Origin of the sequence: Nocardioides nitrophenolicus, from assembly GCF_016907515.1 — a bacterium.
Lineage (GTDB): Bacteria > Actinomycetota > Actinomycetes > Propionibacteriales > Nocardioidaceae > Nocardioides > Nocardioides nitrophenolicus.
This window is the reverse complement of sequence record NZ_JAFBBY010000001.1, coordinates 2920748-3032511: the sequence shown is the minus strand read 5'-3', so window position 1 is coordinate 3032511 and position 111764 is coordinate 2920748. Positions and strand designations below refer to the sequence as shown.

Genomic DNA, 111764 nt, shown 5'->3' with positions numbered 1-111764 from the left:
CATCAGCGCGCCGACGTTCCAGCCGACCCGGAGCTGCCCGGCCTGGGACATCCGGACCAGCTTGGGCGCGCCGGTCGTCCCACCGGTCGGCATGACCAGGGAGTCGCGCCCCGGGTCCGGGTCGGGCTCGAACGCCAGGCCGCCCCGGTGCGCGCCGGCGCGCGTGGCGAGGTCCAGGGCCGGGTCGGCGTCGTCGACGTACAGCACCTCGACCAGGCTCGGCACCAGCTCCCGCAGCGCGCCGACACCGCCCTTGGCGTCGAGGACGTCGCGAGTCGTGACCAGCGTGGTCGCGCGGGTGCGAGCCAGGATCGCCGCGACCGGCGCGAGGTCCAGGAAGGGGTTGAGGGGTACGCCGATCCCGGCGGTCTGCGCACCCCACAGCGCACTGAGTCCCTCGGGCACCATCGGCAGCATCACCCCGACGACCGCCGGCGCCGCGCCGGCCAGGTGGCGGAACAGATTGGCGCTCGCCTCGATGTCGCCGACCAGGGTGCGGTAGTCGAGGACCCGCTCGGGGGTGAGGAGATCGGGCTCCTCGACCTGGATGATCGCGGCCTTCTCGGGGTGCTCCCGGGCGACGTGCCGCAGGCAGTCGAGGATCGTCGTGGCGGGCAGCAGCCCGGCGCCGCCCTCGGCCTCGACCGCGGCGACGTCGCTCGGCGTGCGCAGCCGCAGCCGGCGCGGCTCAGGCAACGGAGATCCCTCCGTTGACGCTGAGCACCTGGCCGGTGATCCGCCGCGACCGCGGCGAGGTGAGGAAGAGCGCGGCCTCGGCCAGGTCCTCGGGCTCGGTGAGGCCGAGGGCGGCCTGCCGGACGATCTTGTCGAAGATCCGCTTGCTGAACTCCTGCGCCATCGCCCGGTCGTACGACGCGGTGTTGACGATCAGCGACGGCGTCAGCACGTTGACCCGGATGCCGTCGCGCTTGGCCTCCACCGCGAGGGTCTGCGAGAACGTCACGATCGCGGCCATCGCGGCGCCGATGCCGGTCTCTCCCGGCGTCGGCACCTTCGCGGCGTCGCTGGCGATGGTGACGATGGCGCCGGCTCCGGCCTCGCGCATGAACGGCAGCACGGCCCGGGTCATCAGCAGCGGTCCGAGCGCCTGCTCGACCAGCACGTCGCGCAGCTGCTCGATCGCGATGTCGTGCAGCAGGGTCGGCTGGTAGGGCGCGACCGTGGAGCAGACCAGCACGTCGATGCCACCGAGCGTCCGGTGGGCGCTCGCCGCTGCTGCGAGCGCGCCCTCGGCGGTGTTGAGGTCCGCGGAGACGAACTCGACCCGGGCGGCCGGCGCGCACTCCATGACGGTCTCGACGGCCTGCTTGCCGCGCAGCTCGTCCCGGCCGACCAGCACCAGGTCGGTGCAGCCCGCGAGGGCGTAGGCGATCGCCGTCGCCAGGCCGACGCCCGACGTACCTCCGGCGACGACCACCCGCTGACCGCCGAACTCGCCCGTCGGCTGACCTGGCTCCGCCGCCATCGTGCGCTCCGTCCCGCAATGTTCAGAAACATCGCTGTCGTTGAATCTCAGACCTTTTCTGAGCGCCGTGTGACACCAGTCACGCCCAGCGCGGTGTGACGAAGGTAGACCGACATTAGACAGAAAGCAACCCTCGTTACAGATTTCTGTAGAACGTCGCGGACGGTGGCAGCATGAGCACCCCGCGACCCAGGAGGCCCCATGCCCACCACCGCCAGCTTCACCTCGCCGACCGACGGCACCGCGATCGCGACCTGCGGCTGGGGCGAGGAGATCGCCTCGCCCCGGGGCGTGGTCCAGATCGCCCACGGCATCGCCGAGCACGGCCGGCGCTACGATCGGCTCGCACGGGCGCTGGTCGCCGCCGGGTACGTCGTGCACGCGGTCGACCACCGCGGCCACGGCGACTCGGTCGCCTCACCCGACGAGCTCGGGCACTTCGACTTCACCGCGCTGGTCGCCGACGTCGCCGACTACGGCGCCGCGCTGCGCGCCGAGCACCCGGACCTGCCGCTCTTCCTCGTGGCGCACTCGATGGGGTCCTTCGCCGCGCAGACGGTGATCCTGGACCACTCGGCGCAGTACGCCGGCGTGGTGCTCTCCGGGTCCACCGCGCTCGACGTACTCGCCGCCGAGCTGGCGCAGGCGGAGGGCCCGGTCGGGCTGGAGGCGTTCAACGCCGGGTTCGAGCACCGCACCGGCTACGAGTGGCTCTCGCGCGACGAGGCCGAGGTGGACGCCTACGTCGCCGACCCGCGCAGCGGCTTCGACCTGCCCGACGACGCGGTGCCGCAGCTGTTCGCCGGGGCGGCCCGCCTGGCCGATCCCACGGCTCTCGCCGGCATCCGGAGCGACCTCCCGCTCCTCGTCGTCTCGGGCGACGGGGACCCCGTCTCCGGCGCCGGCCAGCTGGTGCAGCTGCTCGGCCAGCGCTACCGCGACGCGGGGCTCACCGACGTGACGGTCACGCTCTACCCCGAGGCGCGGCACGAGATCTTCAACGAGACCAACCGCGACCAGATCACCGCGGACCTGGTCGCCTGGCTGCACGCGCGCTCCGCCTAGGGAGCCCCGGCGCGGGTGGTGTCGTCGCACCCGGCATCCGGGTCGTGATTCGGCCCCTGGACCGACCCGGATGCCGGGTGCGACGCAAGACCCGCCCGCTCAGCCCAGCGTCGGCCGGTAGGCGTACGACGACGACCGGGTGAGCGCGAACTCGAAGATCCCCGAGCCCGGCCGCCCCTCCCAGTCGAACGCACAGAGCCGGTCGGTCAGCGAGGAGTCGAGGGTGCGCTGGGTGACCGACCCGTCGAGCGGATAGACGTCGCTCTCGACGTGGTCGCGACCCAGCGCCTTGCCGTGGTGGCCGCCGTACCCGCCGCCGGCCATGTAGCCGCCACCGGCGGTCGCGTCGGTGTCGATCGGGTAGACCGCGCCTGACGCCGTGGTCACCTGCACCCGGCCGGAGCGCAGGTCGAGCTGGTCGTCGAAGACCAGGGCATGGCGGACGTCGATGATCTCGTCGAGGGTGCCGTCGGTGTGCATCACCGCACCCTCGAGCAGGATCCGGCCGCCGTCGCGGGACTCGACGAGCAGGAAGCCGACCGAGCGGTCCTCGAACTGCGCCTGGTACCAGATGTGCAGGCCCTGGCCGCCGGCCATGGTGCGCACGCCGCGCGAGCGGTCGCGCTGGCTGTACCAGCGCTCGACCTTCTGCTCCTCGCCGTCGATGGCGAGCGTGCCCGACACCCAGCCGGACTGGAAGAGGTGGGCGAAGGACGTGGTCTCGCCCGTGCTGTTGGTGACGTCGATGTCGCCCCACCAGGCGGGAGTGCGGGCCTCCCACACCAGGTCGAAGGTCAGTCCCGTCGGGTTCTCGCCGAGCGCGACCCGCCAGGTCTGGTTGGGCTCGAGGACGGCGTAGCTGAACGGGCCGCAGGTGCCGGGCGCGGTGGCCGAGAGCTCCGTGGAATAGCGGACGTTGCGCTGCTCGGTCGCCGTGGACAGGATCGTGAAGCCGTCGACCGTGTCGCGCACCGGGTGCAGGCCGAGGCCGAACAGGATCGAGGGTGTGGTCGCGTCGGTGCGGTGCACGTTGAAGACGAACCTGTCGAAGAAGCGCTCGGGCAGGCCCGCGGCCTCCTCGGGCCGGATGATCTCGTCGTGGAACTTCTCGTAGGAGCGGTTGCTCATCGGGACTCCTCAGGACTCGGGGGCGGGAGGGGGCGGTGGCAGGCCGGCCGATCGGTGCGCGTCCTCCAGGAAGGACTGCACCAGCCGCTGGTCGGCGTAGTAGGGGTCGCCGACGCCACGCACGGCACGCCGGTGGCCGTACTCGTAGAGCACGGCGAGCTTCCACAGCGCGAGCGTGGTGTACCAGGCGAGGTTGCCGAGATCGGCGCCGGTCCGCTCGGCGTACCGCGCCGCGAGCTGGTCGCGTCCGGGATAGCCGTCCTCGAGCATGGCCAGGCCGAGCCGCTGCGTCGGGTTGTACGGCGGCGCGTCCGGCACCGAGGCCAGGAAGTAGCCGAGGTCGAACAGCGGGTCGCCGAGGGTGGCCAGCTCCCAGTCGAGCACCGCGGCGATCGCGCCGGGGCGCTCGGCGGACAGCACGACATTCCCGATCCGGTAGTCGTTGTGCACGATGGTCGCCCCGGACTCCGCCGGCACGTGCTCCTGCAGCCAGGCGTCGACCGCCGCGAAGTGCGGCGGCGGCTCGCCGTTCTCGTCGGCGACCAGGCGCGCCATCCGCGCGCGGTGGCGGGCGTTGAACCCCTCGGGGCGGCCGAGATCGCCGAGCCCGGCGCCGGCCCAGTCGACGGCGTGCAGGTCGGCGAGGGTGTCGACCAGGGTCTCGCCGACAGCCCGCCGGGCGGCCGGGGTGTCCAGCGGAGCGGGGGTCGCCGTCGTGACCACCGGGCCCGCGGCGAAGCTCATCACGTAGAAGTGGACGTCGATCACCTCGCCGGCCTCCGCGGTGGCGAGCAGGCGGGCGACCGGCACGTCGGTGCTGCCCAGCGCACCGATCAGCCGGGCCTCGCGCAGCATGTCGTGGGCGCCCGGCGGCGTCGGCGGCGGGGGCGGCCGGCGGACGACCGCCTGGCGGCCCTCCGCGTCGCTCACCAGGAAGGTCAGGTTGGAGTGCCCGTCGCCGATCGGCTTCGTGAGCACCTCCCCCGCGGTGATGTCGTGCCGCTCCAGGAAGGCCGCCAGCCGGTGCCGCTCCTCGGGGCTCCAGTCCCAGTCACTCATCCGCGCTCACTCGCCGGTGAAGCGCGGGGCGCGCTTCTCCTTGAACGCGGCCAGCGCCTCGGGCATGTCGTCGGTCCGGGTCATCAGCGCCTGGCCGCGGTTCTCCAGCTCGAGCGCCGCGGCGTACGACGTGATCTCCAGGTTGCGCTGGATCGCCCGCTTCGACATCCGCACCCCGGCGGGAGAGTTCCGCGAGATCTCCTGGGCCAGCTCGACGGCGGCGGCGAACAGCTCGTCGGTCGGCACCACCCGGTTGACCAGGCCGATCCGCTCGGCCTCCTCGGCCCCCACGATCCGCGCGGTGTAGCCGATCTCGGCGGCCTTCGCGGGCCCGACCAGCCGGGTCAGGTGGTACGACGTGCCGAGCTCGCCGACGGAGAGGCCGACCTTGACGAAGGCGGCGCTGAACTTGGCGGCCGGGTCGCACAGCCGGATGTCGGCGGCCAGCGCGAGGGCCAGCCCACCGCCGGTCGCGGGTCCGTGGACCGCGGCGATCACCGGGAACGGCAGGAAGTGGATCCCCTGGATGCCGCCGGTCGCGGTCTCCTGGAACTTGAGGAACTCGCGCACGCCCATCTCGGTGATCTCGTGGATCTCGTCGAGGTCGAAGCCGGCGCAGAACGCCCGCGTGCCCGCACCGGTGACGATCAGCGCGCGCAGCGGCACGTCACGCAGCGCGAGGGCGGCCTCGCCGTACTCGCTGAACATCCGGATGGTCTGGCTGTTCATCCGGTCCGGCCGGTTGATCCGCAGCACCCCGATGTCGCCGGGCAGCACCTCGAAGGTGAGCTCCTGGAGCTCGGGGAAGTCGATCTCCACGGCGGGCCTCTCGTCGGTCACGGTCATCGGTCACTCCCCCTTGAACACGGGACGGCGCTTCTCCTTGAAGGCCGCGAGGGCCTCCGGCATGTCGCTGCTCCGGGTGAGCAGCGCCTGCCCCCGGTTCTCCAGCTCGATCGCCGCGGCGTACGAGCCGATCTCCAGGTTGGCGTGCAGGGCGCGCTTCGAGAGCTGGACGCCACCCGGGCTGTTCTCGACGATCCGCTCGGCCAGGGCCAGGGCGTCGGCCAGCAGCGCACCGGGCGCGCTGATGCTGTTGACCAGCCCGATCCGCTCGGCTTCCTCGGCATGCACCATCCGTCCGGTGAAGGCGATCTCGCTCGCGACGGCCGGCCCGACCAGCCGGGTCAGCAGCCAAGAGGTGCCGAGATCGCCGGCCGTGAGCCCGATCCGCACGAACGCCGCGTTGAACTTGGCCTCCGGCGCCGCGAGCCGGATGTCGGCCTGCAGCGCCAGCGCCAGCCCGCCACCGGCGGCCGCACCGTTGACCGCCGCGATGACGGGGACCCGCACCGAGCGGACGGCGACCAGCGCCCGGGCCGCCCGCTCCTGCTGGTTGAGCATCGCGATCGCGCCCAGGTCGGCGAGCCCGTCGGCGTCGGCCAGGTCGTAGCCGGCGCAGAAGGCCGCGCCCGCTCCGGTCAGCACGATGACGCGGAGCTCGTCCTCCTGGTCGAGGTCCAGCGCCGCCCGCTCGAGCTCGACGAACATCTCGTTCGTCATCGCGTTGGAGCGGTCGGGTCGGTCGAGGGTGAGGACGACGGTCCCCGGCGCCACCTGCTCGAGGCTCAGCGTCCGGTAGCTGCGGTCGAGGCTCTTCATCGTGCCCGGCTGCCTTTCTGTGGGTTGTCGGAGGTGGTCTGGGCGATCGCGCCCGCTGCCTCCCATGCGTCGATGCGGTCGGTGGCGATCCCCCAGGCGGCGAGCGCCTCCCGGGTGTGCTCGCCGGGAGCGGGCGGTGGGCCGTCGATCCGCGCCGGGGTCTGGCTGAACCGCGGCTGGGGGGAGGGCTGCACGACGCCGGCGACCTCGACGAAGGTGCCGCGGGCGACATTGTGCGGATCCACCCACGCCTCCTCGACCTCGAGCACCGGCGAGACGCAGCCACGCCCCGCGGCCCGGGTCACCCACTCCTCGCGGGTCCGGGCGCGGACGGCGTCGGCGAACACCTGCTTCATCCGCGGCCACTGCGCGCGGTCGTTCTGGTCCGGCAGCGTCGCCGGGTCGAGGTCGAGGATGTCGAGCAGGTCGGCATAGAAGTGCGCCTCCATCCCGCCGACCGCGAGCCACTTGCCGTCGGCGGTCTCGTAGGCGTCGTAGAACGGCGCGCCGGAGTCGACGATGTTGGTGCCGCGCTCGGTGTCCCAGGTGCCATTGCTCACGAACCCGTGGAAGGCGGCCGCCAGCAGCGCCGAGCCGTCGACCATGGCGGCGTCGACGACCTGGCCCCGGCCGGAGCGCTGGGCCTCCCAGACCGCGGCGAGGAGCCCGAGCGCGAGCATCAGCCCGCCTCCGCCGAAGTCTCCAGCGAGGCTCAGCGGCGGCGTCGGCGGCTGACCGTGGCGGCCCACCAGGGCCAGCAGTCCGCTCTGGGCGACGTAGTTGATGTCGTGACCGACGGCCTGCGCGAGCGGGCCGTCCTGTCCGTAGCCGGTCATCCGGCCGTAGACCAGCCGCGGGTTCACGGCCGCGCACTCCTCCGGCCCGATCCCGAGCCGCTCGGTGACGCCCGGCCGGAAGCCCTCGACCAGGATGTCGGCGCCGGCGACCAGGTCCAGCACCACCTCGCGGCCGCGCGGATGCTTGAGGTCGACCGCGACCGAACGCCGGCCGCGGTGCATCACCTCGGTCCGGAAGTCGGCGTTCGGGCCCACCAGTGCGGCGCCGCTGGTCCGGTCGACCCGCACCACGTCCGCGCCCAGGTCCGCCAGCAGCATCGCGCAGAACGGGCCAGGACCGATGCTCCCGATCTCGACCACCCTGAGGCCCACCAGCGGGCCGGTCAGCGCGCGCTCGGTCGTCGTCGACGCCATGCCACCACCTCCGCCGCGCACCGTATGCGAGATCTGAATGGTCAGACCATAACATGTCTCGGCATCGATGGAGACTTCTCCATCGTGGTCCGGATCCCGAGCGGCGCACCCGGCCCCTTCGATCCTTCCGCCCCTCCCTCCCGAACCAAGCAAGTGCTAGGTTGTCTCCATGGCGACCGACGCGCGCGTCGCGGACGGCGGGCCGGGCCCGGCGCTCCACACGACGACCTTCCGACTGAGCTACGCCGACACGGATCCGGCCGGGATCCTCTACTACGCCGCCTGGTTCCCCTGGATGGAGCGGATGCAGAGCGAGTGGTTCTGGCTCAACGGCCTGCGCCAGGACGAGCTCAAGGAGCGCCACGGCTTCTGGACCGTGACCGCGCACACCGCGTGCGACTACCTCGAGGCGGTCGGCCTGTTCGACGAGATCCGGATCGAGCTGCGGCTCGGGAGCGTCGGGCGCCGGTCGTTCGAGATGCTCCACCGGATGGTCCGCACCTCCGACGGCAAGGTGGTCGCGCGAGCCCGGATCCGGATCGTCGCGGTCTCCCCCGAACAGACGTCGGTCGGCATCCCCGACCTGCTCCGCCAGCACCTCGACGCCTGGGCGCAGGGCGCGCGATCTCTTACCCCCATCGAAGCCACGGAGGCCACCGCATGACCTACGGAACCACCCTCGTCACCGGCGCGACCGGCGGCATCGGCGCGGAGATCTGCCGCCGCCTCGCCAAGGACGGCGCCGAGCTGCTGCTCCTGCACCGACGCACGGCGCCCGACGCTCTCGTCGCCGAGCTCGGCGACAGCATCCGCGGCACCCGCGCAGCCGACCTGACCGACGCGGCCGCCGTGGCGGCGGCCGTCGGGGAGCTCGAGGCCGAGCACGGCCAGGTCCGCACGGTCGTCCACGCCGCCGGTCCGCACGTGCCGATGGTCCACCTGTCGAAGGTGACGCCCGAGCAGTTCGCGAACCAGGTCGACCAGGACGCCGTCGCGTTCTTCAACCTGGCCCACGCCGTGCTGCGGTCGTTGCGTGCGACGCAGGGCACGCTGACCGCGGTCACGACCGCGGCCACGGTGCGCTACCCCGTCCGCGACGGCCTGTCCTCCAGCCCGAAGGCGGCGGTCGAGGCACTGGCGCGGGCGCTGGCCGCGGAGGAGGGACGGTTCGGCGTGCGCGTCAACTGCGTCGGACCCGGCATGCTCACCGACGGCATGTCGGAGCGGCTGATCGCGACGGGCGACCTCGACGACCGCGCGCTCGACGTGGCCCGGGCCAACATCCCGCTGCGCCGGTTCGGCAGCGCGGTCGACGTCGCCGAGGCGGTCGCCTTCCTGGCCAGTGAGCGGGCCGGCTTCATCACCGGCCAGAAGCTCGACATCGACGGCGGCTACGGAGTCTGAGGAGGAGACATGGACGACATCAACCTCGGTTTCACCCCCGGCGACGGGATCGTCGTCACGGGCGCGGGGAGCGGCATCGGCCGCGCCGTCGCGCTGCGCGCGCATGCCGCCGGCCTGCGGGTCAGCGGCTGGGACCTGCGCCCCGACGGTCTCGAAGACCTCGCCGGGCAGGGCATCCACACCGCGGTGTGCGATGTGGCCGACGCGCCCGCGCGCGCCGCGGCCCTGCACGCGACCGAACAAGCGCTCGGGGGCGTGCCCCGCTACCTCGTCAACAACGCCGGCCCGTCGTCCCAGGTGCCGCTCGACTTCGAGGAGGCCGTGCGGATCAGCGTCGGCAGCGTCCGGGGCCTGACCCAGGACTGGCTCGACGCAGGTACGCCGACCGGTGCCGCCATGGTGGTCACCGCGTCCGTCGCGGGCAACAAGGTCGGCACCGAGAGCGACTGGTACTCCGCCTCCAAGGCGGCCGTCATGGGCTACGTCCGCCACCTGGCGGCCCACAAGGCGGACCAGATCCGCGCCAACGGCATCGGTCCCGGCATGACCGACACCCCGCGGCTGGCCGGGTTCGCCCAGTCCGAGATGGGCCACCACATCCTGGGCCGGGTGCCGCTGAAGCGGATGGGCACCCCCGAGGAGATGGCCTGGCCGATCCTGTTCCTGCTCTCGCCGCTCGCGTCCTACGTCAACGGCGTGTTCCTGCCGATCGACGGCGGCTGGACCGTCACGCAGTAGCGACCGACCAGCCCGGACGCTCCGGCCTGCGCAGGTCGAGCAGCGTCCGGGCCCGTTCGTCGAACAGGCGGGCGGTGCGGTCGGGGTCGGTGAAGCACCAGAACTCTCCGCGCGCGACCGCATCGAGCAAGCGCTCGGCTGCTTCCGGGGGCGCCATGCCCTGCGCCTGGATCGACTCGGCCATCCGCAGGAAGCTCGCCCGCGCGTCGGGGTCGGTCGGCACCCCGGCCCGGCGTACGTCGTCGAAGATCCGGGTGCGCACCCAGTTCGGCAGCAGCGCCGACACCTGAACCGGGAGCTCGGCCGCGCGCACCTCGAGGTCGAGGCACTCGACCAGGGCGAGGGCGGCATGCTTGCTGGTGACGTACGCCGACTGGTACGGCAGCGAGGTCACCGCACCGGTCGACGCCACGACGGCGAGCACGCCCGGACGCTCCTGGGCGCCCATCCGCGGCACGGCCGAGCGGGCGCAGTGGAAGGCGCCGTCGGTGTTGACGGCCTGCACCCTGCGCCACTGCGCCGGCGTCAGGTCCCAGAGCCGCTCCCCGGACTCGATGCCGGCGTTGCTGACGACGAGGTCGACGCTCCCGTGCGTCGCCCACACCGTGGCGAACAGCGCGTCGACCTGCTCGCCGTCGGCGACGTCGAGGTGGTGCGCCTCGGCACTCTTCCCGGCGGCGACACAGGCGGTGGCGACGGCCGTCGCACGCTCGCGGTCGACATCGGTCACCACGACATGGACGCCGGCACCGGCCAGGTGCAGCGCCATCGCCTCGCCGAGTCCCGATCCGGCGCCCGTCACCACGGCGACACCACCGCCGAACCGGTCCGTCACTGCGCTCATCCGTCGTCCTCCTGATCACTGTCGGCCAGGTGCGCGGCGAGCAGCGCGCGCACGGCGGCGCGCGAGAGCTTCCCCGTGGCGGTGTGCGGCAGGGCGTCCATCCAGACCACGGCGTCGGGCACCTCGTACCCCGCCAGTACAGCCCGCGCCTCGGCGAGCACCGCCGCGTCGTTCCGCCCATCGGCATCCACCCCAGGCAGCGGTACGGCGACCGCCACCAGTCGGTGCCCCCGTCGGGGGTCCGGCAGGCCGATGACCGCCACCTGCGCGACGTACGGCGACCGACCAAGCGCCCGCTCCACCCGCACCGGGTCCACGTTGAACCCGGACACGACCAGCTGGTCGTCGAGCCGGCCGGTCACGCACAGCCGGCCGTCGCGATGGAGATGGCCCTCGTCGCCGGTCGTCAGCCAGCCGCCGGCGCCGGTGGCGACGGCGACCTGGTAGCCCCGGGTCAGCACCCGCCCCGCGGTCCCGGCGGCGACCGGCGTACCGACGGCGTCGACCACGGAGACCTCGACACCGGGCAGCGGCGTCATCGGCGCATGGCGCCCGTGGGCGAGCCGGCCGAGGTCCGGACAGATCGCGACGGTGCCACAGGTCTGGGTCAGCCCGTAGCCCGCGGAGACCCGGGGGATGCCCGCGGTGGCCGCGAGCGGCAGCAGCTCGTCGGGCCGGATCTCGGTGGCGCCGGTCATGAACAGCCGCACCCGCGGGCCGAGCTCCGCGCCGGCGCGCACGGCGGCCGCGAGGTCGTGCAGCAGCGCCGGCGGGCCGGCGACGACCGTCGCGCCCGACTCCCGGACGATCCGGGCCAGGGACTCGCCGCCTCGGTCCGGCACCAGCCGGAGCGAGGCGCCGGTCAGCACCGCCTGCACCAGCAGCCCGTTGAACCCGAACGAGTGAGCCAGCGGCACCACGCCCAGCAGCCGGTCGTGCTGATCGATGTCGAGCACCGCCGCCACGTCGGCGTACAGGCGGTGCAGGACGGCATGGTCCATCGCGACCGTACGCCGGTGTCCCGCGGTGCCCGAGGTGGCGAGCAGCACCGCTGGCCCCGCCGGCTCGCCAACCGGATGCGCCGCCCGAGCGGCCAGCTCACGACGATCTCCGGAGGCGAGCCGGTCACAGACCCGCCCGAGGTCCAGCTCCCCCGCTGCCGGGCTCTCGGCGACGACGAGCCGCGCACCGACCCGGGCGGCGTACTCCCGCCGCGCGGCGACCGGCTCCTCCGCGCCCAGCGGAGCGAGCACGCCGCCACCCAGGTGGGTCCCGCCCGCGAGCAGCACCCAGTCGACCGTGTTGCGCGCCTGCAGGACGACGACGTCGCCCGGCGCCATCCCGGCGCTCGCGAGCCGCTCGGAGACGGCGACGGCGCGCGGCAGCAGCTCGCCCCAGGTCAGCCGGACGCGACCGTCGTCGACGGCGGGTGCGTCCGCATGCGTGCGAGCGCGCTCGAACCAGAGCTCGGCGAGAGGTGCGGCCACGTGTCCAGCCTGCCCGTGACTCGTTGGTAGGTCACCAGGGATATCACTCCTTGGCCAACCAAGCGCTCGCTTGGACATCTCGTATTCCTAATAGGAATAGTTCGAACCGCTACGGAAGCGCTAGGATGTCGCCGTGCCGCCCAAGGGAACCGTCGTGCCGCCCGAGGACGCCGCGCCCTCGCTCCCCCCGACCGGGTGGGCGGTGCTCGGCCTGCTCGCGTTCGGCGAGGAGCTGTCCGGCTACGACCTCAAGCGCTGGGCCGACTGGAGCCTGAAGTTCTTCTACTGGTCGCCGTCGTTCTCCCAGATCTACAGCGAGCTGCGCCGGCTGGCGAAGCTCGGCCTGGCGACCTCGCGGATCGAGAACCGTGACGACGTACGCGGCAAGCGGATGTACCGGATCACCGACGCCGGCCACGCCGCGCTGCACGACTGGGCCGCCGACGAGCATGTCGACCCGGTCGTGCTCAAGCACGGCGTGATGCTGCGGCTGTGGCTCGGCCACCTCTCCGATCCCGCCCGACTGCGCGAGGTCCTCGCCGAGCACCGCGACCAGTCGGAGCGGATGCGGGTGCGCGCGGAGGCCGACCGTGAGGGTGCGACCGCCGAGCCCGGCTGGGCCTTCCCCGAGCTGGTGCTGCGCTGGTCCGAGCGCTACTACGCCGACGAGCGCGACCGCGCCGAGCTGATGCTCGCCGAGCTCGACGAGGCGTCGCGCACCTGGAGCACGTCGTCCGCCGCCGCCGCCCGGCGTACGACGGAAGAGCTGCGGCAGCACCGCGGATGAGCGCCGGGGCCACGCGCCTGGGCGTCCTCGAGCGCGCGACGATGATCCTGGACGCGTTCGACGACGCGCCCGGGCCGCTCGGCCTCGACGAGATCGCGGAGATCACCGAGCTGCCGCGCACCACCGTGTTCCGGCTCCTGACCACCCTGCGCGACCTCGGCTGGGTCCACCACGACCGCCGCGGCTACGCACCCGGGCGCCGGCTCACCACCGGGGGCGGGGAGAGCGAGCACCTCGACCTGCGCGCCGCCGCGTCGGTGGCGCTCAACGAGCTGCAGCTCGCGACCGACGCCGTCGTCCACCTCTCGGTGCTCGACGGGCCGATCGTGCACTACCTCGACAAGGTCGGCGGCGTCCGCGCCACGACCATCCCGTCCCGCGTGGGCGGGCGGATCATCGCCACCGACTCGGTCAGCGGCCTGGCGATGCTGGCGGCGCTCGCGCCCGAGCAGGTCGACGCCCTGGTCGGCCACCTGGACCGGACTCCCGGCGGCCTCGAGTCGGTGCACCACGAGCTGGCCGCCGTACGCCGGCGCAAGGGGATCGCGATCCTCGACGGCCTGCCCGGCACGGGCATCAGCTCGATGGCCACCGTGATCCCCGGCCCCCGCGGCCCGCGCCCGCTCGCCGCCATCTCCGTGGTCCGGCGCGGCCATCTCCCGCTTCCCGTGATCGGGCCGCTGCTGCTCGCCGCCGCCCGCACGACCAGCCGCACGCTGTACCCGGACTGGTCACCCTCGAAGCGCGGGCCGGTCCTCCGGCTGGCGTGAGCCGACCCGGCAGAAACTTGTGCCGGGTCGGCGCCGACCCGGCACAAGTTTCTGCCGGGTCGGCGCTAGAGATCAGCCCGCAGCCTTGCCGAAGTAGGCGTCCTGCAGCAGCGTCAGGTCGCTGACCTCGCTGGCCGGGGAGGACAGCATGGTGCGGCCCATGTCCAGGACGGTGACGTGGTCGGCGATGGCGAAGGACGCCTCGACGGCCTGCTCGACGAGCAGGATGCCGATGCCGGTCTCCTTGAGCTGGTGGACGCGCTCCATCACCTCGTTGACGATGACCGGGGCCAGGCCGCCGGACGGCTCGTCGAGCATGAGCAGGCGCGGCTGGGCCATCAGCGCCTGGCCGATGGCCAGCATCTGCTGCTGCCCGCCGGACATGCTGGCGGCGGGCAGCGCCCGCTTCTCGGCGAGGATCGGGAACAGCTCGTAGATCCGCTCGGCCTCCGCACGCAGCTCGGAGCGCTTGAGCCTGCGGGTGTAGCCGCCGAGGAGCAGGTTCTGCTCGATGGTCTGCGAGTGGAAGACCCGCTTGCCCTCCTGGACGTAGGCGATCCCGTCCCGCACCCGCTGGTGCGCCGGCACCTTGGCGAGCGACTCGCCGCGGTAGCGGACCTCTCCGGCGACGATCTTGTTCAGGCCGCTGATCGCACGGATGGTGGTGGTCTTGCCGGCGCCGTTGCGGCCGAGCAGGACCGTGATCTCACCCGCTCGTACGTCGAACGACACGTCCCAGACGACCCGGAGGTCGCCGTAGCCGGTGCCGAGGCCGCGGACCTCGAGCAGCAGCTCGCTCTCGGGGGTGCTCGAGGCGCTCATCGCTCCGCTCCGTCCTGGGCTCCGTCGATCACGTCGGCCAGCACCACGTGCTGCGCGGCCGGCTTGTCGGGGTCGATGCCGAGGTACTCGCTCATCACCCGCTCGTTGTTCTGTATCTCCTCCGGCGTCCCCTTGGCCATCAGCTCACCGTGCGCGAGCGCGACGATCTCGTCGGCCAGCGAGAGCACCAGCTGGAAGTTGTGCTCGACCAGGACGACGGTCCCGCCCGCGTCGCGCACCCGGCGGATCACCTCGGCGAGGCGCTCGACCTCGTCCTCGTCCAGTCCGGAGGCGGTCTCGTCGAGCAGGAGCACGCCCGGGTTGCTGATCAGGCAACGCGCCACCTCGAGCAGCCGACGCTGGCCGAGCGGGAGCGCGGTCGCCTCGGCGTTCTCGAGATGGCGGATGCCGACCAGGTCGAGGACCCGGTCCGCCTCGGCCAGGTCGCCCTTGCGGACCTTGCGGTAGCGGGGCAGCCGGAGCACGGCCTCGAGGACCGTGGCCCGGTGGCCGGCGTACCGACCCGCCATCACGGCCTCACGGACCGTGATCCCCTCGGGGATGTTGGGCGTCTGGAAGGTGCGCGCGACTCCGGTGCGGGCGACCCGGTCCGGGCCCATCCGCTGCAGCTGCCGGTCGTCGAGCGCGATCACGCCCGCGTCGGTGCGGTAGAAGCCGCAGATCATGTTGAGCAGCGTGGTCTTGCCCGAGCCGTTGGGCCCGATCAATGCGGTGACCCGCCCGGGCGTCGCGGTCAGGTCGACGCCCTTGAGCGCCTGGTTGCCGCCGAACGCCTTGGCGACGCCCTCGACCCGCAGCACCTTGCCGGGTACGGCGGGCACCTCGTCGTCGGCCGCGACCGCCCGCTCCGCCGGGGCCACCGGGTCCTCGGCGAGCATCCTGCGCCACAGCGCCCGGGCCAGGCCGGAGAGTCCGCCGGTGAGCAGCACGCCGCCGATGATGAGGAAGGCGCCGGTGACGACCAGCGAGTACTTCTGGAAGTCGGTCGACTGGTTGAGGCCGAACTGCAGCACGAACGCGCCGAACACGGCGCCGTACACACTGGCCGAGCCGCCGAGGACGGAGGAGGCCAGGATGGTGGTGGCGACGGTGAAGGAGAACGCCTCGGGCGAGATGTAGAGGTCGAGGCTCGCGAACAGCGCACCCGCGAGCCCGGCCGGGACGGCGCCGAGGGCGTAGGCCATCAGCTTCATCCGGAACACGTTGATGCCCATCGACGCGGCCAGGACCGGGCTCTGCTTGAGCACCCGCAGCGCGGTGCCGTGCCGGGACACGGCGATGTTGCGCATCACCGCGAACCAGGCGACGGTCACGATCGCGATGACCATGAAGTAGTCCTCGGGCGTGAGCACCCGGCCGAACAGGGTCGGCGAGAGCAGCCCGGTGAGACCGTTGCGACCGCCGGTGTCCTCGCGGAAGATCGCGATCACGTCGGGCAGGAGCAGCACGAGGAAGAAGGACGTCATCGCCAGCGACCAGCTGCCCAGGCGCAGGCCCGGGATGCCCGTGACGACGCCGACCAGCAGTGCCGCGACGCCGGCGGCGACCAGCTGCAGCAGGATGTCGGTGTGCCCGTGCACGGACAGCAGGCCGGCGGTGTAGGCGCCGGCGGCGTACATCGCCACCTGACCGAGCGCCAGCTCGCCCGCGAAGCCGAGGCTGAGGTTGAGACCGCTGACGAGCAGCGACAGGATCATCGCCAGCTGGAGCTGGCGGACGATGGAGTACTCCAGGTTGAAGTACGGCACCAGGATCAGCAGGATCCCCAGCACCAGCGGGACGATCCAGAGCGGACCGCCCGCAATACGGCGGGCAAGCGACTGAGCAGCCACGGTCACACCACCCTTTCCTTGGTGCGGACGAAGAGCCCGGCGGGACGCACCATCAAGATGGTGATGAGGATCAGGAACACGGCGAGGTTGGCGTACTCACCGCCGAGGTAGCGCGAGGCGTAGGCCTCGGCCAGCCCGACCATCGCGCCGCCGACCAGGGTGCCCGGCATCGAGCCGAAGCCGCCGATGGCCAGCACCACGAAGCCCTTGAGGGCCAGCGCGGCACCCAGCGTGGACACCGCGAACGTCTTGGACCCGACGAACATGCCGGCGAAGCCGGCGAGTGCGCCCGCAGCCACGAACGCCATGAAGGCCATGCGGCGTACGTTCACGCCTCGCAGCAGCGCCGCCTCGCGGTCCTCGGCCATGCCGAGGAGGGCCAGACCGGTGAGCGAGCGGCGGCTGTAGACGCCGAGCGCGATGACGAGCAGCACGGCCAGCGCGATCAGGAACAGCTCGACCGGGTACGCCCGGCCACCGAGCAGGGTGAACGCCTCGTCCCCGCCGAAGAACGGAACGGTCAGCGGCTGGGTGCCCCAGGTGAGCTGGGCGATGCCGTCGAGCAGGATCGACGCACCCAGCGTGGTGACCAGGATGTTGTGCATGTCGCCGACGGGGCGGATCGCGATCCGCTCCTCGACCGCCGCGATCACCGCGACGGCGAGCGCCGCCATCACGACGACGAGCACGGGCGGCAGGTCCCAGGTCACCAGGCCGGTGTAGGCCACGAACGCGCCGACCATGGTCAGCTGCGCGTGGGCGAAGTTGAAGGTCTTCGAGGAGATGAAGACGATGTTGTAGCCGATGGCGACGATCGCGTAGATCGCCCCCAGGGACAGGCCACCCCAGATCAGAGTCACGGTGATTCCCTCGGGTCGTACGGCGAGCGCCGGCGGGGCGGGTCACCCCACCCCGCCGGCGTCAGCACGTCAGTGGAACTGGCCGTCCTGGAGCGGACCGGGCGAGATGAAGGCGAACTCGTCCGGCGACGGGTTGGCGGCGTGCGAGTCGGCAGAGAACCGGTAGGTGCCGAGCACCGCGGTCACGGCGGACTCCTGCACCTTCGGGTCGAGCAGCGCCTCCGCGAGCTTCTTCGCGTCGGTGGAGTCGGCCTCCTCGGCGGCGGCCTGGACCAGGGCGAGCGCGTCGTTGTTGTAGGCCAGGATCAGCGTCGACTTGATCGGCTCGATCTTCTTCATCCGGGCGACCAGGTCGACGACATCGGTGTCGGCCGCGTCGTACGCCGTGCTGGTGTAGACCTGCATGACGAGGTTCTTGGTGGCCGGCGTGCCGAGGACGCCCGACGGCGGCTCGGTCGAGATCAGGCTGGTCGCGGCGACCGAGGTGTTGCCGATGATCGGGACGTTCCAGTTGAGCTTCTCGATGCCCTTGAGGACGTAGCCCAGCGGAGCGCCGTACGCGTCGAGGACGAGCACGTCGGGGTTCTTGGCGCGGATCGCCTCGAGCTGCGGGGTCATGTCGAGCGACGCGACGTCGTACTCCTCGTTCGCGACGACGTCGGTGCCGGCCGCGTCGAAGGTCTTCTCGGCGGCGGCGCCGTAGACCTCGCCGTACGAGCTGGAGCCGTGCAGGATGCCGACCTTGGCGTACCCCTTCTCCTCGAAGTACGGCGGGAACGCGTCGAGCTGGTTCTGCGCGCTGGCCGAGAGGTCGAAGTTGAGCGGGAATGCCTTCGGGTCGGCCGAGGTCTCGGTCGGGCCGATGTTGAAGGACAGGATGCTGTTCTGCTTCAGGATCGGGAGGGTCGCGTCCGCGACGGTCGAGGGACCGGAGTTCAGGACCAGGTCGGGCTTGCCCTTGGCGATCGCCTCGCGCAGCTTGGTGACCGCCACGGTCGGGTCGGCCTGGTCGTCGAGGACCTCGAGCTTGACCTTGCGACCGTCGATGCCGCCGCTGGCGTTGACGAGCTCGACGCCCGCCTTCGCCGACAGGACCGACGTCGAGGCGTTGTCGGCGAGGGGACCCTCGGCCGAGATGCCGCCGAGCACCAGGACGCGGTACTCGCCGTCCTTGCCGCCACCGGTGGAGTCCTCACCGGCACAGCCCGCGGCGACGAGGGCGAGGGCGGCGAGTCCGCCGACCACCTTGAACAGACGTGTCTTCATCCCAGATTTCCTTCTGATGACCTTGGGCGGACCGACGGGTCCGCCAGTTCGACACGAGGACCCGAGTCGCTCGTATGACCTTCCGGGTTATTTCGAATCGTCATAGTAAGATACGAACCAAGCAAACGCTAGGGCAAAACTCGGATCCCGTCACTTGCCTTCGATCCGGACTCGCCAGGAGGCTGACGACGTGACCCTGACGACCGAGGACCGCCTCGCTCTCGACGACCTCGTGCAGCGCTACGCACTTCTCGTCGACCAGCGCGAGCTCTCCGCCGTGGGCGAGCTGTTCACACCGGACGCGCGGCTTCGGCTCCCCGACCCACCGGCCGAGCTCGACCCGTGCGTCGAGGTGCGCGGGCGGCCCGCGGTGGTCGCCGCCCTCGGCCGGCTCAGCGGGTTCGCGTCCACCTTCCACGCGGTGGTCGGCCGGATCGCCGACTCAGCCGGACCCGACCAAGCAACCGGTCGGGTCGCCTGCACCGCACACCACCTCGGCGTCGCCGAGGACGGTCAGGCCAGGGACCTGACCTGGTACCTGCACTACGACGACGCCTACGCCCGGGTCGGCGGTCGATGGCTGATCGCGGAGCGCTCGTTGAGTGTCGAGGCGATCACCACGGGACCGGTGCGCCGGGTCCGTACGATCGAGCGATGAGCGACGCCTGGCAGACCGACCGGCTCGACCTGACCGGCTACCTCGAGCGCCTCGGCCTGCCGGCGGAGCCACCGTCGCGAGCCGCGCTCGACGCGCTCCACGGCGCGCACGTGCGGACGTTCACCTTCGACAACATCGACGTCCTGCTCGACCAGCATCCCGGCGTCGGGCTCGACGCGCTCAGCGACAAGTTCGTGCAGCGCGGGCGCGGGGGCTACTGCTTCGAGCACGCCACGGTGTTCGCGGCGGCCCTCGACCGCCTGGGCTACGACGTCGAGCGGCGCCTCGGCCGGGTCGGCGACCCCGCGACGGGCGACGTCCAGGGCCGCACCCACATGACCGTCGAGGTGCGGCTCGACGGCGAGCGCCTGCTCTGCGACCCGGGCTTCGGGATGAGCCTGCTCCGGCCGGCGGTGCTGGCCGACGGCGCCGTCAGCGACCAGTCCGGCTGGACCTACCGGGTGGTGCGCGCCGACCTCGGGTGGGGCCTGCAGCGGCTGCGGGAGAGCGGCTGGGAGCACACGCACACCGTCGAGGAGCTGCCGGTGTTGCCGGTCGACGTCGTCATGGGCCACCACTACACGAGCACCTTCCCGGGCTCGCACTTCCGCACCAGCCTGATGCTCACCCGGCACGACCAGGGCCGCCATGTCGCGCTCACCGCGACCACGCTGACCGTTCGGCGACCGGGCGAAACCACCGAGCACCGCGCACTGGCACCCGGCGAGCTCGCCGACTGGCTGCACGCGCTCGCCGTGCCCCTGGACGCGAAGGAGGAGGCGCGGTTGCTGAACCGGGTGGCCAGGCTGTAGCGAGGCCGTCGTCCCGCCACGGGCGCCGGGCAGCTCGAAGAGACCTCTTGTGTTCGAACATGTGTTCGAATAGGATGAGCGCATGTCTTCTCTCGGGGCGCTCTCCACGGCTACGGCCGCGGCCGACCGTGCCGCCGAGCTGGCCCGCCTCGACTGGCACGAGCTCGAGGGCCTCGATGCGGTGAATGTGGTCGAGTCGATCACAGCGGCCCGCTCGTTCCTCGACGCCGCCCTGCTGCGAGGCATCGAACGACTCGAGGCCACCGACGCGGTCCGTGAACTGGGCTGGGCCTCGGTCAAGGACTACCTCACCCACCTCACCGGCGGCCACAAGGGCAGCGGCGGCGGACTGGTCCGCGCGGTCGAACAGCTCCGCGACCTGCCCGAGGTCCAGACCGCCCTCGAAACCGGACACGTGACCCTGCCCCAGGCCCGCGCGATCGCGGCCAAGGTCCACACCCTGCCCCGAGTCCCCGAGTTCCGCACCGCCGTCGCGGGAGCGATGCTGGAACTGGTCGACACCCACCATTACGACGCCTCCGACCTGCAGAACGCGTTCGGTGATGTGGTGCGTGGACTCGACCCCGACGCCGCACTCGTCAACGCAGACAAGGAGAAGGCCAAGACCGAACGCGGTGCCCACCACGCCCGCCACCTGTCCTTCGCCGAGGACGGTCTCGGCGGGGTCCGCCTCAACGGCTACGGCACCCTCGAGGACACCGAGGCGATCAAGGCGGTCCTGCTGCCGCTCGCGGCCCCGGTGACCTCCGCGCCGAGCGCCTGCGGTGGGATCCCCCGGCCGGCCGGGGCCCCGGCCTACGACACCGACGGGGTGGCCACCGCCCGGGCCTGCCTGGACCCCGAATGCGCCCACGACGGACGCGACGTCCGTGACGCCGGCGCCCGGCTATGGGACGCCCTGGTCGAGGCGTGTAACCGGCTCACCCTCACCGACCAACTCACCGGCAACCTCACCGGCAACCTCCCCAGGGACCACGGCGCCCAGCCCCGAGTGGTGGTCCTCATCGACCACGACAGCCTCCGCCAACAAGTCATCGACACCGGACTGGCGCGCAACGGCCAGACCCCGAGCGGCACCCGCCTGTCCGCGACCGCGGTGCGGCGGATGGCCTGTGACGCCGAGATCATCCCCGCCGTCCTCGGCACCCACAGCCAGGTCCTCGACGTGGGCCGGGCCCAACGCCTCGTCACCCCCGCCCTGTGGACCGCGCTGGTGATCCGGGACCGACACTGCGCCTTCCCCGGCTGCACCCGCATGCCACTGGCCTGCGACGCCCACCACATCACCCACTGGGCCGAACAAGGCACCACCAGTCTCGACAACCTCGTCATGCTCTGCCGCCACCACCACACCCTGACCCACCAAACCCCCTGGGTGGTCCACATCGACCCTGACACCGGCCAACCCGTCTGGACACCACCACCACGCAACACCCTCGACAACCTCCGCAAGGCCGGGATGGCCTACGCACCCGCCCGACCACGCGCCGCCTGAGGGGACCGGAGCGCGGGAGGCTCAGTCGAAGCGCGTCCACTGCTCGAGCACCACGAGCGTCTTGGTGCTCGCCACCGCGCGCCCGGAGCGGAGCATGCCCACGACGCGGCGCAGGTCCTCGACCCCGTCGACCCGGATCCGGACCAGCGCATCGGGATCGCCGGCGAGGGTGAGCACCTCCTCCACCTCCGGGATCTGCGCGACGAACTCCATGATCTGGGCGAGGTCGAGGTCGTCGCCGAAGTGCAGCTCGGTCATCGCCTCGATGCCGGTCGCGATCCGTCCGTGGTTGATCTTCACGGTGTAGCGCTCGATCACGCCGAGCTTCTCCAGGCGGGCGATCCGCCGTTGCACCGGCGCGACGGTCAGCCCGACCGCGGTCGCGATCTCGCGCAGCGGGCGGCGCGCGTTCTCCCGGAGCAGGTCGAGGATCGCGCGGTCGGTGGCGTCGAGAACGGCGGCATCACTCACGCAACAGAATCTACCCCTGACAGCCTCTTCGTTGCGCTCCATCACTTCACTACCGGACCGGGATTGCGGATCGACGCCAAACCGGGCGACAAGTCTTGTGACCCGGCCCACCAGGCCCCAGGCTCGTGCGCATGACCCTCACCGCCGCCCCCGTCGCACCCCACGACCTGGTCTTCGAGCGCACCGACGAGCTCGGCGCCGCCGGTCACGAGCAGGTCGTGTTCTGCCGCGACCAGGCCACCGGGCTGCGCGCGATCATCGCGATCCACGACACCCGGCTCGGTCCGGCACTCGGCGGCACGCGGTTCTACCCCTACGCCAGCGAGGCCGAGGCGCTCACCGACGTGCTGCGCCTGTCCCAGGGGATGACCCACAAGGCCGCCGCGGCCGGCATCGCCCTCGGTGGCGGCAAGGCCGTCATCATCGGCGACCCCGACACGATCAAGACGCCGGAGCTGATGGCGGCGTACGGTCGCTTCGTGGACACGCTCTCCGGGCGCTACTTCACCGCCGCCGACGTCGGTACGACGGCGCAGGACCTCGACGCCGTCGCGACCGCCACCCGCTACGTCGTCGGCCACAACGGCGGCTCGGGCGACAGCGGCTTCTCCACCGCCTTCGGCGTGTTCAGCGCGATGCGAGCAACCGCCGAGCACCGCTGGGGACCCGAGGGCCTCCGCGGCCGCAGCGTCGGCGTCGAGGGCATCGGCAAGGTCGGCACCCACCTGGTCGCGCTGCTCCTCGAGGAGGGCGCCCAGGTCGTCGTGTCCGACGCCTCCCCGGCCGCGCTGGCCCGCATCGTCGAGGCGCACCCGAGCGTGACCACGCGGGCGGGCGTGCTCGACGCCCCCGTCGACGTCTACGCGCCCTGCGCGCTCGGCGCGACGCTCACCCCGTCGTCGGTCGACGCGATCCGCGCGAGCATCGTCTGCGGCGCGGCCAACAACCAGCTGCTCGACTCCTCGGTCGCGCCGCTGCTCCAGCAGCGCGGCATCACCTGGGTGCCCGACTACGTCGCCAACGCCGGCGGCCTGATCCAGGTCGGCGGCGAGATCTGGGAGCGCACGCCGGAGGAGCTGCGCGCCGAGATCGCCGCGATCGCCACCACGGTGCGCGCGATCCTCACCCGCTCCGACGAGAGCGGCCGGCTGCCCAGCGAGGTCGCCGCCGAGATCGTCGCCGAACGCCTGGCCGCCGCGACCCGTCCGACCGAGGGAGTCACCGCATGACCGAGCTGCTCGCCCGTCCCGCCGGAGAGCCGGCCACGCCGTACGATCTCGACGACCGGTTCCGGGTCGACGCGCCGCCGACGCTGCTGACCGGTGTCCAGGCCATCGCCCGGCTGCTCGTCGAGCACCGCGCGCTCGACCGCCGCCGCGGCCTCAAGACCGCGTCCTTCGTCTCCGGCTACCAGGGCAGCCCCCTCGGCGGCCTGGACCGGATGCTCGCCGACATGCAGGACGTGCTCGACGAGAACGACATCCGCTTCGTGCCCGGCCTCAACGAGGAGCTCGCCGCCACCGCCGTGTGGGGCAGCCAGGTCGACCTGCCGCTCGGCACCAGCAAGTACGACGGCGTGACCGGCTTCTGGTACGGCAAGGGCCCCGGCGTCGACCGGGCCACCGACGCGCTGCGCCACGCCAACATGTACGGCGTCAACCGCCGCGGCGGCGCCGTGCTCCTCGTCGGCGACGACCCGGCGTCGAAGTCCTCGACCGTGCCGGCCGTCAGCGAGCGGTCCCTGGCCGCCCTCGGCATCCCGGTGCTCTTCCCGCGCAACTCCACCGAGATCGTGACCCTCGGCCTGCACGCGATCGAGATGTCGCGCGCCACCGGCTGCGTGGTCGCGCTCAAGATCGTCGCCGACGTCGCCGACGGCGCCTGGGTGGTCGACAGCAGCGACCTCCACCTCACGCCGGTCACGCCGTCGATCGAGTGGAACGGCCACCCCTACGCCTACACCCAGAGCCCGATCGTGCTGCGGCCGGCGATGATCGTCGGCGCCGAGGCCGAGCTGGTGGGGCCCCGCACCGCGTTGGTCCACGACTACTCCGCCCGCAACGGCCTCAACGTCGTCGAGGTCGACGCTCCGGCCGCCCGGCTCGGCCTGGTCGCGTCCGGCAGCTGCTTCGACTCGCTGCGCCAGGCGCTCACCGACCTCGGCGTCACCGACGAGGCGCTGGCCGCGTCCGGCATCCGGGTGCTGCGGATGGGCATGATGAGCCCGGTCGAGCCCGAGGCGGTGCGCCGCTTCGCCGACGGCCTCGAGGAGATCGTGGTCGTGGAGGACAAGACCTCCTTCATGGAGATGCAGGTCCGCGACCTGCTCTACGGCACCGCGAACGCGCCGCGGATCCTCGGCAAGCTGGACGCCTCGGGCCAGCGGCTGATCCCCGCCGACGGCGAGCTCACCGCCGGCCGGCTGCTCGCTCCGCTGCGGCACGCCCTCGAGGGCTGGGTGACGGTGGCCCCGCCCCAGCGCCCCCGCACCAGCCTGCCGCTGCTGCCGGTCAACCGGTCGGCGTACTTCTGCTCGGGCTGTCCCCACAACCGCTCCACGGTGCTGCCGGAGGGCTCCATGGGCGGCGGCGGCATCGGCTGCCACGCCATGGTCACCATCTCCGACCGCCCGGAGGACACCGTCACCGGTGTCACCCAGATGGGCGGCGAGGGCGCGCAGTGGATCGGTCAGGCCTGGTTCACCGACGCCGGCCACATCTTCCAGAACGTCGGCGACGGCACCTTCTTCCACTCCGCGCAGCTCGCGGTGCAGGCCTGCATCGCGGCCGGCGTCAACATCACCTACAAGCTGCTGTTCAACGAGGTCGTGGCGATGACCGGCGCCCAGGACGCCGAGGGCGCGCTGTCGGTCGCGCAGCTGACCCACAAGCTCACCACCGAGGGCGTCGCCAAGATCATCGTCTGCGCCGACGACCCGGGCCGGCACCGCCGCCGCGACCTCGCCGCCGGCACCCTGCTCTGGGACCGCGACCGCCTCGACGAGGCGCAGCGCCTGCTGCGCGACATCCCCGGCGTGACGGTGCTGATCTACGACCAGCACTGTGCCGCCGACGCTCGCCGCCAGCGCAAGCGCGGCAAGCTGCCCGCCCGCACCCAGCGTGTCGTCATCAACGAGGCGGTCTGCGAGGGCTGCGGCGACTGCGGCGTGAAGAGCAACTGCCTGTCGGTGCAGCCGGTCGAGACCGAGTACGGCCGCAAGACCCGGATCGAGCAGACCTCCTGCAACACCGACTACAGCTGCCTCGACGGCGACTGCCCGTCGTTCGTGACCGTGGAGACGGCGCCGCGCCGCAAGCGCAAGCAGCCCAAGGTCGCGAAGGCCAAGCGCTCCTACCCGACGCCGCCGAGCGTCGCCGCCAGCACCGCGGACCAGCCGGTCACCACGACCCAGAACGTCTTCATGACCGGCATCGGCGGCACCGGCATCGTGACCGTCAACCAGGTGCTGGCGACCGCCGCCCTGCGCGCCGGGTACGCCGTCGAGTCGCTCGACCAGACCGGGCTCAGCCAGAAGGCCGGCCCGGTCACCGGCCACCTGCGCTTCGCCGCGGGCGACCTCGAGCCGGCCAACCGGCTCACCCCCGGTTCGGCCGACTGCTTCCTCGGCTTCGACCTGCTCACCCTCGCCGAGGACCGCAACCTCACCTACGGCGACCCGGAGAAGACCCGCACCGTCGTCTCCACCAGCCGCACCGCCACCGGCGCCATGGTCCACGACCCCAAGGTGTCGCACCCCGACGAGGCGGGTCTGCTGGACCGGGTGCGCACCGCCAGCGTCGAGCTGTTCGACTTCGACGCGCTGGAGGCGGCCGACCGGATCTTCGGCAACACGGTCGCGGCGAACTTCCTGCTCGTCGGCGCCGCCCACCAGACCGGCGCGCTGCGGCTGCCGGCCGCGGCGATCGAGGAGGCGATCGAGATCAACGGCACCGCCGTCGCCGCCAACATCGCCGCCTTCCGCTGGGGCCGGGTCGCGGTCACCGACCCGGCCGCCTTCCGGGCGGCCGGCGTCCGCGCCGACGCGCCGAGCGCGCCGGTCCGCGAGCTCCCGGTGCCCGCCTCCGTGGCGGCCGCCGGCCTCGAGGGCGAGCTGCTCCGCCTGGTCAGCCGGCGGGCCGCCGACCTGGTCGGCTACCAGGACGAGAAGCTCGCCGACTCCTATGTCGCCGTCGTCGCCCAGGTCGCCGCCGCCGAGCGGGCCGTCACCTCGGACACTCGGTTCAGCGAGGCCGTGGCGCGGCACCTGTTCAAGCTGACGGCGTACAAGGACGAGTACGAGGTCGCCCGGCTGCTCACCGACCCGGCGTTCCTCGCCTCCACCGGCGAGGCCTTCCCGGGCGGCACGGTCGCCTTCAAGCTGCACCCGCCGGTGCTGCGGGCGATGGGACGCAAGAAGAAGATCTCGTTCGGCCCGAAGTCCCACGGCACGTTGCGCACCCTGGCGCGGATGAAGTCGCTGCGCGGCACCCGGGCCGACGTGTTCGGCTACGCCCACCTGCGCAAGGTCGAGCGGGAGCTGCGCGACCACTACCGCTCGCTCGTCGTCGACCTCAGCCGCGACCTGGCCGACCCGGCGGCGTACGACCGGGCGGTGCGGATCGCGGAGCTGCCGGACCTGGTCCGCGGCTACGAGACGGTCAAGCTGCGCAATGTCGAGGAGTACGCCGCCGCGCTGCGCGAGCTCGGGGTCACCCCGCCGGCCGTCGGCTGACCCGCGGCGGACCCGCGGCTGACCCGCCCGGAAGCACGACAGAGGCCCCCGCCGATCGGCGGGGGCCTCTGTCGTCGTTCGCACTTCCTCGCCCGGGCTACCTGATGGTGACCTTCGCGGTCTTCAGGGTCACCGGCGCGTAGCCCGGCAGCGACCAGGTCACCACGGCGCGGACCTTGGTGCCGCGGAAGGCCTTGGTGAGCTTGAGCCCCTTCTTGGTCGCGCCGGGGACGGGCCGCTTGCCGACCAGCCACTGCACCTTGACGGTGGCGCCGGCCGGCACCGCCGCCGGGAGCACGACCTTCAGCTTCTTGCCGACCTTGGCCGTGCCGCTCAGCGTCGGCTTGCCGCTCACCTTCAGGACGCCGAGCGCGACCGGCGCGGTGCTGTCGGCCCACGCCGCACCGGACGGCGCCGCGACGACGAGCGCCGCGATCACCTTGCCGGCGAGGTCCGGGGTGAGGGTGAGCCGGTTGCCGGTGACGCCCTTGATCTGGACGCCGTTGGCGTACCAGGTGTACCCGAAGGCGGACGGCGTCGACGACCAGCTGCCGGTGCCGACGGTGAGGGTCTCACCGACCCGGACCGGGCCGGTGATGGCCGGCTTGACCGTGTTGACGATCGCGGGAGCCACCACGGCGACGGCCTCGGAGACGGCGGTCCCGTCGGCGTACCCGTCCTTGACCGCGGTCACCTTGACCGTCAGCGAGCGGCCGCCGGCGGAGCTCGGGATGACCAGGTCCGCGCCGGTGCCGATCGGGTCGTTGGTGCCGTTCAGGTACCAGCGGTACTGGTAGCCGTCCGGCGCCGGCGACCAGGTGCCCGGCAGTGCGGTGACGGTCCGGCCGACCTCGATGTGGTCCCCGGTGATGGTCGGGGGTGCCGTGTTGGCCGGCGCGTCGCCGACGGTGACCGTCGCCGTCTCGGCGGACTCGACCGAGCTGGGCGCGTAGCCGGGCACGGTGGCGGTCACCTCGACGGTGAGCTTCTTGCCCCGGGCGCCGCCCGGCACGACCAGGTCCTTGGCGGTGGCACCCTCGATCGCGGTGCCGTCCTGGAACCACTGGTAGGAGTACGTCGCCGGGCCGGCCGACCATGTGCCGTCACCCGCGGTGACGGTCCTGCCGACCTTGGCGGTGCCGGTCACCGTCGGCGCGTCCGTGTTGGCCAGGTCGCCCAGGGCGACCGGGGCCGACGGCGCCGAGGTGGCGACCCCATCGTGGTACGCCGACGCCGTGGCCGTGACCTCGACGCTCAGCGTCTTGCCGGCCGCGCCGGGCGGGACCACCAGGTCCTGCCCGGTGCCGATCGGCGTCGCCGTCCCCTCCTGGAACCAGCGGTAGGCGTAGCCGCTCGGGGTGGCCGACCAGGTGCCGGGGCCGGCCGAGACGGTCTTGCCGACCTGGGGCGAGCCGTTCACCCTCGGCGCCTGCTCGCTGGTCAGGTCTCCCAGCGCCACGGGCCCGGTCGGGGCGGACACGACGGCACTGGACTGGTAGCCCGGCGCGGTCGCGGTGACCTCCACGGTGAGCGGCTTGCCGAGGGCGCCGGCCGGGACGACGAGCGTCTTGCCGGTGGCGTCCGCGATCAGGGTGCCGTCCTGGAACCAGCGGTAGGCGTACCCGGCCGGGGTCGGGGACCAGGTGCCCTCGACCGCGGTGACCGTGCCGCCGACCTTCGCCGCGCCCGAGATCGTCGGCGCGACGGAGTGGGCGAAGGTACCCGTCGCCACCGCGGCGGTCGGGTCCGACACCGCACTGCTGGTGCCGTAGCCGGTGGCGGTCGCGGTGACCTCGACGGTCAGCTTCTTGCCGAGGGCGCTCGCGGGGACGACCAGAGTGGAGCCGGTGCCGATGGGCGTCGCGGTGCCCTCCTGGAACCAGCGGTAGGTGCGGCCGCCGGCGCCCGGGTCCGGGTTGTGCGACCAGGTGTCGCCGCTGGCCGTGACCGTGCCGCCCACCTCGACCGCACCGGTGATGGCCGGCCTGGCGGTGTTGGCGAGGCCGCCGGGTGCGACCGTGGCGGTGGGGTCGGAGGTCGCGGCGGCGCCGGTGTGGCCGGCCTTCGCCGCGCTGACCTTGACCGTCAGCGTCGTGCCGAGCGCGCCGGGCGGGACCACGAACACCTTGCCGGCGCCGATCGGGGTCGACGTGCCGGACTGGTACCAGGCGTAGGTGTAGGCGTCGGGCGTCGCGGACCAGGTGCCCTCGAGCGCCGTGAGCGTGCTGCCGACCGTGGCCGCGCCCGAGATGCTCGGCTTGGCGGTGCTGGTGAGCACGCCGTGGGTCACGGCCGCCGAGGCGGTCGACGTGGCGACCCCGTCGGCGTACCCGGCCTTGGTGGCGGTCACCACGACGGTCAGCTGCTTGCCCAGCGCACTCGCCGGGACCACGAGGTCCTTGGTGGTGCCGATCGGGATGGCGTTGCCTGTCTCGAACCAGCGGTACGAGAACGCGTCGGGCGTCGCGGACCAGGAACCGGGGTCGGCGCTCACCGTCTCGCCGACCTGCGGGTCGGCGTCGGGGATGGACGGAGTGGCGGTGTTGCGCAGCTCCAGCCCGAGCGTGGCGTCGAGGTTGGGCCGGTTCGCCCCGGCGACGACGACCGTGTCGGCGTCGGCGAGGGTGCGGCTGTCGTCGTAGTACTCCTCGGTGAACGCGCCGTCCGGTGAGCTGAAGCCGATCCGGTAGCTGCCGTCCGGCACCAGGGCGGCGTACCGGCCCCTGCTGTCGGACCAGGTCTCGCTCAGCTCGGTCCACGCGCCGCCGTCCTCGGCGTACACGGAGACGAGGGCGTCGGCGACCGGCGCCTGCGCGGTGCCGGTGAGCTTGCCGGAGAGCAGCGAGCCCTCGGCCAGCGCGGCGTCGACGTCCGGCGTGGTGGCGTCCGGACCGGTGACGGTCACGTCGGTCCCCTGCTCCGGGGTGGCGGCGTCGTCGTAGTACTCGGCCAGGTACCGGCAGGTCGCGCCCCAGCAGGGCTCGAAGAAGCCGACCCGGTGGGTGCCGGGCGGTGCGTTCAGGGTGTAGTCGCCGTCGGCGTCGGTGGTCGCGAAGCCGACCGGGCTCCAGTCGGTGTAGGTCTCGCCACCGGCCTGGTAGGTCACCTCGTCGAGGGCGACGACCTGGATGTCCGCGAGGGCCGCGCCGCCGTTCTCGGCGGTGACGGTGCCGGTGATCCGCCCGTTGCGGGCCAGGGCCGCGTCGATGCCCAGCTGCGAGGCGGGAGCGGTCACCGCGATGTCGTCGGCGCTCTCGAGGTCGGCGGCGTCGTTCCAGTACTCGGTCTGGTAGAGGTCCTCGCAGGTGTCCGCGCAGCCGTCGTCGAAGGAGACCCGGTAGCTGCCGGTCGGGACGAACAGGTCGTAGCCGCCGGTGGCGTCGGTGCTGGCCCAGGCGATCTGGTCCCAGTAGGTGTGGGTCTCGCCGTCGATCTGCTCGGTGACCTGCCGCAGTGCCGTGACCTCGGCGCCGTCGATCGGCGCGCCGCCGGCCTGGGCGGTCACCGTGCCGGTGATCCGGGCGTTGCGCTTGAGGGTGGCGCTGATGCCGGCGACCGAGCCGCTGTTGGGGACGCTGACGTCGGTCGCGCTCTCGACGCTCACCTTGTCGTTCCAGAACTCCGGCCGGTACCTCGTGCTGCACGGGCCCTCGGCGTCGCAGGGGTTGTCGAACCCGATCCGATAGCTGCCCGGCGCGAGGTAGAGCTCGTATCCGCCGCTGCCGTTCGCGGCGGTGCTCCGGACCGGCTCCCACGACGAGGCGCCGCCCTCCTGCACCAGCCGGTACGCCGTGACCTGGGCGCCCGCCACCGCGGCTCCGCCCGTCTCGGCGGTGACGGTGCCGGTCACCTTGGCGTTGGGCACCATCTTCACGTTGATGCCCGTGCGGCCGGCGGCGGTCACGCTCACGTCGGTCGCGGTCTCGAGGGTCGCCGCGTTGGGGTAGTAGACGTCGCGCAGGTGGTTGTCGCCGACGGAGAAGCCGACCCGGTAGCTGCCCGGCGCGACGTACGCCGTGTAGGTGCCATTGCTGCCGGTGACGGCCCGGCCGGCGCAGTCCCACCAGGTCTCGCCGTCGTGGCTCACCTGCTGGTAGAGGCACACGTCGACGTCGGCGACGCCGGTGTTGAGCAGGCCCTGGCCGACCTTGCCCTTGACCGTGGCGTTCGGGGTCAGCACCAGGTCGACGTCGCTGACCGGGGGCGTCAGGTTCGCGGCGTTGACCTCGTCGGTGCCGCCGAAGAAGGCGGCGGCGTAGCGGTTGTCCTCGCTGAACGCGCCGACGTGGTAGGTGCCGGCGGGCAGGGTGAAGGCATATCCCCCGTTCGCGCCACTCGTGGTCTGCTCGCACCAGTACCAGTCGCCGTCGTCGTTGCAGTAGGCGACCACGGTGATGCCGGCGAGCGGCGTGCCGGTGCCGGCCGCGCTGACGGTGCCGCTGATGCTGCCCGCGGCCGCGTGCGCGACCGGCGCGGCGGCCGTGGTCAGCGCGACCAGGCCCATCAGCGCGAGGGCCGTGGTCACCACCGCGGTGAGCAGGCGGACCACCGGTCCGCGGTTCTGCGTGCGCATGTCGACTCCCCATAGTCGTGGCGCCGCCCGTCCCGCAGACGTGCGGCTGCTCGCCGGAGGCTAACCAGCGGCGCACGCCCCTGTCCGGGAATCCGCGGAATTGTGCCGAACGGTCCTCAAGACCGCGGGCGTCACCAGGTCCGGGTCGGCGGTACGACGCCCCGGCAGTCCACCTCGGCGCTGGTGATCCGCTCGACCCGCCAGCCTCCGGTCGCCGACACCACCCGGAAGGTCATGCCCACGACGTCGCGGGACCTGGTCCGGCGTACCGACCGCGACTCCTGGGACCACCCCGACACCAGCACGCAGGCCTGCACCTCGCGGGCGCTGTCGCCGTCGGGGCGCATCCCCAGCGGCGCGACCGGCAGCGGACCGGGGAGGTAGCGGCCCCACTCGGGCACCGCGTGCCGCTCCATCCACTCCCGCAGCGCCGGCGCGGCCGGGTCGGCGGCCGCACCGAAGGTCCGGTCGCCCTCGTTGATCGCCCGCGCGTACGCCGCCGCCCACTCCTCGATCGCCCGCCCCTGCGGGCTGGCGACCACCTCCGGGTCGACCGGCGGCGCGGGAGCGGTCCGCGGCGGCGGGCTCGGCGCGCTCGACGTCCCGGCGCCGGTGGGGTCGTCGCCGTCGCCGCCGGAGGAGCAGCCGGACGCGAGCAGGAGAGCAGCCGTCGCGACCACGACGGACCGGCGGGGGGAGAGCATGGAGCGCATTATCGCGCCGCGTGGATGGCTGCCTCGACCTTCGCCGTGGGTCCGGCGACGAAGACGTACTCCACATTGCGCAGCCGGGCCGGCTTCCCGACCTTCTGCCCCGACGGGCTGTGGATGCCGATCTGGGCGCCGACATAGCGCTTGCGGTCGAACGCCAGCATCCGGACGTCCTCGTGCCCGGCGCCCCGCAGCGACTCCATCATCTGCTCCGCGGTGATCCACGACTCGTCGTTGTAGGACACGACGAGCACCTCGGCCCGGGCCCGCCGGACCAGGTCGTCGAGTGCCGCGGGCATCTCCCGCTGCGCGTTGAACACGCTCTTCGTCGCCGGGTCGCGGCTGTCGATCCGCTTGCACGCCACCCCGTAGTGCTCGGGTGCGTCCCAGCGGACCAGGGTCTCCCAGATGTGGTAGTTCGTGAAGTACCGGTGCTGGTTGTACGGCGGGTCGAGGTACATCAGGTCGACCGCCGGGAGCTCGTCCACGGTCCGCATCGCGTCGCCCCCGACCGTCGTACCCGGGCCGGGGAGCAGGGCGGGCCGGCGCAGGTCGAGGTCGTTGTGGGAGCGTGGCGCCCACTGCTTGAGGTAGGCCATCTGCACGCCCGTCGTCGAGTCCACCCGGTCCGCGGCCTGCATCAGGCTGGTCAGCAGGATCGGGTACAGCGGCGAGCCCCGGTGGTCGGCCTCGAGAGCGTCGCGGATCGCGTCCACCCGGGCGCCGTTCTTGGGCTGGAAGAAGCGGGCCCGCACGCAGAAGGTCTCGGTGAAGTAGCCCGCCACCCCGGGCAGCGCCGCCAGCCGCTTCAGCTCGTTGTCGAGCTCCTGCAGGTCGACCTCGCGCGCGTCGGTCGCGACATAGCAGTCGCTGAGCACCTGGCTGTAGGTCGCCAGGTCGGTCGCGGTCACCACCAGGCCCCGCCGCTTGAACTCCTGCGCGACCCGGGTCGTGCCGGTGAACAGGTCGACCGCCGTCCGCGCCTCGACCGCCTCGGCGATGTCGCCGAGCACGGGGACCAGGGTTCGCTTGGAACCCAGGTACTTGAGCACGGTCCGAGGCTACTTCGCCGGGAGCCACGGGTCGTGCGCGGACCACGGGTACGGCGAGTCTCGGGGGGATGATCGTCGCCGTACCCGTGGGGATCGTGGCCGCGAGGCAGGCGAGACGCTAGGAGCCGGGCCTTCAAACGGGCCCGCGACGAGTGTGAAGGACCGGGTCGGGCGGGATCCCCGAGGCCTGGGCGCACGCGATGTGGGGACTGCACCCAGACCTCGGGAACGCTGCCTCGCTCCCCCCTTGGATTGAAGGCAACCCATACGGTCCTCGCGCTGAAGATCGCCGACGTGTCCACGCCCTGTCAGCGACCAGCCGGGGCACCCGGTGCGCTGGGACCGTATGTCCGCAGCGAGCGTAGGCCGCGGGCTTCCGGGCTGTCTGCGGCAGCCGCCGGCCCGTGCGCAGACTGTCGATTGCGCCCGCCAGGTCCGCTGCCTAGGCTCCCGGCCCACGACGTGCGGCCGGCGCCGTCGGGAGATGGAGGGTAGAAGATGAGTCGCGCTATCGGAGCCAGGCTGGCGGTCACGGCGGCCACGGTGCTCGTCGCCTCGGCCGGCGTCGTCGGGTTGACCAACGTCGCCGCCAGCAGCGAGCAGGGCTCGGCTGCCGCCGGCCCGCTGAGCAAGCAGCAGAAGAAGGCGGTCAAGAAGCTGATCGCCGCCTACGCCAAGAAGCACCCCGGACCCGCCGGCCCGGCGGGCAAGGACGCCATCGCGATCACCCGGACGATCCAGGACCGCTGGCGCTGGGCCGACACCGCCGGCAGCTACTCGGTGGTGATCTGCCCGGCCGGCACCGTCCCCGTGGGCGGCGGCTTCGACACCTACTACCTCAACGAGACCGCCCAGGAGCGCCGCGACACCCTGGGCGGGGTCGTCACCGAGTACTCCCTGCCCAACGACAGCAACGACGACGACGTCATCGACGGCTGGACCGTCTCGGCCCGCCAGGTGCCCGGCACCACCCCGCCGTCCGGCTTCCGCGCGATCCAGGCCGCCTTCGCCGTCTGCGCCCCCGGCACCGCCGGCGGCTTCCAGGTGCTCGCCTCCACGACGGCGGACACCGCCTCCCGCAGCGCACCGGTCCCGTCGGCCGACACCCTCGCCGACGAGTAGCCGGATGCCGGGCTAGGCCCCGCCGGGCCGACCCGGCGCAGGACGGGCAGTCCTGACCAGGACCCCGTTCCCCGGCAGCACGACGACCGGCCGGGAGCACGCGCCGAGCGCGACCCGGTCGGTCGTGCTGAACAGCACCTCGACCGCCGACACCTCCCAGGCCCGGTCGCCGAGATTGACGTGGACGGCGAGCTCGCCGCGGTCCACGGTGAGCCGCCGCTCCGTCTCGTCCACCCGAGCGACGCCGAACGCCGGGTCGGTCAGTGCGGCGTGCTCACGTCGCAGCCCCGCGAGGCGCCGGTAGCCGGCGAGCACCCGGGCGTGGCGGCCCTCCCCGAGCTCGGACCAGTCCAGCCGGCTGCGCTCGAAGGTCGCCGGGTCCTGCGGGTCGAGCACCTCGTCCGGATCCCAGCCCATCCGCTCGAACTCGGCGAGGCGCCCCTCGGCCGTGGCCCGGGCCAGCTCGGGCTCGGGGTGGGAGGTGAAGAAGGCGAAGGGCGTGCTCGCCGCCCACTCCTCGCCCTGGAAGAGCATCGGCGTGAACGGCGCGGCGAGGGTCAGCAGGGCGCCCAGCAACAGCCGCTCGTCGTCCAGGTGCTCGGCGGTGCGGTCGCCGCGCGCGCGGTTGCCGATCTGGTCGTGGTTCTGGGCACACACGACGAGCCGCCACGCGGGCAGGTGCTCGGTGTCGACGGGCCGCCCGTGGTCGCGCTCGCGGAAGCTCGACCACGTCCCGTCGTGGAAGAACCCACGGTCGAGCACCTTCGCCAGCGCGCCCAGCGGCGCGAAGTCCGCGTAGTAGCCGCTGGTCTCGCCGGTCAGCGCCACGTGGACGGCGTGGTGGAAGTCGTCGCTCCACTGCGCGTCGAGGCCGTAGCCGCCGCCCTCGCGCGGGGTGACCATCCGGGTGTCGTTGAGGTCCGACTCGGCGATCAGGGTGAGCGGCCGGTTCTGGTGGGCCGACAGCGCGGACACCTCGATCGCCAGCTGTTCCAGCAGGTGCACGTCGGAGTCGTCCGACAGCGCGTGCACCGCGTCGAGGCGCAGCCCGTCGACGTGGAAGTCGCTCAGCCACATCAGCGCGCTGTCGAGGAGGTAGCGGCGCACCTCGGCCGAGCCGGCGCCGTCGAGGTTGACCAGGTCGCCCCACGTGTTGCGGCCGTCCTTGAGGTACGGCCCGAACCGGGGCAGGTAGTTGCCCGACGGCCCGAGGTGGTTGTAGACGACGTCCTGGATCACGCCGATCCCCGCCTGGTGGCAGGCGTCCACCAGTCGTTGGTATGCCGCCGGCCCGCCGTACGGCTCATGGACCGCCGACCACAGCACGCCGTCGTAGCCCCAGTTGTGCACGCCGTTGAAGGCGTTCACCGGCATCAGCTCGACGAAGCCCACGCCCAGGCTCGCCAGGTGGTCGAGGCGGGAGGCGACGGCGTCGAGGGTGCCCTCGGGCGTGAAGGTCCCGACGTGCAGCTCGTAGATCGTCGCGCCGGCGAGCTGCCGGCCGGTCCAGGCGGCGTCGCCCCACTGGTGGGCGCCGGGGTCGAAGGTCGCGGAGAGATCGTGGACGCCGTCCGGCTGGCGACGCGAGCGCGGGTCGGGCAGCGGCCGGTCGTCGTCGTCGAGCAGGTAGCCGTAGCGGGTGCCGTCGGGCACCGGTCCCGGATCCGCGGTCCACCACCCGTCCGCGCCCGGCTGCATCGGCCGGACCTGGTCATCGAGGACGAGGCGGACCCGCTCGGCCCGCGGGGCCCAGACGTCGAGGCTCATCCGGCCGCCTCGACGAGGAGGGCGACCGGCAGCTCGCTCAGCAGGACGCCCACCTCGGCCGTGGCCGGGCGGTCGGTCAGCAGCTCGCGCCACTCCCCCGGCGGCAGGTGCAGCCGGGTGTCGCGCCAGCCGCCGGCCCGCTCCAGGCCCAGCGGCAGCCGGGTGACGACGGCGATCGCGCCGCCGCGGTCGAAGGCCAGCACGTGGTCGGCGGCCGCGCCCGTCGCGTCGACCGGGTAGTAGCGCGCGAAGAGGTCGGGCCGGTCGCGACGCAGCCGCAGCGCCGTCCGTACGACGTGCAGCTTGGCCCGACCGTCGTCGGCCGGCCCGTCCGGCCGCACCGGACCGGCGTCCGCCAGCAGCCGGCGACGCAGGGAGAAGTCGACGGCCCGCCGGTTGTCGGGGTCGACCAGGCTCTGCTCCCACAGCTCGCTGCCCTGGTAGACGTCCGGCACCCCGGGCACGGTGAGGCTGAGCAGCTTGGCGGCGAGCGCATTGCTCCAGCCCGGACCGGCCAGGTGCGCGGCCGCCTCGTCGAGGAGCGCGACGACAGCCGGGTCGTCGTACGCCGCGTCGACGAGCGCGTGCACCGCCTTCTCGTACGACGCGTCGGGCGCGGTCCACGTCGTCCGGTCGCCCGCCTCGCGCATCGCCTTCTCGGCGTACCCGTGCAGGCGCTCGCGCGACAGCGGCCAGGCGCCCACGGCGGCCTGCCACAGCAGGTGGGCGAAGCCCGCGTCCGGGGCGGGCGCCGCGGCCAGCAGGGCGGCGAGCGTGTCCGACCACCAGGCCGGGTCCTCGGCCAGGACGCCGATCCGGGCCCGGACGTCCTCGCCGCGCTTGGTGTCGTGGGTGCTCAGCGTGGTCATGGCCTCGGGCGCGACGGCCTGCCGGCGCGCCATGGCCGCGTGGAAGTCGCCCGGCGCGACCGAGAACTCCGCCGGATCCGCCCCGACCTCGTTGAGCGAGGTGAGCCGGGACCAGCGGTAGAACGCGCGATCCTCGACCCCCTTGGCCATGATCATCCCGCTGGTCTGCTGGAAGCGGAGCGCGGGCGCGCGCACCCGGTCCGCCAGCAGCGGCAGCACCAGGTCGAGCGCGGCGCCGAGGTCCGGTCGGTCCGCGCGGACGGCGTCGGCGGCCTGGCGCAGGTGCTCGCGGCCCGCCGGGAGATAGCTGCGGTAGACCGGGAAGGCAGCCAGCAGCTCGACCAGCACCTCCTCGACCGGCTCGCGCCAGGCCCGGTCGGGGACGACCTCGAGCTCGACCGCGATCTCGCGGGCGATCCGACGCACCTCCGCGTGCAGGATGGTGTCGGCGACGTGTCGCTTGTTGGCGCGCACCAGCTCGGGCCACGGCGGCACGCCGCCGCGCAGCCGGTCGTCGAGGGCCCCGAGCGCGGCCTCGCCCGCGGGGTCGACGAGTACCCGGTCGATGAGGGCCAGCACCTCGTAGCCCGTCGTGCCGGCGGTGTTCCAGCGCGCCGGGAGGTCCTCGCCGGGCTCGAGGATCTTCTCCACCACCACCCAGGCGCCGCCGGTGAGGTCGGCGAGGTCGTCGAGGTAGGCCGCCGGGTGCCGCAGCCCGTCGGGGTGGTCGACGCGCAGCCCGTCGACCAGCCGCTCGCGGAACCAGCGCGCGATCTCGACGTGGCTGGCCTCGAAGACGTCCCGGTCCTCCACGCGTACGCCGGCCAGCGTGTTCACGGCGAAGAAGCGGCGGTAGTCGAGCTCGTCGTCGGCGGCGCGCCAGCTCACCAGCCGGTAGTGCTGGCGCTGGTGGACGACCTGCGGGTCGTCGGTGTCCTCGGCCGTGCCGGGGGCGAGGGGGAAGCGGTGGTCGTGGTAGCCGAGCATCCCGTCGACCACGCGCAGGTTGCCGATCGCTCCGTCAGGCTCCGGCTGGTCGTCGTCGCCGAGCACCGGCAGCAGGATCCGGCCGCGGCCGGCTGCCCAGTCGACGTCGAAGAAGCGGCCGAACCGCGAGTCGCGGCCGTGCTTCAGCACGTCCCACCACCAGCCGTTGGTGGCCGGGCTCTCCACGCCCACGTGGTTCGGTACGACGTCGACGAGCACGCCCATGCCGCGCCGGTGCGCCTCGGCGGAGAGCCGGGCCAGCGCCTCGGCGCCGCCGCGGGCCGGGTCCACCCGGGTGGGGTCCACCACGTCGTACCCGTGGTCACTGCCCGGGTGCGCCTCGAGGATCGGGGACAGGTAGACCCAGCCGACCCCGAGCTCGTCGAGATAGCCGAGCAGCTCGCGGGCGGCGTCGAGGTCGAAGGACTCCCGGATCTGCAGGCGGTAGGTGCTGGCCGGGACCCGGTTCACTGCTCGGCCGCCATCGACGCCACCGACGCCGCCGGGCTGACATCGGTCTCGGGCTCCGGGTCGTGCCACTGGCGCAGCACGACGACGCACCGGCGCGGCAGCGTCAGCTCGCCACCCGCCTCGATCCGGGCGTCCGGGTCGCAGCTCCCGCTCGTGTCGACGACCACCTGCCACCCGGCGGCGTACTCCTCGTCGGGGAGCGTGATCGCCCGCTCGTCGTCGCCGTTGACCAGGATCAGGAAGTGGTCGTCGCGGATCGGCTGGCCTTGACGGTCGCGGCCGGCGATGCCGTCGCCGTTGAGGTACATGCCCACCGTCCGCAGGCCGTTCCAGTCGCCGTCGTCCATCGGCCGGCCCTCGGGGTGCAGCCAGACGATGTCGTTGAGCCGCTCCCCCTCGCCGGTGCGCACCGTCGTACCGGTGAAGAAGCGCTGGCGGCGCAGCGACGGGTGCTCCCGGCGCAGCCGGGTCAGCTCGGTGACGAACTCGCACAGCGGGCGGTCGACGTGCTCCCAGTCGACCCAGCTCAGCGCCGAGTCCTGCGCATAGGTGTTGTTGTTGCCCTGCTGGGTGCGGCCCAGCTCGTCGCCGTGCAGCAGCATCGGCACGCCCTGGCTGAGCAGCAGCGTGGCGAGCAGGTTGCGCTGGTCGCGGGCCCGCGCCTCGTTGACGCCCGGGTCGTCGCTCGGGCCCTCGACGCCGTGGTTCCAGGACCGGTTGTCGTCGGCGCCGTCGCGCCCGTCCTCGCCGTTGGCGTCGTTGTGCTTGCCCTCGTAGGACACCAGGTCGCGCAGCGTGAAGCCGTCGTGCGCGGTCACGAAGTTGATGCTCGCGACCGGCCGGCGCCCGGTGTGCTCGTAGAGGTCGGCCGAGCCCGCGAGCCGGCTCGCCAGCACGCCCAGGTTGGGCTCGCCACGCCAGAAGTCGCGCACCGTGTCGCGATAGGCGCCGTTCCACTCCGTCCACTGCGGCGGGAAGCCGCCCACCTGGTAGCCGCCCGGGCCGACGTCCCACGGCTCGGCGATCAGCTTGACCTGACTCACCACCGGGTCCTGCTGCACCAGCTCGAAGAAGGTGGCCAGCCGGTCGACGTCGTAGAACTCCCGGGCCAGTGCGGACGCCAGGTCGAAGCGGAAGCCGTCGACGTGCATCTCGGTCACCCAGTAGCGCAGCGAGTCCATGATCAGCTGCAGCGAGTGCGGGTTGCCGGCGTTGAGCGAGTTCCCCGTGCCCGTGTAGTCCATGTAGTACTGACGGTCGTCGTCGACCAGCCGGTAGTACGACGGGTTGTCGATGCCCTTGAAGCTGAGCGTCGGCCCGAGGTGGTTGCCCTCCGCCGTGTGGTTGTAGACCACGTCGAGGATCACCTCGATCCCCGCGGCGTGCAGCTCCTTGACCATCGCCTTGAACTCCTGCACCTGCCCGCCCGGCGTGCTCCCCGACGCATAGCCCTCGTGCGGTGCGAAGAAGCCGATCGTGTTGTAGCCCCAGTAGTTGCGCAGCCCCCGCTGCAGCAGCACGTCGTCGTGCACGAACTGGTGCACGGGCATCAGCTCGACGGCGGTCACCCCGAGCCCGCGCAGGTGCTCGACGACCGAGCGGTGGGTCAGGCCGGCGTACGTCCCACGCATCGCCTCGGGGACATCGGGATGGGTCGTGGTGAGGCCCTTCACGTGCGCCTCGTAGATCACCGTCTCGGCGTACGGCGTCCGTGGATGCCGGTCGCCCTCCCAGTCGAAGTACGGGTTGGTGACGACGCCGAGCATCATCCGCTCCAGCGAGTCGTCGTCGTTGCGCCGCTCGGGATCGTCGAAGTCGTAGCCGAACAGGCTCTGGTCCCAGTCGACGTCACCGACCGTCGCCTTGGCGTACGGGTCGAGGAGCAGCTTCGCCGGGTTGCAGCGCAGGCCGTCCTCGGGCCGCCACGGCCCGTGCACCCGGTAGCCGTAGCGCTGACCGGGCTGCACCCCCGGCAGGTAGGCGTGCCAGACATAGCCGTCGACCTCGGTCAGCTCCACCCGGGTCTCCGCACGGGAGCCGTCGTCGCCCACCCCGACCAGGCACAGCTCCACCCGCTCGGCCACCTCGCTGAACAGTGCGAAGTTGGTGCCATTGCCGTCGTACGTCGCCCCGAGCGGGTACGCCGTCCCGGGCCAGGTCTCCACCACGTCGATCCCTCACGCTCGTCGTCGTCCTCGCGACGGTGGTACCCCGGCCTGAGGCGTTCACGCATCCGCGGCGAGCACGGTCCCGCTGGTCGACGCGGCCAGCGACCGGAGCGCGGTCATCGCGGAGGTCTCGGTCGCCGCGATCTCCTCCAGCACATCACTCGCGTCGGCCAGCCGCTGTAGGTCGCCGGTGACGCCGGCGCCCTCGACGAGCTCCGCGACCCGCGTCCACAGCAGGGCGGACTCGGCGAAGAGATCCCTACCCCGCTGCACGAGGTCCCGGTCCCGGTTGCCCTCCCGGGAGGTCTCGAACAGGCCGAGGCACTCGGTCAGGAAGTCGCGGTACAGGTTGCGGAAGAGCGCGCCTCCCGTGCCTGCCCGTTCCATGAGCGTGGCGATGACGGGGAGGTCTCGATCGGGTTCCTCGACCCGGTCGAACCACGTGCGGATCCGCTTCGACGCCGTGTGGATGCCCCGGTTGCCCAGATTGGCGATGGGCGGAGCCAGGAACGCCTCAGCGCACTCGGTGATCGCGGGAATGACGGCCGGGAGGAGGCGTTCGGGTGCCAGTTCGACCTGTTCCGGCACCTCCACGGTGAAGGAGCGATGACGGGCCGCCATCGGTCCCCGCGCGGCGCGCGCTCGGGCCAGGCTCTGCAAGCTGGTGGACACGCCGCCGCCCTGCTGCGCGGTGTCGACCAGATAGGCCCGCTCGTCGTCGTAGCCGTACATGGCGACGACATGGCCGGCGAAGTGCACCCGGGACCCGAAGTACTCCAGGTCGTGGCTGTCGAGCTGCAGGCCGACGGGGATCCCGCGATCGATCGACGCGCGGACCTGGTCCCAAGCCTTCGGCGCCGATGTCGTCTCCTGCACGCGCAGCTCCAGCCCGAGCCTCTCGGTGAGGTTCTGCGTCAGCGCGAAGGGCCTCACCCGGCCGCCCAGGAACGGGAGGTCCTGCTTCTTCGAGTCCCAGTAGACGAAGGACAGCCCTGCGCCGAGCCCGAACATCATGGGCTCGGAGAGGTGGAGCCCAGCATGGCTCAGGAGCACACCGAGCGCGGTCGTCTCGCAGTGCAGCCCACCCACGGTCGGAACTCCGTCGACGATCGTCGCGTCGACGTCGGACTTCTCACTCATCTCCGCCCCGGACCCGTGCGACGAGCCAAGATCTCTCCGCCTCCAGCAGGCTGAGCGAGTAGGAGAAGACCTCGCGCGCGGCAGGCGGGAGTGGGGTCTGCGAGCGCTGCGCTTCGGTGACCGATGCGATGCGAGCCTCGACCCGGGTCAGCCTGCTGGACAGCGCCTGGTCGTAGTCGCGCTCGGCCACGAGCGCCAGGTTGGCCAATCCGACCAGCACCGGCTGCGGAACCGTCCGGCCGTCCGCGATGAACGCGAGGGCACCGTCCGTCGCGACCTGCCGGCCCTGCCTGGTCGCCCGGAACACCCGTCGAGACTTCGCACCCCCGCCGGCCTCCTCGGCGGACAGGAGCCCGCGCTTCTCCAGCTTGGCGAGCAGGTAGTAGATCGACGAGAAGCCGATCTCCGTCCACTGCCGGATGCCGCGCTGCTCGATGACCTGCTCCAGGTCGTAGCCGTGCCGGGGCTGCTCGACCACCAGTCCGAGCACGGTCAGCTCGGCAGGCGTCAGCTCCATGGCCATACTCTAGCGCTAGAGTATCCGCGGACCCCGAAAAACTACGAAGGCCGGACCCGAGTCCGGGTCCGGCCTTCTGGATCTCCTCGCGAGATCAGCTGCGCGCCTGTAGGGATTCGAACCCCAAACCTTCTGATCCGTAGTCAGATGCTCTATCCGTTGAGCTACAGGCGCTCGTCGCTGGGCGACCGCACGAGAATAGCCGAGGCGAGCCGCAGATGCCGAATCACCGCCGCCACCCGTGTGGAAGCATGACGCCATGACCTCCTACGAGCCCGCCGACCGGGCCCTCTTCGAGGAGGAGGCGTCCGGGCTCTACGAGCAGGTGCTGGCCGAGGGTGGGCTCGCCGCGGACGACCCGCGGGTCCTCGACGGGTCGCCCGTACGACGGGCGTTCGACCTCCTGGTGGAGCTGGGGCTGCTGCAGCTGGACGCCACCCGGCAGACCTGGCGGCCGGTGGAGCCGAGCAATGCGCAGTCGCGCGTGGTGACCCCGCTGGGCAACGAGGGCGCCCGGCTGCTCGAGGAGTCGGCGCGATGGGCCTCGGCGTTCGCGCATCTCAACCAGAGCTGGCGACGCTCACCGGCGGCGAGCGAGTCGGGCCCCTTCCTCTACCTGCACGGCGAGGCGATCAACCCGTACCTCACGACCCTGGTCAGCGAGGCGCAGGAGGAGCTGCTGACGGCGCAGCCCCAGGCGACGCGGAGCGCGAAGACAGTGGCGGAGGCGACGGTGCGCGACGTGGAGGCGCTCAAGCGCGGGCTGGCGATGCGCACGCTCTACCAGCACAGCGCCCGGCGGCACCCCGCGACCCACAAGTACGTCGCCGAGGTGACCGAGCACGGCGCCGAGGTGCGCACCCTCGACGAGTTCTTCAACCGGATGATCGTTGTCGACCGGCGGGTGGCGCTGATCCCGGCCGCCGACAGCCTGGCGACGGCGGTCGTCGTCCGGGAGCCCGCGATCGTGGCGTACCTCGTCGACGTGTTCGAGCGTGCCTTCGCGCGCGGGCGCCCGTTCGCGAGCGCGGGGCAGAGCGTGACCAAGGAGATCGCCTCGGAGCAGCGCTCGATGACCATCCGGATGCTCATCGAGGGCCATGCCGACGCGGTCAGCGCGAAGCGGCTCGGCGTCAGCCCGCGCACGTACGCCGGGTACGTCGCCGAGCTCAAGGAGGAGTACGACGCCGAGACCCGGTTCCAGCTCGGCTACACGATGGGGACCCTGGGCATCGCCGGTCAGGACGACGACACGTCGTCCTGACCCGGGTGGCCGGGCGGGGTGATCAGCCCTTGGCGTGCGGGAAGACCCGCCAGCCCCAGCCGGTGTCGGCCTCGGCGGCCGCGGGAAGTGAGACGATGCCGGCCGCGGTGATCAGGGCGGCGAGGCCGAAGGCGGTCTTGCGAGCGAGCTTCTTCATGAGCTTTCCCCTCACGTGGTGGGCGGCCGAGTTCCGTCCCTCCGGATGTACCCGAACCGCTGGCGCCTTCCCCCATGGCGGCACCATCAAACATCTTCACCCATCGACCTCGAATAAGCGAGACCCCCGGCAGGGTCTGCCGGGGGTCTCGTCCAGGTGGCGGAGGCGGAGGGATTTGAACCCTCGATGGGCGATAAACCCAAACCGCATTAGCAGTGCGGCGCCATAGACCGGACTAGGCGACGCCTCCTCCACTGCGCCGGTCAGGGACCGGCCAGCGTGCTCAGGCTACTAGGACCGCGCGCGCCTGTCCCAATCGGGCCCGACCAGGACGCGGGTCAGCTCGCGGCGCGCTGCAGGTGCGCCCGGACGTCGCGCGCGAAGTCGTCCTTGTCACCGGCCACGAGCTGCACCGGGATGGTGGTGCTGCGTCCGTCGCGCAACCGCAGCACCAGGCAGTCGATGCCCGACGGAGCCGCCGCGACGGCGTCCTCGACCTCGGTCCAGCGGGCCTCGGTGGCGCCGGCCGCGCGGATCATCCGGACCCGGTAGCCCGCCTCGGTGAGCCGTACGACGACCAGCCGGCTGCGCAGCCACCAGGCCAGCCCGATCAGGCCGAGGATCCCCAGCCCGAGCACCAGCACGATCAGGTCGGCGTTGAGCTCGGCGGACGCGACGACGACGGTGACCGCGACCAGCACCAGCGCGAGCAGGACCAGGTAGGCACCGACGAAGCGGGCCATCACCGGCGGCGCCAGGCGGTAGTCGGTGACCGGGGTCGGCTGCGCGCTGCTCATGGACGCATTGTCCCGGCCCGGTCGCGGACCGGCCACAGCGGTACCGCCGCCCCCACTAGACTCGTCCGGGTGCCCGGCCGGCGCGCGCGTCGTACCGGGCCCTGGAGAGGTGCCGGAGTGGCCGATCGGAACCGCCTTGAAAGCGGTCGTAGGGAGACCTACCGCGGGTTCGAATCCCGCCCTCTCTGCTGCGTGGCGCCTGCTAGAGCGAACACGACCGCTCCACCTCCGCGACGCACCGGTCGCGGCCGGCGCCGCCGAGGGCGCGGTCGACACCGCCCTTGCCCTTGAGGACGTCGGCCCCGCGCCCGCCGCTCAGCAGGTTGGCCGCGGCGGAGCCGATGATCGTGTCGCGCTTGCGGCCGCCGGTGACGTTCTCCACGTCGGCGCGGACGTCGTCGCCCTCGCCCTTGGCGCCGTCGTTGGCGCTGCCGTCGAGCCGGATCCAGAGTCGGGTACGACGGGTGGCGTAGGTCGCGAGGTCGACCCCGGCGCCGCCCCCCAGGGCATCGGCGCCGAGGCCGCCGTCGAGGACGTCGTCACCGCCACCGCCGAGCAGCACGTTCGGACCCGCCGAGCCGGTCAGCCGGTCGGCACCCTCGCCACCGGTGGCGTTCTCCACGTCCGGGCCGACCAGGTCACCCTCGCCCGCCTCGCCATCACCCGCGGCACCGTCGAGGGAGACGGTGACGGGAGCGACCCGGCCCGCGTAGCTGACCGTGTCGGATCCGGCACCCCCACGCAGCACGTCGGCGCCGGGGCCGCCGTCGAGGAGGTCGTCACCGCTGCCTCCGTCGAGCTCGTCGGCCCCCGCGGAGCCGGTGAGGCGGTCCGCGGCGGAGCCGCCGACGAGGCGCTCGACGTTGGGCTGGATCTGGTCGTTCTCGCCGGCCCGGCCGTCATCCCTGAGGCCGTCGAGGTCGGCGACGACCGGCTCGGTGTGGTCGGCGTACGACACGGTGTCGAGGCCCGGTCCGCCGTCGAGCGTGTCACCACCGAGGCCACCGAGCAGGACGTCCGCGCCGGCGCCGCCGATGAGGAGGTTGGCGTTGGCGTTGCCGACCAGGAGGCTGCCGCCGGAGCCGGCGAGGACGCAGTCGACCGAGGCGTCGAAGGTGTCGTTCTCGCCGGCCTCGCCGTTGCCGCTGGTCGCGCCCAGCACGGCGGTGACGTGGCCGGTGCGGGAGCGGTAGTCGACGCAGTCGTTGCCGACGCCGTCTCCTCCGAGCAGGGTGTCGGCGCCCGGCCCGCCGTCGAGCCGGTCGTCCTGCTCGCGGCCGTCGAGGAGGTCGGCCCCGGCGCCGCCCTCGAGCCGGTTGGGGGTGTTGGTGCCGTGGAGGACGTCGTCGCCGGATCCGCCGACCAGGTTCTCCAGGCCGGTGATGTTGTCGCTCTCGCCGGGCTGTCCGCCGCCGTCGCCGACCCCGGCGCCCAGGAAGGCGGTCACCGGCTGGGTCCGGCCCGCGTAGGTCACGGTGTCGACACCGGCGCCGCCCTGGAGGTCGTCATTCCCGAGGCCGCCGTCGAGGACGTCGTCGCCGCCCTTCCCGTCGAGCTGGTTGACCCCGGCGGTGCCGACGAGGACGTCGTCGAACGGCGAGCCGTGGGCGTTCTCGATGTCGGCGTTGAGGGAGTCGTCCTCGCCAGGGACGCCGTTGCCCGAGGACGTCCCCAACCGGACCTGTACGCCGGTGGCGGCGGTGGTGTAGCCGACCGTGTCGGTGCCGGGACCGCCGGCGATGGCGTCGTCGCCCAGGCCGCCGCCGAGCCCGTCGTTGCCCGCCTCGCCGTCGATGATCATCGGCTGCGCGAAGCCGACGACGGTGAAGCTGTCGTCGCCGCCACCCAGCGAGACGTTGGCGCCGGTGAGGGAGCCGCGGGCGCAGCGCACCTGGTTGCCGAACCCGGTGATCGCGCACCCGGCCCCCGCGACGGGGTTCACCACGATGTCGCGGACGTACACGTAGGTGGCGTCGATGCTGACGTCGATCACGTTGCGCACGTCCGCCGCGTCGTCGACGAGCAGCGTCGTGCCCGAGATGCTGACCGTCGCACCCGTGGCGGCGGTCGCCGGCGGAGCGGTCACGAGCGCGAGGCCGGTGCCGGCCACGAGGGCCACGGCGGCCGGGAGGGTACGGCGGGGGAGGGTCATCGGGGGGGCGTCCTCGGGGGGTGCGTCGGCAGTTACAGAGCAAGTGCTCGGTAATTGTGCACGAGGCGACCCGGCCCGGCAACCGGAACGGTCAGTCGGGCGGTGGACCGGCCCGCAGGATGCCGCGCACGGCGTGCTCGACGGCGTACGCCGCCAACGGGTCGGAGGCCCGGCGCGAGGTGATCAGCAGGCGGACCGGGATGTCGTCGATGCAGTAGCGCACCAGCCGGGTCGCCGCATCGTCGGTGCGGCCCCACAGCCGCTCAGTCAGCTCCCCGACGAGGGTGGCGACCGCGCTCGCGTGCGCGCTCAGCTCCTCGATCACGGCGTCGGGCAGTGGGCCCGAGGCCAGCTCGGCGAGACGGGTGGCGAGCAGGACCAGTGCGGAGTCGGCGGTGGTCTCGGCGTACGCCGCGGGGGTGAGCGCCGCCGCGACCACGACGTCCTCGGGGCCGCCGGTGCGGCTCGCCGCCACGACCCGCTGCCGCTGGACCGCGAGATAGGCGGCGATCTCGCGGGCGAAGGCCCGGGCCAGCAGGTGGTTGCGGGACTCGAAGTGGTGGTAGATCGCGCCGTTCGAGACGCCCGCGCGCGCACTCACCGCGCGGATCGTCACCGCCGCGATGCCGTCGGCGACCCAGATCGCGCGGACATGGTCGAGCAGGACGTCGAGATCCAGCTCCCGGGGCCGGGCCATGTCAGTCCCCCACGCTCACAGGAGAGGCGCGAACCGGCTCGGCTCCGGGCGGACGGCGGCAGCCTGCTCCACGGCCCGGCTGCGGCGCCCGCGGTTGCCGGTCAGCGCCAGGTCGAGACGGATCAGGAGCCAGCCGAGCACCAGGCCGACGACCAGCCCGTAGACCACCGACAGGGCGGCCTCGCTGACCGAGACCGCCGGGTTCGCGAGCGCGGTGGCGGTGGGCGAGGTCGCGGCCACACCGAACGCGCACACCCACCAGCCCTGCCTCCGGCGCGCCCGCATGTGGCAGCCGTAGGCGAGAGCGGGTACGCCGAGCACCGTCGCGACCGGACGCGGGAAGGCGCCGAGATGCTCGCGGCTCCACGACACCCAGTCCAGCAGCTGGTCGACCAGGCTGGTCGAGCCGTAGCGGCGCAGCATCTCGGCGTACAGCAGGGTCACGGCGAGCACCACCGCACCGATGGCGACGATCACCAGGCCCCGCCGGCCCAGGCCGTGGAAGCCCGCGCCGAGGCGGTAGACGAGCACGATCGCGCCGAGGAACGCCAGACCCAGGCCGACGTACTCGAAGCGCTCCTTCTGGATCGCCGGCTCGAAGCCGACCGTCGCCATCGCCCCGATGCCGGCGACGACCAGGCCCACCACGCACTCGCGGGCCGCGGTCGCGATCCCGGCCGCGGGCACGGTGATCATCACGCCGAGGACCGCCGCGAGGGCCGAGGTCCCGACCGCGGCACCGGTGAGCAGCAGGTCCTGGTCGCTGAGCACCGCCGCCAGGCCACACGCGAGGGCAAGGGGTGCGAAGACGAGCGGACGACCGCCGGTGCGGGCGGCCAGACCCCAGGTGAAGGCGGTCGCGACCGCGATCGAGCCGGCGGAGCCGAGCCAGGTCGGCCCGACCGGCACCATCGCGCAGACCAGCGCGGCCGTGCTGGCCACGACCAGGACGAACCAGATCGTCAGCGGCGCCCGCGACGCCCCGAACTCACCGATGCGCTGCTCGAGCGGGACACGGGAGGGAGCGCGGGACACGGAGGAGGAGCCTACATTCGGCGGTTGAGGAGGGACGGATTGACGCGGCGGGCCTCCGCCAGCACCGTGTGCTCGATCACGACACGGACCACCTCCGGCTGCTCGGGCGAGCCCGGACCGGCCTCGGCGAGCACCTCGCCGAAGGGGTCGACGACCAGGGAGTGACCGCAGTAGCGCCCGGCGGGCTGACCGACCGCGGCGACGTACACCGTGTTCTCGATCGCCCGCGCGGACACCAGGGTGCGCCAGTGCGCGACCTTGCGCGGCCCCGCGACCCAGGCGGCCGGCAGCACGATCAGCTCGGCGCCGCGCTCGACCAGCGCGCGGGCCAGCTCGGGGAAGCGCAGGTCGTAGCAGGTCATCAGCCCGACCCGCCAACCGTGCAGGTCGACGACCACCGGCTCCAACGGACCCGCGCTGAGGCGGTCGGACTCGCGGTAGCCGAAGGAGTCGTACAGATGCACCTTCCGGTACGACGCCGTCGCGTCGCCGCGCATCACCAGCGTGTTGAACGGCCGCTCCGGGTCCGGCCCCTGCTCGAACATGCCGGCCAGCAGCGTGGTGTGGTGCGCGGCGGCCGCCTCGGCGAGGGTGGTCGCGAACGGGCCGTCGAGCGGCTCGGCGTACGGGCTGACGTCGGAGCCGGCCTCGCCGAAGTCGCGCGCGAAGGCCTCCGGGAAGACGACGAGGTCGGCGTCTCCGGCGTGCTCTGCGACCAGCGTCGCGACCGCGTCGCGGTTGGCCGCGGGGTCGAGCGCCGACGCGGCCTGCACCAGGGCGAGGCGGAGCGCGGGGTCTGTGGGGCTGCTCACGGTGCCAGCGTAGGCCGGTTCCGGGAGGGGGCTGGCGGCGGCGCTGTAACACGGAGTTCGCCGGCCTGACGTACCCGGGCCGCATCTAGCGGACCCGTACGGACCCCGTTCTCCGACGTCGCAGGTCCGGAAGAGCAGCGGACCCCGTGTTACAGCGCGGTGCCGCCCCGCCCGGAGGCCTGCCCACGGGCGGGGCGGCAGAGCCACCGGCGCCAGAGGCCCGACGACCGGGGAGAAGCCGGTCAGGTGGAGCCCGAGGCGGGACGGCGCCGGGATGGCCCTCCCCGCGACGGCTCTCGGGCGGACCCTTGAGAGGATCGACGGGTGGTGATCGAGCTCGGACTGGCCGGATTCGCGGCGATCGTGCTCGCCGGCGGGCAGGGGTCCCGGCTCGGCGGGGTCGACAAGGCGTCCATCGAGGTGGACGGCCGGTCGCTGCTGGACCACGCGCTGGACGCCGTGATCGACGCCAGCGAGGTGGTCGTGGTGGGGCATCAGGTCCCGACCGACCGGCCGGTGACCTTCGTGCGCGAGGAGCCGCGCTTCGGCGGACCGGCCGCCGGACTGCTGACCGGCCGCGACGTGCTGCTGCGCAGCTTCCCGACGATCGCGGTGCTCGCCGTCGACATGCCCCGCCTCGCCCCCGGCACCTTTCGTCGGCTGCAGGAGGCGGCGGTGGGCCACGAGGGCGCGGTGCTCGCCGACGCCGACGGTCGCCGGCAGCTCGCGCTCGTGGTGGAGACGGCTCGGCTGGACGCCGTCCGCCCGGACCACGAGGGACAGCACGGCCTGTCCATCCGGGCGCTGCTCGAGCCGCTCGACCTGGTCGAGGTCGCGCCGCTGGGCGACGAGGCCCGCGACATCGATACCTGGAGCGACCTGCGCGATCTCGCCGGCGGGGCCGGAGATCGCTGAGCCGCGCTGATCTGGACTGGCCCCGGAGTCCCGCGAAAACCTTGCACCGACCGGGACCTCGGGTCACTCTGGGTAGGTGAACCTCCACGACTGGATCGATGAGTTGTGCGACGCCCTCGACATCGAAGCCGAGGCCGACGAGGGCCTGCTGGGCGATCTCGCCGGGATCACGGTCGAGAACGTCCATCCGGCCGCGGGGCTGGTGACGGCCTTCCTGCTCGGGTTCGCCGCGGGTGAGCAGGGCGCCGACCCGGACGCCGTGGAGCGCCTCGCCGCCCGGGCGCAGGCCCTGGCCGAGTCGTGGGACCGGCCGGCGGGTGCGGCCGACGACGAGGACGACGACGTCGACATCGAGGAGCTCGCGGACGCCGACTACGCGGACGAGGACTCACTCGTATAGGCCAGACTGGCACCCATGCGTGCCGTCACCCAGTCCGCCCCGGGCGGGCCCGAGACCCTCGTCGTCACCGAGCTGCCCGATCCCGTCCCCGGCCCCGGCGAGGTGCTGCTCGACGTGGCCGCGACCGCGGTCAACCGGGCCGACCTGCTGCAGCGCCAGGGCTTCTACCCGCCGCCGCCGGGCGCCTCGGACGTGATCGGCCTGGAGTGCAGTGGCACCGTCGCCGCGCTCGGCGAGGGCGTCACCGGCGTGACGGTGGGCGACCGGGTGTGCGCGCTGCTGGCGGGTGGCGGGTACGCGAGCCGCGTCGTCGTACCCGCGGGCCAGCTGCTGCCGGTCCCCGACGGCGTCGACCTGGTGACCGCGGCGGCGCTGCCCGAGGTGGCCTGCACCGTGTGGTCGAACGTCTTCATGATCGCCGGGCTGCGGCCCGGCGACGTCTTCCTGGTCCACGGTGGAGGCGGCGGGATCGGCACCTTCGCCATCCAGCTCGCCGCCGCGTCCGGGGCCCGGGTCTTCACCACGGCGGGCAGTCCCGAGAAGCTCGCGCGCTGCCGTGAGCTGGGCGCCGAGGTGGCGATCGACTACCGCACCGAGGACTTCGTCGAGGTGGTTCGGGCCGCCACCGGCGGGGCGGGAGCGGACGTCGTCCTCGACAACATGGGCGCGAAGTACCTGGCGCGCAATGTCGACGTGCTCGCCGACGAGGGCCGCCTGGTCGTGATCGGCATGCAGGGCGGCACCAAGGCCGAGCTGGACCTCGGTCGCCTGCTCTCGAAGCGCGGCGCCGTGATCGCCACCGCGCTCCGGTCGCGTCCGGTCGAGGGGAAGGCCCGGATCTGCGCGTCGGTCGTCGAGCACGTGTGGCCGCTCGTGGCCGACGGGACGATCCTGCCGGTCGTCTCCGCCGTGCTCCCCCTCGACGACGTCGCCGAGGCGCACCGGATGATCGAGTCCGGCGCGGCCGTCGGCAAGGTGCTGCTCACCCCCTGAGGCGGTCCGGGATCAGACCGGCCTGCGGTCGTCGAGGCACAAGATGTTGTCCTCGCTGTCCTTGAACCACGCGGCATGGCCCATCCCGGCCATCCCCGCCACGTCGCCGTCCCAGGTGGTCCCGGGCAGGTCGTAGTGCTCGAAGCTGACGCCGCGCGTGCGCAGCTCCTCGACGACCGGCCGGACGTCGGCGACATGGAGCTGGGCGATGGTGTGCCCGGCCTTCCCCGCCTCCTGGGTCTCGTAGACGAAGAAGTCCGTCCCGCCCGTGCGGTAGATCAGGCCGCCCGGGTTCTCGTCGTACGGCTCCAGGCCGAGGGTCTCGGCATAGAACTTGCGCGCGCGGCCCAGGTCCGCGGCCGGGATGTTCGCCGTGACCTGACAGCCCTCCAACAGCATCGCGGGCCTCCTCAGGCGCTCTGGAAGTAGGGGTGGTGGAGGTCGTGGAAGCTGGCCCCGGCGAGGGCGTACTCCAGCTCCCGGCGTACGTCGGGCGGCGGCTCGATCCGTTCGCCCTCCCGGGCCGCGGCCTCCGTGGTGAACGCGACGGTCTCCACGAAGGAGCCGTCGGCCTCGATGGCGAGGGTGCCGCCGAGGATCTCGGGACGCATCTCGTGCAGCGTCTCGGTGTCGGCCAGCATCGCCTTGAGCCGGTCCGGGTCGTCGACCCTGCCGGTGATGATCTGCACGAAGCCGGCCGCGTCCGAGCCGCCGTCGAGGAAGAGCGTGACGTCGTCGCAGTCGTGGAAGGTCATCGGGCCGTCCATCACCGCGGCCATCCGCTCCGCCCAGGCGCCCTGCTCGGGCCGGGCCGAGTTGGCCATCGCCGCCTCGCGGTCGGTGAAGCGGACCACGGCCATCAGCTGGCCGTCGTCGGTGAAGCCGTGGGTGCCGCCGAGCCAGCCGGTCGCGCCTGGAGCCAGGTCGCGCCGCCACTCGTCGAGCATCTTCTGGGCATCGTCCTGCCGGGTGCAGGGGCCCTGGATCATCTGGATGAACATGTGCTTGCTCCTCGGTCGTCGGGTCGGACGTGGCTGTCCACCGGACCGGTCGAGGCCGCTCACACCGGGGCCCCGGCCGGGCCCATCGGCAACGTACGCCGACCGGGCGGCCCCCGCATCGCCCAACGGGGGGATGGGTAAGTTGGGATCATGAGCGAGAACGCCTCCGGGAGCGAAGAGCAGATCGTCGTCATCGGTCCGGACGGGCAGCCGATCGGCACCGTGCCGGCGTCCGCCGTCGAGCAGGCCGGCGCCGCGACCGCCGACGACGGCGACGACGACGGGGAGCGGGCGCTGACCGACCTCGTCGAGCAGCCCGCCAAGGTGATGCGGATCGGCAGCATGATCCGCCAGCTCCTCGAGGAGGTGAAGGCCGCCCCGCTCGACGAGGCGAGCCGCAGCCGGCTGGCCGCGATCCACCGCTCCTCGATCGCCGAGCTCGAGCAGGGCCTGGCCCCCGAGCTGGTCGAGGAGCTGGAGCGGCTCTCGCTGCCCTTCTCCGAGGACGCGACGCCGTCCGAGGGTGAGCTGCGGATCGCCCAGGCCCAGCTGGTCGGCTGGCTGGAGGGCCTCTTCCACGGCATCCAGACCGCGATCTACGCCCAGCAGATGGCGGCGCGCGCCCAGTTCGAGCAGATCCGTCGCGCGCTGCCGCCCGGCATGAGCCTCGGCGGCCCCGGCGCGGCGGGCGCGCCCCCGGCCGAGCAGGCGGCGCCCCAGCAGCCCGGTGGCGAGCAGGGGTCGTCGGGCGGGATGTACCTCTAGGAGCGGCGCCGGCCGAGCCGCGAGACCAGCAGCAGGCCGAGCACGCCGATCAGGCTGACCGCGGCACCCGAGGCGACCACCCGCCCGATCTGGGGCGGGTCGCCCAGCGGGTCGTCGGGCTGGTGGAAGCTCACCGGCGCGGGGGTCGGCTCCGGCGCGGGCGGCGGCTCGACCGAGGCGAGGTACTTCTCGAGCATGCTCGCGACCTTCGGGGTCAGCCCCTTCGGCAACAGCACCGCGCCACCGCACGCGTCGGCGACGATGCCGTCGACGGTGTCCGTGGTGAAGAAGAGGTACGACGCGCCCTGGGTCACGCCCGGCTGCGCCCCCGCCGGCCAGTCGATGGTGACCGCGGCCTGCTGGCCCTGGGCGACATCGCCCAGCCAGGCCCGCTCGACGGTGACGCCGTAGCCGACCCGGGTGGAGCCGGTCACCGGAGCGGCCGCGTCGACCCGGCCGGCGAACACGTCGTCGGCGGCCGCGGCGCTCTGGTCGAGCGCCGTCTCGTTGGTGATGTCGATCGGCGCGCAGTCGGCCGGCAGCCCGCCGGACGCGGCCTGGGCGGCGGCGCCCGGGAGCGCGACCAGCGCCACCAGCGCCACCGGGGCCCCGAGCAGGGCGGCGCGGAGCGGACGGCGGGACCTCACAGGCCCATCCCACCAGATCCGGGGGCGGGGAACCAGCGCCCGATCTCGACCGCGGCGCCGTCGTCGTCGACGGAGTCGGTCACCGCGTCGGCGACCTGCTTCACCTCGTCGACCGCCTGGCCCATCGCCACCCCGCGGCCGGCCCACTGCAGCATCTCGATGTCGTTGCGGCCGTCGCCGATGGCCAGCACGTCGGCCCGGTCGACGCCGAGCTGCTGGGCGACGTACTCGAGGCCGGAGGCCTTGGACACCCCGACGGGGGCCAGGTCGAGCCAGGCGGTCCAGCCGACGACGTAGTCGGTGCCGTGGAGGCCGAGGTTGGCGGCCAGCGCGACGAAGTCCTCGGCGGTGGCCTTCGGGTCGCGGATGATGACGCGGCTGACCGGCTGGGCGACCATGTCGTCGACGTCGGCGATGATCGTCGTACCGCCGAGCTCGCCGTCGGGGAACGGGCCCGACACCCGGTAGCCCACCCCGCGCTCCTCGACCGCGACCAGCGCGTCGGGGTGCTGCTCGAGGACGGCCGCCACGGCGGCGCGGGCGTCGAAGGTCACCTCGTGGACCACCTCGGCGGGCGGGTAGCGCAGCACGACCGCGCCGTTGGCGGCGACGATCCAGAGCCGCTCGCCGTGGCCGTGGAGGTCGAGCATGTCGGCCACGATCGTCATGTTGTGGGGCGCGCGGCCCGAGGACAGCACGACGTGGGCCCCCGAGTCGAGCACCCGCTGGACGGCGTCGTGGACGGCCGGGGTGACCTCCTCGTGGCTCATGCCGAGCCCCGCCACCCACTTGAGCAGGGTGCCGTCGATGTCGAGCGCGACGAGGCGGGGCTGCCAGTCGCTCATCGTGCGACGGGCTCCAGCACCTCGAGGCCGCCCATGAAGGGCTGCAGCGCCTTCGGGACCCGGACCGAGCCGTCGGCCTGCTGGTGGGTCTCGAGGACGGCGACGATCGCGCGGGTGATCGCGGTGAGGGTGCCGTTGAGCGTCGCGATCGGTCCGGTGCGCTCGCCGAACCGGCCGCGGGTGTCGAGGCGACGGGTCTGGAAGTCGGTGCAGTTCGAGGTCGAGGTCAGCTCGCGGTACTTGCCCTGGGTCGGGATCCACGCCTCGCAGTCGAACTTGCGGATCGCGCTGCCGCCGAGGTCGCCGGCCGCGATGTCGACGACCTGGTAGGCGAGCTCGAGCTTGTCGAGGAACTCCTTCTCCCACGCGAGCAGGCGCTGGTGCTCGGCCGCCGCGTCCTCCAGCGTGGTGTAGACGAACATCTCCACCTTGTCGAACCAGTGGACCCGGATGATCCCCTTGGTGTCCTTGCCGTGGGAGCCCGCCTCCTTGCGGAAGCAGGGGCTGAAGCTGGCGTAGCGGCGCGGCAGGCTGTCGGCGTCCAGGATCTCCTGGGAGTGGTACGCCGCCATCGGCACCTCGGAGGTGCCGACCAGGTAGAGGTCCTCGCCCTCGATCCGGTAGATGTCCTCGCCGCCGCCCTGGTCGAGGTAGCCGGTGCCCTCCATCGCCTCGGTGCGCACCAGCGAGGGCGCGATCACCTGCGTGAAGCCGGCGTTGCGCGCCTGCTCCATCGCCAGGTTGACCAGGGCCAGCTCGAGCTGGGCGCCGACGCCGGTGAGGAAGTAGAACCGGCTGCCGCTGACCTTGGCGCCGCGCTCGAGGTCGATCGCGCCGAGGATGCGGCCGAGCTCGATGTGGTCGCGCGGCTCGAAGCCCTCCTGCGCGAAGTCCCTGGGCGTGCCGACGGTCTCGAGGACCACGAAGTCGTCCTCGCCGCCGGACGGGGTCTCGTCGGCGACGACATTGGGGATCGCCTTGAGAGCCGTGGTCCACGCCTCGTCGGCGCTCGCCTGCGCGGCCTCCAGCTCCTTCACCTCGGCCGCGAGCTGCTTGACCTGCGCGAGCAGGGCCTGCTTCTCCTCACCCTGCGCCTGGGCGACCTGCTTGCCGAAGCTCTTCTGGGCGGCGCGCTTCTCCTCGAAGGCGGCGATCGCCGTACGCCGGGCGGCGTCGGCGTCGAGCGCCCGGTCGACCGCGTCGGGAGAGGCCCCGCGCTTGACCTGCGAGGCGCGGACGCGGTCGGGCTCGTCGCGGAGGAGGCGGGGGTCGATCATGCGGCTCAGGCTATCCGCCGACCGTGGCTGGTCGCGCATCGGTTTGGGTCGGGGGAGGTGTATGAATCGCCGGTTGACCGGCGAAACTGTCACTTGTCGGGCGTTGCAACGCCCGACAAGTGCAGGAACAACCGGTCAACCGGCGATTCCGACACCCTCAATACAGCCTCAATACAGCGCAATGGGCTCCGGCGCGGGGAACAGCGCGTCCAGCTCGGCGAGGTCCTCGGCGGTCGGGACCCACTGGTCGGCGGCGGCGTTGGCGGCGACCTGCTCGGGCGTGGTGGCGCCGGCGATGACCGATGCGACGGGCGACTGGGCGAGCAGCCACCCGATGGCGACGGTCACCTCGGAGACGCCCCGGGCCCGGGCGAACGCGGAGTACGCCTGGAGAGTCGGGGAGACGGCGTCCTCGAGCAGGTGCTGGCGGGTCTGGGCGAGCCGGGTGCCGGCGGGTGCGGATCCGGAGGCGTACTTGCCGGTGAGCAGGCCGTTGGCGAGCGGGAAGTACGGCAGTACGCCGATGCCGTACGCGCGGGAGGCGGGCAGCACCTCGAGCTCGGCCCGCCGGTCGGTCAGGTTGTAGTGGTTCTGTGCAGAGACGAAGCGCTCGACGCCGAGCTCGCGGGCGAGGTACTCCGCCTCCGCGATCTGCCAGCCGGCCCGGTTGGAGTGGCCGAGGTAGCGGACCTTCCCCTCGCGGACCAGGTCGTCGAGCGCGGACATGGTCTCCTCGATCGGGGTGCGCGGGTCGGGGGTGTGGAACTGGTAGAGGTCGATCCAGTCCGTGCCGAGCCGGCGCAGCGAGGCCTCGACGGCGGTGCGGATGTAGCGCCGCGAGCCGCGGGCGCCGAAGTCGGGACCGTTGACGCCGCGCATGTCCATGCCGAACTTGGTGGCCACCACCACCTCGGACCGGCGCGCGCCGAGCGCCGCCCCCAGCCGCTCCTCGGAGAGGCCCGGCGTGGCGCCGTAGGTGTCGGCGACGTCGAAGAAGGTGATGCCGGCGTCGAGCGCGGCGCCGATCACCCGGTCGGTGCCCTCCTGCGACTCGGTGGCGGCGCCCGGCCGGCCGAGGTTGTTGCAGCCGAGGCCGACGCGGGACACGACGAGGCCCGAGCGGCCCAGCGTCGTCGACGAGGGAGTCACGGAAGAGGGGGCGGTCATGCCTCGACGTTATCCTCCACCAGTGCTCGACCGACCCCGCCGGACCCCTCTCCTGGCCTCGCTGATCCTGCTCGCCCTGTTCGCCGGGGTGGCCGGAGCCGTCGCCGCCGACTGGTCGTGGGTGGAGGACTTCGACGGCACCGGCGAGTCCGCCCGGTCCTGGGCGAGCGACCAGACCTGGCTGGAGCACCCGCTGCGGGCGATCGAGATCGCCTTCGGCACCCCCTGCATGACCGCGATCACCGTCGTCCTCGCGCTCGCACTCATCGTGAGGCGGCACCGACGGGCCGGGATCCTGGTCGGCGCCGTGATGGCGGCCACCGCCCTGCTGACGTACGGCGCCAAGGTGCTCGTCGGCCGCGGCCGGCCCGTCTGGCAGGACCCCGAGTACTTCCTCCACTCCAACGCCTTCCCCTCCGGGCACACCTCGGCGGCCGCGGCCTTCGCCGGACTGGTGATCCTGCTCGCCGTGATGCTCGTACGCCGGCCCGGGATCCGGCGGCTGCTCTCGACGCTCGCCGTGCTGGTCTGGGCGCTGGTCGCCGCCGACCGGATCCTGCTCGGGCGGCACTACCCCAGCGACGTGGTCGGCGGCACCCTGCTCGGCGTCGGCGTGCTGCTGCTCGGGGTGGCGCTCTACAACCCGCTCCCCCGCAGCCACGCGCTGAAGGCCGAGCCGCTGCCCGAGCCGTTCCCGTCGGCGCGCCGGCTGGCCGTCGTCCTGAACCCGATCAAGGTGGAGTCGGTCGAGCAGTTCCAGGGCATCGTGACCCAGATGGCCCTGGAGTCCGGCTGGAACGCGCCCCAGTGGTACCTCACCACCGTCGAGGACTCCGGCACCGGACAGGCCGAGCAGGCAGCCGTCGACGGCGCCGACCTGGTCATCGTGTGCGGCGGCGACGGCACGGTGCGCGAGGTGTGCGCCGAGCTCGCCGGGACCGGCATCCCGGTGGGGGTCGTCCCCGCCGGCACCGGCAACCTGCTGGCCCGCAACCTGGAGATCCCGCTGTTCATCCGCGCCGCCATCGACATCGCCCTCACCGGCCAGGACCGGGCCATCGACATGGTCGAGGTCGACGGCGACGGCCTCGAGCCCACCCACTTCATGGTGATGGCCGGGATGGGCTTCGACGCCGCGATCATGGAGGGCGTCAACGAGGACCTGAAGAAGAAGGTCGGCTGGCTCGCCTACGTGCTCTCGGCGCTCAAGGGCCTGATGTTCCCGACGATGCGCCTGGAGATCTCGGTCGACGACATGCCGTTCACCAAGCACCGCGCCCGCACCTGCGTCATCGGCAACGTCGGCAGCCTGCAGGGCGGGATGAACCTGATCCCCGACGCCGCCATCGACGACGGCCAGCTCGACGTGGTGCTGCTGTACCCGCGGCGGTTCCTGAGCTGGATCCCGCTGGTGCTGCGCGTGGTGACCCGGCGCGAGCGCAACGCGGGCGAGTCGGTGGCGCGGATGACCGGCCGCAAGGTCGTCGTACGCGCGTCGAGCGAGGTGCCGCGCCAGCTCGACGGCGACACCATCGGGCTGGGCTCGGAGCTGCGGATGGAGTGCATCCACGGCCGGGTACTGGTGCGGGTGCCGCGGACGCTGTAGGCCGGGCGGCGGGTCAGGTGCGGGCCAGCCGCGCGTGGGCGACCGCCTCGGCCTCCTCCGGGGAGAGCTCCTGGTCACCGCTCCAGGCGGCGATCGACTTGGCGTAGGTGCGGGCCTCGTTGCGGCCCCGGATCGAGGTCAGGACGACGCCGTCGCCGCTGTCGTCGAGCAGAGCCAACGACCACGACAGCCGTCCGCCCATCTCGTCGAAGGCGTCGTACCGGACGACGGCGAGATGCCGCAGCGCACCGACCGCCTCGGCCCGCAGGGCGGCCACCTCGCGGCGCAGGCCGGCGGCGTCGGCGGGCAGGTCCTCGACCGTGCCGGTGGCGGTGGACCGGCCGGCACGCAGCGCCACGGCGAGCGCGGCGAGGGCCACCAGGAGGGCGAGGAGCGCGAGGACGACGGCCATGAGGGCGACCGTAGTCCGCGAGACCGCGCGGCCGGGGCCCACGCGCCGCGACTACCCTTTCCGGCATGGTCCGAATCGCGTACCAGGGGGAGCCCGGCGCCAACTCGCACATCGTGTGCAAGCAGCACTACCCGGACGCCGAGGCCGTCGCCTGCGCCTCGTTCGAGGACGTGTTCGCGGCGGTCGGGAGCGGTGACTGCGATCTCGCGCTGATCCCGATCGACAACTCGATCGCCGGCCGGGTGGCCGACATCCACCACTTCCTGCCCGACTCCGGGCTGCACATCATCGCCGAGCACTTCCTGCGCATCCAGTTCCACCTGATGGTGGTCCCGGGGGCGTCGGTCGAGACGCTGCGCACCGTCCACAGCCACGTGCACGCGCTCGGCCAGTGCCGCAAGGTGATCCGCGAGCTCGGGCTGACCCCGATCATCTCCGGCGACACCGCCGGCGCCGCCCGCGAGATCGCCGAGGCCGCCGACCCCAGCCAGGCCGCGATCGCGCCGCCGCTCGCCGCCGAGATCTACGGCCTCGAGATCCTGCGTCGCGACGTCGAGGACGAGGACCACAACACCACCCGCTTCGTGCTGCTCTCCCCCGAGTACGTCATGGCGCCCCAGGGCAACGGCCCGGTCGTCACCAGCTTCGTGTTCAACGTCCGCAACCTCCCCTCGGCGCTCTACAAGGCGCTCGGCGGGTTCGCGACCAACGGCATCAACATGACCAAGCTGGAGAGCTACATGGTCGGCGGCCACTTCGCGGCCACCCAGTTCCTCGCCGAGGTCGACGGCCACCCCGACGACACCGGCCTCAAGCGGGCGCTGGAGGAGCTGACCTTCTTCACCACCGACATCAAGGTGCTCGGGGTCTATCCCGCCGACCCGGCGCGCGGCTGAGCCTGCCGCCGCTCGCGCCTGTGGGGGGCGGGGCGGGGCAGAGCAGTGGGGTGGGCGTCACTGCGGGGCGCTGTAACACGCAGTTCGCCGCTCTTCCCGACCCCAGACGTCGGTCAGGGCCGTCCGTACGGGTCCGGTACAGCCGACGCGGGTCATGCACACCAGCGAACCCCGTGTTACAGCCGATGCCAGCCGCCACCACATCCCGGCCGCGCCGTGACGTACGTCGGGATAACGCACGTGTCCCGGACACGTTGTGACAGGTGTTCCCCGCACCGGCGCCGGGCGCACTAGGGTCGACGGTGACAGTCGGGGAGAGGGCAGATGAGCCCGGCGCGCGCTGCACCGGGCACGGCGAAAGGGTCAGCATGGCAACGTTCTTCGAGCACTTCTCGCCTCAGGAGATCGCGCGGATCAGCGCGACCGGACGGCGGGTGAAGCTCCCCGAGGGCTGGTCGCCGATCTGGGAGGACACCCCGGCCGACAAGGCCTACATCATCCTCGACGGCACCGTCTCGGTCCGTCGCGACGGCGCCGAGATCGCCCAGCTCGGTGCCGGCGACATCGTCGGCGAGGCCGCGATCGTCGGCCAGAAGCTGCGCAACGCCACCATCGTGGCGCTCACGCCGCTCGACACCATCCACCTCACCGACGACACCCTGCGCGAGCTCGACGCCGAGTGGCCGGCCTTCCACGACGCGCTCGTCGAGGTCGCCCAGGCCCGGCTCGGCTCCTGACGGCCGCGCCCCGACCGACCGTACGACGATGAGCACGCCCGACGACCCCGCCCCGTCCGGCGGGGTGGTCGGGGCGCTCGAGGAGCATCTCCTCGGTGAGGCGCCCTGGCTCACCCAGGAGCAGGTCGCCGCGCAGGCCGGCGTACCCCTCGAGACGGCCAACGAGCTGTGGCACCTGCTGGGCTTCGCCCACGTGCCCGACGACGAGGCGGCGTTCACCAGCGCCGACGTCCGAGCGCTCCAGCTGACCAGCGACCTGATCCGGCTCGGAATCCTGAGCCAGGAGCGGCAGGACGGACTGGTCCGCACCTGGGGCCGCAGCTTCGCCCGGCTCGCCGACTGGCAGGTCGCGCTGCTCGCCTCCGTCGCCGCCGAGGCCGGCGCCGACCCGACCGCCGGGCTGCTCGCCGTCTCCGACGAGGTGATGCCCCGGGTCGAGGAGCTGCAGAGCTATGTGTGGCGCCGCCACCTGCTCAGCGCCAGCGCCCGGCTGCTCGCCGAGCGCAGCTCCGGACCGACCACGATGCTGGCCGTCTGCTTCGTCGACATCGTCGGCTACACCTCCCGCTCCCGCACGCTCACCGACCGCGAGCTGGTGACCTGGCTGGAGTCCTTCGAGTCCACCGTGCTCGGGCTGACCGTCGACCGCGGCGGCCGGATCATCAAGAACATCGGCGACGAGCTCCTGATCGTCGCCGAGTCCCCCGAGGCGATGGCCGACCTCGCCCTCGAGCTGACCCGCCGCGGCGCCGACCCCGACGACCCGTTCCCCGCGGTCCGGGCCGGCATCGCGTACGGCGAGGTGGTGACCCGCCTCGGCGACGTGTTCGGTCCCGTCGTCAACATCGCCGCCCGGCTCACCTCGGTCGCCCGCCAGAGCTCGGTGCTGGTCGACCTCGGCGCGTACGAGGCGCTCACCGGGCAGGTCGACGACGACGCCGACGACCACACCGGTCGCTACCGCTTCCGCCGGCTCCGGCGGGTGTCGGTCAAGGGCTACTCACGACTCAAGGTCTGGGCGCTGCAGCCCGCCTGAGCTCGTCGTACCGACCCTCAGCGGATGGTGACCTGGCGGTTGGCGAGGCCGTTGCGCGCCGAGCGCTGCTCGGTGGTGAGGTCGGTGTCGTCGGCGAGTGCCGCGTCGAGCTTGGCCTTGAACGCGGAGGCCGGCTCCTCGAGCGCCGCAGCGCCCGTACCGACCGGCAGGTCCCACACCGGCGCGAGCAGGCCGTGGGCGCGGAACATGCCGACGAAGCGGGCGTCCGGGACGATCACGTCGTCGCCGGAGACATGCAGCCGGGCGAGCGCGTCGAGCAGCGCGTCCTCGGGCTCGGGCATCACCCAGCGCAGGTGCTCCTTGGCGCCCATCCGGGTCCAGTACGCCGCTGCCACGCCGGTCAGCCGAGCGGTCGGGGAGGCCGCGCCCTCGGCCTGCTCCAGCGCCTGCGCCAGCTCGGAGCTGGCGTCCATGTCGGAGACCCAGTAGTCGAAGCCCTCGTGCACCTCGACCGCGAGCTCGTCGCCCGCGACCAGGTCCTGCAGCCGCGGACCGGGCCCGGGAGGCGCGGTGAGGCCGACCATGCCGGCGCCGGGCTCGGCGGCGAGCGCCTCGAGCAGCACCGCGCCGAGGTCGCGGGCCGGGTCGCCGAAGTTGTGCTGCACCTGGAGGCCCAGCCACACCTCGCCGCTGTCGCGGACGAGCGCGGGCGCCGCCATCGGCAGCAGGGTGCACAGCTTGACCACGCGGTCGGCGTACTCGCCGGTGAGGGTCAGCGGGGCGGTGGCCGCCGGCACCAGCTCGCGCAGCGCCACGACGTCGCACTCCGACGGCAGGCCCTCGAAGGGCCGCTTGACGAAGACCTGGCCGCCGCCGGGCGCGCCGTGGCACGCCTTGTAGCGCTTGCCGGACCCGCAGGGGCAGGGCTGCCGGGGGCCGACCTCGCCCGCGGGGGTCTCGGCAGCGGTCTTGGTGCGGTTCTTCTTCGCCATGCGCGGAAACCTACTCGGCCGGGCCGAAGCGCTCCTCCAGCAGGTCGAGCATGAACCGTGGCCGGTCGCTGATCACGGCCTTCACCCCGAGGTCTAGGCAGCGCGCGAGGTCCTTCTCCTTGTTGACCGTCCACACGTGGATGTCGCGCTCCGAGCGCGCGATCGACTCCCCCACCCGCGGATGGTCGCGCAGCATCTTGATGCCGGGACCGACGATCCACTCGCGGCCGATCACCCGGCGCAGCATCGGCCAGTAGTTGGGCTTGTCGAGCAGCTGCACCAGCTGGACCTCCGGCGCCAGCCGCTCGACGCGCTGCAGCGCCGTGAAGGAGAAGCTCATCACCCGGACCGGCGCGCCCGCGCGGTGCCAGCCGAAGTCGCGGAGCATGTCGACCAGGCGCTTCTCGACCAGGCCGCCGTAGCGGGTCGGGTGCTTGGTCTCGATCGCCACCTCGACCCGGCGGTCGTAGTCGGCCACCGTCTCCAGCAGCTTGCGGAGGGTGAGCACGCCGCGCAGGTTCTCGTCCTCGTCGGGCGCCTCGTCGTCGAGGTCGGCCCACGGGTTCTTCCACGCCGCGAAGTCGAGCTCGGACAGGTCCGCGAGCTCCATGGTGGACACGATGCCCTTGTTGGCGGCGGTACGCCGCAGGTCCCGGTCGTGCACGCACACCAGGTGTCCGTCGGCGGTGAGTCGGACGTCGCACTCCAGTCCGCCGGCGCCGTCGTCGAGGGCCGCGAGATAGGCGCCCAGGGTGTGCTCGGCGAGCTCGTGACTGGCGCCGCGATGGGCGACCACCTGGGGACGAACGGTGGGCACGGGATGATTGTGGCAGGTCGGCGGGCTCCGGGTTCTCAGGGTCGGATCCGGGTCGGACCGGGGTCGTTCCCCGATGTGTCGCGGCGCCCGGCACGGCACCGTTGAGGCATGACCAACTACGACAACTACTCCAGCCCCCAGCACCCCGCCGCGCCCCGCCGGCTCACCCGCCGCGAGCACGACAAGATGATCGGCGGCGTCTGCGCCGGCGTCGCCGCCCACCTCAACGTCGACGTCACCGTGGTCCGGCTGCTGACGGTCGCCCTCACCGTCTTCACCGGCGGCGCCGGCCTGCTCGTCTACCTCGCCGGCTGGTGGCTGATGCCCCGCGGCTGACACCCTGACCGGGTGTCCTCCCCCGACCTCGTCGCCCGGCTGCGCGCCGCCGGCTGCGTGTTCGCCGAGGAGGAGGCCGAGATCCTCACCTCCTCGGCCACCTCTCCCGCGCAGCTCGAGGACCTGCTCGCCCGCCGCGTCGCCGGCGAGCCCCTCGAGTACGTCGTCGGCTGGGTCGCCTTCGACGGCGGTCGGGTCGCGGTGGATCCGGGGGTGTTCGTCCCGCGCCAGCGCACGACGTACCTCGTCGAGCTGGCCGCTCCCCTGGTCGCCGCCGGGGACACCGTGCTCGACCTGTGCTGCGGGAGCGGGGCGCTCGGCCTCGCCCTGGCCCGGCGGGTGCCCGGGCTGAGCGTGCACGCCTCCGACATCGACCCCGTGGCCGTCGCCTGCGCGGCCCGCAATCTCGCCCCGGTCGGCGGGAGCGCCGTCGTCGGCGACCTCGCCGCCGCGCTGCCACCCGCGCTGCGCGGCACCGCCGCCGTGATCCTCGCCAACGTTCCCTACGTGCCGAGCTCCGCGGTCGCGCTGATGCCCCCGGAGTCTCGCGAGCACGAGCCGCGCGGCACCGTCGACGGCGGCCCCGACGGGCTCGACCTGCTCCGTCGGGTCGCCGCCGTCGCCGCCGGCTGGCTGCGGCCCGGTGGGGTGCTGCTCTCCGAGGTGTCGCGAGAGCAGGCACCGGCCGCCGTGCACGCGCTCGCGAATGCGGGTCTGACCGCAACCACGCACCACGACGAGGAGCGGGAGACCACCGCCGTCAGCGGCGCGCGACCGCCGACGAGGGACTGATCGGCCCGGTCAGTGCAGGACGACCGGGCTGCGCGGGCCCCCTTCCTCGTCGTCGAGCAGGTGGGACTCCTCGCGCCGCCGCGGGAGGAAGGCCACCGGGATCAGGGTGAGGACGAGCGCGATCGCCGCGACGAGGTACGGCGCCCGGAACGCCTCGGACGGGTCGGCGACCGACTTCTGCTGGTTGGTCAGCACCACCGACATCACCGCGACGCCGACCGAGCTGGCGACCTGCTGGAGCACGTTGATCAGCGTCGAGCCGCGGGCGACCTGGTGCTCGCGCAGGGTCCTCAGGGCCGAGGTGAAGACCGGCATCATGGTGCCGCCCATGCCGAGGCCCATGATGAACAGGAAGAGGATGATCTGGGCGTAGGAGGTGTCGGGATCGGTGCTGAAGGCCAGCCCGCCGACGCCGACGATGATGCCGATGAAGCCGAACGGCACGATCCGGCCGACCGGGATCTTGTCGGCCAGCGCTCCGGCGAGTGGCATGGTCAGCATCGCGCCCAGGCCCTGGGGTGCCACCAGGAGTCCGGCCTTGAGCACGCTCTCGCCGCGGATCTCCTGGAAGTAGGTCGGGACCAGCAGCAGCGCGCCGAAGAAGGAGCCCGCGAACAGGAACATCACGATGGTCGCGACCGTGAGGTTGCGGTCCTTGAACAGGCGCAGGTCGAGCAGCGGGTGCTCGGGTCGGAACGCCCAGGCCACGAACGCCACCATCAGCGCCAGGCCGGCCAGCCCGGGGGCGAGGACCTTGGTGGCGGCGACGGTGCCCTCGCCGGGGATCGAGGAGACGCCGTAGAGGAAGAGCGCGAGACCGGGCGACATCAGGGCCATGCCGACCACGTCGAAGGACTCGCTGGGCTCGGGGTTGTCGGACGGCAGGGCGGCCAGGGCGTAGACGATCGCGGCGATGCCGAGGGGCAGGTTGATCAGGAAGATCCAGTGCCACGAGGCGGTGTCGATCAGCCAACCGCCGACGATCGGGCCGAGGATCGGGCCGAGCAGCATCGGGATGCCGAGGATGGCCATCAGCCGGCCGATCCGGTGGGGTCCGGCCGCCTTGGTCATGATGGTCATGCCGAGCGGCATGAGCATGCCGCCGCCGAGCCCCTGCAGCACCCGGAACAGGATCAGCGTCTCGATGCTCCACGCCGTCGCGCAGAGCACCGAGCCCAGGGTGAACAGCACCAGCGCCACCATGTAGAGCCGCTTGGTGCCGAACCGGTCGGCCGCCCATCCGGTGGCGGGGATGACCGCGGCGAGCGCCAGGGTGTAGCCGGTGATCGTCCACGCGACGGTGGAGTAGGAACTCACCTCGAAGCTCGTCATGAACGTCGGCAGCGCGACGTTGACGACGGTCGTGTCGAGGATCGCCATGATGGAGCCGAGCACGACGACGCCGGCGACCTTCAAGATCTCGGGCGTGATCTTGTCGTCGTCGTCGATCGGGGTGGGGGCGCTGGTCATCGGGTTCCTTGTCTGGGGGATCGGCGAGGTCTGCGAACGAAGGTACGCCGGGGGTCCGACAGTTCGGCGAGCGGCGTCGGCCGACGCGGTGAGGTGAGCCGGGGAGAGGTCAGGGAGCGGTCAGGGAGAGCTCCTCACCCGTCCACCGGCGACGCAGCCACCGGTCGTGCGAGGCGACGACGATCGTGCCGGGGCCGACCCCGATCGCCTCCTCCAGCTCGGTGACGAGTGCGAGCGAGAGGTGGTTGGTCGGCTCGTCGAGGAGCAGCAGATCCGGCTCGGTGGCGACCGCGACGGCGAGCGCCAGCCGGCGCCGCTGGCCGACCGAGAGCAGCACCACCGGCTTGGCGTGCTCGCGCGGGTGGAGCAGGCCGAGGCTACGCAGTGGTCGTCGTTCGGCCAGGTCGGGGCCGACGGCGTGCTCGTAGGTCGCCCGCGCGGTGGCCGTGAGGTCCGGGAACAGCGGGTCCTGGGTGAGCTCGGCGACCCGCTGGGCCGTTACCTGGACGGTTCCCGCGCTCGGGGCGACCCGGCCGGAGAGCACGCCGAGCAGGGTCGACTTGCCGGTGCCGTTGGCACCGGTGACCAGCAGGTGCTCGCCGCTGTCGAGGTCCAGGTGGGGCAGCCGCAGCCGGCCCGCCACGACGAGGTCGCGGACCGTGACCGCGCGGCCGCCGCCGGCGGACGCGGTCAGCCCGGTCGCGAGCCGCAGCGGCGCGGGCGGCTTGGGCACCTGGCCGCGCTCCGCCTCCTCCAGCCGTCGCTCGGCGTCCCGCTTGCGCCGGGCCAGCGCCCGGTCGACGTTCGCGCCCTTGAAGGCGTGGATGAACTTGTCGTTGTCGCGCGGACCCCGCCCCGGCGCGACCGCGCTCTTGTCGATCCGCGCCGCCTCGCGCAGCCGGTCGAGCTCGTCCTGCTGGGCGGCGTAGGTCTCCTCCCAGCGGCGGCGGGCGGCGGCCCGGGCCTCGGCGTACGCCGTCCACCCGCCGCCGTACCGCCGCCCGCCGCGGCCGTCGGTGCCCATCCCGACCGGGTCGAGGTCGACCAGGTCGGTGCAGACCTCGTCGAGCAGCACGCGATCGTGGCTGGTCAGCACGACCACGCCCGGAAGGTCGCGCAGGAAGGCCACCAGCAGCGCGACCGCATCGTCGTCGAGGTGGTTGGTCGGCTCGTCGAGCAGCAGGCACTGGGGGCGCCGGGTCATCAGCGTCGCCAGCGCCAGCCGGGTGCGCTGACCGCCGGACAGGCTGCCGACCCGCCGGTCCTGGGCGAGATGGTCGAGGCCGAGCTGCTCGGCCGCGAGCAGCGCCCGGCGGTCGGCGTCCCACGCGTCGTGGGCGAGCGCCAGGTCGAGCGCGGCGGCGTACTCCTCGGCGATCACCGGGTCGTCGAGCCGGTCGGCCAGCCGCTCGACCGCGGCCACCGCCTCCCGCAGCGGCCGCAGCGCCGTCGCGAGCACGTCGGCGACGGTGTCGTCGTCGCGGAACGGCGGCTCCTGCGTGAGGAACGCCAGGTCCGCGGGACGCTCGATGGTGCCGCTCACCTGCGCGGTGTCGGGCAGGTAGCCGGTCACGGCGCGCAGCAGCGTGGACTTCCCCGCGCCGTTCTCCCCGATCAGGCCGATCCGGCGACCCGGCTGGGCCAGCAGGTCGATCCCGTCGAGGACGGTACGACGACCGAAGGCGACGGTGAGGTCGCGCACGACGAGGGGACCGAGGGAGGCGGTGGTGGGCGCTGGCATGGCTGATCCGATCGGTGACGGGGTCGGACTCGCCGGGCGCAGAGGGCCGCGGGCGCGAGTCGAGGTCAGGCGAGGATCAGCATGATGAGTACAGGCTAGGCGCCGGGTGGGCGCGGGCGCGACTGATTATCGGGCCGAAGATGCCACTCGGGTCGGATGACCGGGGCCGGCCGCGTCCTCGATAGTCGGGGCATGCGCGTCCAGACCCTCGCGAACCTCATGCTCGGCCTGGTGGTCCTCGGCATCGTGGTCCCCTTCAGCGCCGTGGCGCTCTTCCTGCTCGACCACGGCCCGGACCTGCCGGAGCTCTTGGACCAGGCGGTCGCGAACCGGATCTCCGTGTTCGCGTGGCTCGATGTCATCGTCTCGGCACTCGTCGTCGCCGTGGCCGCGCTCTCGCGGCGTTTCGTCAGCACGACGGAGGGCGTGTGGTCAGTGGTGTTCACCTGCGCGCTGGGGGTCTCGGCCGGACTGCCGCTGTTCTTCTACTTCGTGCTGCGGCGGGAGGCGTCGACCGCCCCGTGACCAGGGACCGCCGCGAGCGGGGCTCAGATCCCGTCGAGGATCCGGGCCCGGGTGGCGTCGTACTCCTCCCGGCTGACCAGGTCGCGCCGGAGCAGGTCGTCGAGCTCGGCGAGTCGCTCCGCGGGCGTCTTCTCGGCGGGCGGGGCGACCGGAGACATCGGCGCGACCGGGCCCGCGGCGTCCCAGTCGAGCTCCCACTCCCGCGACTCCGGGTCGACGAGGACGGGCAGGTCGCCGGCGTAGAGCAGGGGCATCCGGAAGTCCGGGACGACGGTGCGGCTCTCGACCTCGTACGGCGCGAGGTCGGCGCCGTGGATGCGCAGCCGCAGCTTGAGCAGCGGCTGGTCGTTGATCCGGACGTTGGTCGGGTCGAAGGAGAGCACCTGGGCACGCGCGGGTCGGCCCTGGGTGCGCAGCCGGTAGAGCTTCTGGGCAGAGCGGTAGCGGCCGCGACCGATGAGGACGCCGATGACCAGGTCCAGCACCGTGACCAGGATGCCGATCGGCAGCAGCCAGCCGGCTTCGGGGCCGTCGGTCACCAGGCCCATGACCAGGAAGATCGGCCCGACGATCCCGCAGAACAGGAGGAACAGGACGGGCGGCAGCGCGTTGCGGAGCAGGGACGGCGGGCGCGGCTCGTCGCGGGGGGCGGCGGTCATGGCGTCAGCGTAGGACCGCGGGGGCCCGTCGGGGGCTACTCGGGACCTTCGCCGGCGCCGATGTGCTGGGCGAGGTACTGCTGGGCGCCGATCCGGCTGATCGCGTCGAGCTGGCTCTCGAACCAGTCGGCGTGCTTCTCCTCGTCACGCACCATCTCCTCGAACACCGCGGCCGTGCCGTGGTCGCCGAGGTCGTGGCACTCCTGGGCGCCGGCGTTGAACTGCGCGACCGCCGCGCGCTCGCTGGCCAGCGCGAGCTCGAGCATCTCCTCCGCGGTCTCGCCGACCTGGATCGCGTTGAGCCGCTGGACGTTGGGGTGCCCGTCGAACATGAGGATCCGGTTGATGAGGTCGTCGGCGTCGCGCATCTCGTCGATCGAGAGGTCGTAGAACACCTTCCCGAGCTTCGGCAGGCCCCAGTTGTCGAGCATCCGGGCGTGCAGGAAGTAGGTGTTGGTGACGGTGAGCTCGAAGGTGAGCGCCTCGTTGAGGAGCTCGACGACGCGGGGAGCGACTGGCTGCATGGACCTACCTCCGGCGATGGGGACCTGCCGCCGATGCTGGCACAGCACCCCCGGGGTGAGGCCAGGCTCAGAACGCGCTCAGCTCGCGGCGCCGTCGGCCCGCAGGTGCGCGCACTGCTCCTCGTGGTGCTGGCGAACCAGCGCCTTCACCGAGAAGATGCACGAGCCGCAGTCCTGGGCGGCGCCGGTCGAGCGACACACCGCGCCGACGGTCCGGGCACCCTCGGCCAGGGCGGCGTCGACGTCACGGTCCGTGACGACGCGGCACTGGCAGACGATCATGGACGATAGGTTAGCCGTACCTAAGTCAGAACGGCGAAGCGCCGTCTCAGTCCACGGGCTCGGCCGCCACCTCGCGCACCCAGGCGGCCTTGACCGCGCGCCACGCCTCGTCGTCGAGCCCCCGTCGCCAGTACGGCGAGCAGGACAGCCGCTCGGGCTCGACGATGCCCGCGCGCAGCAGCACCCGGCGCACCGCGCGGGTCTCCGCGGCCTCGCCGTGCACGAACGCACTCACCACGCCGGCGGGCCGCGGCAGCGCGGCCACGGCCTCGGCGAGCAGGTCGTCGAGGCCGTCGTGGCGGCCGGCGCGGTGCACCCAGTGCACCTCGAGGTCACCCGGAGAGCTCAACGCGACCTCGCCGGCGGCGTCCTCGACCTCGATGACCGCGACCACCGGGCGGCCGGAGGGCACCGCCTCGGCGCACGCCGCGATGGCGGGCAGGGCGCTCTCGTCGCCGACGAGGAGGTAGCTGTCGGCGTCGGCGGGCGGCCGGTAGCCGCCGGCCGGACCACGAAACTGCAGCCGGTCGCCGGGCTGGGCGTGCGCCGCCCAGCGGCCGGCGTAGCCGAGGTCGCCGTGGGTGGCGATGTCGAGGGTGAGCTCGCGGCGCTCCTCGTCCCAGGCGCGGACCGTGATCCGGCGCGGGTAGGGCCGCTGCTCGCGCGGCAGCTCGCGGACCGCCTCGTCGTCGAAGGGCACGGCGTACGGCGCCGCATCGGGGAGGAAGAAGCAGTTGACGTACTGGTCGGCGTCGGCGCCGAGCTCGAACGTCTCCAGTCCCGGCCCGCCGAGCACGACCCGGACCAGCTGGGGGGTCAGCGGACTCGCGGACACGACCTCTCCGTACATGGGGCCAACCTATCGGCGCCCCGGTCACGCCTGGGCGCGGAGGTACCTCCCGAAGTGCGGCACCGTGAACGCGATCCGCCCCCGCTCGCCGGAGTAGATCAACCCCTTCTTGAGCAGCGAGTCGCGCGCGGGCGAGAGGGACTGCGGCTTCTTGCCGAGCACGGTGGCGACGTCGGCGGTGGCGACCGAGCCGACCGGGTCCTCGACGCCGTCCTCGGCCGCGGCGACCGCGGCGTCGGCCATGGCACGCAGGTAGTCGCGCTCGGCAGGAGTGGCCCGCTCGTAGCGGGAGCCGAAGAAGCCGACGGCGAGCTCGGTCTCGGCCTCGGGTCCGGCGACGGCGACGTCCTCGGCGGTGATGGGCGTGCGCGGGGCGAGGTCCCAGACGGAGCGGCCGTAGGCCTGGATGAAGTACGGGTAGCCGCGGGTGGCGTCGTACATCGCGGCGAGGGCCTCGGGCGTGAAGGCGGCCTCCTCCTCGGCGGCGGGCGCGACCAGGGCCCGGTCGGCGGCGTCGCGGGAGAGCCGGTCGATGCGCTGGTAGGAGAACAGCCGCTCGGAGTAGGACTTGCTGGCCGACAGTACGGCGGGCAGGTGGGGCAGGCCCGCGCCGACGACGATGACCGGCAGGCCGTTCTGGCTCAGCTCGTGGCAGGCCGCGCACAGCGCGGACACGTCGTCGGCGCCGAGGTCCTGCATCTCGTCGATGAAGACCGCGACGCCCTTGCCGACGTCGGCCGCGAGCCCTCCGACGTCGGTGAGCAGCTCGACCAGGTCGATCTCGACATCGCCCGAGTCGGCCCGGCCGCGGACGACGGGCGCGTCGATCCCCGGCGACCACCGGTCGCGCAGCTTGGCGTCGGCGCCGGCTTCGCGCTGCGCGAAGGACCGGATCACGCCCAGCACGTGATCCGCCTCGGCGGGCTCCGGGTGGCCCAGCTCGCGGACCGCCTGGTGCAGCGCCGACGAGAGCGGCCGGCGCAGCGACTGGTCGGGCCGCGCCTCGAGCTTGCCGGTCCCCCAGCCCTTGCGGACCGCGGCCGAGCGCAGCGCGTTGAGCAGCACCGTCTTCCCCACCCCGCGCAGCCCGGTCAGCACCAGCGAGCGCTCCGGTCGCCCGCGCGCGACCCGCTCCAGCACGACGTCGAAGGCCGCCAGCTGCTCGTCACGGCCGGCGAGCTCGGGCGGACGCTGCCCGGCGCCGGGGGCGTACGGGTTGCGGATCGGGTCCATGATCCGACGCTATCGGGATGTCTAGCGGTTTCTCTAGATCGACCTAGCGTGTCGGATCGGCCACGCGCCGTCAGCGTGCTGCTGCTCCCCGCCCGCCTTCAGGCGCCGGACGCCGGCAGCGCGGCCGACGCCGGGGCCACCGCGGGCACGACCGCGCCGTCGGCCACGCCGCCGACCTCTCCCCCGACCACGCCGCCGGTGACGACGACCGACTCGATCACCGGCTGCGTCTCCGTCTCCGCGAGCACCCCGGCCGGCACCCCGGCCGGCACCTCGGCGCACGGCGGGCCGGCGGGCTGAGCGGCGACGACGACGAAGTCCTCCACCCAGGCCGGCTGGACGACGACCTCGCGAGCCGCCTCGACGACCCGCTCGACCGCGGAGCCGGGCAGCTCGGCCCAGCCCTCGCCCGCGGGCGGCAGGGCCGAGGTGACGTCGGTGGTCTCCACCCGGGCCGGGCCGGGGCGGGTCTCGCCGGTCGCGTCGAAGCCCGGGTCGGGCGCGGTGCCGTCGGGCAGCCAGACCCGCTCCTCCTCCGCCGCGGAGATCTCCGCGGTGGCGCCCTCGACCCAGCCGGCGCCGGCGGGCGGCTCGCCGACCGGCAGGTCCTGCTCCTCAGCACCCGAGGAGACGGTGCGGGCGACGCCGGTCGGGGTCGCGCCGGCGGGGGGCGGCGTACCGTCGGCGACCCAGGCGGTCTCGACGTGCGACTGCTCCGGCTCGGCCGGGACGGCGGGATGGTCCACGACCCAGACCTGCTCGGTGACGGCGGGCGAGACCTCCACCTCACGGGTGCGGCCGGTCCACGACCAGCCCGCGCCGTTGTCGCCGGCGTTCCAGCCGGCCCACCGCCAGCGGAGATTCCCGGTGGTCTGCTGGACGTACTCCCACTCCTCGGCGGTCACCGCCGGCGTCACCACCCGGGTCTCGGCGTGCCCCTGCTCGGGTACGCCGGGCACGGCCGCCCGGTCGACGACGGTCCGGGCGTACTCGTGCTCGACCTGCTCGACGGTCCTGGTCCAGTGCACCAGGACGACGGCCGCGGCGGTCTCGCGGGCGTACTCCCGCTCCGTGGTCGCGACGGTCCGCTGCCACCGCCACTCGACGCGGGTGGTCGCCGCGACCTGGCGGGTCACCGCGGGATGCTCGACGCTCCCCCACTGCGCCGGGACGGCCGGCTGCCCGCAGCCCGGCACGGTGTCGGGGCCGGCCGGGGTCGCGGCCGCGACCGGGAGGAGGCCGGATCCGGAGCCGAGGACCGCCACGAGGGCGAGCGAACCAAGGGTGAGGTGCCTGCTGTGCATGGGAGGTCCCTTCGGGAACGGGGATGGAGGGGCTCCCGAGCGGCGCCGATGACCTGACAACACGGGGCGCCCCGGCGAGGTGATGCGCCCGGGCCGGAATCGGGACGAAGTCCCGGATCCCGGGCATAGCGTCGGGAGCAAGTCCTAGGCTGGACCCGTGCCCGAGCTGCCCGAGGTGGAAGCCCTGGCCCTCGACCTGCGGGGCCGGCTGGACGGGCGCGCCATCACCCGCGTGCACATCGCGGCCTTCAGCGCGCTCAAGACCTACGACCCGCCGCTGTCGGCGATCGAGGGCACCCTCGTCGACGACGTACGACGGCACGGCAAGTTCCTCGACATCGAGGCCAGCGGCCTGCACCTCGTGCTCCACCTCGCCCGCGCGGGCTGGGTGCGCTGGAAGGACGAGGTGCCGGCGCTGCCGCCGCGCCCGAGCACCAAGTCCACGCTGGCGGTACGCGTCGTCCTCGACGAGCGCGACGGCCTCACGCCGGGCCTCGACATCACCGAGGCCGGCACCAAGAAGTCGCTGGCCCTCTACCTGGTGCGCGACCCGCTCGACGTCCCCGGCATCGCCAGCCTCGGCCCCGACCCCCTCACCGACGACTTCACGCCCGAGCGGCTGGCCGCGATCCTCGCCGACGCCGGGCGCAAGCAGCTCAAGGGCGTGCTGCGCCACCAGGGCACCATCGCCGGCATCGGCAACGCCTACTCCGACGAGATCCTGCACGCCGCGCGGATGTCGCCCTTCAAACCGGCCGACAGCCTCACCGACGACGACCTCGCGGTCCTGTACGCCGCCGTCCGCGACACCCTCGGCGCCGCCGTCGAGCGCTCCCGCGGGCTCGCCGCGAGCGAGCTGAAGGCCGAGAAGAAGTCGAATCTCGCGGTGCACGGCCAGACCGGCAAGCCGTGTCCGGTGTGCGGGGGCATCGTGCGGGAGGTGTCCTTCGCCGACTCCAGCCTGCAGTACTGCCCCACCTGCCAGACCGGCGGCAAGCCCCTCGCCGACCGCCGGATGAGCAAGCTGCTCAAGTAGCGCCGCGACCGGCCGATCCCACCCTCATGGGTACCCACCCTGCTCGTGCGGCGCGCCGCGCGATCCTGTCCGGCGCCGCCGCCGGCCTGGGCGCGGTGCTGGCCCGGCCTGCCGCGGCGAGCGCGGCTCCGGACGTCCGCGGCTACCCCGCCACGGCGGTCCCCGACGCCGAGACCTGGCACGGCATCCGCCGGTTCACCGCCGGCTACACCCCGGCCCTGCGCGACCAGATCGCCGACGCCGGCGGCTTCGACGCCTGGTTCGAGCGGCAGCTGGACGGCACGTACGACGACGCGTGGTACCACGACACCTCCCGGTGGTGGCTCTCGATCAACGCCGACGACGCGACGGTGTGGCAGCGCGACCGCAGCGAGGTCGAGTCGCTGTGGTGGGCCGACGCCAACTACCAGTCGTGGGCGATGGTCCGGCGCTTCGGCTCGCAGCGGCAGGTCCTGGAGACCATGGCCGAGCTGTGGGAGCACCACCTGCACGTCCCCGCGCAGGGCGCGGTCGGCCCGTTCCGCACGGCTTACGGCAAGGTGATCCGCGCGCACGCGCTCGGCACCTTCTCCGACCTGCTCGAGGCGGCGATCACCCATCCCGCGATGAGCGTCTATCTCGGCAACGCGAACTCCCACAAGTCCGCCCCCAACGAGAACCTCGGCCGCGAGCTGCTGGAGCTGCACACCGTCGGCGTCGGGCAGTACGACGAGGACGACGTGAAGGCCTCGGCCCGGCTGCTGACCGGGTTCAAGGTCGGCATCTGGACCACCTGGGCCACCTCCTACGACCCGGCCGCCCACTGGACCGGACCGGTCGAGGTGATCGGCTTCAGCCACCCCAACAGCGCCCCGGACGGGCGTCCCGCGCTGTCGGCGTACCTGCGCTACCTGGCGCGGCACCCGGCCACCGCGCGCCGGATCGCCCGCCGGCTCGCGGTCCGCTTCGTCTCCGACGCCCCCTCCGCCGCGCTGGTCGACGACCTGGCCGCGGTCTACCTCGCCGAGGACACCGCCATCGTCCCGGTGCTGCGGGCGCTGATCCGGTCGGCGGAGTACCGGGCCGCCACCGACACCAAGGTGCGCACCCCGTCCGAGGACGTGGTCGCGACCTACCGTGCGCTCGGCGTACGGCTCACGGCGGGACCGAGCGCCGTGGCCGACGAGTCGGCCGCCAACACCATGCTGTGGCAGGCCCAGCGGATCGGCGCGAAGCCGTTCAACTGGCCGCGCCCCGACGGCCGGCCGGACAGCGCGCAGGCCTGGTCGTCGACGTCGCGCTTCCTCGCCTCGCTCGACATCCACTACACGATGAGCGGCGGCTGGTGGCCGGTCCAGGGCGCGCAGTACCGCGACCCGCTCTCCTGGCTGCCCCCGGCCGCACCGGCGGCGCCCGCCGACGAGGACCCGCTCGTCGTCGGCCGTCCGAAGAAGGGCAAGAAGAAGAAAAAGAAGAAGAAGAAAAAGAAGAAGCGCACCCCGCCGGCGGCTCCCCCGCCGACTCCCACGCCGCCGCCGGACCCGGTCGTGCCCGACCCTCCCGACCCGGCCGACCCGCCCGCCACGCCGGTCAGCAGCATCCGCTTCGACGAGCTGGTCGACCACCTGTGCCGCACCCTGCTCGGCCTCCCGGTCGAGGCGACCATGCTGCAGGCGGCGTGCGAGGCGGCCGGCTGCGCGCCGGCCGACGTGCTCACCGCCCGGCACCGGATCCTGGCCTGGGAGTTCCCGCGCCTGATCACCGTCCTGCTCGACTCACCCCTCCACCTGACCCGGTGAGGTACCGATGACCCCCGACTGCTCCTGCGACGAGTTCGCCGCCCTGAACCGGGGGCTGTCCCGCCGCGGGCTGTTCCGCGGCGTCGCCGGCACCACCGCCGCGCTGACCACCACGACCGCGATCGGCGGGGCCTTCATGTCGACGTCGTACGCCGCGACGTCGAGCGCGCCGGCGGTGCTGGTGGTGCTCTCGATGCGGGGCGCCGTCGACGGGATGAGCCTGGTGGTGCCGCACGCGGACCCGGTCTACTACGCGGCGCGCCCGCGGATCGCCGTACCGTCGGCCCGACTGGTCGCCAAGGACGCCTTCTTCGGCCTCCACCCCGACCTCGCGCCGCTCCTGCCGTGGTGGAACGCCGGTTCGATGGCGGCCGTCCACGCGACCGGACTCCCGGCACCGAACCGCTCGCACTTCGCGGCCATCGAGGAGGTCGAGGACGCCGATCCTGGGTCGGCGGAGCGGGTGGGCTGGCTCAACCGCCTGATCGGGCGCGATGCGGAGCAGGATCCGCTGCAGGCGGTGCAGTTCGGCGACTCGGTGCTCCCGGCCGCGCTGCTGGGTCCGGAGCCCGCCGTCGCCGTCGACCGGGTCGAGTCGATGAAGCTCGCGGGCGCGGACCGCTGGGACACCAACGGGCGCCGGCCCCGGTCGATGGCGACGATGTGGGCCGACGCGCCCGGCCCGCTGGGGGCCGGCGCCCGGTCGGCGATGCGGGCGATCGCCGACTTCGCGCCGGTCCGCGACTCCTCCGCGACGCCGGCGAACGGCGCGGTCTACCCCGACGGCGACCTCGGCGAGAGCCTGGCCTCGGCCGCCCGCACCATCCGCGGCGACATCGGCGCCGAGGTGATCACCATCGACACCGGCAGCTGGGACCACCACGTCGACCTCGGCACCTTGGAGTGGGGTCAGCTCCAGCGGATGACCAAGGAGCTCGCCGCCGCGCTGGCCGCGTTCCTCACCGACCTCGGGCCGCTGATGGCGAAGGTCACCGTGGTCACGCTCTCGGAGTTCGGCCGCCGCACGAAGGAGAACGCCAACTACGGCCTCGACCACGGCTACGGCAATGTGATGTTCCTGCTCGGCGCCGGGGTCGTCGGCGGCTACCACGGCCGGTGGCCCGGCCTGGTCAACACCGTCGACGGCGACCTGCTGGTCACCACCGACTACCGCAGCGTCCTGTCGGAGGTGGTCGTCAACCGGCTCGGGGCATCGTCGGCGCAGGTGTTCCCGGGCTTCCAGCCCGAGCCGGTCGGCGTGGTGCGCGCGACCTGACCCCGGGTACGACGACCGGTACCCGACCCCGCGCGGGCAGCTGCACCAGCACCACCGCGGCGAGGACCAGCAGCCCGCCGCCCCACTGCGGCGCCGTCAGCGTCTCGCCGAACACGGCGGCCGCGCTGAGCACGGTCACGACCGGCTCGAGGATCGACAGGATCGCGGCGGTCGAGGGACCGACCTTGGCGAGGCCGGCGAAGAAGAGCAGCACCGACGCGACGGTGCTGATCAGCACCAGTGCGGCCAGCCAGCCCCAGCCGGCGGCGCCGAAGCCCAGGTCGGGCAGGCCGCGCACCCCGTCCACGGCGAGCAGGGCACCGGTGGCGCCGGTGCAGACCAGCGCCGCGAGCGCGACCGGCGGGGTGCCGGCGGTGACCCGGTCGCCGACGACGATGTAGCCGGTGTAGGTTGCCGCCGCGCCGAGCGAGAGCAGCACGCCGACGGTGTCGAACTGCCCGGTCGCGGCGCCGGCCAGGACCAGGCCGATCCCGCCGAGGGCGACCAGCAGCGCGGCCACCCGACGCACGGAGGCCCGCTCGCGCCCGACCGCGATCGACGCGACCATCACGGTGACCGGGTAGACGTAGAAGACCAGGGCCACCAGCGAGGCGTCGAGGTGCTGGAGCGCGGAGAAGTAGAAGGATGCCTGCACGGCGTACCCGAAGACGCCCATCGCCAAGCCGACCAGCACCGCCCGGCGGGTCAGGCCGCGCAGCGCCCCGCGGCTCGCCGCGATCGCGAGCAGCAGGACGGCGGCCAGCGCGAAGCGCACCAGGAGCAGCGCCGGGACGGACACGCCCTCGTCGTACGCGGACTTAGCGAAGACGGCCATCAGCCCGAAGCCGGCGGCCGAGAGCAAGCAGTAGAGGGCACCCACGGATCCATGGTCGTGACAGCAATCGTTCACGTCCATCGCACCTTTGTGTGCCTGATCGTTCGGATAATCTGAACGGATGCTCGACCTCCACCGGCTCCGCCTGCTGCGCGAGGTGCACGGGCGCGGCACCGTGCACGCCGCCGCGGCGGCGCTCGGGTACTCCCCCAGCGCGGTCTCCCAGCAGCTCGCCGTCCTCGAGCGCGAGGCCGGCACGCCGCTGCTCGAGCGGACCGGTCGCAACGTCCGGCTGACCGACGCAGGCCGCCTTCTCGTCGACCACGCCCTCACCCTGCTCGAGGGCGTCGAGACGGCCGAGGCCGAGCTCGCCACCCTCGCCGCGGGCCGGGTGGCGGGCGTGGTGCGGATCTGCGCCTTCCAGTCCGCGCTGCTGCGGATCGTCGCGCCCGCCGTCCGCGCCCTCGCGACCAGCCACCCCGACGTACGGATCGAGGTGACCGAGGGCGAGGTCGAGCAGGCCGCGCCCGGGCTGCGCCTGCACCAGTACGACCTCGTCATCGGGGACGAGTACGACGGCGAGCCGCGCCCGGTCCACGCCGACCTGCGCCGCGAGCGGCTGCTGCGCGAGCGGCTCCTCCTCGTGCTGCCCGCCGACCACCCCGAGGCCGGTGCGGCCCGGGTGCCCCTCACCCGGCTCGCCGGCCTCGCCTGGGCGGCCTGCCAGCCCGGCACCGGTCATCGTGCGATGCACCTGCGGGTGTGCCGTGGATACGGCGGCTTCGAGCCGGACCTGCGGCACAGCTCCGACGACTTCGTGATCCTGCTGGAGATGGTGCGCACGGCCGGCGCGGGCGCGCTGCTCCCCGAGCTCGCCCTCGCCGGGCGCGACGAGGGGGTCGCGGTCCGCCCGCTCGCGGAGGGACCGCTCGGCCGGGAGGTGTTCCTGCTGACCCGGCGGGCACGCACCCCCGCCGTCGACGCGGTGACCGCCGCACTGCGGGCGGCGTCTCCTAGGCTGGAGCCATGATCCCCCAGGTCGAGATCGACGGTGTCCCGGACCCGCTGCCCGAGCGCCTGCTGGTGCTCGACGTCCGCGAGGACGACGAGTGGGCCGCCGGCCACATCGAAGGCGCGGTCCACATCCCGCTGATGGAGCTGCCCGCCCGGCTGGGCGAGTTCGTGGAACTCGAGGCGCCGCAGACCCTGGTGGTCTGCAAGGGCGGCGGCCGCTCGGCGCGCGCGGTCGCCTATCTCGCGCAACAGGGCTACGACGTGGTCAACCTGGTCGACGGCATGCTCGGCTGGGAGCGCGCCGGCCGGCCGATGACCGCCGACGGCGACCAGCCGCCGTACGTCGTCTGAGCGCGTCGGAACCGTGCCGATCGATCGCTGGCAGCAGGCCGCGGCGTACGCCGAGTGGATGGTCGGCCACCGCCGCCGGCTCCACGAGGAGCCCGAGGTCGGCCTCGCCCTCCCCGACACCCACGCCTACGTCGCCGACGTCCTCGCCGGGCTCGGGCTAAGTCCCGAGGTGCACGAGGGGGCCGGCGTCACCGCCGCGATCAGTGGCCGGGAGGGCGGCCGGCCGGTGGTCCTGCGCGCCGACATGGACGCGCTCCCGGTCCGCGAGGAGACCGGCCTGCCCTTCGCCTCGCGGCGCGACGGCGCGATGCACGCCTGCGGCCACGACCTGCACATGGCGATGCTGCTCGGCGCCGCCCGCTGCCTCGTCGAGGAGCCGCCGCGCCGCGACACCGTGCTCGTCTTCCAGCCGGGCGAGGAGAGCGACCGCGGCGCGGTGCCGACCCTCGCGCGGCACGCCCACCTGCGCCTCGACGACGCCGAGACCTTCGCGATCCACGTGCACGCCACCTGGCCGGCCGGCACCGTCTTCCACCGCCCCGGCGTGTTCATGGCCGCCGGCGACTGGTTCCGGATCACCTTCACCGGCCCCGGCGCGCACGCCAGCCAGCCCCACCTCGCCGGCAATCCCATCGTCGCCGGCGCCGACGTCGTCCACGGCCTGCGCCGGGCGGTCGCGGAGCTCGCGGCCGACGAGCACCTCGTCGCCACGGTCACCGAGAGCCTGATGGGCAACACCGTCAACGTGATCCCCGCCGAGGGCAGCCTGCGCGGCACGCTGCGCACGCTGAGCAAGGAGCGCCGCGCGGCCCTCGTCACCACCCTGCGCGAGCTCGCCGAGCGGGCGGCGAAGGACGCCGACCTCGCGGTGTCGGTCGAGATCGTCGAGGGCTACCCGCCCGTCGTCAACGACCCGACGTACGACGAACGGCTGGTCGCCGCCCTCCGCGACGCGCCCGTCGAGGCCCGGCCGATGGCCGACCCGTCGATGGTGATCGAGGACTACGCCTACTTCCTCGATCGCTGGCCCGGCTCCATGGTCTACCTCGGCGCCCAGGTCCCCGGCCACCACGCGTTCAACCACGCCGCCGACGCCGTCTTCGACGAGGGGGTGCTGGCCGTGGGCGCCGGCCTGCACCTGCTGGCGGCCGACGGGCTGTGACCAAGGGATCCCGCAGGTAGGCGGCGCGAGCGGCGCCGAGCGTCGGTCGTCGTGGCGCGGTTGTCGTTTGCGGCGTCGATGACCTGAAGCCTGAGTCCGTGGCTACGTCCCCCTGTCGAGGACCTCGATGCCCTCGATGGCCGTGGGGACGGCGCCGGGTTCGATCGGGTGGTCTTGAGGATCTACTCGTCCACGCTCTGGCGGCTTCCGTCTCGACGTGTGCGACTCGAAGGACGCGGTCCGCGGAACGCCGGCTGCATGAATGTCCGCGTGTGTCGGCACCTCGGTTTGGAAGCGCCGGTGCCGGCGATTGCGCTGAGGGTAGGACTGACCCCATTTCTGGGTGCAGTGGTGAGGATTTGGCAGACGTGCGGAGGGGACTCGTTCTAGCATCCCCGGCACGGGTCGGGCGCGCGTGGCGCCCTGGGGAGGCCTGGTGCGAAAGCCTGGTGGTTCACGTGCCTCGTCTCACCTTCGTCGCCCGACCCGGTGTGCTCAGGTCGCGGGCCCTGCTCGGTATTGCGACGAGCATGGGACATCGCTGGTCGCGCGCTGGGCGTGGCGCAGTGCGTCGAACGACCGATCTGGATCGACGCCATGGCCTTCGCGCGTTGATCGCGGTGTTGGTCGCCGGCATGGTCGCCAGTTTGCTTCCTCTGCTGCCGTCCTTTGCGGTTCCAGCGGTCGCGACTCCTGGTTCGCCGTCGGCCACGGGTGACTTGCCGGTGATCTGCGGCGACGATCGTGTGGAGGATCTTTCGACAGAGACGAGGTACGCCGCGGTCTGGGTGCCGGCGGGCGCTTCGTTGTACTTCGACTCCGCCGTGGAGATCATGCCCAGCCTGTACTTCGGCGCCGGTCGCGGCGAGTACTTCTTGAATGCATCGATCTGGGCCGACGGAATCGAGCTCACCTCGAAGCTCGGGCTCGCGGATGTCGGGATCATCTGGGGTCCAGGTCCGTACTCGTGGTCCCCACCCCACTCGCTCAACGAGATCCCACATTTCACGAACAGCACGGGGCAGTCGCGCATGTTCGCGGTCGCGATCAGGGCGAGCCGGACCTTCGCTGGCGCCGGGATCCGATGGAGTCTCGGGTTCGACGTGCCTGGCGGCACCACAGGCGTATGCAACCGGGCCGTCAGTGGTTCGGAGTTCTTCGGCCCGAACCCGGCTGCGGGACAGCAGTGCCCGCCGTGCAGCGGGTCGACGTCGAACTCGGTCGACACTCGCTCGGGCAACGAGCACTGGACCCTTCCGGGCGTGACGATCGCCGGTCGTGGGCCGGGGCTGGACTTCCAGCTGGGCTACAACTCGCTCGACGCGGGCTACAACGGGCCCCTCGGCCGGGGTTGGCGCAGCACCTATGACATGGCCTTGAGCAAGAACTCCGACGGTACGCGCACGGTCTTCCAGGAGACCGGGTCGACCGTGACGTTCACCAAGAACGGTAGTGGCGTGTGGAAGGCTCCGAAGGCGTGGTCGTCGTGGAGCACGCCATGAACCAGCCGATCGTGTTCCCTGACATGCGCCTGCAGGTGATTGCTGCCTTGCGGTCACTGAGCGACCCGCAGCACCAACACTCCCGGTGGGGAAAGGTCGAGGAGGGCGTCAACTACTACGACGACCTGACCATCAACGTCCACGTTCTTTACGACGACTGCATGGTCCTTCCCCAGCCCCAGGCTGTGGTGCCCGACGTCCTACACGAGGAGGAGGTTCCAGCGTTCCTTGACCTCGAGCGTGCACTCGGAATCCTGCTTCGAGATCTTGGCGACGAGCCCGATGAGGCGTACACGAGTGATCCGCGCTGGGCTGCCGTCGTGGATGCAGCGCGGGCGGCTCTCGTCGTCATGCAGCGATCCGACGAAGCGCCTCCTCCATGAGCCGCGTGGTCGCGATCCTCGCCGCGCTCATCGCGGCGTTGTTCGGCGTGATCGGTCCGGGACCGACGATGGCCGTAGCGGCTCCCGGTGTCGTGACCTACGGCTACGACGGCCACTACGACACTGCGGTGTTGGCGTACACCACCACCGACCGCGGACCGCCGACCTACAACCATCACACCGTCTCCGCCTACGACGCCAGGCGATGAGATGTCCATGCTCGGGTGAAGCGGGCTCCCCGCGTCGCAAGGCCGAGGCGCTTGACGAGGATCCGCAAGCTGCAAGCGCGGGCCGGTTCAGCCGGTGAAGTCAGCCGGCACCCGCGCCCCCGCCACCTCAGTACTGCGCCCAGCGGCCCGGTTGGCCTCGGTGACGGCGGCGACCAGGTCGGCGCCGGTCGCCAGCGCGACGGCAAGGCAGCCGGCGAAGACGTCGCCGGCGCCGCTGGTGTCGACGGCGTCGACGGGCTCGGCGGGGACGTGGTGGGCGGCGGCGTCGCGCGGGGCCACGTAGGCGCCGTGGGCGCCCATCGTCACCACGACATCGCCCGCGAAGCCGAGGGCGGCCACGCAGGACGCGACCTCGTCCGGGGTCCGCGGGGTCGGCCGGCCGGCGAGGCGGCCGAGCTCGGCCTGGTTCGGAACCAGTACGTCGACCCGGTCCAGGAGCGCGCGGACGTCGGCCGCGTCGGCCGGCATCGGGGCGGGGTTGAGGATCACTCGCGCCTCGGGGACCGCGCGTGCCGCGGCCTCGATGCAGGCGGTGGCGACCTCGAGCTGGGCGAGCACCACCGCGGGCCGCAGGTCGCCGACGGCCTTCTCGACCTCGTCGGCGGTGAGGGCGTCGTTGGCTCCGGGGTCGACCACGATGTGGTTCTCGCCCGCGTCGTCGACCACGACGACGGCGGTGCCGGTGGGGACGATGTCGAGCCGCCGGATGCCGGCGACGTCGACGCCACCGGCCGCGAGGGCCGCGACCGAGCGCTCGCCGGCGTCGTCGCTGCCGACCGCGCCCACCATCGCGACCGAGGCGCCGCGGCTGCGGCCGAGCACGGCGGCCGCGGCCGCCTGGTTCGCGCCCTTGCCGCCGGGTGCGCGGAAGGAGCCGGTGGCGAGCACGGTCTCCCCGGGCCGCGGCAGGCCGGGCACGCGCAGCGTGGTGTCCTCGTTGAGCGAGCCGACCACGCAGACGAGCGGTCCGCCGCTCACGGCGCGTCCCCGAGCCGGTGCAGCGCGTCGATGACCAGGTCCCAGTAGCGCTCGGCGTCGAGCCGGACGGCGACCCGGGCGTTGACCGGCTGGTCGGGATAGCGCCGGTGCAGGTCGACGACCGTCGTACCCCGGGTCCAGGTGCCGTCCAGCTCGACGGCGACGAAGGCCTCGCGCCACTCGATGACGTCGGGGTCGATCAGGGCGGCGATGGTGCACGGATCGTGCACCGGCGGGGCGTCGAACTCCCAGATCCGGTTGTACGAGTCGCCGAAGAAGCCCATCCAGGCCGCGCAGGTGCGGCCGATCCCGGTCGGGATGGCCCGCATCCGCTCGACCACCTCCGGGGTGGCGAGCGCCTGGTGGGTGAGGTTGAGCCCGACCATCCGCACGGCCACGCCCGAGCGCAGCACGACGTCGAGCGCCTCCGGGTCGGCGTAGGTGTTGAACTCGGCGGTCGGGGTGTGGTTGCCGCGCTCGGTGCTGCCGCCCATGAAGATCACCTCGGCGATCCGCTCGACCAGGTCCGGGTGCTCGCGCAGCAGTCGGCCCGCGTTGGTCATCGGACCGGTGACCACGAGGGTCACCGGCTCGGCCGCCTCGAGCAGCATCCGGCGCAGGAAGCTCACGGCGTCCTCGGCCAGCGGCTCGGCGGCGGGCTCGGGCAGCGGCGGGCCGTCGAGGCCGCTCACGCCGTGGACGTAGTTGCCGAGGGCGAGCTCGCCGGTCAGCGGGCCGGCCGCGCCGACCGCCACCGGTACGTCGGCCCGCCCGGCGAGGGCGAGCACCCGCTGCGCGTTGCGCGTGGCGTCCTCGACGGCGCAGTTGCCGAAGCAGCTCGAGATGCCGAGCAGGCGCACCTGGGGCGAGCCGAGGGCCAGCAGGATCGCGACGGCGTCGTCGTGGCCGGGGTCGCAGTCGAGCAGGATCGACACCGGAGGGGACTGGACGGGGTCCATGCTCAGGCGCCGCCCGCCAGCCAGGTGATCATGCCGCCGACGACGCCCGAGAAGCCGTCCCAGGCGAGGAACTCCTCGGGGCACCAGTGCGGGCCGATGTCGGAGGTCCACACCAGCGACCGGCCGGCGCCGACCTGGGCCGTCGCCACGAGCACGTCGCCGCCGACGGTCGCGACCACCTCGGCGTCGTCCTTGGCCACGACGTGGTTGTAGCCGAGCAGCTCGGGAGCGCCCGGCGCCCAGGAGGCGGCGAGCGGGTGCTCGGTCGCGACCAGCTCGACCGCGGCGCCCTCGGGCGCCTCAACCCGGTCGTCGGACTCCCGCATGGTCACCGGCAGCACCTCGGCCAGCGGGCTGCGGGCGAAGTTCGCCCGGGCCTGGAAGCCCTGGAAGCTCAGGTAGCCGCCGGCCATCATCAGCCCGCCGCCCTGCCGGGTCCACTCGACCAGCGCGTGCAGCGGGTTGCCGCTGCGCTTGCCCTCCAGCCAGGTCTCGGGCGGGAGCACGAAGGAGTTGTAGCCGATGTCGGACAGGATCACGACGTCGTACGCCGACAGCCCGGCGAGGTCGCGCGGGAACCGGTTCGGCACGTCGTGGGCGTACATCTGCTCGATCGTGATGCCCTGCCGGGCGGCCGCCTCGATGAACGCGTCGGCCCCGGTGTGGAAGGTGGTGCTGGTGAACTCGTCGAAGCCCTTCACGTGGGTGGCGGTCGAGATCCAGCTCTCGCCTGCGAGCAGTACACGGGTCATGGTGGGGTCCTCCCTATCGGGTGAGAAGGCGCCGCGGGTTGTCGACCAGCAGCGTCTCGATGTCGGATTCGGTCAGGCCGTGCCGCCGCAGCCGGGGCACGAAGAACTGGGGGATGTGGGCGTAGCCGGGACCGCCGTGGCGGCGCAGCAGCGACTTGAGGAAGACGTCCTGGCTGAGCAGCAGCCGCTCGCCGTGGCCGAGGTCGACCAGGCGTGCGATCCAGGCGGCGTTCTGCTCGTCGGACGGGCACTGCACCCCCTGGTCGGCGTAGAACACCTCCATGCCCACCATGTCGTACTGCACCCACGCGCCGCGCCGGAGCAGCTCGACCTGGTAGTCGAGGTCGTCACCGGAGGGACCCATGTGGCACAGCACCACGCGGGCCGGGTCGACCTGGAGCTCGTCGGCGAGGTCGAGCACGTCGCGGCCGCGCCGGAACCAGCCGGGCAGGTGCACCTGGACCGGCAGGCCCGAGGCCCGCTGGGCCAGGAAGGCTCCGCGCAGGCTGGCCTGCTCGGCCGGCGTGAAGTCGGCGCCGACGCCGATCTCCCCGATGAAGCCGGGCCGGATGCCGTCCTCGCCCTCGTCGAGGTCGGCCAGGATCCGCTCGGCGATGGCCTCGGGCGCGAGGCCGTGCACGTCGGCCGGCTGGGCGGCGTCGAGGTAGTAGCCGGTGCCGGCGACGATGTGCACGCCGGTCCGCTCGCTCACCTCGCGCAGCCGGGCCAGGTCCCGGCCCAGGCCGAGACCAGTGGCGTCGAGGATGGTGCCGCCCCCGAGGGCGGCGAACCTCGCCACCTCGGCGACGCACACCTTGAGGTCGTCGAGGCGGCAGTTGTCGCGGTTGCCGAACGGGTCCTGGCGCAGCTCCCAGCCGAGGTCCTCGGTGACCGGGGCATCGGCGTACGCGTCGGGGTCGATGCCCGGCAGCGTGGAGCGCTGCCACCACGAGGACACGTCGTTGAACAGGTGCTCGTGGGTGAGCACGACGCCGAGGTCCGCGACCGGCACCGGCCCACGGACGGTCATCACCTCGCTCATCCGCGATTCCCGACGATCCTGCCGAAGAGCTTGCTGTTGAGGAAGATCGCCACGATCAGGATCAGGCCCTGGGTGATCGGCACCCAGTAGACGTCGACCTTCGACAGCACCAGGCCGTTGTTGATGATGCCCAGGGTCAGCGCGCCGACGGCGGAGCCGATGATCGAGCCGCGCCCACCCATCAGGCTGGTGCCGCCGAGCACCACCGCCGTGATCACCTCGAGCTCGAAGGCGGTGCCGGAGTTCGACGAGCCGCTGCCGAGCCGGGCCGCGGTGATCACGCCGGCGAGGCCGGCGAGGACGCCGGTGAGGCCGAGCACGGTCACCTGGATCCGCCGGATGTCGACGCCCGCGCGGCGCAGCGACTCGTCGTTGGAGCCGACCGCCGTGACGTAGCGCCCGAAGCGGGTGTGGTTGAAGACGTACCAGCCGGCGATGACCGCGATCACCGCGATCCAGGTCGGCGTGTAGATCCCGGCCAGCGAGCCCTGCCCCAGCGGGAGCAGGAAGTCGGAGGTGATCGGGGTGCTGTAGCCGTCGGTGATCAGCAGCGCGACGCCGCGGACCGCGGTCAGCGCGGCGAGCGTGACGATGAAGGACTGCACCTTGCCGAATGCGGTGATCATGCCGCTCGCCAGGCCGATCGCGAGCGCGATGGCGAGGGTGCCGAGCAGCGCGACGACGGGATTGCCGCTCTCGGCGAACAGGCCCAGAGCCGCGGCGGACAGGCCGACGATCGAGCCCACCGACAGGTCGATCTGGCCGGTGGTGATCACGAAGGTCATCCCCACCGCGACGATCACGGTCGGGGCCACCTGGCGCAGCACGTTGACCAGGTTGGTCGTGGTGAGGAAGGCGTCGGAGGCGAGGCTGAAGTAGGCGAACAGCACGACGAAGACGACGCTGATCGAGATGACGCCGAAGTTCTTGGCGACGAAGTCGCGGCGGCTGTCGCGACGGCTGTCGCGGTCCGGGACGGACGTGGTGGTGGCACTCATCGCTCTACTTCCCCATCATCGCGGTGACCAGGCCGGTCAGGTCGGTCTCGGCCGGGTCGAGCTCTCGGTGGTTGACGCCCTCGTGCAGCACGACGAAGCGGTCGGCGACCTCGAAGAGGTCCTGCAGCCGGTGGGTGATCAGGATGACGCTGACGCCCCGCTCCGAGACGTCGCGGATCAGCTGCAGGGTCATCTCGACCTCGCGGGCGGCGAGCGCCGCGGTCGGCTCATCGAGGACCAGCACCCGGGGCTCGAAGGCCACGGCGCGAGCGATCGCGATCGCCTGGCGCTGACCGCCCGACATGTTGCCGACCAGCTGGCGGGTGTCGGAGATCCGGATGTGCAGCTTGGCGAGGTCCTCGGCCGCCTCGCGGTGCATCCGCTCGTGGTCGAGCCGGCGGGTCAGCCGGTGGTAGGGCTCGCGGCCGAGGAAGAGGTTGCCGGCCACGTCGACGTCATTGCACAGGGCGAGGTCCTGGTAGACCATCTCGATGCCATGGGCCCGGGCGGCCCGCGGCCCGGTTCCGGTCAGCTCCTCGCCGTCGACGAGGATCCGGCCGCGGTCGGGCACGACCGCGCCGGCCAGCATCTTCATCAGGGTGGACTTGCCCGCGCCGTTGTCGCCCACGAGGCCGACGACCTCGCCGCGCGCGACGCTGAGGTCGACCCCGCGCAGCACCTTGAGCGCGCCATAGCTCTTGGTGATGCCCTGCATCTCCACGCGGGGCACGGCGAGCGCCGTGCCCCCGTCCTGGTGCGCGGTCATTCGAAGATGGACCGGAAGTCGTCGACGTTGTCCTTGGTCACGATGGTGATCGGGACGTCGATGAAGCCCTTCGGGTCCGCACCGCCGATGACCGCCTCGAGCTCGTTGACCGCCTCGACGCCCTCCTGGCGCGGGTCCTGCTGGACCACGGCGGTGACCAGGCCGGAGTCGATGCCGGCGATCACCTCGGCGGTGAGGTCCCAGCCGATGATCTTCGTCTTGCCGGCCGGGTCGAGGGCGGCGACCGCGCCGACCGTGGCGGGCTCGCCGGTGGTGTAGACGAAGTCCAGGCCGGGCTCGGCGGTCACCAGGTTCTGCGCCGCGGTGGCGGCCTTCTCCTGGACGTTGTCGCCGTTGACGCTCTGCGCGTGGGTGGCGCCGGCCGCGTCGATGACCTTGCGGAAGCTGTCCTCGCGCTGGTTCTGGATGAAGGAGTTGCGCGCGTCGACGACGCCGTAGGTGCCCTTCGCCAGGCCGTTGTCGACCACCCAGGTGCCGGCCTCGGCGCCGGCCGCGTCGTTGTCGACGCCCACGAAGGTGTCCGCGGCGCCCTTCTCGAGCTCGGCGTCGATGGCGACCACCCGGACGCCGGCCTGCTTGGCGGCCTTGACCGCCGGCAGCACGCCGTTGACGTCGATGGCGACCACGATCAGGCCGGTGACCTGCTGGGTCACGAAGTTCTCGATGTCGGAGTTCTGCTTGGCCGGGTCGTTGTTGGCGTTGGCGATGGTGAGCTCGCAGCCCGCCTTCTTCGCCGCCTCCTGGGCGCCCTCGTTCATCTGGGTGAAGAAGGCCGCGGTCTGGTTGATCTGGGTCATGCCGATGACGCACTCGCTGCTGCCCGAGCCGCCGGACCCGGCCTTGTCGTCGCCGTCGTTGCCGGTGCTGCATCCCGCGAGCACCAGCGCCGCGGCACCGGTCGCCGCGACGATGGTCCGATTCATCCTGGCCATGCGCGCACACTCCTTGGGTAATCGATTTCCGAGACCGTTTCCGACGAGCGTAGGAAGTGACCCGGAGCACGTCCAGAGGTCGGTAATCGATTTCCACGGAGTGAGACGATCTCTTCGCACCAGCCCCCGCGCGGCGGCAGGATCAGGGGGTGCGCTCCCGACCCCGGCCCCGGTCACCGCGGATGGCCGACGTCGCCCGCGAGGCCGGCGTCTCGGTCGCCACCGTCTCGCGCGCGCTGAGCGGCACCCGGGCCGTCGATCCCGCCCTCACCGAGCGGGTGCTCGCCGCCGCCGAGCGGCTCGGCTACCAGGTGAACCTGGTCGGCCGGGCGCTGCGCCAGACCCGTACCGCCACGGTCGGCCTGGTCGTCCCCGACCTCGACAACCCGTTCTTCTCCGCGCTCGCCCAGCACCTCGCGCGGGTGTTCACCGAGACCGACGTCGACCTGTTCGTGTTCGCCGCCGACGGCTCGCTGGCGACCGAGCTGCGCGGCGTGCGCTCGTTCCTCGGCCGGCAGGTCGACGCCCTGGTGATGATCCCGGTCCACGAGGTCGACAGCGCGGAGGCGGTCGAGCTGGCGGCCCGCGCGGTCCCCACCGTCCAGCTGGACCGGTGCGTGCCCTCCACCGCGGCCCACTTCGTGGCCGTCGACAACCTGCGCGGCATGGAGCTGGTCGGCCGGCACGCCGCGGAGCGGGTCGACCTGGCCCGGCAGCCGGTCGTGTACGTCGGCGCCGAGCCGGACTCCTCCTCGGCCCACGAGCGGCTCGACGGCTTCCGCCGGGCCTTCGGGCCCGACGCCCCCGTCCTGCTGGGCTCCTTCTCCACGGCCTGGGGCAACGAGGCCGCGCGCCGGCTGCTCGCCGACGGGTGGGAGCGGGCGACCGTGGTGACCGCGGCCGACGTGATCGCCCTCGGCGTGCTGTCCCAGCTGCTGCACGCCGGTCGCGCCGTCCCCGACGACTTCCGGGTGATCGGCTTCGACGGGATCGGCGCCGGGACCCTGGCCCACCCGCCGCTGACGACCGTGCGCCAGCCGGTCGAGGAGATGACCTTGGCGATCCGCGACCTGATCGAGGGCGGAGAGCGGTCCGAGCGGGACCCGGCGCCCGACGGGCACCGGTTCGCGCCGGTCTTCATCGAGGGCGAGACCAGCCCCTGACGACGACGGCCCCGCCGACCACGTTGAACTCGCGGTCGGCGGGGCCGGCGTACGGCTGGTCAGCCTGGCGTCACTGCGAGGGCGTTGGCAGGTCCGAGAGCAGGCTCTCGAGGTCCGTCGGCAGGTCCGAGAGCAGGCTCTCGAGGTCCTCGGGCGAGGTCGGCAGGTCGGACGGCAGGTCGGTCGGGAGGTCGGACGGCAGGTCCGTCGGGACGTCCGTCGGGAGGTCGGACGGCAGGTCCGAGGACTCGTCGTCGGTCGCGCCCGAGCACTTCTCGCCCTGGTACTTCGTGAAGGCCTCGACCTTCTTCTTCTCGTCCGAGCTCAGGTCGGTCTCGAACGGGTTCTCACCGGTGCCGGCGTCCTTGAACGCCTTCTCGATGTCCTTCTCGTCGATGTCCTTCGCGGCGTCGACCTGGATCTCGAAGCCCTCCCGGGCGTCGTCGGAGATGTCCTTCGGCGTGCCGACCTTCTCCAGCTCGTCGGCCTGGTCGTGGACCAGGTCGGCGATCTTGCCCCAGTCCTTGTCGGTGTAGGCCTTGGTGAACTCGCTGTCGGAGGCCGAGCCGCTGATGGCGTCGCAGAAGTCCTTGGTCGAGGCGTCGGTCGGCGCGCCGCCGCCACAGGCGGTGAGCGAGAGGGCGAGCAGGACGGTCGCACCGGCGGTGGCGAGCGGGCGCTTCATGAGGGTCATCTGGATTCCTTTTCGTTACTGGGAGGGGTCAGCCGCCGAGCTGGTCGGCGCAGACGGTCGGGAGGTAGGCGAAGAACTTGTCGACGTCCTTCTCGTCGTCCTTCGAGACACCGGGAACGGCGTCCGTGCCGTCCTTGTCGCCGAACGACTTCTGGGCCTCGTCGTAGTCGAGACCGGTGATGGCGTCGACGATGACCTCGAAGCCGTTGCGCTCGGCGTCGCCGATGCCCTGGGGCGTGCCGATGTCGCCGAGGTCGCCGTAGGCGTCCTGCAGCTTCTTCCACTCGGCCTCGGTCGGCTCGTCACCGGAGACGCCGTCGGTGGTGGTGAGGACGTCCTGGACGCCACCGCAGAAGTCCTTCTCCGACGCATCGGTCGGGTAGCTGCCGCCGCCACACGCGGTGAGGGTGAGGCCCAGCAGCGCCGCGGCGCCGACAGCGGCCAGCGGCCGCCTGATCGGGGTCATGTCGTTCCTTTCCTGGGGGCTGGAGCACAGCGGCACGCCCCCGGAAGGGGCGCGGCCGCACGGGCGACCACGCGGTCACCCTGCCCCCACCGGGCTCAGACTATTCACAGGTACGGCGAACAGCAGGTTGCCGGCCCATGACCGGCGTGGTGCGCGGCCCGGGTCAGGACTCCCACAGCGCGGCCGGCGGCACGGCCAGAAGGCCCTCCAGTGCGGCGATGTACGACGCCCGCGGGATCTCCCGCACGCCCAGGCCGGCGAGATGGCGGGTGGCCCATTGCACATCGACCAGCCGGTTGCCGGCCGCCCCGTCGGCGTCGGCCCGCAGCCCCTCGACCAGACCGACCAGCGCCACCTTCGACGCGTCGGTCACGTGGTGGAACATCGACTCCCCGGCGAACAGCCCGCCGATCGCGACGCCGTACAGCCCGCCGACCAGGCGGTCGTCCCGCCAGGCCTCGACGGAGTGCGCCCAGCCGAGACGGTGCAGCTCGCCGTACGCACGGGCGATCCTGGCGTCGATCCAGCCGTGCGGCCGGCGCGGGTCGGCGCACGCCGCGACCACCTCGTCGAAGGCGGTGTCGACGCGGATCTCGAAGTCGCGCACCGAGCGGCGCAGCGAGCGCGAGACGCGCAGCTCGTCGAGCTGCAGGATGCCGCGGTACGCCGGGCTCCACCAGCCGATTGCGCGGCCCTCGGGCATCGGGAACAGCCCGCACCGGTACGCCGCCAACAGGGTCCCGGGCTCCAGGTCCGCCCCCACCGCGACAAGGTCGCTCCCGTCGTGGGTGCCGTCGCCGTCCTCGCCGTCCTCGGCGTCCGGATCCTCCGGATCCTCGCCGTCGCCGGGGTCGTCGAGCACCGGCAGCGCGGCCAGGTCGGCGCGGCTCGGGAAGACCCAGGGGCTGGGCTCGGGCTCGACGGGCACGAGGTGATCCTAGGAGCCCGGCTCGGGGCGCTGACTAGGCTCGGTGCATGGCTTCGCTGAAGAAGGGGCTCGCGCTGCGCACCGCGCAGCAGCTCGCACCGAAGGTGACCCGGCTCGCGCCCGGACTGACGCAGTCCTTCGTGCGCGAGGCGCTGCACCGCGCGCTCGTCGGCATCGGGCCGCTGCCGCCTGCGGCACACGCCGCGCGGGTCCAGCTCGACGAGCAGCACGGCGACGTCGACAAGGCGGTACGCGAGCTGATCGAGAACCACGTCGCCTACGCCAGCGTCGAGGGGCTCGCGACCAACCTCGGTGGCCTGATCACCGCCACGATCGTGGCTCCGGCGAGCATCACCGGACTCGCGCTCATCCAGTGCCGGATGGTGGCGGGGATCGCCTACCTGCGCGGCTACGACCTCGACGACCCGCGGGTGTGCAACGCGATCCTGGTCTGCATCCTGGGCGAGGACACGGTCAAGGCGATGGTGAAGCGGCGCCAGCTGCCGGCCCCGCCGATGGCGATCGCGACCGCGCCGCAGCACGACCCGACCCTGGACCGCACCGTGTCGACGGTGCTGGCCGGCGAGCTGGTCAGCCGGGTGATCGGCAAGCGCCTCGCCACCACCGTCGGCAAGCGGGTGCCGCTCGTCGGTGGCGCCGTGGGCGCCGTCGCCGACGGCTGGAGCACCTTCCGCGTGGGTCGCTACGCCGGCCGGGAGTTCCGGCCGCTGCGGCGCGAGGGCTGAGCGCTCGTGGTTCGGGTGGCGGGTCGCTGGGGGGATTCATCACGGGATGTAGGTGAATCCCCACTTCTGTAGTGGAACTCCACCGGGGAAGTGGGCCTTCGCCTACATCCCGTGATGAATCCGAGCCCACCCCAGACCTACGGCTCCCGCGCCACCCGGCCCCGCGCCTTGCGGTAGACGCCGAGCGCCTGCCGGCCCTTGCCGCTGCCCTCCAGCTTCTGCACGGTCCACTCCATCGACCGCATCAGCCGGGGCGTCCGGGCCCGGACCAGCTCGCGGCGGGCCGCGTCGAGCTTGCGGCGCAGCCGCTCGTTCTCGGCGTGCGCCTCGGCGTTGTCGAGCAGCAGCGCCTTGATCGCGTCGACCGCCGCGGCGGAGACCTGGCGCTCGGGCGGGTGGTCCGGGTCGACCCACTTGCTGTCCGGTGCCGGGGCGCCGCGCAGCTCCTCGAGGTTGCCGACGACGTCGTACCTCCGGCGGGACAGCTCGGCGATCCAGGACTCGGTGAGCTCGTGCACCCAGGGGTACTGGTCGGGCGGCAGGCCGAGCCGGGCCGACTTGGTCCGCTTCGAGAGGGTCTGGTGGGCGAGCAGCTCGCGCACGAGCGGGCGGTAGTGCTGCGGCGGCAGGTCGCGGGCGGCGGTGCGGTTGATCCGGCGGATCAGCGCGGACTCCGGTACGCCGAGGCTCGGGTTGGCGCGGCGGGTGGTGAGCTTGAGATCGAGCCCGTCGAGCCCGAAGGTGGCACTGAACCGCTCCCAGAGCAGGTCGGGCGGACCTCCGGACGGCGGCACGGTGACCAGGTGGATCCGCTCGGGCGGGATGTCGGCACCCCAGCGGTCGAGGATGTCGGGGATCTCCTGGACCCCCCAGAACCAGGCGCCGACGCGGTGGCCGCGGTCGGGGTCGTGGATCAGCTCCAGGAAGCGTCCGTAGCCGAAGCGGGCGCGGTGCTTGACGTTCTCCTGCCACTCGGCGGGGATCTGTCGGACCAGGTCGCGCACGGAGAGGATCAGGTGGATCTCGGTGCCGCCGTCGCTGGTGTCGCCGCCGGGCCGGTGGCCGAGCGAGGCGAGCGCCCGGGCCACCTGGCTGCGCGAGGCGGAGGCGAGGATCTCGTGGCTGATGATCGAGGTGCCGTCGTGGGCGCGCACCTGCTCGGCCAGCTGGTCCCAGGCGCCGACCGCCTCGGCCTCCAGCCCGCCCCAGCGCAGCCGCATCAGGTCCAGGGCGGCGAGGAAGTGGGCGTCGAAGCGCTCGGCCGGGTAGAGGACGCCCTGCTTCAGCAGCCGGGTGCGGTTCTTGTAGAGGACGTCCTGGAGGTACGACGTCCCGGTCTTGGGCGTGCCGACGTGCAGCAGGACTCGCCGAGTCACGCTTCCTCCTTGGCCGGGGTCCGGGCCGTCGTCGTCACGGGATCGAGGAGCAGCCCCAGCGCGAGGGTCAGCACCTCGGCGTCGACAGGCACCACCGGGTCGTGTCCGAGGGGGCGCGGCAGCAGCCGGTCGAGGTCGCCGAGCACAGGGTAGCGAGCGGCGGCGAGTTCGTGGCGGGTGCGCTCGGCCTGCGTGCTCAGCCAGCCGTCCCACCGCGGCGGCAGCGTCGGCGTCGCTCCGCCGAGGCCGTCGAGGCGCTCGCCGAGGGTCGCGCGCAGCAGCCGCGGGCGGTCCGAGGAGGGCACCAGCAGGCCGAGCGGCTCCCCCACGCGGCGGACCAGGTCGATGGCGTGGGCGCCGAGCCGCGGCGGGCCGCCCAGCCGGGACACCCCGAGCTCGGTGGCCAGCAGCCGGTCGTCGAGGACGACGCGGACCCGCTGGGCGCCGTACTTGTAGGAGGCCGAGCGCGCCATCCGGGCCAGGTCGGCCCGGGGTGGGAGGCTGCCGGCGCCCGCGTTGGCGCGCACGAAGCCCCGCCAGGAGGCGCCACCCTGGTCGAAGCAGCGGGCGGTCCACGCCTGGACGAGGACCGTCTCGAGGTCGTCGGCGAGCAGGTACGCCGTCGGGCGGCGCCCGCCCGGCCGGTGCCCCTGGGCGGTCAGCTCGGTCCGCACGGCGTCGGCGCGCCACGGCATGCCGACGATCACGAACGAGCGCACCCAGGGCCGGCGGACGGCACGGACCTTCTCGACCAGGGTCGGCTCGGTCTCGGGGAGCGCGGCGGTCACCGCGATGTCGTCGGCGATCAGCGCGCTCGCGACGCGGAGCAGCTCGTCGTCGGTCAGGGCCTCGGGGTCGACCGGCCGCGGGCCGAACCGGTCCGGGCCGTCGTCGACCCCCACCAGCGCGAGCTCGCTGCGCCCGCGTCCGGACACGCCGGCGGCGAGGACCCGGTCGGCGGTCGCGGCGGGCACCGCGCGTCCCTGGGCCGCGGCGTACAGGTTGAGGCGGCGCAGCAGGGCGAGCTGCTGGGCTCCGGGGAGCTCGGCGTCGAGCGCCACGCCCTCACCGGAGCCGTCGGCCGGCCAGTCGAGCCACGGCGTCGTCGCGCCGCTCCGCAGCGCCGCCACCCATCCCCAGGCGCGTCCTCGACTCATGGCCCCACGGTAGAGGGGGGTCAGGAGCCCGTGGAAGCGAGGGCCCGTACGACGGCCGACGGGCTGGGGCGGCCGAGCTGCTCGGCCATCCAGACGCTGGCGCCGACCACCGCGTCGAGGTCGACGCCGTGCTCGATCCCGAGGCCGGTGAGGAACCACACCAGGTCCTCGGTGGCGAGGTTGCCGGTGGCGCTCTTGGCGTAGGGGCAGCCGCCGAGGCCGCCCGCCGACGCGTCGTACGTCGTGATGCCGGCCTGCAGGCCCGCGTGGACGTTGGTGAGCGCCTGGCCGTAGGTGTCGTGGAAGTGGAGGGCGAGCCGCTCGCAGCCCACGCCCGCGTCGGCGAAGGCCGCGACCAGCGCCTTCACGTGGCCCGCGGTGGCAACGCCGATGGTGTCGCCCAGGCTGAGCTGGCCGACGCCGAGGTCGAGCAGCCGCTTGCCGACCGTGACGACCTGCTCGACGGGGACCGCGCCCTCCCACGGGTCGCCGAAGCACATCGAGACATAGCCGCGGACGTCCATCCCGGCCGCGAGCGCGGCGGCCACGGTCGGCTCGAACATCTCGAACTGCGACTCCAGCGTGCGGTTGAGGTTCCTGCTCGCGAACGTCTCGGTGGCCGAGGCGAAGACCGCGACATGGCGCAGGCCCAGCTCGACGGCGCGGTCGAGTCCGCGCTGGTTGGGGACGAGGACCGGCAGCCGCCGGGCGAGGTCCCCGAGCTCGGCGGTCAGGCCGGTCATCAGGTCCGCGGCGTCGGCGAGCTGGGGCACCCACTGCGGGTGCACGAAGCTGGTGGCCTCGACCACCGGCAGCCCGGCGGCGATCAGTCGCTTCACGAACGCGGCCTTGACCTCGGTCGGCACCACCGACTTCTCGTTCTGCAGCCCGTCACGCGGGCCGACCTCGTAGATCGTGACCCTCGTCGGCAGTCCCGGCTCGGGCACCACCATCGGCAGGCCGGTCATGCGTCCTCCGCCTCCACGACGAACAGCACGGCGCCCAGCGCGACCTGCTGGCCGGTGGTGGCGCCGACGACGGTGACGGTGCCGGCGTACGGCGCCTTGAGGGCCAGCTCCATCTTCATCGCCTCCACGACGCCGAGGACGTCGCCCTCGGCCACCGTGTCGCCGACCGCGACCCGCACGTCGAGGACGGTGCCGGGCATCGGCGCGACGATGGTGCCGTCACCGGCGGCGGCGCCGTGGTCGGCGCTCGCGTCGGGGCGGTGGAAGACGTAGCGCTGGCCGTGGTGGGCCAGCTCCACCTCATGGGCGGTGACCCGGGCGACGGTGCGCTCGGGCACCCGCGCCGCGGGGGTCGCGGGCTCGTCGAGCTCGACGACCGGCACGGCCGCGGGGGCGCCCATCCGGAAGCCGTCGCCCGCGAACGGGCCACGGGCCGCGGTGTTGGCGTCCAGCCAGAGCCGGGCGGCGAGGGCCCGCGCCGGCGCCGGGTCGGGAGCGGGGACCTCGTGGCGGTCCAGCCACGCGGTGTCGATCCCCCCGGGTACGGCGAACTCCTCGCCCGCCGCCAGCACCCGCAGGAAGCCGGTGTTGGTGGTCAGCCCGAGGATCGCGGTGTCGTCGAGCGCGGTGACCAGCGCCCGCCGAGCGGCCTCGCGGGTGGCCGCCCGGACGATCACCTTGCCGAGCATCGGGTCGTACGACGTGCTGACGACCTGGCCGGACTCGAGCGCGTGGTCGACGCGAGCGGCCTCCGGCCAGGAGACCACGGTGGCCGTGCCGGCCTGCGGGAGGAAGCCGCCGAACGCGTCCTCGGCGTAGATGCGGGCCTCGATGGCGTGGTCGTAGAAGCGCACCCCCGACTGGTCGAAGGGCAGCGGCTCGCCCGCGGCGACCGCGATCTGCAGCGCGACCAGGTCGGTGCCGCTGTGGAGCTCGGTGACCGGGTGCTCGACCTGGAGCCGGGTGTTCATCTCCAGGAAGTAGAAGTCGCCCGTGCTCGCGTCGAGGAGGTACTCGATGGTGCCGGCGTTCTCGTAGCCCACCGAGCTCCCGAGCGCGACCGCGGACTGGTGCAGCCGCTCGCGCAGGTCGTCGTCGAGCGCGGGCGCGGGCGCCTCCTCGAGCACCTTCTGGTGGCGCCGCTGCACCGAGCACTCGCGGGTGCCGAGGTGGACGACGGTGCCGTGGCTGTCGCCGAGCAGCTGGACCTCGATGTGGCGCCCGCGCTCGACGTACTTCTCGATCAGGATGGTGTCGTCACCGAACGCGCTCGCCGCCTCGCGCTTCGCGGCCGCGACGGCGGCGTCGAAGTCGGCGGCCGCCCGGACCACGCGCATGCCCTTGCCGCCACCGCCGGCCGCGGCCTTGACCAGCACCGGGTAGGCGAAGGTCGCCGGGTCCTCGTCGATGTCGTACGACGGCACCACCGGCACGCCCGCCGCGACGGCCAGCTCGCGGGCGGCGTCCTTGCGGCCCATCTGCTCGATCACCTTGGGGCTCGGCCCCACCCAGGCGATACCGGCGTCGGCGACGGCCGCGGCGAAGCCGGCGTTCTCGGACAGGAAGCCGTAGCCGGGATGGATCGCGTCGGCGCCGGCCTCGCGGGCGGCGGCGAGCACCGCGTCGCCGTCGAGGTAGGACGGCACCCGGATCGCGGCGTCGGCGTCGCGCACGTGCAGCGCGTCGGCATCGAGGTCGGTGTGGATCGCGACGGTGCGGAGGCCGAGGTCGCGGCAGGTGCGGAAGACCCGGCGCGCGATCTCGCCGCGGTTGGCGACGAGGAGGGTGGTGATGTCGGTCATCGGTGGCTCACATCCGGAAGATGCCGTAGTTGGGGGCGGGCGTGGGCACCGTCGACACGACGTCGAGCGCCATGCCGAGCACCCGGCGCGTGTCGGCGGGGTCGATCACGCCGTCGTCCCACAGCCGCGCGGAGGCGTAGTAGGGCGAGCCCTGGGTCTCGTACTGGTCCTTGATGGGCTGCTTGAACTCCTCATCGTCCTCGCGCCCGGCGACCGTCGCGAGCACGTTCGCCGCCTGGTCGCCGCCCATCACCGAGATCCGGGAGTTGGGCCACATCCACAAGAAGCGCGGGTCGTAGGCGCGCCCGCACATGCCGTAGTTGCCGGCGCCGAACGAGCCGCCGATGACGACGGTCAGCTTCGGCACGACCGAGCAGGCGACCGCCGTGACCAGCTTGGCTCCGTCGCGGGCGATGCCGCGGTTCTCGTACTCGCGGCCGACCATGAAGCCCGAGATGTTCTGCAGGAACAGCAGCGGGATGCCGCGCTGGTTGCACAGCTCGATGAAGTGGGCGCCCTTGAGCGCGCTCTCGGAGAACAGGATGCCGTTGTTGGCGACGATGCCCACCGGGTGGCCGTGGATCCGGGCGAACCCGCAGACCAGGGTCTCGCCGTACAGCTGCTTGAACTCCTGCAGCCGGCTGCCGTCGACCAGGCGCCGGATCACCTCGCGCACGTCGTACGGCGTGCGGGTGCTCGTCGGCACCACGTCGTAGATGCTCTCCGGCGACTCGTGCGGGTCCTCGACCTCGACGGCGGCCTGCGCAGCCGGGGTGGGGAGGGTGTCGACGATGCCGCGCAGGATGCGCAGCGCGTGGGCGTCGTCGTCGGCGAGGTGGTCGACGACACCGGACCTGCGCGCATGCACGTCGCCGCCACCGAGATCCTCGGCGCTGACGACCTCGCCGGTCGCGGCCTTCACCAGGGGCGGGCCGCCGAGGAAGATGGTGCCCTGGTTCTTGACGATGACGGTCTCGTCGGACATCGCCGGGACGTAGGCGCCGCCGGCGGTGCACGAGCCCATCACGGCCGCGAGCTGCGGGATCCCGCGCGCGGACATGGTGGCCTGGTTGAAGAAGATCCGCCCGAAGTGCTCCTTGTCGGGGAACACCTCGTCCTGCATCGGCAGGAAGGCCCCGCCCGAGTCGACCAGGTAGACGCAGGGCAGGTCGTTCTCGGCGGCGACGGTCTGCGCCCGCAGGTGCTTCTTGACCGTCATCGGGTAGTACGTGCCACCCTTCACGGTCGCGTCGTTGGCGACGACCATGACGTTGCGGCCCTGGACCCGGCCGATCCCGGCGACCACCCCGGCCGCGGGCACGGCGTAGTCGTCGTCGGCCCCGGGCTTGCCGTACATGCCGTAGGCCGCCAGCGGCGCCAGCTCCAGGAACGGGCTGCCCGGGTCGAGCAGCCCGTCGACCCGGTCGCGGGGCAGCAGCTTGCCGCGGTCGGTGTGCTTGGTGCGGGCCGCCTCGCTGCCGCCCTGACGCACGCGCGCGAGGCGCTCGCGCAGGTCGGCGGCGAGGTCGCGGAGGGTGGGCTCGGAAGTCTCGGACACAGGGACAGGTTAATGATCGTTAACCTGTCGTGCAACACCCGTGTCCGATCCGCCGCGCCCGCCTCACCGCAGCCGGAGCAGCGCCCCCGGCCCGAACAGCGGCCCCGCGACGTACACGTGGTCGCTCACGTCCACCCCACCCGGGTTGACCAGCCGGCCCGCGGCGAGCTCACGCACCCGCGGCGTGGCGCCGCGGTGCCGAATCAGGAACAGCCCGCCCTCCTGCGCGCCCGGCAGGCCCAGCTCGAAGGCGAACCAGCTCTTCTTCGACAGCTCCAGGGCATAGATCCCCTTGGGTCCGGCGGCGAGGTCGGTGATCGAGGTGAACCCGTCGGCATACCTCGTGCAGGCGCCCTTGCGCGGGTGCAGGGGATCGCAGGTCGCGTTCTTCGAGCCGGGCTTGATCCGCCAAACCTGTGAGGTGCCGGGGGTCGCGGGGAAGCCGCGCAGCTCTCCGACGTACCAGTAGCCGTCGGCGCCGACCGTCACCGACGTGGCCACGGCCTCGGAGACGATGGGGGTGCCGGCGGGCGGGAGCGGACCCATCGGCGGAGGTACGTCGGGCAGCCCGGCCGGGACCGGCACCGTGCGCGGCACCAGCCGGGCGACCGTCTTGATCTTCCGCTTCTTGGGCCACACCCGGAGCAGGTCGTTGCCCGCCGCGTCGGAGACCAGCACGGTGCCGTCGTCCAGCGCCACGACGCCGAACGGGTTGCTGTCGGTGGGCAGGTTCTCCTGGTCCCACGGATCCGGGTCGGTCTTCTGGTACGCGCCGATGTCGACCACCGGCTTCGGCGCGGGCCACCCCCGCTTCCACTTGAACAGCGTGGCCGGCGGCGCCGCCGCCCGGCCGCGGAGCGCGGGCTGGCGCTGCTCCGGCGGCGGGCCCGAGGCGCCGGTGAGCAGGTAGATGACGCCGTGCGGGCCCTTGGCGATGGCGGGCGGGAACTCGCTGGGCAGGTTGCCGAGCGGGACCACCCGCGCCGGCCCGTGCCTGCGCTCGACCACCAGGCTGAAGTTCCCGCCGCTCTCCGTGACCAGCGTGCGCCCGTCTCCGAGCGCGTCGACGCCACGCGGACCCATGAGCGGGACCACCGTCTTGGGGGCGGCCCGGCCGCCGTCCTGCTGCCTCGCCACGGCGGGGGCTCCGATCGCCGCGAGCGCGAGCGCCGCCACCGTCGTACCGATCCTGATCGCTGCCTTGCCCATGGTCCGCTCCTCGGGGTCAGTGGCGCGCGCCGCACCGTCCCCCTGCCTAGCAGCGGCGATCCGACCGCGTCATGACCCAATCTGGGTAGCCTTCGGGGGTGACCGTGACCGAGCCGACCCGCCGCGAGCAGATCCTGGCCACCGCCGCCGACCTGTTCGCCGCCCGCGGCTTCCACGGCGTCTCCGTCGCCGACCTCGGCGCGGCCTGCGGCATCTCCGGACCCGCGCTCTACAAGCACTTCGCCTCCAAGCAGGCCGTGCTCGCCGAGATGCTGACCTCCATCAGCGAGCGCCTGCTCGAGGTCGGCCGCGAGCGCGTCGCCGCGGGCGCCGGTGACCCGTCCGCCGCGCTGCGCGGTCTCGTCGACTGGCACGTCGAGTTCGCCCTCGGCCACCGCCCCCTCATCATCGTCCAGGACCGCGACTGGGAGTCGCTCCCCGAGGACGCCCGCGAGCAGGTCCGCCGCCTCCAGCGCGCGTACGTCGACCTCTGGGCCGACCAGCTGCGCGCGCTGCGCCCCGACCTCGACAAGACCCGCGCCCACGCCGCCGCCCAGGCCGCGTTCGGGCTGCTCAACTCCACGCCCCGCGCGGGTCACGCGATCCCCGACGCGGCGCTGCGGGAGCTGCTCGGGTCGATGGCGTTGGGGGCGCTGGGAGTGGATGTGCCGGTCACAAGCAGCTGAGTGGACCCGGCGACGAGTGGCAAGGTGGCCTCACCGCCCGCCCCTGAGGGGGGCCGGGAAGTGGAGGCCGGACCCCCCGCCGCATGACGGGAGCCGGCCTCGGCGCTTTTTCAGTCCAGGATCGCGACGCTGGATCCCCATCGGAGAAGCGAGCCTCGATCCCCCGTACGACGGGAGTGGCGCAACACGGCGGACACCGCCGACGAGCTCGCGCACGACGACGACGTGGACCAGGTCCAGCGCGGCGATCCGGTCCACGGCCGCTCTGCGGGTGTCGGCCGCCTCGGAGTGCCAGTGCAGCCGCCGACGCGGCTTCGGCATCAGCTCCCGCATCGCGCTCCGCATCGCCTCCGCCGCACTCGGGTCGCCGACGCTCGCCGCGAGCACGTAGAAGCCCGAGCGGTCGACGCCGATCGACATGCTCTCGTCCACCCACGCGTGCCAGGCCCGAGACATGGACGCCCGGGCAGATCCTCTACATCGAGGTGGCCGGCAACGGCGTCGGCGCCGTCGGCGGCTTCAACGGAGGCGGCGCCGGTGGCTCCGCGGGCGCGCCCGGCGGTGGCGGTGGTGGCGCCTCGGACATCCGGCTCGCGCCACGCGCGGCCGGCACCTCGCTCGGCCTGCGGCTGCTGGTCGCCGCCGGTGGCGGAGGCGGGGGTGGTTCGACGCCGTCGCCGCCGACGACGAACGGCGGCGGCGCCGCGGGGGCCGTCCCGACGGCCGGGCAGGGCTATGGCGGCGGCGGCCAGCCGGGAACCGCCACCTCCGGTGGGGCGAGTGGCGCCGGTTGCGACTCGAGTGTCACCGCCGGATCGCTGGGCACGGGCGCCGACGGCCGGACCGGCTTCGGCTGCGGCTTCCCCTTCAGTGGTGGCGGCGGCGGCGGGAGCGCGAGCTCGGCCGGCTCGGGCGGTGGCGCGGGCTCCAGCGGCACCGGCGCCGGGGCCACGAACACCTCGATCGCGACCGACACGACCGGCCAGCCGGCCATCTCGCTGACCTACACCGCGGGTCCGACGACCTGCACCGTTCCCCAGCTGGTCGGCCACAAGATCAAGGCCGCCCGCAAGAGGCTCCATGCGGCGGGCTGCCAGGTCGGCAAGGTACGCCGGACCCACCCGGGTGCACGCTGGGTCGTGCGCCAGAAGCCCCGGCGGGGAACCGTGCTGCCCGCCGGAGCCGCGGTCAAGGTCAAGCTCGGCGACCGCCCCCGCTGACCGTCTCGCCGGGATAGTCCCTGCTCAAAAGCACCGAAACGACGCCCTTCCTGGTGCTTTTGAGCAGGGACTATCCCGAATGAGCGGTCAGAAGACCGGCTCGGTCCGCTCCAGGATCGGTGCCAGGTCCAGGCCGGCGGGCAGTGTGCCGAACGCGCTCCCCCAGTCCCGGCCCAGCCGGGTGGCGCAGAAGGCGTCGGCGACGGCGCTCGAGCCGTGCCGGATCAGCAGCCCGGCCTGGAAGACGAGAGCGATCTGCTCCACCAGCCGGCGCGCCCGCAGCTCGATGTCGTCGAATTGGGTGAGCTCCTTCTTCAGCGCCGTGACCGCGTCGTCGTAGCGCGGGTCGGAGCCGAGGGCCAGCTCGGCCTCGCCGAAGAAGGCGTCGAGGGACTCCGGCTCGCGGCCGATGGCGCGCAGGGCGTCGAGGGCGGCGACATTGCCGGAGCCCTCCCAGATCGAGAGCAGCGGCAGCTCGCGGTAGATCCGGGCCAGGTCGAAGTCCTCGATGTAGCCGTTGCCGCCGAGGCACTCCAGCGCCTCGTTGGCGACGACGGGGCCGCGCTTGCAGACGTAGTACTTCGTCGCCGCGAGCGCGAGCCGGCGCAACGCCGCCTCCCCGGCGTCCCCGCGTACGGCGCGGTCGTTGGCGCCGGCGAGGCGCATCATCGCGGTGGTGGCGGCCTCGGACTCGACCGCGAGGTCACTCAGCACATTGCGCATCAGCGGCTGGTCGATGAGCAGCTTGCCGAACGCCGCGCGGTGGCGGGCGTGGTGGGCGGCCTGCACCAGCGCGGCCCGCATCCCCGACGCCGAGCCGATCACGCAGTCCAGGCGGGTCATGTTGACCATCTCGACGATGGTCTTGACCCCCTTGCCCTCCTCGCCGACCAGCCAGCCGACCGCGTTCTCGTACTCGATCTCGGACGACGCGTTGGACTTGTTGCCGAGCTTGTCCTTGAGCCGCAGGAAGCGGATCGGGTTGGCCTCGCCGCCGGGCAGCACCCGCGGCAGCAGGAAGCACGAGAGCCCGCCCGGCGCCTGGGCCAGGGTCAGGAACATGTCCGACATCGGCGCCGAGGTGAACCACTTGTGGCCGACGATCCGGTACGTCCCGTCGGGCTGGGGCGTGGCCGTCGTCGTGTTCGCGCGTACGTCGGACCCGCCCTGCTTCTCGGTCATCGACATGCCGGCGATCAGACCGCGCTTGGTCTCGGGGTCGCGCAGGCCGAAGTCGTACGCGCGGTTGGTCAGCAGCGGCTCGAAGCGGGCGGCCAGCTCGGGGTTGGCGCGCAGCGCCGGGACGACGGCGTAGGTCATCGAGATCGGGCAGCCGTGGCCGGCGTCGACGTTCCAGGCGTAGAACTTCGCGGCGCGCGCGACGTGGGCGCCCGGCCGGTCGTCGGCCCACGGGGCGGCGTGGATGCCGTGGCTCACCGCGGTCTCCATCAGCCGGTGGTACGCCGGCACGTACTCCACCTCGTCGATCCGCCGCCCGTAGCGGTCATGGGTGTGCAGCCGCGGGGGGACCCGCTCGGCGAGCCGGCCGAGCTCGATCGACTCCTGGGTGCCGGCGAGCAGCCCGACCGCGCGGACCTCCTCCAGCGCCCACCCGGCGCCCTCGCGCTCGAGTCCTTCGCGCAGGGCCGGATCGGCGGAGGTGTCGTGGCCGACGAGCGGCGGAACCTGGTTGACGACGTCGTGCGTGCTGGTCATGGCGCTCATCCCTCGTGGTCGGTGACATTGCTGGTGGTGGGGCCGCCGTCGTCGTACGGCGCCCCGTCGCGCTCGCGCACGGCCTGCCGGAAGCCGACGGCCGCGGCGCGCTGCTGGAAGGCGTAGCCCTCCCGGGTGTGGCGGGAGATGCCGTCGAAGACGGTGCTGATCAGCTGGCTGTTCTGCACGCCCTGCGCGAGGAGGGCGGAGTTGAGGGCGAGCTTGACCATCATCAGCTGGTTGAGCGGCATCGCGGCGATCCGCCGGACCAGCCGCTCGGTGCGCTCGTCGAGCTGGTCGGGCTCGGGGGCCTCGATCGCGAGTCCCCACTCGGCGGCCTCGCGGCCGGTGAGGGTGTCGCCGGTCAGGAGCAGCCGCTTGGCGCGCTGGTCGCCGAGGCGGTGCGCCCACAGTCCGGCGCTGGGCACTCCCCAGACCCGGGTGGGCGGATAGCCGATCTTGGCGTCGGCGGCGATCACGATCTGGTCGCAGTGCAGCGCGATGTCGGTGCCCCCGGCCACGCAGAAGCCGTGGATCTTCGCCACGGTGGGCTTGTTGGCGTGCAGCAGGCTGGCGAAGCCCTTGGTGAAGCGGCTCATCATGGCGTAGTCGACCATCGGGTCCCAGGTGCCGGCGGGGTCGTGGTTGAGCATCTGCACGCTCGGGTCGAGCACCGTGCCGGCCCGGGGCGCGGCGCCCGCCATCCGGCCGTCCATCAGCCCCTCGGCGCTCGCGGCGAGGTCGTAGCCGCCACAGAAGCCCTTGCCGCGTCCGCTCAGCACGATCACGTGCACCCGCGGGTCGAGGTCGGCGCGCTCGACGGCGTCCGCGAGCTCGACCGGGGTGTCGGGCGTGATCGAGTTGCCCTGCTCGGGACGGTCGAAGGTGAGCCGCGCGACCCGGCCGTCGACCTCGTAGGTCAGGGTCCGGTACGCCGGCGGCTCGCCCGCCGGCGGCTCCGCGGCGCGGTACGGCGAGTCCGTGCCGTCCGTGCTGGCGCGCCGCCAGGGCGCCTCGTCGACCATGCCGTGATATTACGCTTAGGCCAACGCTTGTGTCCAGATTCGTAACGGTGGGAGAATCGGTCCATGCCCGACGTCGCCCCGCTCTCGGCACGCTCGGTGATGCTCAGCCTGCTGCTCGGCTCCCACCCGGACCGGATGTCGGCGGCCGAGCTGGTGCGCGCGGGCGAGCACTTCGGCATCCCGGCCGCCACGGCCCGGGTCGCGCTGACCCGGGCGGTCGCCGCGGGCGACCTGCGCCGGGCCGACGGCGAGCCCGGTCAGTCCGGTCGGTACGTCCTGGGCGAGCGGCTGGCCGCCCGGCAGCGGCGCCAGGACGAGGCGGTGCTCGACGCCGAGACCGGCTGGGACGGCTCCTGGGAGCTGGCCGTCGTCGTGGTCGCCGGGCGCACCGGAGCCGAGCGGGCGGCCCTGCGCGAGCGGCTGGCGTCGTACCGGCTGGCCGAGCTGCGCGAGGGGGTGTGGACCCGGCCGGCGAACCTCCGCCGGCCGCGGGGGTACGCCGGCGAGGCGGTGCTGAGCACCTTCACCGCGACGCCCGACGACGACCCCGCCGATCTCGCGACCCGGCTGTGGGACCTGGGCGCGTGGGCCGAGGCCGGCCGCGCCCTGCTCGGGCGCTTCGAGCAGACCACCGCGCCGGCGCCACGCCTGGCGGTCGCCGCCCACATCGTCCGCCACCTCGCGACCGACCCGCTGCTGCCCGCCGCCCTGCTCCCCGCGGACTGGCCCGCGGCGGCGATGCGCTCGACGTACGCCGGCTATCAGGACGAGCTGCGCGAGCTCGCCCTGTCCGCGGTCTCGCCCGCCTGAGGCGTCCGCCGCGACGTCGGCAGCTCCCAGAGCGGGCCGAACAGGAACCAGAAGCCGACGACCACCCAGGCCCGCGCCACCCAGCCGAGGAGGACGGGATCCTGGTCGGAGTCCGCGACGAGCAGGATCAGGCCGAACAGGACAGCCGAGGCGATGGCCGCGGCGGTGACCACCCGGAACCACTCACGCCACAGCACCGCCATCCGCTCCGGGCCGTGCTTCGGCGCCTTCACGGGCGCCGGCCCGCCGGCGAAGCGGTGCGCGAACCTGACGTCGGCCCAGCGGACCAGGGCGGGACCGAACGCGACCGAGAAGCCGAGGTAGATCGCGGCGAGCCCGTGCGTCGTACCGGCCTCCGCGCCGCGGTGGAGATCGATCGCCGTCGCGGCGACGAGGGCGACGTCGAGCAGTGGGATGAGCGCGAGCACGACCGTGCTGGCGCGGCGCCGGCGCAGCAGGTAGCGCAGCGCGAGCCCCAGTCCCAGCAGCACCCAGAGCCCGATCTCGGAGGCGGCGATGAAGGCGGCGACGAACACGACTGCTCCCTGTGGTAGCACGGGTGTGCGAACACCCGAACCGTAGCACAACCGTGCTAATATCGTGCCATGCCGCGCACCATCGACCACGACGAGCGACGCCAGCGGATCGGCGAGGCCGTGTGGCGGCTGGTGCTCCGCGAGGGCGTCGGCACGGTGTCCCTGCGGACCGTCGCGGCCGAGGCCGACCTCGTGCTCGGCTCGCTGCGACACAGCTTCCCGACGAAGGCCGAGCTGCTCGCCTTCGCCATGCGTCTGGCCCACGAGCGCGCGGCCGCGCGGATCAGCCGCCACGCCGCGATCAGGGACCCGCGCCGCCGCGCCGTCGCCGCCCTGCGCGAGCTGCTGCCCCTCGACGACGAGCGCACCGTGGAGATGCGCGTCCACCTGGCCCTGATGGCCGAGGGGCCCCGGCACGAGGAGCTGACCACCCTCGCCGACACCGCCCACGATGCGATCGGCGAGCTGTGCCGGCGGCTGCTCACCGACCTCCGGGACGCCGGTCTGGTCGCTCCTCAGCGACACCTCGGCCGCGAGACCACCGCGCTGCACGCTCTCGTCGACGGGCTCGCGCTGCACGCCATGCGCGACCCGGGCCGTCGTCGCGCCGCCACCCGGGCGCTCGACGACCACCTCGACGCCCTCGCCGGCCCGCCCCCCGGCCGGCCCTGACCGGCCGATGGTGTTGGCTGGTCGGGTGCACGGCGATCACGCCTCCTGGTTCCTCACCTCGGTCGAGCGGGGCAACCCCCACACCGTGCTCGACGCCGACAAGCCCGGCGCCACCGCCTGGTCACTCGGCAACCAGGCCACGCCCCTCGTGCACGGGTCGGCGTACTTCGCCGAGCTGGCGGCCTGCCTGGCCCGCCTCGGCCCCGGCGACCTGGTCCTCTTCACCGACTGGCAGGGCAATGGCGACGAGCGGCTGACCGGTACGACGGGCAGCGAGCTGATCGAGGTGCTGGGCGCGGCGATCCGCCGTGGCGCCGACGTACGCGCTCTGATCTGGCGCTCGCACGCCGGACTCTTCGGCTACAGCGCGGAGGACCACCTCGAGCTCGCCGACCAGCTCCAGGAGCTCGGCGCCGACGTCCAGCTCGACATGCGGGTGCGCCCCGCCGGCGCGCACCACCAGAAGTTCGTGGTGATCCGGCACCGCGACGACCCGACCCGCGATGTCGCCTTCGTCGGCGGCATCGACCTGTGCCACGGCCGGCGCGACGACGCAGCCCACCACGGCGATCCGCAGGCGATCGACATCGCCGACGAGTACGGCGCCACCCCGCCCTGGCATGACGTCCAGGTCGCCCTCCACGGGCCGGCGGTCGCCGATGTCGAGACCGTCTTCCGCGAGCGCTGGGACGACACCAGCCCCACCACCCGCAATCCGGTCCGCCGGCTGCGCGACGCCAGGGCCCGGGTGGACGCGGCGCGGCGCCCCCTTCCCCCGCAGGCGGCGCCGCCGCCGCCCGCGGGCAGGCACGCCGTCCAGCTGCTGCGTACCTATCCACGCCTCGGCATCGGCTGGACCTACGACTTCGCGCCCGCCGGCGAACGGTCGGTGGCGCGCGGCTACACCAAGGCGCTGGACCGGGTGCGCTCGCTGGTCTATCTCGAGGACCAGTTCCTGTGGGGCGACGAGATGAGCCGGGTGCTGGCCGACGCGCTCGAACGGTCGCCCGAGCTCCACGTGGTCGCCGTGCTGCCCATGCATCCCGACCAGGACGGCGCACTCAACCGCGACCCGCAGCTGCTCGGCCGGCAGCGCGCCATCCGGCGGCTGCGGGCCGCGGCCCCGGACCGGGTCGCCTTCCTCGCCCTCGAGAACCCCGCGGGGACGCCGGTCTACGTGCACGCCAAGGTGTGCGTGCTCGACGACGACTGGGCCACCATCGGCTCCGACAACTTCTGCCGGCGCTCGTGGACCTGCGACTCCGAGCTGACCGTGGCGGTGCGCGACGACGCGGAGGTCGCGCCCGGCGACGGGTACGCCGCCCGGCTGCGCGCCACCCTCGTCGCCGAGCACCTCGACCGCGCGCCCGATCCTGATCCCGGCCCGCTCGACGGGCGCGCCCTGTTCGCGACGCTCACCGGAGCCGCCGACGCGCTGGATGCCTGGCACGCGGGCGGCCGCCGCGGCCCGCGCCCGCCCGGCCGGCTGCGCCGGCTGCCCGAGCCGGTGGTGCCGCGCTGGCGGCGGCCGCTCGCCGGAGTGCTCTACCGACTCGTGCACGACCCCGACGGTCGCCCCTGGCGGCTGCGCCTGCGCGGTCCGTTCTGGTGAGCGCCGCCGACGCTCAGAGCAGCCCGTCGGGGAGCTCGGCGCCCGCCTCGAACAGCGCGACCAGGCGCTGCGCGCGGACCGCGGCGTCGACCACCAGCTCGACGTCGTCGGCCAGGTCGGCGGACAGCAGCGGCCCCGGGCCCGGGTCGGGCGTGGCCCGCGCGTGCAGGTCGGCGAGCAGGTCGTCGCGCTCCACGCCCCGCAGCGCGAAGAGCACCAGCGGATCGGCGTCGACCAGCCAGCCGGCCTGGACCAGCACCGCGATCGCGTGGGGGCACGGGTCGAGGTAATGAGGGCAGGTGCACGACGCGCTCAGCTCGCCGCCGTACGGCAGCAGCTCGACGCCGACCTCCTCGGCATGCTCGACGAGGTCATGGGGCAGGTTGCCGGCGAGCAGCTCGGCGATCCGGCCGGACTCCGCCGCCACCGCCTCGACCAGAGCCGCGCGGGCGGTCTCGTCGAGGACGGGTACGCCGACCTGCACCGTCCACGCCTCGTCGCCGTCGCGACAGGCGGCGAGCAGCACGCCGGGCTCGACGCTGATCGCGCCCACGTCGCCCCGGCGGGCGTGGGTGCGGCCGGGACGCAGCTCGGCCTCGGAGTAGGCCGCCTCCTCGACCGCCCGCTGCCAGGCCTTGCCCCACCAGGAGCGGACGCCGCGCGCCGGCTGGGCCTGACGGGTGAAGGTGGTGCGCATCAGCCGCGCCCGTCCTCGGCGAACTCGGCCGCCTCGCGCGCCTGGCGGCGCAGGGTGACCAGGTCGCGCAGCTCCTCGTTGCTGAGCTCGGTCAGCGCCGCGTCCCCGCGTGCGAGCACGGCGTCGGCGAGCTGACGCTTGCGGTCGAGCAGGCCCGCGACCCGCTCCTCGATCGTGCCGCGGGTGACCATCCGGTGCACCTGGACCGGCCGGGTCTGCCCGATCCGGTAGGCCCGGTCGGTGGCCTGCTCCTCGACGGCGGGATTCCACCACCGGTCGAAGTGGACGACGTGGTCGGCGCGGGTCAGGTTGAGGCCGGTGCCGCCGGCCTTGAGCGAGAGCAGGAAGACCGGCACCTCCGCGGCCTGGAAGCGGCGGACCATCTCCTCGCGCCGGGCGACCGGGGTGCCGCCGTGGAGGAACTGGTGAGGGACGCCGAGCGCCGTGAGGTGCTGCTCGACCAGGCGCGCCATCGCGACGTACTGGGTGAAGACGAGGACCGCACCGTCCTCGGCGAGCACCGTCGCCACCAGCTCGTCGAGCAGCTCCAGCTTCTCGGAGCGGCCGGTCAGCCGGATCGCCCCGGACTGCTTGAGGAACTGGGCGGGGTGGTTGCAGATCTGCTTGAGGCCGGTCAGCAGCGCGAGCACCAGCCCGCGGCGGGTCTCCTCGTCGGCGCGCTCGATCCGCTCCATGGTGTCCTTGACGAACGCCTCGTAGAGCACGACCTGCTCGCGGCTCAGGCCGAGCAGGTGGTCGGTCTCGGTCTTCGGCGGCAGCTCCGGCGCGATACCGGGATCCGACTTGCGCCGCCGCAGCAGGAACGGCCCGATCAGGTCCGCGAACTGGCGTGCCTTGGTCGGCTCGGCGCCCGACTCGATCGGCGCACCCCACACCCGACGGAAGGCCTGCCGGCTGCCGAGAAGGCCCGGCACGCACCAGTCGAGGATCGACCAGAGCTCGGTCAGGTCGTTCTCCACGGGCGTGCCGGTCAGGGCCACCCGGGCGCGGCTGGGGAGCCGGCGCAGGGCGCGGGCGGTCGACGTGCGGGAGTTCTTGACGTGCTGGGCCTCGTCGGCGACCACCAGGTCCCAGGCGACGCCGGCGAGGGTGTCGGCGTCGCGGCGCAGAGTGCCGTAGGTGGTGAGCACGAACCCGCCCGCGAGGTCGTCGAGCGAGCGGGAGCCGCCGTGGAACCGGCGGACGGGTACGCCGGGCGCGAACCGCTCGATCTCCGCCTCCCAGTTGCCGAGCAGGCTGGCCGGGCAGACCACGAGGGTCGGTCCGCCCTGGGACCGGCCGTGCTCGAGGCGGTGCAGGTGGAGCGAGATCAGGGTGATCGTCTTCCCGAGGCCCATGTCGTCGGCGAGGCAGGCACCGAGGCCGAGGCCGGTGAGGTCGGCGAGCCAGGTCAGCCCGTGGCGCTGGTAGTCGCGCAGCCGCGCCGCCAGTCCGGCCGGCTCCTCCAGCGGCGCTCGGGTCGCCGCCTCGAGGATCTGCTCGCGGACCCGCAGCAGGCTGGCGCCGACGATCACCTCGGTCGTCGCGGGCTGCTGGTCGCCGGCGGCCGGCAGCTCGGTCACCCCGGTCAGCGCCGCCGCGAG

At 73.0% G+C, this 111764-nt stretch carries 108 protein-coding genes and 3 tRNA genes (2 of these 111 running past the window's edge); 41 read left to right on the top strand and 70 right to left on the bottom strand.

Annotated elements, in window-relative coordinates:
- Both JOD66_RS14755 and JOD66_RS14750 read right to left on the bottom strand, forming a co-directional pair.
- Positions 1-696, bottom strand: the 5' portion of a protein-coding gene (locus tag JOD66_RS14755) for an AMP-binding protein (protein WP_204837600.1). It extends 1176 nt beyond the left edge of the window; only the first 696 of its 1872 coding nucleotides appear in the window; the start codon lies at positions 694-696; its stop codon lies off the left edge, out of view.
- Positions 689-1486 (bottom strand): SDR family NAD(P)-dependent oxidoreductase, encoded by a 798-nt coding sequence (locus tag JOD66_RS14750; RefSeq protein WP_204837599.1) that lies wholly within the window; start codon positions 1484-1486, stop codon positions 689-691. Before JOD66_RS14750 ends, JOD66_RS14755 begins: the two co-directional genes overlap by 8 nt.
- A 201-nt stretch (positions 1487-1687) precedes the next feature.
- Here JOD66_RS14750 and JOD66_RS14745 point away from each other — a divergent pair, with 201 nt between their 5' ends.
- Entirely contained in the window at positions 1688-2551 is an 864-nt protein-coding gene (locus JOD66_RS14745; protein WP_204837598.1) for an alpha/beta fold hydrolase, read from the top strand.
- A 99-nt stretch (positions 2552-2650) separates the two neighbouring features.
- Here the strand turns inward: JOD66_RS14745 and JOD66_RS14740 are convergent, their stop codons facing one another.
- The 5 genes from JOD66_RS14740 to JOD66_RS14720 are packed head-to-tail and all read right to left on the bottom strand — an operon-like array spanning position 2651 to position 7611.
- Positions 2651-3679 carry an Rv3169 family protein gene (locus JOD66_RS14740; RefSeq protein WP_204837597.1) on the bottom strand — a complete coding sequence of 343 codons (1029 nt, stop codon included), beginning with the start codon at positions 3677-3679 and terminating at the stop codon, positions 2651-2653.
- A 9-nt stretch (positions 3680-3688) separates the two neighbouring features.
- Complete coding sequence (locus JOD66_RS14735; protein ID WP_204837596.1) at positions 3689-4738, bottom strand: phosphotransferase family protein; 1050 nt, start codon at positions 4736-4738, stop codon at positions 3689-3691.
- Between the two features lie 6 nt (positions 4739-4744).
- Entirely contained in the window at positions 4745-5584 is an 840-nt protein-coding gene (locus JOD66_RS14730; protein WP_204837595.1) for an enoyl-CoA hydratase/isomerase family protein, read from the bottom strand.
- Between the two features lie 3 nt (positions 5585-5587).
- Positions 5588-6400 carry an enoyl-CoA hydratase/isomerase family protein gene (locus JOD66_RS14725; protein ID WP_204837594.1) on the bottom strand — a complete coding sequence of 271 codons (813 nt, stop codon included), beginning with the start codon at positions 6398-6400 and terminating at the stop codon, positions 5588-5590.
- Positions 6397-7611 carry a CaiB/BaiF CoA transferase family protein gene (locus tag JOD66_RS14720; RefSeq protein ID WP_204837593.1) on the bottom strand — a complete coding sequence of 405 codons (1215 nt, stop codon included), beginning with the start codon at positions 7609-7611 and terminating at the stop codon, positions 6397-6399. Before JOD66_RS14720 ends, JOD66_RS14725 begins: the two co-directional genes overlap by 4 nt.
- Positions 7612-7780: 169 nt before the next feature.
- Between JOD66_RS14720 and JOD66_RS14715 the strand changes: the two genes are divergently transcribed.
- The 3 genes from JOD66_RS14715 to JOD66_RS14705 are packed head-to-tail and all read left to right on the top strand — an operon-like array spanning position 7781 to position 9753.
- The gene (locus JOD66_RS14715) at positions 7781-8275 is read left to right on the top strand and encodes an acyl-CoA thioesterase (protein WP_204837592.1); all 495 of its coding nucleotides are present in this window, start codon (positions 7781-7783) and stop codon (positions 8273-8275) included.
- A complete protein-coding gene (locus JOD66_RS14710) occupies positions 8272-9015 on the top strand; it encodes an SDR family NAD(P)-dependent oxidoreductase (RefSeq protein WP_204837591.1) in 744 nt (247 codons plus the stop codon). The genes JOD66_RS14715 and JOD66_RS14710 overlap by 4 nt, the downstream gene beginning before the upstream one ends.
- Before the next feature lie 9 nt (positions 9016-9024).
- Positions 9025-9753 carry an SDR family NAD(P)-dependent oxidoreductase gene (locus JOD66_RS14705; RefSeq protein ID WP_204837590.1) on the top strand — a complete coding sequence of 243 codons (729 nt, stop codon included), beginning with the start codon at positions 9025-9027 and terminating at the stop codon, positions 9751-9753.
- On the opposite strand, the gene JOD66_RS14700 is transcribed toward JOD66_RS14705, so the two are convergent.
- Positions 9743-10597 (bottom strand): SDR family NAD(P)-dependent oxidoreductase, encoded by an 855-nt coding sequence (locus JOD66_RS14700; RefSeq protein WP_204837589.1) that lies wholly within the window; start codon positions 10595-10597, stop codon positions 9743-9745. The two genes, JOD66_RS14705 and JOD66_RS14700, sit on opposite strands and share 11 nt — an antisense overlap.
- Complete coding sequence (locus JOD66_RS14695; RefSeq protein WP_204837588.1) at positions 10594-12084, bottom strand: class I adenylate-forming enzyme family protein; 1491 nt, start codon at positions 12082-12084, stop codon at positions 10594-10596. The genes JOD66_RS14700 and JOD66_RS14695 overlap by 4 nt, the downstream gene beginning before the upstream one ends.
- Positions 12085-12217: 133 nt before the next feature.
- Here JOD66_RS14695 and JOD66_RS14690 point away from each other — a divergent pair, with 133 nt between their 5' ends.
- A complete protein-coding gene (locus JOD66_RS14690) occupies positions 12218-12871 on the top strand; it encodes a helix-turn-helix transcriptional regulator (RefSeq protein WP_204837587.1) in 654 nt (217 codons plus the stop codon).
- Positions 12868-13641: an IclR family transcriptional regulator gene (locus JOD66_RS14685; protein WP_204837586.1), complete on the top strand. Its 774-nt coding sequence runs from the start codon at positions 12868-12870 to the stop codon at positions 13639-13641. The genes JOD66_RS14690 and JOD66_RS14685 overlap by 4 nt, the downstream gene beginning before the upstream one ends.
- Before the next feature lie 72 nt (positions 13642-13713).
- Here JOD66_RS14685 and JOD66_RS14680 read toward each other — a convergent pair whose 3' ends face one another.
- From JOD66_RS14680 to JOD66_RS14665, 4 genes are all read right to left on the bottom strand, one after another.
- On the bottom strand, positions 13714-14463 hold the full coding sequence (locus tag JOD66_RS14680; RefSeq protein ID WP_204837585.1) for an ABC transporter ATP-binding protein: 750 nt from the start codon (positions 14461-14463) through the stop codon (positions 13714-13716).
- Positions 14460-16322, bottom strand: a complete 1863-nt coding sequence (locus JOD66_RS14675; protein ID WP_204837584.1) for a branched-chain amino acid ABC transporter ATP-binding protein/permease — start codon at positions 16320-16322, stop codon at positions 14460-14462. The genes JOD66_RS14680 and JOD66_RS14675 overlap by 4 nt, the downstream gene beginning before the upstream one ends.
- Positions 16319-17176 (bottom strand): branched-chain amino acid ABC transporter permease, encoded by an 858-nt coding sequence (locus JOD66_RS14670; RefSeq protein WP_204837583.1) that lies wholly within the window; start codon positions 17174-17176, stop codon positions 16319-16321. The genes JOD66_RS14675 and JOD66_RS14670 overlap by 4 nt, the downstream gene beginning before the upstream one ends.
- Before the next feature lie 69 nt (positions 17177-17245).
- Positions 17246-18442 (bottom strand): ABC transporter substrate-binding protein, encoded by a 1197-nt coding sequence (locus JOD66_RS14665; protein ID WP_204837582.1) that lies wholly within the window; start codon positions 18440-18442, stop codon positions 17246-17248.
- A 190-nt stretch (positions 18443-18632) separates the two neighbouring features.
- Between JOD66_RS14665 and JOD66_RS14660 the strand changes: the two genes are divergently transcribed.
- The 3 genes from JOD66_RS14660 to JOD66_RS14650 all read left to right on the top strand — a co-directional run bounded on the left by JOD66_RS14660 (position 18633) and on the right by JOD66_RS14650 (position 21428).
- Entirely contained in the window at positions 18633-19100 is a 468-nt protein-coding gene (locus tag JOD66_RS14660; protein ID WP_204837581.1) for a nuclear transport factor 2 family protein, read from the top strand.
- Complete coding sequence (locus tag JOD66_RS14655; protein WP_204837580.1) at positions 19097-19912, top strand: arylamine N-acetyltransferase family protein; 816 nt, start codon at positions 19097-19099, stop codon at positions 19910-19912. The genes JOD66_RS14660 and JOD66_RS14655 overlap by 4 nt, the downstream gene beginning before the upstream one ends.
- A gap of 82 nt (positions 19913-19994) precedes the next feature.
- On the top strand, positions 19995-21428 hold the full coding sequence (locus tag JOD66_RS14650) for an HNH endonuclease signature motif containing protein (RefSeq protein ID WP_204837579.1): 1434 nt from the start codon (positions 19995-19997) through the stop codon (positions 21426-21428).
- A 21-nt stretch (positions 21429-21449) separates the two neighbouring features.
- Here the strand turns inward: JOD66_RS14650 and JOD66_RS14645 are convergent, their stop codons facing one another.
- On the bottom strand, positions 21450-21899 hold the full coding sequence (locus tag JOD66_RS14645) for an Lrp/AsnC family transcriptional regulator (RefSeq protein WP_204837578.1): 450 nt from the start codon (positions 21897-21899) through the stop codon (positions 21450-21452).
- Positions 21900-22030: 131 nt separating this feature from the next.
- On the opposite strand from JOD66_RS14645, the gene JOD66_RS14640 reads away from it, so the two are divergent.
- Together JOD66_RS14640 and JOD66_RS14635 are read left to right on the top strand one after the other, a co-directional pair.
- The gene (locus JOD66_RS14640) at positions 22031-23128 is read left to right on the top strand and encodes a Glu/Leu/Phe/Val family dehydrogenase (RefSeq protein ID WP_204837577.1); all 1098 of its coding nucleotides are present in this window, start codon (positions 22031-22033) and stop codon (positions 23126-23128) included.
- Positions 23125-26631 (top strand): indolepyruvate ferredoxin oxidoreductase family protein, encoded by a 3507-nt coding sequence (locus tag JOD66_RS14635; RefSeq protein ID WP_204837576.1) that lies wholly within the window; start codon positions 23125-23127, stop codon positions 26629-26631. The genes JOD66_RS14640 and JOD66_RS14635 overlap by 4 nt, the downstream gene beginning before the upstream one ends.
- Before the next feature lie 97 nt (positions 26632-26728).
- On the opposite strand, the gene JOD66_RS14630 is transcribed toward JOD66_RS14635, so the two are convergent.
- The 3 genes from JOD66_RS14630 to JOD66_RS14620 all read right to left on the bottom strand — a co-directional run bounded on the left by JOD66_RS14630 (position 26729) and on the right by JOD66_RS14620 (position 32966).
- Positions 26729-31204 (bottom strand): carboxypeptidase regulatory-like domain-containing protein, encoded by a 4476-nt coding sequence (locus tag JOD66_RS14630; protein WP_204837575.1) that lies wholly within the window; start codon positions 31202-31204, stop codon positions 26729-26731.
- A 131-nt stretch (positions 31205-31335) separates the two neighbouring features.
- Positions 31336-31908 carry a hypothetical protein gene (locus tag JOD66_RS14625; RefSeq protein WP_204837574.1) on the bottom strand — a complete coding sequence of 191 codons (573 nt, stop codon included), beginning with the start codon at positions 31906-31908 and terminating at the stop codon, positions 31336-31338.
- A gap of 8 nt (positions 31909-31916) precedes the next feature.
- On the bottom strand, positions 31917-32966 hold the full coding sequence (locus tag JOD66_RS14620) for a DNA adenine methylase (protein ID WP_204837573.1): 1050 nt from the start codon (positions 32964-32966) through the stop codon (positions 31917-31919).
- Positions 32967-33464: 498 nt separating this feature from the next.
- Between JOD66_RS14620 and JOD66_RS14615 the strand changes: the two genes are divergently transcribed.
- Positions 33465-34088 (top strand): hypothetical protein, encoded by a 624-nt coding sequence (locus tag JOD66_RS14615; RefSeq protein ID WP_204837572.1) that lies wholly within the window; start codon positions 33465-33467, stop codon positions 34086-34088.
- Between the two features lie 12 nt (positions 34089-34100).
- Here the strand turns inward: JOD66_RS14615 and treZ are convergent, their stop codons facing one another.
- From treZ to JOD66_RS14585, 6 genes are all read right to left on the bottom strand, one after another.
- Entirely contained in the window at positions 34101-35855 is a 1755-nt protein-coding gene (gene treZ / locus JOD66_RS14610; RefSeq protein ID WP_204837571.1) for a malto-oligosyltrehalose trehalohydrolase, read from the bottom strand.
- Entirely contained in the window at positions 35852-38182 is a 2331-nt protein-coding gene (gene treY, locus JOD66_RS14605; RefSeq protein ID WP_204837570.1) for a malto-oligosyltrehalose synthase, read from the bottom strand. Before treY ends, treZ begins: the two co-directional genes overlap by 4 nt.
- Positions 38179-40347 (bottom strand): glycogen debranching protein GlgX, encoded by a 2169-nt coding sequence (glgX, locus tag JOD66_RS14600; protein ID WP_204837569.1) that lies wholly within the window; start codon positions 40345-40347, stop codon positions 38179-38181. The genes treY and glgX overlap by 4 nt, the downstream gene beginning before the upstream one ends.
- Before the next feature lie 60 nt (positions 40348-40407).
- Complete coding sequence (locus tag JOD66_RS14595) at positions 40408-41439, bottom strand: BtrH N-terminal domain-containing protein (protein WP_307823531.1); 1032 nt, start codon at positions 41437-41439, stop codon at positions 40408-40410.
- Between the two features lie 43 nt (positions 41440-41482).
- Entirely contained in the window at positions 41483-42007 is a 525-nt protein-coding gene (locus JOD66_RS14590) for a PadR family transcriptional regulator (RefSeq protein WP_204837567.1), read from the bottom strand.
- A gap of 101 nt (positions 42008-42108) precedes the next feature.
- Positions 42109-42181: transfer RNA gene (locus JOD66_RS14585), tRNA-Arg, on the bottom strand.
- A gap of 85 nt (positions 42182-42266) precedes the next feature.
- On the opposite strand from JOD66_RS14585, the gene JOD66_RS14580 reads away from it, so the two are divergent.
- Positions 42267-43271, top strand: coding sequence for a phospholipase D-like domain-containing protein (locus tag JOD66_RS14580; protein WP_204837566.1), 1005 nt, complete (start codon positions 42267-42269; stop codon positions 43269-43271).
- Between the two features lie 22 nt (positions 43272-43293).
- On the opposite strand, the gene JOD66_RS29135 is transcribed toward JOD66_RS14580, so the two are convergent.
- The 3 genes from JOD66_RS29135 to JOD66_RS14570 form a co-directional block, all read right to left on the bottom strand.
- Positions 43294-43428 (bottom strand): hypothetical protein, encoded by a 135-nt coding sequence (locus JOD66_RS29135; RefSeq protein WP_275579824.1) that lies wholly within the window; start codon positions 43426-43428, stop codon positions 43294-43296.
- Positions 43429-43585: 157 nt separating this feature from the next.
- Positions 43586-43678, bottom strand: a tRNA-Ser gene (locus JOD66_RS14575).
- An 88-nt stretch (positions 43679-43766) separates the two neighbouring features.
- Positions 43767-44225, bottom strand: coding sequence for a hypothetical protein (locus tag JOD66_RS14570; RefSeq protein WP_204837565.1), 459 nt, complete (start codon positions 44223-44225; stop codon positions 43767-43769).
- Positions 44226-44328: 103 nt separating this feature from the next.
- Between JOD66_RS14570 and JOD66_RS14565 the strand changes: the two genes are divergently transcribed.
- Positions 44329-44413: transfer RNA gene (locus JOD66_RS14565), tRNA-Ser, on the top strand.
- Between the two features lie 14 nt (positions 44414-44427).
- On the opposite strand, the gene JOD66_RS14560 is transcribed toward JOD66_RS14565, so the two are convergent.
- The 4 genes from JOD66_RS14560 to JOD66_RS14545 form a co-directional block, all read right to left on the bottom strand.
- The gene (locus JOD66_RS14560; protein ID WP_204837564.1) at positions 44428-46377 is read right to left on the bottom strand and encodes a calcium-binding protein; all 1950 of its coding nucleotides are present in this window, start codon (positions 46375-46377) and stop codon (positions 44428-44430) included.
- Between the two features lie 91 nt (positions 46378-46468).
- The gene (locus JOD66_RS14555; protein ID WP_204837563.1) at positions 46469-47074 is read right to left on the bottom strand and encodes a TetR/AcrR family transcriptional regulator; all 606 of its coding nucleotides are present in this window, start codon (positions 47072-47074) and stop codon (positions 46469-46471) included.
- 15 nt (positions 47075-47089) lie between these two features.
- Positions 47090-48109, bottom strand: a complete 1020-nt coding sequence (locus tag JOD66_RS14550; protein WP_204837562.1) for a hypothetical protein — start codon at positions 48107-48109, stop codon at positions 47090-47092.
- An 11-nt stretch (positions 48110-48120) separates the two neighbouring features.
- Positions 48121-48921 (bottom strand): carbon-nitrogen hydrolase family protein, encoded by an 801-nt coding sequence (locus JOD66_RS14545; protein WP_204837561.1) that lies wholly within the window; start codon positions 48919-48921, stop codon positions 48121-48123.
- 324 nt (positions 48922-49245) lie between these two features.
- Here JOD66_RS14545 and mobA point away from each other — a divergent pair, with 324 nt between their 5' ends.
- The 3 genes from mobA to JOD66_RS14530 all read left to right on the top strand — a co-directional run bounded on the left by mobA (position 49246) and on the right by JOD66_RS14530 (position 51229).
- Positions 49246-49836, top strand: coding sequence for a molybdenum cofactor guanylyltransferase (gene mobA, locus JOD66_RS14540; protein ID WP_307823529.1), 591 nt, complete (start codon positions 49246-49248; stop codon positions 49834-49836).
- 76 nt (positions 49837-49912) lie between these two features.
- Positions 49913-50236 (top strand): DUF6457 domain-containing protein, encoded by a 324-nt coding sequence (locus tag JOD66_RS14535; RefSeq protein ID WP_204837560.1) that lies wholly within the window; start codon positions 49913-49915, stop codon positions 50234-50236.
- A 15-nt stretch (positions 50237-50251) separates the two neighbouring features.
- A complete protein-coding gene (locus tag JOD66_RS14530; protein WP_204837559.1) occupies positions 50252-51229 on the top strand; it encodes an NAD(P)H-quinone oxidoreductase in 978 nt (325 codons plus the stop codon).
- A gap of 12 nt (positions 51230-51241) precedes the next feature.
- On the opposite strand, the gene JOD66_RS14525 is transcribed toward JOD66_RS14530, so the two are convergent.
- Positions 51242-51628 (bottom strand): VOC family protein, encoded by a 387-nt coding sequence (locus JOD66_RS14525; RefSeq protein WP_204837558.1) that lies wholly within the window; start codon positions 51626-51628, stop codon positions 51242-51244.
- A gap of 11 nt (positions 51629-51639) precedes the next feature.
- Positions 51640-52230, bottom strand: a complete 591-nt coding sequence (locus JOD66_RS14520) for a hypothetical protein (RefSeq protein ID WP_204837557.1) — start codon at positions 52228-52230, stop codon at positions 51640-51642.
- Between the two features lie 150 nt (positions 52231-52380).
- Here JOD66_RS14520 and JOD66_RS14515 point away from each other — a divergent pair, with 150 nt between their 5' ends.
- A complete protein-coding gene (locus JOD66_RS14515; RefSeq protein ID WP_204837556.1) occupies positions 52381-52995 on the top strand; it encodes a bacterial proteasome activator family protein in 615 nt (204 codons plus the stop codon).
- Here the strand turns inward: JOD66_RS14515 and JOD66_RS14510 are convergent.
- From JOD66_RS14510 to JOD66_RS14495, 4 genes are all read right to left on the bottom strand, one after another.
- Positions 52992-53642 (bottom strand): hypothetical protein, encoded by a 651-nt coding sequence (locus JOD66_RS14510; protein ID WP_204837555.1) that lies wholly within the window; start codon positions 53640-53642, stop codon positions 52992-52994. The two genes, JOD66_RS14515 and JOD66_RS14510, sit on opposite strands and share 4 nt — an antisense overlap.
- On the bottom strand, positions 53639-54487 hold the full coding sequence (locus tag JOD66_RS14505; protein WP_204837554.1) for an HAD family hydrolase: 849 nt from the start codon (positions 54485-54487) through the stop codon (positions 53639-53641). The genes JOD66_RS14510 and JOD66_RS14505 overlap by 4 nt, the downstream gene beginning before the upstream one ends.
- Positions 54484-55764 carry a serine--tRNA ligase gene (gene serS, locus JOD66_RS14500; RefSeq protein WP_204837553.1) on the bottom strand — a complete coding sequence of 427 codons (1281 nt, stop codon included), beginning with the start codon at positions 55762-55764 and terminating at the stop codon, positions 54484-54486. The genes JOD66_RS14505 and serS overlap by 4 nt, the downstream gene beginning before the upstream one ends.
- 168 nt (positions 55765-55932) lie before the next feature.
- Positions 55933-56931, bottom strand: a complete 999-nt coding sequence (locus JOD66_RS14495; RefSeq protein ID WP_204837552.1) for an aldo/keto reductase — start codon at positions 56929-56931, stop codon at positions 55933-55935.
- Positions 56932-56953: 22 nt separating this feature from the next.
- Here JOD66_RS14495 and JOD66_RS14490 point away from each other — a divergent pair, with 22 nt between their 5' ends.
- Positions 56954-58537 (top strand): bifunctional phosphatase PAP2/diacylglycerol kinase family protein, encoded by a 1584-nt coding sequence (locus JOD66_RS14490; protein ID WP_307823528.1) that lies wholly within the window; start codon positions 56954-56956, stop codon positions 58535-58537.
- Between the two features lie 13 nt (positions 58538-58550).
- On the opposite strand, the gene JOD66_RS14485 is transcribed toward JOD66_RS14490, so the two are convergent.
- Complete coding sequence (locus tag JOD66_RS14485; RefSeq protein ID WP_204837550.1) at positions 58551-58949, bottom strand: DUF4446 family protein; 399 nt, start codon at positions 58947-58949, stop codon at positions 58551-58553.
- Positions 58950-59014: 65 nt separating this feature from the next.
- On the opposite strand from JOD66_RS14485, the gene JOD66_RS14480 reads away from it, so the two are divergent.
- From JOD66_RS14480 to JOD66_RS14470, 3 genes are all read left to right on the top strand, one after another.
- The gene (locus JOD66_RS14480) at positions 59015-59845 is read left to right on the top strand and encodes a prephenate dehydratase (protein ID WP_204837549.1); all 831 of its coding nucleotides are present in this window, start codon (positions 59015-59017) and stop codon (positions 59843-59845) included.
- A 368-nt stretch (positions 59846-60213) separates the two neighbouring features.
- A complete protein-coding gene (locus JOD66_RS14475; RefSeq protein ID WP_204837548.1) occupies positions 60214-60582 on the top strand; it encodes a Crp/Fnr family transcriptional regulator in 369 nt (122 codons plus the stop codon).
- Positions 60583-60610: 28 nt separating this feature from the next.
- Complete coding sequence (locus JOD66_RS14470; protein WP_204837547.1) at positions 60611-61618, top strand: adenylate/guanylate cyclase domain-containing protein; 1008 nt, start codon at positions 60611-60613, stop codon at positions 61616-61618.
- Positions 61619-61635: 17 nt separating this feature from the next.
- Here the strand turns inward: JOD66_RS14470 and JOD66_RS14465 are convergent, their stop codons facing one another.
- Positions 61636-62571, bottom strand: a complete 936-nt coding sequence (locus JOD66_RS14465) for a DUF5926 family protein (protein WP_204837546.1) — start codon at positions 62569-62571, stop codon at positions 61636-61638.
- Between the two features lie 10 nt (positions 62572-62581).
- Positions 62582-63388 carry a glycerophosphodiester phosphodiesterase gene (locus JOD66_RS14460; RefSeq protein WP_204837545.1) on the bottom strand — a complete coding sequence of 269 codons (807 nt, stop codon included), beginning with the start codon at positions 63386-63388 and terminating at the stop codon, positions 62582-62584.
- Between the two features lie 108 nt (positions 63389-63496).
- Between JOD66_RS14460 and JOD66_RS14455 the strand changes: the two genes are divergently transcribed.
- Positions 63497-63724, top strand: a complete 228-nt coding sequence (locus tag JOD66_RS14455; protein WP_204837544.1) for a PspC domain-containing protein — start codon at positions 63497-63499, stop codon at positions 63722-63724.
- 12 nt (positions 63725-63736) lie between these two features.
- Entirely contained in the window at positions 63737-64516 is a 780-nt protein-coding gene (locus tag JOD66_RS14450) for a putative protein N(5)-glutamine methyltransferase (RefSeq protein WP_204837543.1), read from the top strand.
- Positions 64517-64525: 9 nt separating this feature from the next.
- Here JOD66_RS14450 and JOD66_RS14445 read toward each other — a convergent pair whose 3' ends face one another.
- Positions 64526-65986, bottom strand: coding sequence for a DHA2 family efflux MFS transporter permease subunit (locus tag JOD66_RS14445; RefSeq protein ID WP_204837542.1), 1461 nt, complete (start codon positions 65984-65986; stop codon positions 64526-64528).
- Between the two features lie 109 nt (positions 65987-66095).
- Positions 66096-67727: an ABC-F family ATP-binding cassette domain-containing protein gene (locus JOD66_RS14440; RefSeq protein WP_204837541.1), complete on the bottom strand. Its 1632-nt coding sequence runs from the start codon at positions 67725-67727 to the stop codon at positions 66096-66098.
- 192 nt (positions 67728-67919) lie between these two features.
- On the opposite strand from JOD66_RS14440, the gene JOD66_RS14435 reads away from it, so the two are divergent.
- The gene (locus JOD66_RS14435; protein WP_204837540.1) at positions 67920-68252 is read left to right on the top strand and encodes a DUF2834 domain-containing protein; all 333 of its coding nucleotides are present in this window, start codon (positions 67920-67922) and stop codon (positions 68250-68252) included.
- 23 nt (positions 68253-68275) lie between these two features.
- Here JOD66_RS14435 and JOD66_RS14430 read toward each other — a convergent pair whose 3' ends face one another.
- The 6 genes from JOD66_RS14430 to JOD66_RS14405 all read right to left on the bottom strand — a co-directional run bounded on the left by JOD66_RS14430 (position 68276) and on the right by JOD66_RS14405 (position 73104).
- Complete coding sequence (locus tag JOD66_RS14430) at positions 68276-68911, bottom strand: hypothetical protein (RefSeq protein WP_204837539.1); 636 nt, start codon at positions 68909-68911, stop codon at positions 68276-68278.
- Positions 68912-68946: 35 nt separating this feature from the next.
- Positions 68947-69435 carry a bacterioferritin gene (gene bfr, locus JOD66_RS14425; protein ID WP_204837538.1) on the bottom strand — a complete coding sequence of 163 codons (489 nt, stop codon included), beginning with the start codon at positions 69433-69435 and terminating at the stop codon, positions 68947-68949.
- A gap of 78 nt (positions 69436-69513) precedes the next feature.
- On the bottom strand, positions 69514-69717 hold the full coding sequence (locus tag JOD66_RS14420) for a (2Fe-2S)-binding protein (protein ID WP_204837537.1): 204 nt from the start codon (positions 69715-69717) through the stop codon (positions 69514-69516).
- Between the two features lie 46 nt (positions 69718-69763).
- The gene (locus JOD66_RS14415) at positions 69764-70567 is read right to left on the bottom strand and encodes a siderophore-interacting protein (protein WP_204837536.1); all 804 of its coding nucleotides are present in this window, start codon (positions 70565-70567) and stop codon (positions 69764-69766) included.
- Between the two features lie 24 nt (positions 70568-70591).
- Positions 70592-71800: an ATP-binding protein gene (locus tag JOD66_RS14410; protein ID WP_204837535.1), complete on the bottom strand. Its 1209-nt coding sequence runs from the start codon at positions 71798-71800 to the stop codon at positions 70592-70594.
- 98 nt (positions 71801-71898) lie between these two features.
- Positions 71899-73104 carry a hypothetical protein gene (locus tag JOD66_RS14405; protein WP_204837534.1) on the bottom strand — a complete coding sequence of 402 codons (1206 nt, stop codon included), beginning with the start codon at positions 73102-73104 and terminating at the stop codon, positions 71899-71901.
- A 157-nt stretch (positions 73105-73261) separates the two neighbouring features.
- Between JOD66_RS14405 and JOD66_RS14400 the strand changes: the two genes are divergently transcribed.
- Genes JOD66_RS14400 through JOD66_RS14390 form a run of 3 tightly spaced genes read left to right on the top strand, consistent with a single transcriptional unit; the run spans position 73262 to position 77194 of the window.
- Positions 73262-74140: an Fpg/Nei family DNA glycosylase gene (locus JOD66_RS14400; RefSeq protein ID WP_204837533.1), complete on the top strand. Its 879-nt coding sequence runs from the start codon at positions 73262-73264 to the stop codon at positions 74138-74140.
- Positions 74141-74166: 26 nt separating this feature from the next.
- Positions 74167-75918 (top strand): DUF1800 domain-containing protein, encoded by a 1752-nt coding sequence (locus JOD66_RS14395; protein ID WP_204837532.1) that lies wholly within the window; start codon positions 74167-74169, stop codon positions 75916-75918.
- A gap of 7 nt (positions 75919-75925) precedes the next feature.
- Positions 75926-77194 (top strand): DUF1501 domain-containing protein, encoded by a 1269-nt coding sequence (locus JOD66_RS14390; RefSeq protein ID WP_204837531.1) that lies wholly within the window; start codon positions 75926-75928, stop codon positions 77192-77194.
- Here the strand turns inward: JOD66_RS14390 and JOD66_RS14385 are convergent.
- A complete protein-coding gene (locus tag JOD66_RS14385; RefSeq protein WP_204837530.1) occupies positions 77115-78074 on the bottom strand; it encodes a DMT family transporter in 960 nt (319 codons plus the stop codon). The two genes, JOD66_RS14390 and JOD66_RS14385, sit on opposite strands and share 80 nt — an antisense overlap.
- A gap of 76 nt (positions 78075-78150) precedes the next feature.
- Here JOD66_RS14385 and JOD66_RS14380 point away from each other — a divergent pair, with 76 nt between their 5' ends.
- The 6 genes from JOD66_RS14380 to JOD66_RS14355 all read left to right on the top strand — a co-directional run bounded on the left by JOD66_RS14380 (position 78151) and on the right by JOD66_RS14355 (position 82650).
- Positions 78151-79059 carry a LysR family transcriptional regulator gene (locus JOD66_RS14380; protein WP_204837529.1) on the top strand — a complete coding sequence of 303 codons (909 nt, stop codon included), beginning with the start codon at positions 78151-78153 and terminating at the stop codon, positions 79057-79059.
- Entirely contained in the window at positions 79056-79394 is a 339-nt protein-coding gene (locus tag JOD66_RS14375) for a rhodanese-like domain-containing protein (protein ID WP_204837528.1), read from the top strand. Before JOD66_RS14380 ends, JOD66_RS14375 begins: the two co-directional genes overlap by 4 nt.
- A gap of 13 nt (positions 79395-79407) precedes the next feature.
- A complete protein-coding gene (locus JOD66_RS14370; RefSeq protein WP_204837527.1) occupies positions 79408-80556 on the top strand; it encodes a M20 metallopeptidase family protein in 1149 nt (382 codons plus the stop codon).
- 566 nt (positions 80557-81122) lie between these two features.
- On the top strand, positions 81123-82058 hold the full coding sequence (locus JOD66_RS29520; RefSeq protein WP_204837526.1) for a DUF6531 domain-containing protein: 936 nt from the start codon (positions 81123-81125) through the stop codon (positions 82056-82058).
- Positions 82055-82441 (top strand): SCO4402 family protein, encoded by a 387-nt coding sequence (locus JOD66_RS14360; RefSeq protein WP_204837525.1) that lies wholly within the window; start codon positions 82055-82057, stop codon positions 82439-82441. The genes JOD66_RS29520 and JOD66_RS14360 overlap by 4 nt, the downstream gene beginning before the upstream one ends.
- Positions 82438-82650 (top strand): hypothetical protein, encoded by a 213-nt coding sequence (locus JOD66_RS14355; protein ID WP_204837524.1) that lies wholly within the window; start codon positions 82438-82440, stop codon positions 82648-82650. The genes JOD66_RS14360 and JOD66_RS14355 overlap by 4 nt, the downstream gene beginning before the upstream one ends.
- 87 nt (positions 82651-82737) lie before the next feature.
- Here JOD66_RS14355 and JOD66_RS14350 read toward each other — a convergent pair whose 3' ends face one another.
- From JOD66_RS14350 to JOD66_RS14320, 7 genes are read right to left on the bottom strand one after another with little or no spacing between them, the layout of a single operon-like run.
- Positions 82738-83649 (bottom strand): ribokinase, encoded by a 912-nt coding sequence (locus JOD66_RS14350; protein ID WP_204837523.1) that lies wholly within the window; start codon positions 83647-83649, stop codon positions 82738-82740.
- Complete coding sequence (locus JOD66_RS14345; RefSeq protein WP_204837522.1) at positions 83646-84608, bottom strand: nucleoside hydrolase; 963 nt, start codon at positions 84606-84608, stop codon at positions 83646-83648. The genes JOD66_RS14350 and JOD66_RS14345 overlap by 4 nt, the downstream gene beginning before the upstream one ends.
- A gap of 2 nt (positions 84609-84610) precedes the next feature.
- Positions 84611-85360: a glutamine amidotransferase gene (locus tag JOD66_RS14340; protein WP_204837521.1), complete on the bottom strand. Its 750-nt coding sequence runs from the start codon at positions 85358-85360 to the stop codon at positions 84611-84613.
- 13 nt (positions 85361-85373) lie between these two features.
- Complete coding sequence (locus tag JOD66_RS14335; protein ID WP_204837520.1) at positions 85374-86402, bottom strand: phosphotriesterase family protein; 1029 nt, start codon at positions 86400-86402, stop codon at positions 85374-85376.
- Positions 86399-87400 (bottom strand): ABC transporter permease, encoded by a 1002-nt coding sequence (locus JOD66_RS14330; RefSeq protein WP_204837519.1) that lies wholly within the window; start codon positions 87398-87400, stop codon positions 86399-86401. The genes JOD66_RS14335 and JOD66_RS14330 overlap by 4 nt, the downstream gene beginning before the upstream one ends.
- Positions 87401-87404: 4 nt before the next feature.
- Positions 87405-88166, bottom strand: a complete 762-nt coding sequence (locus JOD66_RS14325; protein ID WP_204837518.1) for an ATP-binding cassette domain-containing protein — start codon at positions 88164-88166, stop codon at positions 87405-87407.
- Positions 88163-89119: a substrate-binding domain-containing protein gene (locus tag JOD66_RS14320; protein ID WP_204837517.1), complete on the bottom strand. Its 957-nt coding sequence runs from the start codon at positions 89117-89119 to the stop codon at positions 88163-88165. Before JOD66_RS14320 ends, JOD66_RS14325 begins: the two co-directional genes overlap by 4 nt.
- A 149-nt stretch (positions 89120-89268) precedes the next feature.
- On the opposite strand from JOD66_RS14320, the gene JOD66_RS14315 reads away from it, so the two are divergent.
- Positions 89269-90282, top strand: coding sequence for a LacI family DNA-binding transcriptional regulator (locus tag JOD66_RS14315; RefSeq protein ID WP_204837516.1), 1014 nt, complete (start codon positions 89269-89271; stop codon positions 90280-90282).
- 70 nt (positions 90283-90352) lie between these two features.
- Here JOD66_RS14315 and JOD66_RS14310 read toward each other — a convergent pair whose 3' ends face one another.
- The 3 genes from JOD66_RS14310 to aat all read right to left on the bottom strand — a co-directional run bounded on the left by JOD66_RS14310 (position 90353) and on the right by aat (position 92370).
- Positions 90353-90976: a hypothetical protein gene (locus JOD66_RS14310; protein WP_204837515.1), complete on the bottom strand. Its 624-nt coding sequence runs from the start codon at positions 90974-90976 to the stop codon at positions 90353-90355.
- Positions 90977-91004: 28 nt separating this feature from the next.
- Positions 91005-91442, bottom strand: a complete 438-nt coding sequence (locus tag JOD66_RS14305) for a hypothetical protein (RefSeq protein WP_204837514.1) — start codon at positions 91440-91442, stop codon at positions 91005-91007.
- A 163-nt stretch (positions 91443-91605) separates the two neighbouring features.
- Positions 91606-92370 carry a leucyl/phenylalanyl-tRNA--protein transferase gene (gene aat / locus JOD66_RS14300; protein WP_307823525.1) on the bottom strand — a complete coding sequence of 255 codons (765 nt, stop codon included), beginning with the start codon at positions 92368-92370 and terminating at the stop codon, positions 91606-91608.
- Between the two features lie 47 nt (positions 92371-92417).
- On the opposite strand from aat, the gene JOD66_RS14295 reads away from it, so the two are divergent.
- The gene (locus JOD66_RS14295) at positions 92418-93116 is read left to right on the top strand and encodes an EcsC family protein (protein WP_204837513.1); all 699 of its coding nucleotides are present in this window, start codon (positions 92418-92420) and stop codon (positions 93114-93116) included.
- Between the two features lie 137 nt (positions 93117-93253).
- On the opposite strand, the gene JOD66_RS14290 is transcribed toward JOD66_RS14295, so the two are convergent.
- The 6 genes from JOD66_RS14290 to JOD66_RS14265 all read right to left on the bottom strand — a co-directional run bounded on the left by JOD66_RS14290 (position 93254) and on the right by JOD66_RS14265 (position 101186).
- Positions 93254-94492, bottom strand: a complete 1239-nt coding sequence (locus tag JOD66_RS14290; protein ID WP_204837512.1) for a hypothetical protein — start codon at positions 94490-94492, stop codon at positions 93254-93256.
- Positions 94489-95649, bottom strand: a complete 1161-nt coding sequence (locus tag JOD66_RS14285; protein WP_204837511.1) for a hypothetical protein — start codon at positions 95647-95649, stop codon at positions 94489-94491. Before JOD66_RS14285 ends, JOD66_RS14290 begins: the two co-directional genes overlap by 4 nt.
- Before the next feature lie 20 nt (positions 95650-95669).
- Positions 95670-96617 carry a hydroxymethylglutaryl-CoA lyase gene (locus JOD66_RS14280; protein ID WP_204837510.1) on the bottom strand — a complete coding sequence of 316 codons (948 nt, stop codon included), beginning with the start codon at positions 96615-96617 and terminating at the stop codon, positions 95670-95672.
- Entirely contained in the window at positions 96614-98419 is a 1806-nt protein-coding gene (locus tag JOD66_RS14275; RefSeq protein ID WP_204837509.1) for an ATP-binding protein, read from the bottom strand. Before JOD66_RS14275 ends, JOD66_RS14280 begins: the two co-directional genes overlap by 4 nt.
- 7 nt (positions 98420-98426) lie before the next feature.
- Complete coding sequence (locus JOD66_RS14270; RefSeq protein ID WP_204837508.1) at positions 98427-99977, bottom strand: carboxyl transferase domain-containing protein; 1551 nt, start codon at positions 99975-99977, stop codon at positions 98427-98429.
- Positions 99978-100040: 63 nt separating this feature from the next.
- Entirely contained in the window at positions 100041-101186 is a 1146-nt protein-coding gene (locus JOD66_RS14265) for a ScyD/ScyE family protein (protein ID WP_204837507.1), read from the bottom strand.
- Positions 101187-101284: 98 nt separating this feature from the next.
- On the opposite strand from JOD66_RS14265, the gene JOD66_RS14260 reads away from it, so the two are divergent.
- Complete coding sequence (locus tag JOD66_RS14260; RefSeq protein WP_204837506.1) at positions 101285-101872, top strand: SACE_7040 family transcriptional regulator; 588 nt, start codon at positions 101285-101287, stop codon at positions 101870-101872.
- A gap of 30 nt (positions 101873-101902) precedes the next feature.
- Here the strand turns inward: JOD66_RS14260 and JOD66_RS14255 are convergent, their stop codons facing one another.
- Positions 101903-102328: a hypothetical protein gene (locus JOD66_RS14255; RefSeq protein ID WP_204837505.1), complete on the bottom strand. Its 426-nt coding sequence runs from the start codon at positions 102326-102328 to the stop codon at positions 101903-101905.
- 29 nt (positions 102329-102357) lie between these two features.
- Here JOD66_RS14255 and JOD66_RS14250 point away from each other — a divergent pair, with 29 nt between their 5' ends.
- Positions 102358-103092 (top strand): PASTA domain-containing protein, encoded by a 735-nt coding sequence (locus JOD66_RS14250; RefSeq protein ID WP_204837504.1) that lies wholly within the window; start codon positions 102358-102360, stop codon positions 103090-103092.
- A gap of 87 nt (positions 103093-103179) precedes the next feature.
- Here JOD66_RS14250 and JOD66_RS14245 read toward each other — a convergent pair whose 3' ends face one another.
- The gene (locus JOD66_RS14245) at positions 103180-104808 is read right to left on the bottom strand and encodes an acyl-CoA dehydrogenase family protein (RefSeq protein WP_204837503.1); all 1629 of its coding nucleotides are present in this window, start codon (positions 104806-104808) and stop codon (positions 103180-103182) included.
- Between the two features lie 5 nt (positions 104809-104813).
- Positions 104814-105833: a crotonase/enoyl-CoA hydratase family protein gene (locus tag JOD66_RS14240; protein ID WP_204837502.1), complete on the bottom strand. Its 1020-nt coding sequence runs from the start codon at positions 105831-105833 to the stop codon at positions 104814-104816.
- 63 nt (positions 105834-105896) lie between these two features.
- Between JOD66_RS14240 and JOD66_RS14235 the strand changes: the two genes are divergently transcribed.
- Positions 105897-106643 (top strand): PaaX family transcriptional regulator C-terminal domain-containing protein, encoded by a 747-nt coding sequence (locus JOD66_RS14235; protein WP_204837501.1) that lies wholly within the window; start codon positions 105897-105899, stop codon positions 106641-106643.
- Here JOD66_RS14235 and JOD66_RS14230 read toward each other — a convergent pair.
- Positions 106595-107179, bottom strand: coding sequence for a hypothetical protein (locus tag JOD66_RS14230; RefSeq protein WP_204837500.1), 585 nt, complete (start codon positions 107177-107179; stop codon positions 106595-106597). The genes JOD66_RS14235 and JOD66_RS14230 overlap by 49 nt on opposite strands.
- Positions 107180-107248: 69 nt before the next feature.
- On the opposite strand from JOD66_RS14230, the gene JOD66_RS14225 reads away from it, so the two are divergent.
- Positions 107249-107851: a TetR/AcrR family transcriptional regulator gene (locus JOD66_RS14225; RefSeq protein ID WP_204837499.1), complete on the top strand. Its 603-nt coding sequence runs from the start codon at positions 107249-107251 to the stop codon at positions 107849-107851.
- A gap of 25 nt (positions 107852-107876) precedes the next feature.
- A complete protein-coding gene (locus JOD66_RS14220; protein ID WP_307823522.1) occupies positions 107877-109463 on the top strand; it encodes a phospholipase D family protein in 1587 nt (528 codons plus the stop codon).
- Positions 109464-109476: 13 nt separating this feature from the next.
- Here the strand turns inward: JOD66_RS14220 and JOD66_RS14215 are convergent, their stop codons facing one another.
- Positions 109477-110160, bottom strand: a complete 684-nt coding sequence (locus JOD66_RS14215; protein WP_204837497.1) for an SWIM zinc finger family protein — start codon at positions 110158-110160, stop codon at positions 109477-109479.
- Positions 110160-111764 carry the 3' portion of a DEAD/DEAH box helicase gene (locus tag JOD66_RS14210; RefSeq protein WP_204837496.1) on the bottom strand. Its footprint extends 1179 nt past the window's final position, so only the last 1605 of its 2784 coding nucleotides appear in the window; its start codon lies beyond the right edge, outside the window; its stop codon occupies positions 110160-110162. The genes JOD66_RS14215 and JOD66_RS14210 overlap by 1 nt, the downstream gene beginning before the upstream one ends.

Bases quoted from the DNA above. Each gene is read 5' to 3' on its own strand.
- JOD66_RS14215 (WP_204837497.1), bottom strand. From the start codon at position 110,160: ATGCGCACCACCTTCACCCGTCAGGCCCAGCCGGCGCGCGGCGTCCGC.
- JOD66_RS14615 (WP_204837572.1), top strand. From the start codon at position 33,465: ATGAGTCGCGCTATCGGAGCCAGGCTGGCGGTCACGGCGGCCACGGTG.
- JOD66_RS14625 (WP_204837574.1), bottom strand. From the start codon at position 31,908: ATGCTCTCCCCCCGCCGGTCCGTCGTGGTCGCGACGGCTGCTCTCCTG.
- JOD66_RS14630 (WP_204837575.1), bottom strand. From the start codon at position 31,204: ATGCGCACGCAGAACCGCGGACCGGTGGTCCGCCTGCTCACCGCGGTG.
- JOD66_RS14255 (WP_204837505.1), bottom strand. From the start codon at position 102,328: ATGTCTCGGGCCTGGCACGCGTGGGTGGACGAGAGCATGTCGATCGGC.
- JOD66_RS14530 (WP_204837559.1), top strand. From the start codon at position 50,252: ATGCGTGCCGTCACCCAGTCCGCCCCGGGCGGGCCCGAGACCCTCGTC.
- JOD66_RS14735 (WP_204837596.1), bottom strand. From the start codon at position 4,738: ATGAGTGACTGGGACTGGAGCCCCGAGGAGCGGCACCGGCTGGCGGCC.
- JOD66_RS14360 (WP_204837525.1), top strand. From the start codon at position 82,055: ATGAACCAGCCGATCGTGTTCCCTGACATGCGCCTGCAGGTGATTGCT.
- JOD66_RS14745 (WP_204837598.1), top strand. From the start codon at position 1,688: ATGCCCACCACCGCCAGCTTCACCTCGCCGACCGACGGCACCGCGATC.
- JOD66_RS14440 (WP_204837541.1), bottom strand. From the start codon at position 67,727: ATGCCAGCGCCCACCACCGCCTCCCTCGGTCCCCTCGTCGTGCGCGAC.
- JOD66_RS14705 (WP_204837590.1), top strand. From the start codon at position 9,025: ATGGACGACATCAACCTCGGTTTCACCCCCGGCGACGGGATCGTCGTC.
- JOD66_RS14730 (WP_204837595.1), bottom strand. From the start codon at position 5,584: ATGACCGTGACCGACGAGAGGCCCGCCGTGGAGATCGACTTCCCCGAG.
- JOD66_RS14310 (WP_204837515.1), bottom strand. From the start codon at position 90,976: ATGACCCTCATGAAGCGCCCGCTCGCCACCGCCGGTGCGACCGTCCTG.
- JOD66_RS14470 (WP_204837547.1), top strand. From the start codon at position 60,611: ATGAGCACGCCCGACGACCCCGCCCCGTCCGGCGGGGTGGTCGGGGCG.
- JOD66_RS14435 (WP_204837540.1), top strand. From the start codon at position 67,920: ATGCGCGTCCAGACCCTCGCGAACCTCATGCTCGGCCTGGTGGTCCTC.
- JOD66_RS14395 (WP_204837532.1), top strand. From the start codon at position 74,167: ATGGGTACCCACCCTGCTCGTGCGGCGCGCCGCGCGATCCTGTCCGGC.
- JOD66_RS14505 (WP_204837554.1), bottom strand. From the start codon at position 54,487: ATGAGCGACTGGCAGCCCCGCCTCGTCGCGCTCGACATCGACGGCACC.
- JOD66_RS14410 (WP_204837535.1), bottom strand. From the start codon at position 71,800: ATGGACCCGATCCGCAACCCGTACGCCCCCGGCGCCGGGCAGCGTCCG.
- JOD66_RS14635 (WP_204837576.1), top strand. From the start codon at position 23,125: ATGACCGAGCTGCTCGCCCGTCCCGCCGGAGAGCCGGCCACGCCGTAC.
- JOD66_RS14715 (WP_204837592.1), top strand. From the start codon at position 7,781: ATGGCGACCGACGCGCGCGTCGCGGACGGCGGGCCGGGCCCGGCGCTC.
- JOD66_RS14355 (WP_204837524.1), top strand. From the start codon at position 82,438: ATGAGCCGCGTGGTCGCGATCCTCGCCGCGCTCATCGCGGCGTTGTTC.
- JOD66_RS14265 (WP_204837507.1), bottom strand. From the start codon at position 101,186: ATGGGCAAGGCAGCGATCAGGATCGGTACGACGGTGGCGGCGCTCGCG.
- JOD66_RS14420 (WP_204837537.1), bottom strand. From the start codon at position 69,717: ATGATCGTCTGCCAGTGCCGCGTCGTCACGGACCGTGACGTCGACGCC.
- JOD66_RS14485 (WP_204837550.1), bottom strand. From the start codon at position 58,949: ATGGCCGTCGTCCTCGCGCTCCTCGCCCTCCTGGTGGCCCTCGCCGCG.
- JOD66_RS14380 (WP_204837529.1), top strand. From the start codon at position 78,151: ATGCTCGACCTCCACCGGCTCCGCCTGCTGCGCGAGGTGCACGGGCGC.
- JOD66_RS14415 (WP_204837536.1), bottom strand. From the start codon at position 70,567: ATGTACGGAGAGGTCGTGTCCGCGAGTCCGCTGACCCCCCAGCTGGTC.
- JOD66_RS14720 (WP_204837593.1), bottom strand. From the start codon at position 7,611: ATGGCGTCGACGACGACCGAGCGCGCGCTGACCGGCCCGCTGGTGGGC.
- JOD66_RS14280 (WP_204837510.1), bottom strand. From the start codon at position 96,617: ATGACCGGCCTGCCGATGGTGGTGCCCGAGCCGGGACTGCCGACGAGG.
- JOD66_RS14390 (WP_204837531.1), top strand. From the start codon at position 75,926: ATGACCCCCGACTGCTCCTGCGACGAGTTCGCCGCCCTGAACCGGGGG.
- JOD66_RS14570 (WP_204837565.1), bottom strand. From the start codon at position 44,225: ATGAGCAGCGCGCAGCCGACCCCGGTCACCGACTACCGCCTGGCGCCG.
- JOD66_RS14405 (WP_204837534.1), bottom strand. From the start codon at position 73,104: ATGCACAGCAGGCACCTCACCCTTGGTTCGCTCGCCCTCGTGGCGGTC.
- serS (WP_204837553.1), bottom strand. From the start codon at position 55,764: ATGATCGACCCCCGCCTCCTCCGCGACGAGCCCGACCGCGTCCGCGCC.
- JOD66_RS14225 (WP_204837499.1), top strand. From the start codon at position 107,249: ATGCCGCGCACCATCGACCACGACGAGCGACGCCAGCGGATCGGCGAG.
- JOD66_RS14335 (WP_204837520.1), bottom strand. From the start codon at position 86,402: ATGAGCGAGGTGATGACCGTCCGTGGGCCGGTGCCGGTCGCGGACCTC.
- JOD66_RS14275 (WP_204837509.1), bottom strand. From the start codon at position 98,419: ATGACCGACATCACCACCCTCCTCGTCGCCAACCGCGGCGAGATCGCG.
- JOD66_RS14325 (WP_204837518.1), bottom strand. From the start codon at position 88,166: ATGACCGCGCACCAGGACGGGGGCACGGCGCTCGCCGTGCCCCGCGTG.
- JOD66_RS14580 (WP_204837566.1), top strand. From the start codon at position 42,267: ATGACCTCCTACGAGCCCGCCGACCGGGCCCTCTTCGAGGAGGAGGCG.
- JOD66_RS14650 (WP_204837579.1), top strand. From the start codon at position 19,995: ATGTCTTCTCTCGGGGCGCTCTCCACGGCTACGGCCGCGGCCGACCGT.
- JOD66_RS14555 (WP_204837563.1), bottom strand. From the start codon at position 47,074: ATGGCCCGGCCCCGGGAGCTGGATCTCGACGTCCTGCTCGACCATGTC.
- JOD66_RS14475 (WP_204837548.1), top strand. From the start codon at position 60,214: ATGGCAACGTTCTTCGAGCACTTCTCGCCTCAGGAGATCGCGCGGATC.
- JOD66_RS14685 (WP_204837586.1), top strand. From the start codon at position 12,868: ATGAGCGCCGGGGCCACGCGCCTGGGCGTCCTCGAGCGCGCGACGATG.
- JOD66_RS14640 (WP_204837577.1), top strand. From the start codon at position 22,031: ATGACCCTCACCGCCGCCCCCGTCGCACCCCACGACCTGGTCTTCGAG.
- JOD66_RS14245 (WP_204837503.1), bottom strand. From the start codon at position 104,808: ATGACCAGCACGCACGACGTCGTCAACCAGGTTCCGCCGCTCGTCGGC.
- JOD66_RS14480 (WP_204837549.1), top strand. From the start codon at position 59,015: ATGGTCCGAATCGCGTACCAGGGGGAGCCCGGCGCCAACTCGCACATC.
- JOD66_RS14520 (WP_204837557.1), bottom strand. From the start codon at position 52,230: ATGTTCATCCAGATGATCCAGGGCCCCTGCACCCGGCAGGACGATGCC.
- JOD66_RS14700 (WP_204837589.1), bottom strand. From the start codon at position 10,597: ATGAGCGCAGTGACGGACCGGTTCGGCGGTGGTGTCGCCGTGGTGACG.
- JOD66_RS14525 (WP_204837558.1), bottom strand. From the start codon at position 51,628: ATGCTGTTGGAGGGCTGTCAGGTCACGGCGAACATCCCGGCCGCGGAC.
- JOD66_RS14655 (WP_204837580.1), top strand. From the start codon at position 19,097: ATGAGCGACGCCTGGCAGACCGACCGGCTCGACCTGACCGGCTACCTC.
- JOD66_RS14680 (WP_204837585.1), bottom strand. From the start codon at position 14,463: ATGAGCGCCTCGAGCACCCCCGAGAGCGAGCTGCTGCTCGAGGTCCGC.
- treZ (WP_204837571.1), bottom strand. From the start codon at position 35,855: ATGAGCCTCGACGTCTGGGCCCCGCGGGCCGAGCGGGTCCGCCTCGTC.
- JOD66_RS14235 (WP_204837501.1), top strand. From the start codon at position 105,897: ATGCCCGACGTCGCCCCGCTCTCGGCACGCTCGGTGATGCTCAGCCTG.
- JOD66_RS29135 (WP_275579824.1), bottom strand. From the start codon at position 43,428: ATGAAGAAGCTCGCTCGCAAGACCGCCTTCGGCCTCGCCGCCCTGATC.
- JOD66_RS14515 (WP_204837556.1), top strand. From the start codon at position 52,381: ATGAGCGAGAACGCCTCCGGGAGCGAAGAGCAGATCGTCGTCATCGGT.
- JOD66_RS14340 (WP_204837521.1), bottom strand. From the start codon at position 85,360: ATGACCCGTGTACTGCTCGCAGGCGAGAGCTGGATCTCGACCGCCACC.
- JOD66_RS14445 (WP_204837542.1), bottom strand. From the start codon at position 65,986: ATGACCAGCGCCCCCACCCCGATCGACGACGACGACAAGATCACGCCC.
- JOD66_RS14665 (WP_204837582.1), bottom strand. From the start codon at position 18,442: ATGAAGACACGTCTGTTCAAGGTGGTCGGCGGACTCGCCGCCCTCGCC.
- JOD66_RS14710 (WP_204837591.1), top strand. From the start codon at position 8,272: ATGACCTACGGAACCACCCTCGTCACCGGCGCGACCGGCGGCATCGGC.
- JOD66_RS14750 (WP_204837599.1), bottom strand. From the start codon at position 1,486: ATGGCGGCGGAGCCAGGTCAGCCGACGGGCGAGTTCGGCGGTCAGCGG.
- JOD66_RS14240 (WP_204837502.1), bottom strand. From the start codon at position 105,833: ATGGTCGACGAGGCGCCCTGGCGGCGCGCCAGCACGGACGGCACGGAC.
- JOD66_RS14590 (WP_204837567.1), bottom strand. From the start codon at position 42,007: ATGGAGCTGACGCCTGCCGAGCTGACCGTGCTCGGACTGGTGGTCGAG.
- JOD66_RS14455 (WP_204837544.1), top strand. From the start codon at position 63,497: ATGACCAACTACGACAACTACTCCAGCCCCCAGCACCCCGCCGCGCCC.
- JOD66_RS14725 (WP_204837594.1), bottom strand. From the start codon at position 6,400: ATGAAGAGCCTCGACCGCAGCTACCGGACGCTGAGCCTCGAGCAGGTG.
- JOD66_RS14330 (WP_204837519.1), bottom strand. From the start codon at position 87,400: ATGAGTGCCACCACCACGTCCGTCCCGGACCGCGACAGCCGTCGCGAC.
- JOD66_RS14285 (WP_204837511.1), bottom strand. From the start codon at position 95,649: ATGAGTCGAGGACGCGCCTGGGGATGGGTGGCGGCGCTGCGGAGCGGC.
- JOD66_RS14305 (WP_204837514.1), bottom strand. From the start codon at position 91,442: ATGACCCCGATCAGGCGGCCGCTGGCCGCTGTCGGCGCCGCGGCGCTG.
- JOD66_RS14430 (WP_204837539.1), bottom strand. From the start codon at position 68,911: ATGACCGCCGCCCCCCGCGACGAGCCGCGCCCGCCGTCCCTGCTCCGC.
- JOD66_RS14495 (WP_204837552.1), bottom strand. From the start codon at position 56,931: ATGACCGCCCCCTCTTCCGTGACTCCCTCGTCGACGACGCTGGGCCGC.
- JOD66_RS14345 (WP_204837522.1), bottom strand. From the start codon at position 84,608: ATGGACCCCGTCCAGTCCCCTCCGGTGTCGATCCTGCTCGACTGCGAC.
- JOD66_RS14740 (WP_204837597.1), bottom strand. From the start codon at position 3,679: ATGAGCAACCGCTCCTACGAGAAGTTCCACGACGAGATCATCCGGCCC.
- JOD66_RS14465 (WP_204837546.1), bottom strand. From the start codon at position 62,571: ATGGCGAAGAAGAACCGCACCAAGACCGCTGCCGAGACCCCCGCGGGC.
- JOD66_RS14560 (WP_204837564.1), bottom strand. From the start codon at position 46,377: ATGACCCTCCCCCGCCGTACCCTCCCGGCCGCCGTGGCCCTCGTGGCC.
- JOD66_RS14295 (WP_204837513.1), top strand. From the start codon at position 92,418: ATGGCTTCGCTGAAGAAGGGGCTCGCGCTGCGCACCGCGCAGCAGCTC.
- bfr (WP_204837538.1), bottom strand. From the start codon at position 69,435: ATGCAGCCAGTCGCTCCCCGCGTCGTCGAGCTCCTCAACGAGGCGCTC.
- JOD66_RS14320 (WP_204837517.1), bottom strand. From the start codon at position 89,119: ATGGCCAGGATGAATCGGACCATCGTCGCGGCGACCGGTGCCGCGGCG.
- JOD66_RS14375 (WP_204837528.1), top strand. From the start codon at position 79,056: ATGATCCCCCAGGTCGAGATCGACGGTGTCCCGGACCCGCTGCCCGAG.